At 69.6% G+C, this 112,073-nt stretch carries 104 protein-coding genes and 1 tRNA gene; 65 read left to right on the top strand and 40 right to left on the bottom strand.

Annotated features, from left to right (window positions below; all coding sequences use genetic code 11):
- On the top strand, window positions 1–681 hold a 681-nt coding region (locus tag EV671_RS01820; protein ID WP_132569458.1), incomplete at its 5' end, for an IS110 family RNA-guided transposase.
- A gap of 80 nt (window positions 682–761) precedes the next feature.
- On the opposite strand, the gene EV671_RS01825 is transcribed toward EV671_RS01820, so the two are convergent.
- From EV671_RS01825 to EV671_RS27670, 3 genes are read right to left on the bottom strand one after another with little or no spacing between them, the layout of a single operon-like run.
- Window positions 762–1,505, bottom strand: coding sequence for an arginyltransferase (locus tag EV671_RS01825; protein ID WP_132569460.1), 744 nt, complete (start codon window positions 1,503–1,505; stop codon window positions 762–764).
- Complete coding sequence (locus tag EV671_RS01830) at window positions 1,502–2,236, bottom strand: leucyl/phenylalanyl-tRNA--protein transferase (RefSeq protein WP_132569462.1); 735 nt, start codon at window positions 2,234–2,236, stop codon at window positions 1,502–1,504. The genes EV671_RS01825 and EV671_RS01830 overlap by 4 nt, the downstream gene beginning before the upstream one ends.
- On the bottom strand, window positions 2,236–4,038 hold the full coding sequence (locus EV671_RS27670) for a methyl-accepting chemotaxis protein (RefSeq protein WP_132569464.1): 1,803 nt from the start codon (window positions 4,036–4,038) through the stop codon (window positions 2,236–2,238). Before EV671_RS27670 ends, EV671_RS01830 begins: the two co-directional genes overlap by 1 nt.
- A gap of 51 nt (window positions 4,039–4,089) precedes the next feature.
- Between EV671_RS27670 and EV671_RS01840 the strand changes: the two genes are divergently transcribed.
- The 16 genes from EV671_RS01840 to EV671_RS01915 all read left to right on the top strand — a co-directional run bounded on the left by EV671_RS01840 (window position 4,090) and on the right by EV671_RS01915 (window position 21,278).
- Entirely contained in the window at window positions 4,090–4,458 is a 369-nt protein-coding gene (locus EV671_RS01840) for an ArsC family reductase (RefSeq protein ID WP_243655542.1), read from the top strand.
- A gap of 131 nt (window positions 4,459–4,589) precedes the next feature.
- A complete protein-coding gene (locus tag EV671_RS01845; RefSeq protein ID WP_277592443.1) occupies window positions 4,590–5,795 on the top strand; it encodes an ammonium transporter in 1,206 nt (401 codons plus the stop codon).
- Between the two features lie 46 nt (window positions 5,796–5,841).
- Window positions 5,842–6,546, top strand: a complete 705-nt coding sequence (locus tag EV671_RS01850) for a riboflavin synthase subunit alpha (RefSeq protein WP_132569468.1) — start codon at window positions 5,842–5,844, stop codon at window positions 6,544–6,546.
- Between the two features lie 177 nt (window positions 6,547–6,723).
- Complete coding sequence (gene kdpF, locus EV671_RS01855; protein ID WP_132569470.1) at window positions 6,724–6,816, top strand: K(+)-transporting ATPase subunit F; 93 nt, start codon at window positions 6,724–6,726, stop codon at window positions 6,814–6,816.
- Window positions 6,813–8,609, top strand: coding sequence for a potassium-transporting ATPase subunit KdpA (gene kdpA, locus EV671_RS01860; protein ID WP_132569472.1), 1,797 nt, complete (start codon window positions 6,813–6,815; stop codon window positions 8,607–8,609). Before kdpF ends, kdpA begins: the two co-directional genes overlap by 4 nt.
- On the top strand, window positions 8,606–10,660 hold the full coding sequence (kdpB, locus tag EV671_RS01865; protein ID WP_132569474.1) for a potassium-transporting ATPase subunit KdpB: 2,055 nt from the start codon (window positions 8,606–8,608) through the stop codon (window positions 10,658–10,660). Before kdpA ends, kdpB begins: the two co-directional genes overlap by 4 nt.
- Before the next feature lie 26 nt (window positions 10,661–10,686).
- Window positions 10,687–11,409 carry a TorF family putative porin gene (locus EV671_RS01870; protein WP_132569476.1) on the top strand — a complete coding sequence of 241 codons (723 nt, stop codon included), beginning with the start codon at window positions 10,687–10,689 and terminating at the stop codon, window positions 11,407–11,409.
- 14 nt (window positions 11,410–11,423) lie between these two features.
- On the top strand, window positions 11,424–12,044 hold the full coding sequence (gene kdpC / locus EV671_RS01875; protein ID WP_132569478.1) for a potassium-transporting ATPase subunit KdpC: 621 nt from the start codon (window positions 11,424–11,426) through the stop codon (window positions 12,042–12,044).
- A gap of 45 nt (window positions 12,045–12,089) precedes the next feature.
- The gene (locus EV671_RS01880) at window positions 12,090–13,061 is read left to right on the top strand and encodes a magnesium and cobalt transport protein CorA (RefSeq protein WP_132569480.1); all 972 of its coding nucleotides are present in this window, start codon (window positions 12,090–12,092) and stop codon (window positions 13,059–13,061) included.
- A gap of 226 nt (window positions 13,062–13,287) precedes the next feature.
- Window positions 13,288–15,969 (top strand): DUF4118 domain-containing protein, encoded by a 2,682-nt coding sequence (locus EV671_RS01885; protein WP_132569482.1) that lies wholly within the window; start codon window positions 13,288–13,290, stop codon window positions 15,967–15,969.
- 36 nt (window positions 15,970–16,005) lie between these two features.
- A complete protein-coding gene (locus EV671_RS01890; protein ID WP_132569846.1) occupies window positions 16,006–16,683 on the top strand; it encodes a response regulator in 678 nt (225 codons plus the stop codon).
- A gap of 133 nt (window positions 16,684–16,816) precedes the next feature.
- On the top strand, window positions 16,817–17,275 hold the full coding sequence (locus EV671_RS01895) for a RidA family protein (RefSeq protein ID WP_132569484.1): 459 nt from the start codon (window positions 16,817–16,819) through the stop codon (window positions 17,273–17,275).
- A gap of 22 nt (window positions 17,276–17,297) precedes the next feature.
- Window positions 17,298–17,546, top strand: a complete 249-nt coding sequence (locus tag EV671_RS01900; protein ID WP_132569486.1) for a hypothetical protein — start codon at window positions 17,298–17,300, stop codon at window positions 17,544–17,546.
- Between the two features lie 287 nt (window positions 17,547–17,833).
- Window positions 17,834–19,678, top strand: a complete 1,845-nt coding sequence (locus tag EV671_RS01905; protein ID WP_243655543.1) for a thiamine pyrophosphate-binding protein — start codon at window positions 17,834–17,836, stop codon at window positions 19,676–19,678.
- Window positions 19,675–20,469: a citrate synthase family protein gene (locus EV671_RS01910; RefSeq protein ID WP_132569490.1), complete on the top strand. Its 795-nt coding sequence runs from the start codon at window positions 19,675–19,677 to the stop codon at window positions 20,467–20,469. The genes EV671_RS01905 and EV671_RS01910 overlap by 4 nt, the downstream gene beginning before the upstream one ends.
- Window positions 20,466–21,278: a citrate/2-methylcitrate synthase gene (locus tag EV671_RS01915; protein ID WP_132569492.1), complete on the top strand. Its 813-nt coding sequence runs from the start codon at window positions 20,466–20,468 to the stop codon at window positions 21,276–21,278. The genes EV671_RS01910 and EV671_RS01915 overlap by 4 nt, the downstream gene beginning before the upstream one ends.
- Here the strand turns inward: EV671_RS01915 and EV671_RS01920 are convergent.
- Entirely contained in the window at window positions 21,266–23,377 is a 2,112-nt protein-coding gene (locus tag EV671_RS01920; protein WP_165917447.1) for a TonB-dependent receptor plug domain-containing protein, read from the bottom strand. The two genes, EV671_RS01915 and EV671_RS01920, sit on opposite strands and share 13 nt — an antisense overlap.
- A gap of 229 nt (window positions 23,378–23,606) precedes the next feature.
- Between EV671_RS01920 and EV671_RS01925 the strand changes: the two genes are divergently transcribed.
- Both EV671_RS01925 and EV671_RS27175 read left to right on the top strand, forming a co-directional pair.
- Entirely contained in the window at window positions 23,607–24,521 is a 915-nt protein-coding gene (locus EV671_RS01925; RefSeq protein WP_132569496.1) for an ABC transporter substrate binding protein, read from the top strand.
- An 8-nt stretch (window positions 24,522–24,529) separates the two neighbouring features.
- The gene (locus tag EV671_RS27175) at window positions 24,530–26,191 is read left to right on the top strand and encodes an ATP-binding protein (protein ID WP_132569498.1); all 1,662 of its coding nucleotides are present in this window, start codon (window positions 24,530–24,532) and stop codon (window positions 26,189–26,191) included.
- On the opposite strand, the gene EV671_RS01935 is transcribed toward EV671_RS27175, so the two are convergent.
- Together EV671_RS01935 and acnA are read right to left on the bottom strand one after the other, a co-directional pair.
- The gene (locus tag EV671_RS01935) at window positions 26,163–27,377 is read right to left on the bottom strand and encodes an acyltransferase family protein (RefSeq protein WP_341540500.1); all 1,215 of its coding nucleotides are present in this window, start codon (window positions 27,375–27,377) and stop codon (window positions 26,163–26,165) included. The two genes, EV671_RS27175 and EV671_RS01935, sit on opposite strands and share 29 nt — an antisense overlap.
- Window positions 27,378–27,455: 78 nt before the next feature.
- Entirely contained in the window at window positions 27,456–30,164 is a 2,709-nt protein-coding gene (acnA, locus tag EV671_RS01940) for an aconitate hydratase AcnA (RefSeq protein ID WP_132569500.1), read from the bottom strand.
- Window positions 30,165–30,241: 77 nt separating this feature from the next.
- On the opposite strand from acnA, the gene EV671_RS01945 reads away from it, so the two are divergent.
- The 13 genes from EV671_RS01945 (at window position 30,242) to dut (ending at window position 42,352) form a co-directional block, all read left to right on the top strand.
- On the top strand, window positions 30,242–31,591 hold the full coding sequence (locus tag EV671_RS01945) for an MATE family efflux transporter (protein WP_132569502.1): 1,350 nt from the start codon (window positions 30,242–30,244) through the stop codon (window positions 31,589–31,591).
- Between the two features lie 81 nt (window positions 31,592–31,672).
- Window positions 31,673–32,656 carry a BMP family lipoprotein gene (locus EV671_RS01950; RefSeq protein WP_132569504.1) on the top strand — a complete coding sequence of 328 codons (984 nt, stop codon included), beginning with the start codon at window positions 31,673–31,675 and terminating at the stop codon, window positions 32,654–32,656.
- A gap of 10 nt (window positions 32,657–32,666) precedes the next feature.
- On the top strand, window positions 32,667–32,891 hold the full coding sequence (locus EV671_RS01955; RefSeq protein ID WP_132569506.1) for a hypothetical protein: 225 nt from the start codon (window positions 32,667–32,669) through the stop codon (window positions 32,889–32,891).
- The gene (locus EV671_RS01960; protein ID WP_132569508.1) at window positions 32,888–34,429 is read left to right on the top strand and encodes an ABC transporter ATP-binding protein; all 1,542 of its coding nucleotides are present in this window, start codon (window positions 32,888–32,890) and stop codon (window positions 34,427–34,429) included. The genes EV671_RS01955 and EV671_RS01960 overlap by 4 nt, the downstream gene beginning before the upstream one ends.
- An 85-nt stretch (window positions 34,430–34,514) precedes the next feature.
- Window positions 34,515–35,624 (top strand): ABC transporter permease, encoded by a 1,110-nt coding sequence (locus tag EV671_RS01965; protein ID WP_132569510.1) that lies wholly within the window; start codon window positions 34,515–34,517, stop codon window positions 35,622–35,624.
- Window positions 35,617–36,582: an ABC transporter permease gene (locus EV671_RS01970; RefSeq protein WP_132569512.1), complete on the top strand. Its 966-nt coding sequence runs from the start codon at window positions 35,617–35,619 to the stop codon at window positions 36,580–36,582. The genes EV671_RS01965 and EV671_RS01970 overlap by 8 nt, the downstream gene beginning before the upstream one ends.
- A gap of 1 nt (window position 36,583) precedes the next feature.
- Window positions 36,584–37,000 (top strand): cytidine deaminase, encoded by a 417-nt coding sequence (cdd, locus tag EV671_RS01975; RefSeq protein WP_207911075.1) that lies wholly within the window; start codon window positions 36,584–36,586, stop codon window positions 36,998–37,000.
- Window positions 37,001–37,008: 8 nt separating this feature from the next.
- Complete coding sequence (locus EV671_RS01980) at window positions 37,009–37,845, top strand: purine-nucleoside phosphorylase (RefSeq protein ID WP_132569514.1); 837 nt, start codon at window positions 37,009–37,011, stop codon at window positions 37,843–37,845.
- Window positions 37,846–37,916: 71 nt separating this feature from the next.
- A complete protein-coding gene (deoC, locus tag EV671_RS01985; protein WP_132569516.1) occupies window positions 37,917–38,681 on the top strand; it encodes a deoxyribose-phosphate aldolase in 765 nt (254 codons plus the stop codon).
- A gap of 2 nt (window positions 38,682–38,683) precedes the next feature.
- Window positions 38,684–39,994, top strand: a complete 1,311-nt coding sequence (gene deoA, locus EV671_RS01990) for a thymidine phosphorylase (RefSeq protein ID WP_132569518.1) — start codon at window positions 38,684–38,686, stop codon at window positions 39,992–39,994.
- Window positions 39,994–40,695 carry a tRNA (guanosine(46)-N7)-methyltransferase TrmB gene (gene trmB / locus EV671_RS01995; RefSeq protein WP_132569520.1) on the top strand — a complete coding sequence of 234 codons (702 nt, stop codon included), beginning with the start codon at window positions 39,994–39,996 and terminating at the stop codon, window positions 40,693–40,695. Before deoA ends, trmB begins: the two co-directional genes overlap by 1 nt.
- Entirely contained in the window at window positions 40,695–41,903 is a 1,209-nt protein-coding gene (gene coaBC, locus EV671_RS02000; RefSeq protein WP_132569522.1) for a bifunctional phosphopantothenoylcysteine decarboxylase/phosphopantothenate--cysteine ligase CoaBC, read from the top strand. Before trmB ends, coaBC begins: the two co-directional genes overlap by 1 nt.
- A complete protein-coding gene (dut, locus tag EV671_RS02005; protein ID WP_132569524.1) occupies window positions 41,903–42,352 on the top strand; it encodes a dUTP diphosphatase in 450 nt (149 codons plus the stop codon). Before coaBC ends, dut begins: the two co-directional genes overlap by 1 nt.
- A 56-nt stretch (window positions 42,353–42,408) precedes the next feature.
- Here the strand turns inward: dut and EV671_RS02010 are convergent, their stop codons facing one another.
- The gene (locus EV671_RS02010; RefSeq protein WP_132569526.1) at window positions 42,409–42,927 is read right to left on the bottom strand and encodes an FKBP-type peptidyl-prolyl cis-trans isomerase; all 519 of its coding nucleotides are present in this window, start codon (window positions 42,925–42,927) and stop codon (window positions 42,409–42,411) included.
- Between the two features lie 41 nt (window positions 42,928–42,968).
- Here EV671_RS02010 and EV671_RS02015 point away from each other — a divergent pair, with 41 nt between their 5' ends.
- The 3 genes from EV671_RS02015 (at window position 42,969) to EV671_RS02025 (ending at window position 44,941) form a co-directional block, all read left to right on the top strand.
- Window positions 42,969–44,084, top strand: a complete 1,116-nt coding sequence (locus EV671_RS02015) for a JmjC domain-containing protein (protein ID WP_132569528.1) — start codon at window positions 42,969–42,971, stop codon at window positions 44,082–44,084.
- Window positions 44,081–44,575 carry a hypothetical protein gene (locus EV671_RS02020; protein ID WP_132569530.1) on the top strand — a complete coding sequence of 165 codons (495 nt, stop codon included), beginning with the start codon at window positions 44,081–44,083 and terminating at the stop codon, window positions 44,573–44,575. Before EV671_RS02015 ends, EV671_RS02020 begins: the two co-directional genes overlap by 4 nt.
- A 162-nt stretch (window positions 44,576–44,737) precedes the next feature.
- Entirely contained in the window at window positions 44,738–44,941 is a 204-nt protein-coding gene (locus EV671_RS02025) for a hypothetical protein (RefSeq protein ID WP_132569532.1), read from the top strand.
- Window positions 44,942–45,070: 129 nt separating this feature from the next.
- Here EV671_RS02025 and EV671_RS02030 read toward each other — a convergent pair whose 3' ends face one another.
- The 7 genes from EV671_RS02030 to EV671_RS02055 all read right to left on the bottom strand — a co-directional run bounded on the left by EV671_RS02030 (window position 45,071) and on the right by EV671_RS02055 (window position 51,294).
- Window positions 45,071–45,850, bottom strand: coding sequence for an MBL fold metallo-hydrolase (locus EV671_RS02030; RefSeq protein ID WP_132569534.1), 780 nt, complete (start codon window positions 45,848–45,850; stop codon window positions 45,071–45,073).
- A gap of 40 nt (window positions 45,851–45,890) precedes the next feature.
- The gene (gene bamC / locus EV671_RS02035; RefSeq protein ID WP_243655544.1) at window positions 45,891–47,075 is read right to left on the bottom strand and encodes an outer membrane protein assembly factor BamC; all 1,185 of its coding nucleotides are present in this window, start codon (window positions 47,073–47,075) and stop codon (window positions 45,891–45,893) included.
- A gap of 66 nt (window positions 47,076–47,141) precedes the next feature.
- Window positions 47,142–48,023, bottom strand: a complete 882-nt coding sequence (dapA, locus tag EV671_RS02040; protein WP_132569538.1) for a 4-hydroxy-tetrahydrodipicolinate synthase — start codon at window positions 48,021–48,023, stop codon at window positions 47,142–47,144.
- Window positions 48,024–48,064: 41 nt separating this feature from the next.
- Window positions 48,065–48,577 (bottom strand): class I SAM-dependent methyltransferase, encoded by a 513-nt coding sequence (locus tag EV671_RS02045; RefSeq protein ID WP_132569540.1) that lies wholly within the window; start codon window positions 48,575–48,577, stop codon window positions 48,065–48,067.
- Window positions 48,574–48,699 carry a hypothetical protein gene (locus tag EV671_RS27675; RefSeq protein ID WP_277592441.1) on the bottom strand — a complete coding sequence of 42 codons (126 nt, stop codon included), beginning with the start codon at window positions 48,697–48,699 and terminating at the stop codon, window positions 48,574–48,576. Before EV671_RS27675 ends, EV671_RS02045 begins: the two co-directional genes overlap by 4 nt.
- A complete protein-coding gene (locus EV671_RS02050) occupies window positions 48,696–49,919 on the bottom strand; it encodes an MFS transporter (RefSeq protein WP_132569542.1) in 1,224 nt (407 codons plus the stop codon). Before EV671_RS02050 ends, EV671_RS27675 begins: the two co-directional genes overlap by 4 nt.
- Window positions 49,920–49,932: 13 nt before the next feature.
- Complete coding sequence (locus EV671_RS02055; RefSeq protein ID WP_165917448.1) at window positions 49,933–51,294, bottom strand: amidohydrolase family protein; 1,362 nt, start codon at window positions 51,292–51,294, stop codon at window positions 49,933–49,935.
- Between the two features lie 316 nt (window positions 51,295–51,610).
- On the opposite strand from EV671_RS02055, the gene EV671_RS02060 reads away from it, so the two are divergent.
- The 5 genes from EV671_RS02060 (at window position 51,611) to EV671_RS02080 (ending at window position 57,778) form a co-directional block, all read left to right on the top strand.
- A complete protein-coding gene (locus EV671_RS02060) occupies window positions 51,611–53,605 on the top strand; it encodes a DNA topoisomerase IV subunit B (RefSeq protein ID WP_132569546.1) in 1,995 nt (664 codons plus the stop codon).
- A 3-nt stretch (window positions 53,606–53,608) separates the two neighbouring features.
- Window positions 53,609–54,133 (top strand): GNAT family N-acetyltransferase, encoded by a 525-nt coding sequence (locus tag EV671_RS02065; protein ID WP_132569548.1) that lies wholly within the window; start codon window positions 53,609–53,611, stop codon window positions 54,131–54,133.
- A complete protein-coding gene (locus EV671_RS02070) occupies window positions 54,130–54,786 on the top strand; it encodes a lytic transglycosylase domain-containing protein (protein WP_132569550.1) in 657 nt (218 codons plus the stop codon). The genes EV671_RS02065 and EV671_RS02070 overlap by 4 nt, the downstream gene beginning before the upstream one ends.
- Complete coding sequence (parC, locus tag EV671_RS02075) at window positions 54,783–57,116, top strand: DNA topoisomerase IV subunit A (RefSeq protein ID WP_132569552.1); 2,334 nt, start codon at window positions 54,783–54,785, stop codon at window positions 57,114–57,116. The genes EV671_RS02070 and parC overlap by 4 nt, the downstream gene beginning before the upstream one ends.
- Before the next feature lie 161 nt (window positions 57,117–57,277).
- Window positions 57,278–57,778, top strand: a complete 501-nt coding sequence (locus tag EV671_RS02080) for an FxDxF family PEP-CTERM protein (RefSeq protein WP_132569554.1) — start codon at window positions 57,278–57,280, stop codon at window positions 57,776–57,778.
- A gap of 104 nt (window positions 57,779–57,882) precedes the next feature.
- On the opposite strand, the gene EV671_RS02085 is transcribed toward EV671_RS02080, so the two are convergent.
- The 3 genes from EV671_RS02085 to EV671_RS02095 are packed head-to-tail and all read right to left on the bottom strand — an operon-like array spanning window position 57,883 to window position 60,405.
- A complete protein-coding gene (locus EV671_RS02085; RefSeq protein WP_132569556.1) occupies window positions 57,883–58,377 on the bottom strand; it encodes a hypothetical protein in 495 nt (164 codons plus the stop codon).
- A 13-nt stretch (window positions 58,378–58,390) separates the two neighbouring features.
- Window positions 58,391–59,431 carry a quinone-dependent dihydroorotate dehydrogenase gene (locus tag EV671_RS02090; protein ID WP_132569558.1) on the bottom strand — a complete coding sequence of 347 codons (1,041 nt, stop codon included), beginning with the start codon at window positions 59,429–59,431 and terminating at the stop codon, window positions 58,391–58,393.
- Window positions 59,432–59,445: 14 nt separating this feature from the next.
- On the bottom strand, window positions 59,446–60,405 hold the full coding sequence (locus EV671_RS02095) for a LysR family transcriptional regulator (RefSeq protein WP_132569560.1): 960 nt from the start codon (window positions 60,403–60,405) through the stop codon (window positions 59,446–59,448).
- Between the two features lie 99 nt (window positions 60,406–60,504).
- Between EV671_RS02095 and EV671_RS02100 the strand changes: the two genes are divergently transcribed.
- Genes EV671_RS02100 through EV671_RS02115 form a run of 4 tightly spaced genes read left to right on the top strand, consistent with a single transcriptional unit; the run spans window position 60,505 to window position 63,860 of the window.
- Complete coding sequence (locus EV671_RS02100; protein ID WP_243655545.1) at window positions 60,505–61,428, top strand: DMT family transporter; 924 nt, start codon at window positions 60,505–60,507, stop codon at window positions 61,426–61,428.
- Window positions 61,429–61,455: 27 nt separating this feature from the next.
- Complete coding sequence (locus tag EV671_RS02105; protein ID WP_132569562.1) at window positions 61,456–62,577, top strand: 3-deoxy-7-phosphoheptulonate synthase; 1,122 nt, start codon at window positions 61,456–61,458, stop codon at window positions 62,575–62,577.
- 16 nt (window positions 62,578–62,593) lie between these two features.
- The gene (rpiA, locus tag EV671_RS02110; RefSeq protein ID WP_132569564.1) at window positions 62,594–63,265 is read left to right on the top strand and encodes a ribose-5-phosphate isomerase RpiA; all 672 of its coding nucleotides are present in this window, start codon (window positions 62,594–62,596) and stop codon (window positions 63,263–63,265) included.
- A gap of 10 nt (window positions 63,266–63,275) precedes the next feature.
- The gene (locus EV671_RS02115; protein WP_132569566.1) at window positions 63,276–63,860 is read left to right on the top strand and encodes a hypothetical protein; all 585 of its coding nucleotides are present in this window, start codon (window positions 63,276–63,278) and stop codon (window positions 63,858–63,860) included.
- 54 nt (window positions 63,861–63,914) lie between these two features.
- On the opposite strand, the gene EV671_RS02120 is transcribed toward EV671_RS02115, so the two are convergent.
- The 6 genes from EV671_RS02120 to EV671_RS02145 form a co-directional block, all read right to left on the bottom strand.
- Window positions 63,915–65,267, bottom strand: coding sequence for a methyl-accepting chemotaxis protein (locus EV671_RS02120; RefSeq protein WP_415840450.1), 1,353 nt, complete (start codon window positions 65,265–65,267; stop codon window positions 63,915–63,917).
- 82 nt (window positions 65,268–65,349) lie between these two features.
- Window positions 65,350–67,230, bottom strand: coding sequence for a bifunctional tRNA (5-methylaminomethyl-2-thiouridine)(34)-methyltransferase MnmC2/FAD-dependent 5-carboxymethylaminomethyl-2-thiouridine(34) oxidoreductase MnmC1 (gene mnmC / locus EV671_RS02125; RefSeq protein WP_132569570.1), 1,881 nt, complete (start codon window positions 67,228–67,230; stop codon window positions 65,350–65,352).
- Window positions 67,227–68,597: an MBL fold metallo-hydrolase RNA specificity domain-containing protein gene (locus EV671_RS02130; protein ID WP_132569572.1), complete on the bottom strand. Its 1,371-nt coding sequence runs from the start codon at window positions 68,595–68,597 to the stop codon at window positions 67,227–67,229. Before EV671_RS02130 ends, mnmC begins: the two co-directional genes overlap by 4 nt.
- Before the next feature lie 298 nt (window positions 68,598–68,895).
- Complete coding sequence (locus EV671_RS02135) at window positions 68,896–69,558, bottom strand: Rossmann-fold NAD(P)-binding domain-containing protein (RefSeq protein WP_132569574.1); 663 nt, start codon at window positions 69,556–69,558, stop codon at window positions 68,896–68,898.
- Between the two features lie 96 nt (window positions 69,559–69,654).
- Window positions 69,655–71,196 (bottom strand): DEAD/DEAH box helicase, encoded by a 1,542-nt coding sequence (locus EV671_RS02140; RefSeq protein WP_132569576.1) that lies wholly within the window; start codon window positions 71,194–71,196, stop codon window positions 69,655–69,657.
- A gap of 164 nt (window positions 71,197–71,360) precedes the next feature.
- A complete protein-coding gene (locus tag EV671_RS02145; protein WP_132569578.1) occupies window positions 71,361–72,929 on the bottom strand; it encodes an ABC transporter substrate-binding protein in 1,569 nt (522 codons plus the stop codon).
- Window positions 72,930–73,019: 90 nt separating this feature from the next.
- On the opposite strand from EV671_RS02145, the gene ettA reads away from it, so the two are divergent.
- The 4 genes from ettA to EV671_RS02165 all read left to right on the top strand — a co-directional run bounded on the left by ettA (window position 73,020) and on the right by EV671_RS02165 (window position 77,783).
- On the top strand, window positions 73,020–74,684 hold the full coding sequence (gene ettA, locus EV671_RS02150) for an energy-dependent translational throttle protein EttA (protein ID WP_132569580.1): 1,665 nt from the start codon (window positions 73,020–73,022) through the stop codon (window positions 74,682–74,684).
- A gap of 108 nt (window positions 74,685–74,792) precedes the next feature.
- On the top strand, window positions 74,793–75,284 hold the full coding sequence (locus EV671_RS02155) for a Spy/CpxP family protein refolding chaperone (protein WP_132569582.1): 492 nt from the start codon (window positions 74,793–74,795) through the stop codon (window positions 75,282–75,284).
- A 91-nt stretch (window positions 75,285–75,375) separates the two neighbouring features.
- Window positions 75,376–76,092 (top strand): response regulator, encoded by a 717-nt coding sequence (locus EV671_RS02160; RefSeq protein ID WP_132569849.1) that lies wholly within the window; start codon window positions 75,376–75,378, stop codon window positions 76,090–76,092.
- Between the two features lie 257 nt (window positions 76,093–76,349).
- Entirely contained in the window at window positions 76,350–77,783 is a 1,434-nt protein-coding gene (locus EV671_RS02165; protein ID WP_243655546.1) for a sensor histidine kinase, read from the top strand.
- On the opposite strand, the gene EV671_RS02170 is transcribed toward EV671_RS02165, so the two are convergent.
- The 3 genes from EV671_RS02170 to trpS all read right to left on the bottom strand — a co-directional run bounded on the left by EV671_RS02170 (window position 77,772) and on the right by trpS (window position 80,744).
- The gene (locus EV671_RS02170; protein ID WP_132569584.1) at window positions 77,772–79,127 is read right to left on the bottom strand and encodes an MATE family efflux transporter; all 1,356 of its coding nucleotides are present in this window, start codon (window positions 79,125–79,127) and stop codon (window positions 77,772–77,774) included. The two genes, EV671_RS02165 and EV671_RS02170, sit on opposite strands and share 12 nt — an antisense overlap.
- 211 nt (window positions 79,128–79,338) lie before the next feature.
- Window positions 79,339–79,725 (bottom strand): DUF3717 domain-containing protein, encoded by a 387-nt coding sequence (locus EV671_RS02175; protein ID WP_277592391.1) that lies wholly within the window; start codon window positions 79,723–79,725, stop codon window positions 79,339–79,341.
- 17 nt (window positions 79,726–79,742) lie between these two features.
- Window positions 79,743–80,744: a tryptophan--tRNA ligase gene (gene trpS, locus EV671_RS02180; protein ID WP_132569588.1), complete on the bottom strand. Its 1,002-nt coding sequence runs from the start codon at window positions 80,742–80,744 to the stop codon at window positions 79,743–79,745.
- Between the two features lie 71 nt (window positions 80,745–80,815).
- On the opposite strand from trpS, the gene purN reads away from it, so the two are divergent.
- Window positions 80,816–81,448 (top strand): phosphoribosylglycinamide formyltransferase, encoded by a 633-nt coding sequence (gene purN / locus EV671_RS02185; RefSeq protein WP_132569590.1) that lies wholly within the window; start codon window positions 80,816–80,818, stop codon window positions 81,446–81,448.
- Here the strand turns inward: purN and EV671_RS02190 are convergent.
- Window positions 81,441–82,085, bottom strand: coding sequence for a DUF1345 domain-containing protein (locus EV671_RS02190; protein WP_132569592.1), 645 nt, complete (start codon window positions 82,083–82,085; stop codon window positions 81,441–81,443). The genes purN and EV671_RS02190 overlap by 8 nt on opposite strands.
- 26 nt (window positions 82,086–82,111) lie before the next feature.
- Here EV671_RS02190 and EV671_RS02195 point away from each other — a divergent pair, with 26 nt between their 5' ends.
- The 3 genes from EV671_RS02195 to EV671_RS02205 all read left to right on the top strand — a co-directional run bounded on the left by EV671_RS02195 (window position 82,112) and on the right by EV671_RS02205 (window position 85,310).
- A complete protein-coding gene (locus EV671_RS02195; RefSeq protein ID WP_132569594.1) occupies window positions 82,112–83,374 on the top strand; it encodes an RsmB/NOP family class I SAM-dependent RNA methyltransferase in 1,263 nt (420 codons plus the stop codon).
- Between the two features lie 130 nt (window positions 83,375–83,504).
- Entirely contained in the window at window positions 83,505–84,716 is a 1,212-nt protein-coding gene (locus tag EV671_RS02200; RefSeq protein ID WP_132569596.1) for a DesA family fatty acid desaturase, read from the top strand.
- 102 nt (window positions 84,717–84,818) lie between these two features.
- Window positions 84,819–85,310, top strand: a complete 492-nt coding sequence (locus EV671_RS02205; RefSeq protein ID WP_132569598.1) for a DUF3016 domain-containing protein — start codon at window positions 84,819–84,821, stop codon at window positions 85,308–85,310.
- A 94-nt stretch (window positions 85,311–85,404) separates the two neighbouring features.
- On the opposite strand, the gene rpmG is transcribed toward EV671_RS02205, so the two are convergent.
- From rpmG to trxB, 3 genes are all read right to left on the bottom strand, one after another.
- Window positions 85,405–85,575: a 50S ribosomal protein L33 gene (gene rpmG, locus EV671_RS02210; protein ID WP_025564431.1), complete on the bottom strand. Its 171-nt coding sequence runs from the start codon at window positions 85,573–85,575 to the stop codon at window positions 85,405–85,407.
- 31 nt (window positions 85,576–85,606) lie between these two features.
- A complete protein-coding gene (rpmB, locus tag EV671_RS02215; RefSeq protein WP_025564080.1) occupies window positions 85,607–85,840 on the bottom strand; it encodes a 50S ribosomal protein L28 in 234 nt (77 codons plus the stop codon).
- A gap of 184 nt (window positions 85,841–86,024) precedes the next feature.
- Window positions 86,025–86,984, bottom strand: coding sequence for a thioredoxin-disulfide reductase (gene trxB / locus EV671_RS02220; RefSeq protein WP_132569600.1), 960 nt, complete (start codon window positions 86,982–86,984; stop codon window positions 86,025–86,027).
- Between the two features lie 163 nt (window positions 86,985–87,147).
- Between trxB and EV671_RS02225 the strand changes: the two genes are divergently transcribed.
- The 5 genes from EV671_RS02225 to EV671_RS02245 are packed head-to-tail and all read left to right on the top strand — an operon-like array spanning window position 87,148 to window position 93,084.
- Window positions 87,148–87,816 (top strand): Crp/Fnr family transcriptional regulator, encoded by a 669-nt coding sequence (locus EV671_RS02225; protein WP_132569602.1) that lies wholly within the window; start codon window positions 87,148–87,150, stop codon window positions 87,814–87,816.
- Between the two features lie 16 nt (window positions 87,817–87,832).
- Window positions 87,833–90,235, top strand: coding sequence for a DNA translocase FtsK (locus tag EV671_RS02230; protein ID WP_132569604.1), 2,403 nt, complete (start codon window positions 87,833–87,835; stop codon window positions 90,233–90,235).
- Entirely contained in the window at window positions 90,232–90,855 is a 624-nt protein-coding gene (gene lolA, locus EV671_RS02235; RefSeq protein ID WP_132569606.1) for an outer membrane lipoprotein periplasmic chaperone LolA, read from the top strand. The genes EV671_RS02230 and lolA overlap by 4 nt, the downstream gene beginning before the upstream one ends.
- Before the next feature lie 29 nt (window positions 90,856–90,884).
- Entirely contained in the window at window positions 90,885–92,189 is a 1,305-nt protein-coding gene (locus EV671_RS02240; RefSeq protein WP_132569851.1) for a replication-associated recombination protein A, read from the top strand.
- Window positions 92,167–93,084 carry an amino acid ABC transporter substrate-binding protein gene (locus EV671_RS02245; RefSeq protein WP_132569608.1) on the top strand — a complete coding sequence of 306 codons (918 nt, stop codon included), beginning with the start codon at window positions 92,167–92,169 and terminating at the stop codon, window positions 93,082–93,084. The genes EV671_RS02240 and EV671_RS02245 overlap by 23 nt, the downstream gene beginning before the upstream one ends.
- Here the strand turns inward: EV671_RS02245 and EV671_RS02250 are convergent.
- Window positions 93,075–94,427: a sigma-54-dependent transcriptional regulator gene (locus tag EV671_RS02250; protein WP_132569610.1), complete on the bottom strand. Its 1,353-nt coding sequence runs from the start codon at window positions 94,425–94,427 to the stop codon at window positions 93,075–93,077. The genes EV671_RS02245 and EV671_RS02250 overlap by 10 nt on opposite strands.
- Window positions 94,420–96,285, bottom strand: a complete 1,866-nt coding sequence (locus EV671_RS02255) for a sensor histidine kinase (protein WP_132569612.1) — start codon at window positions 96,283–96,285, stop codon at window positions 94,420–94,422. Before EV671_RS02255 ends, EV671_RS02250 begins: the two co-directional genes overlap by 8 nt.
- 308 nt (window positions 96,286–96,593) lie before the next feature.
- Here EV671_RS02255 and EV671_RS02260 point away from each other — a divergent pair, with 308 nt between their 5' ends.
- The 4 genes from EV671_RS02260 (at window position 96,594) to EV671_RS02275 (ending at window position 100,359) form a co-directional block, all read left to right on the top strand.
- Complete coding sequence (locus EV671_RS02260; protein WP_132569614.1) at window positions 96,594–97,517, top strand: branched-chain amino acid ABC transporter permease; 924 nt, start codon at window positions 96,594–96,596, stop codon at window positions 97,515–97,517.
- A gap of 126 nt (window positions 97,518–97,643) precedes the next feature.
- Window positions 97,644–98,726 (top strand): branched-chain amino acid ABC transporter permease, encoded by a 1,083-nt coding sequence (locus tag EV671_RS02265; protein WP_132569616.1) that lies wholly within the window; start codon window positions 97,644–97,646, stop codon window positions 98,724–98,726.
- A 13-nt stretch (window positions 98,727–98,739) separates the two neighbouring features.
- On the top strand, window positions 98,740–99,525 hold the full coding sequence (locus EV671_RS02270) for an ABC transporter ATP-binding protein (protein ID WP_132569618.1): 786 nt from the start codon (window positions 98,740–98,742) through the stop codon (window positions 99,523–99,525).
- Window positions 99,526–99,639: 114 nt separating this feature from the next.
- On the top strand, window positions 99,640–100,359 hold the full coding sequence (locus EV671_RS02275) for an ABC transporter ATP-binding protein (protein WP_165917449.1): 720 nt from the start codon (window positions 99,640–99,642) through the stop codon (window positions 100,357–100,359).
- A gap of 186 nt (window positions 100,360–100,545) precedes the next feature.
- Here EV671_RS02275 and EV671_RS02280 read toward each other — a convergent pair whose 3' ends face one another.
- From EV671_RS02280 to EV671_RS02300, 5 genes are all read right to left on the bottom strand, one after another.
- Entirely contained in the window at window positions 100,546–102,870 is a 2,325-nt protein-coding gene (locus tag EV671_RS02280) for an alkaline phosphatase D family protein (protein ID WP_132569620.1), read from the bottom strand.
- Between the two features lie 14 nt (window positions 102,871–102,884).
- Window positions 102,885–104,357, bottom strand: a complete 1,473-nt coding sequence (locus EV671_RS02285; RefSeq protein WP_132569622.1) for an OmpP1/FadL family transporter — start codon at window positions 104,355–104,357, stop codon at window positions 102,885–102,887.
- A gap of 345 nt (window positions 104,358–104,702) precedes the next feature.
- Complete coding sequence (locus EV671_RS02290) at window positions 104,703–105,758, bottom strand: Leu/Phe/Val dehydrogenase (RefSeq protein ID WP_132569624.1); 1,056 nt, start codon at window positions 105,756–105,758, stop codon at window positions 104,703–104,705.
- Window positions 105,759–105,828: 70 nt separating this feature from the next.
- On the bottom strand, window positions 105,829–106,557 hold the full coding sequence (locus EV671_RS02295; protein ID WP_132569626.1) for a 2OG-Fe dioxygenase family protein: 729 nt from the start codon (window positions 106,555–106,557) through the stop codon (window positions 105,829–105,831).
- A 7-nt stretch (window positions 106,558–106,564) separates the two neighbouring features.
- Entirely contained in the window at window positions 106,565–107,593 is a 1,029-nt protein-coding gene (locus tag EV671_RS02300) for a CDP-6-deoxy-delta-3,4-glucoseen reductase (RefSeq protein ID WP_132569628.1), read from the bottom strand.
- A 75-nt stretch (window positions 107,594–107,668) separates the two neighbouring features.
- On the opposite strand from EV671_RS02300, the gene EV671_RS02305 reads away from it, so the two are divergent.
- Window positions 107,669–108,532 carry an NAD-dependent epimerase/dehydratase family protein gene (locus EV671_RS02305; protein ID WP_132569630.1) on the top strand — a complete coding sequence of 288 codons (864 nt, stop codon included), beginning with the start codon at window positions 107,669–107,671 and terminating at the stop codon, window positions 108,530–108,532.
- On the opposite strand, the gene EV671_RS02310 is transcribed toward EV671_RS02305, so the two are convergent.
- Both EV671_RS02310 and EV671_RS02315 read right to left on the bottom strand, forming a co-directional pair.
- Complete coding sequence (locus EV671_RS02310; RefSeq protein ID WP_132569632.1) at window positions 108,529–109,107, bottom strand: rhomboid family intramembrane serine protease; 579 nt, start codon at window positions 109,105–109,107, stop codon at window positions 108,529–108,531. The two genes, EV671_RS02305 and EV671_RS02310, sit on opposite strands and share 4 nt — an antisense overlap.
- Window positions 109,108–109,204: 97 nt before the next feature.
- A tRNA-Leu gene (locus EV671_RS02315) sits at window positions 109,205–109,289 on the bottom strand.
- A 94-nt stretch (window positions 109,290–109,383) separates the two neighbouring features.
- Here EV671_RS02315 and cysM point away from each other — a divergent pair.
- The 3 genes from cysM to EV671_RS02330 are packed head-to-tail and all read left to right on the top strand — an operon-like array spanning window position 109,384 to window position 111,051.
- Window positions 109,384–110,280, top strand: coding sequence for a cysteine synthase CysM (gene cysM, locus EV671_RS02320; protein ID WP_132569634.1), 897 nt, complete (start codon window positions 109,384–109,386; stop codon window positions 110,278–110,280).
- Window positions 110,277–110,813, top strand: a complete 537-nt coding sequence (locus EV671_RS02325) for an NUDIX hydrolase (protein ID WP_132569636.1) — start codon at window positions 110,277–110,279, stop codon at window positions 110,811–110,813. The genes cysM and EV671_RS02325 overlap by 4 nt, the downstream gene beginning before the upstream one ends.
- Window positions 110,814–110,823: 10 nt before the next feature.
- Window positions 110,824–111,051 carry a sulfurtransferase TusA family protein gene (locus EV671_RS02330; RefSeq protein ID WP_132569638.1) on the top strand — a complete coding sequence of 76 codons (228 nt, stop codon included), beginning with the start codon at window positions 110,824–110,826 and terminating at the stop codon, window positions 111,049–111,051.
- A 107-nt stretch (window positions 111,052–111,158) separates the two neighbouring features.
- On the opposite strand, the gene galU is transcribed toward EV671_RS02330, so the two are convergent.
- Window positions 111,159–112,052, bottom strand: a complete 894-nt coding sequence (gene galU, locus EV671_RS02335; RefSeq protein ID WP_132569640.1) for a UTP--glucose-1-phosphate uridylyltransferase GalU — start codon at window positions 112,050–112,052, stop codon at window positions 111,159–111,161.
- Window positions 112,053–112,073 lie beyond the last annotated feature (21 nt).

Raw genomic sequence — 112,073 nt, forward strand, 5'->3', positions numbered from 1 at the left:
CTGCAGGACAAACCCCTGCACGAAGTGCTGGACCTCAAGGGACGGCTGCGCGCCAGCCGCGAGGAGCTGTTCGAGGCGCTGAGCACCGAGCGGCTGAGCCCCACGCACCGCTTCGTCGCCGACGAGATCCTGCAGCACATCGAGCAGATCGAGCAGCGCATCGCCCGCATGGACCAGTACCTGCTGGACGGCTTGCAACCGTGGCAGGCCCAGTTGAACCTGCTGCAGACCCTGCCGGGCATCGACCAGATCGGCGCGGCGATGCTGCTGGTGGAGATCGGCGCGGACATGGATGCCTTCGGCAGTGCTGAGCGACTGGCCAGCTGGGTGGGCATCTGCCCGGGCAACAACGAGAGCGCCGGCAAGCGCAAGAGTGGGCGCATCCGCCGCGGCAATGCCTGGGTGCGCCGGCTACTGTGCGAGTTCGCCCAGGCCGCGGCGCGAACGCGCTGCGCCTTCAAGGACAAGTTCCAGGCGCTGGCCATCCGCAAGGGCCACAGGAAGTCCGTCGTCGCGCTGGCGCACAAGATCCTGCGCACGGTCTACGCCATGCTCAGCAGCGGCACCCATTACCAGGACCGGGTCGTCGACTACGAGGCGTTGAACGTGGCGCGCAACGCTCCGCGCTGGCTCAAGATGCTGAGCAAGCACGGCTTCATCGCCACACCCGCCGCCGCCTGACGCGTCCTCCCATCGCGCCCCAACGCTCCGGCCGGCGTCAGGTCAGGCGTCGTCACGTCCGGCAGGAGAGGTCTTCCACATTAAGCCTCTGGGGCGGCGTCGGTCCAGACGCCGTCTTGCAGGACTTGGTGCGGCCTGAAGCCGGACTTGTAGGCCATCTTGGGGCTCTCCTCGATCCAGTAGCCCAGGTAGAGGTGGCTGAGCTTGAGCTCCCTGGTCTGCTGGATCTGCCACAGCACGCCATAGGTGCCGTAGCTGGCGTCCACGTCCGGGTCGTAGAAGGTGTAGACCGCCGAAAGGCCGTCGCTGAGGATGTCCAGGATGGACACCATGCGCAGCGGCGCGCTGCCGTCTGGCATGGGTTCGCGGAACTCCACGAGGCGCGAGTTGATGCGGCTCTGCAGCAGGAACTGCGTGTACTGGTCGACGCTGTCGTGGTCCATGCCGCCGCCGCTGTGCCGGCCAGCCTGGTAGCGCAGGTAGAGGGCGTAGTGCTCGGGCGAATAGCCCAGGCGCATGACCTTGGCCTGCAACCGGCGATGGGCCTTCCAGGCGCGGCGCTGAGAGCGGCTGGGCTCGAAGCGGTCCACCGGCACGCGCAGCGGGACGCAGGCGCGGCACTGGTCGCAGTAGGGGCGGTAGGTGAACAGGCCGCTGCGGCGAAAGCCCGCGGCGACGAGGTTGGAATAGGCGTCGGCGTGGATCAGGTGGCTGGGCGTGGCGACCTGGGAGCGCGCCTGGCGCCCCGGCACATAGCTGCAGGGGTAGGCAGCCGTGGCGTAGAACTGGATCTGCGCAAGGGGCAGTTCTTTGGGATGGGTCACGTCGAAGTCAGCAGGTGCCGGTGCCAGTAGTCCGGATGATAGGTCCACGGCCGCGGCGAGGGCCGGCCGACATGGGCGGCAAGATGGGCTTCGAACACGTTTCTCGGCACTTCGGCGGCCCCCAGCGAGGCCAGGTGGCGGGTGTTCTGCTGGCAGTCGATCCAGGGGATGCCGAACTCGCGGCACAGGCAGACCAGCGCGCACAGCGCGATCTTGGAGGCGTCGGTGCGGCGCATGAACATCGACTCGCCGTAAAACATGCGGCCGAGGTTGACACCATAGAGGCCGCCGGCGAGCTCGTCGTCGGCCCAGGTCTCGATGCTGTGCATGGCCGGCCAGGCCAGGTAGGCGGCCTGCAGCTCGGGCACGATCCAGCTGCCGCTCTGGCCGTCGCGCGGCACGCCGGCGCATGCCTGCATCACGGCGGTGCGATCGAAGTCGACGCGGATCTCGCAGCCCGGCGTTGCGGCGAAACGCTGCACCGTCTTGCGCAGCGAGCGTGACAGCCTGAAATCGGTCGTCTTCAGCACCATGCGCGGGTCGGGTGCCCACCACAGCGGCGGCTGGCCGGGGCCGTACCAGGGGAAGATGCCGCGCCGGTAGGCCGCCTCCAGCCGCGCCGGCGTCAGCATGCCGCCGGCGGCGAGCAGGCCGGGCGCGTCGGTTTGCGGGCCGAGGGCGTGCGAGCTCGGGGGGAAGTCGAGTGTGGCCTCGTCCAGCCAGTCGATCATCAGCGGCTGATGCGGAAGGTGGCGACGATCTGCGACAGCTGCGCGGCCTGGTCCTTCAGGCTCTCGGCCGCGGCGGCGGACTGCTCGACGAGGGCGGCATTCTGTTGCGTCATCTGGTCGAGTTGCATGACGGCGGTGTTGACCTCGCCGATGCCGCGGCTCTGCTCGGCCGCGCCGGCGCTGATCTCGGTGACGATGGCGGTCACGCTCTGCACACTGCGCAGGATCTCCTGCGTGGTCTGGGCACTTTCGTCGACGAGGCGGCTGCCGTCGGCGACCCGCGCCACGCTGCCACCGATCAGGCCCTTGATCTCCTTGGCGGCTTCGGCGCTGCGCTGGGCCAGAGCCCGCACCTCGCCGGCCACGACGGCGAAGCCACGGCCCTGCTCGCCGGCGCGCGCGGCCTCCACCGCCGCGTTCAGCGCCAGGATATTGGTCTGGAAGGCGATGCCGTCGATGGTGCCGATGATGTCGTTGATGCGCGTCGAGCTGGCGCTGATCTCCTGCATCGTCGTGGCTACCTGCTGGGCCACTTCGCCGCCGCGCTGGGCCACGTCGGCGGTGCTGCGGGCATGGCCGTCGGCCTCCCGGGCCTGGTCGGCGCTGCGCTGCACGGTCTGCGTGATGTGCTGCATGGACGAGGCCGTCTCCTCCAGGCTGGCCGCGGCGCTCTCGGTGCGGCCGCTCAGGTCCTGGGCGCCGGCGGCGATCTCGCGCGAGGCCGTTGCGATGGACTCGGCGCTGGCCGCCACGCCGCGCATGACCGACTCGATCTGCGACACGAACTGGTTGAAGGCACGCGCGATGTCGCTCAGCTCGTCCTCGCCGGCGTCGTTCAGGCGCTGGGTCAGGTCGCCGCCGCCGGCGCTGCCGATCTGCAGCATCGCGTCCTTCACGACGACGAGGCGGTGCAGCAGCGAGTTGACCAGCCAGGTCGCGAATAGCGCCGCGCCGGCCAGCAGGAGCACGAGCGCGATGCCGGCGTCGCGCAGCAGCGCGCTCAGCGAGGCCAGCGCCTCGCCGCGCTCGGCGGCCGTGACGAGCAGCCAGTCGGTGCCGGCGACGGGCGCGGCGCGCAGGAAGAAGCTGTGCTCGCCCACAGTGACCTCGACGAGCTCGTCCGCGCCCGCGCCGATCAGCCTGGCGGGCGTCAGGTCGGCCGCCAGCTCGGTCATCGGCTTGAGCGTCAGCGCCGCGTTGGGGTGGGCAATGATCTTGCCCTCCTTGTCGGCCAGGAAGGCGAAGCCCGAGGGCGTGGGCTTGAGCTGGTTGATCGTCGTGACGACCTCGTCCAGCGTCACGTCCGAGCCGGCCACGCCCTTGATCTCGCCGCCGGCCCGGATCGCGTAGGCGAAGGTGACGACCAGTTTCTTCGACGACGCGGCGATGTAGGGCGCCGTCAGCACCGGCTCCTGGCTCGTCGCCGCGAGCTTGTACCAGGCACGCGACGTGGGGTCGTAGTCGGCGGCGCGCTGGCGGTCCGGCACGGACACCATGCGCTTGTCGGCGCCGCCGACATAGGCCAGGTCCAGCGCGCCCGAGGTCTGGCCCTGCTGCAGTGCCGGCACCGGGTCGGCGGCGGCCAGGGCGGGCGCCATGGCCTGCACGACATGCTTCTGCCCATTGGCCCAGGACGCGATGCGGTCCGCCTGGGCCTGGCCATTGGCGCCGAGCTGCGCGGCCAGATCGTGCAGGATGGTGCTGCGCGCGGCGCGGTAGCTGGTCAGCGTGGCCAGCAGCACCGACACCACCATCAGCCCCAGACAGGCCGCCAGCAGGCGACTCTTGATCGTCTTCAGCATCGCATCTCCCTCGGCGTGGATGGCAACCTGGCCATGGTAGCTTTGCACCCCATGATCACCGTCTATGGAATTCCCAACTGCGACACCGTCAAGCGCGCCCGCGCCTGGCTGGCCGGACAAGGCCTGGATGCCGCCTTCCACGACTTCAAGAAGCAGGGCGTGCCGGCCGAGCTCTTGCCGGCCTGGCTGAAGGCCTTCGGCCGCGATCGCCTCGTCAACCGCGCCGGCACGACCTGGCGCAAGCTGGACGAGGCGACCAAGGCCGCCGTCGTCGACGACGCCAGCGCCACGGCGCTGATGCTGGCCGAGCCCAGCGTCATCAAGCGGCCCGTGGTGTACTGGCCGGACGGCCGCTGGACGCTCGGATTCAGTGCGGACGAGTTCGAGAAGGGTGCGCTTTCTGCACCAAATAAGGGCTGAGTGCTTCTTTGTGGTGCCTGTCTGTCGAAGGGCCACGCCTTAAAAGCGGGCATTGAATTTGCTGTTTCGGTGCGAACCGGTTCGGCTTGGTGCATGTCGCCCAAGTCTGGAGCCTGTGGCCGGAGACAGCGTTGGAGTCATCGATCAAGCAGGGCGCGGATGCGCTCTTCATCCTCCTGGGCGCCATCATGGTGCTCGCCATGCATGCGGGTTTTGCCTTCCTGGAACTGGGCACCGTGCGCAAGAAGAACCAGGTCAATGCGTTGGTGAAGATCCTCGTGGACTTCGCCGTGTCCACGCTGGCCTATTTCCTCGTCGGCTACCTCGTCGCCTACGGCACCCATTTCTTCACCGGTGCGGAGACGCTGGCGCAGAAGAACGGCTATGAGCTCGTCAAGTTCTTTTTCCTGCTGACCTTCGCGGCGGCCATTCCCGCCATCGTGTCGGGCGGCATCGCCGAGCGAGCTCGCTTCGGCCCGCAGCTGGCGGCTACCTCGGTCATCGTCGGCTTCGTCTACCCGTTCTTCGAGGGGGTCGCGTGGAACCAGGCCTTCGGCATCCAGGCCTGGCTGAAGGCGGCCACGGGCGCGGAGTTCCATGACTTCGCCGGCAGCGTCGTCGTGCACGCGGTGGGCGGCTGGATCGGCCTGGCGGCCGTGCTGCTGCTCGGCCCGCGTCTGAACCGCTACCGCAAGGACGGCGCGATGAGCGCCCACCCGCCTTCCAGCATCCCCTTCCTGGCCCTGGGCGCCTGGGTGCTGACGGTGGGCTGGTTCGGCTTCAACGTGATGAGCGCGCAGACGCTGGACAAGATGTCCGGCCTCGTCGCCGTCAACTCCCTGATGGCCATGGTGGGCGGCACGCTGGTGGCCACGCTGCTGGGCCGCAACGACCCCGGCTTCGCCTATAACGGCCCGCTGGCCGGGCTGGTGGCCGTCTGCGCGGGCTCCGACCTGATGCACCCGCTGGGCGCCCTCGTCACCGGCGGCGTGGCCGGCTGGCTGTTCGTGCGGTTCTTCACGCTGACGCAGAACCGCTGGAAGATCGACGACGTGCTCGGCGTCTGGCCGCTGCACGGCCTGTGCGGCGCCTGGGGCGGCATCGCCTGCGGCATCTTCGGCCAGAAGGCGCTGGGCGGCATCGGCGGCGTGAGCTTCGTCGCGCAGCTCGCCGGCACGCTGGGCGGCGTGGCCTGGGCGCTGGCGGGCGGCTTCGTCGTCTACGGCCTGATCCGCAAGTTCGTCGGCCTGAGGCTGGACGCCGAGCAGGAGTTCGAGGGCGCCGACCTGTCCATCCACAAGATCGGCTCGACCCCTGATCGTGAGGTCAGCTGGTAAGCTGGCCCGACACTCTCCAAACGGCCCCTCGGGGCCTTTTTTCATCATGTTCACAGGCATCGTCCAGGGCGTCGCCCGCGTCGAATCCATCGAGGCCCGCGAGGGCCTGCACACCCTGCACCTGAAGTTCCCCCAGGGTTTCGACGCGGAACTGGCCATCGGCGCCAGCGTGTCCTGCGACGGTGTCTGCCTGACCGTCACCGAGCGCCCCGCGCCCGGCGTGGCCAGCTTCGACGTGATGGCGCAGACGCTGCGACTGACGACGCTCGGCGGGCTGATGGTGGGCTCCGGCCTGAATGTCGAGCGCGCCGCGAAGGAGGGCGTCGAGATCGGCGGCCACCCGCTGTCCGGCCATGTCGACGTGTCCGCGCGCATCGCCGAGATCCGCCGGCCCGACAACAACCACGTCATCCGTTTCGCGCTGCCGGCACCGTGGATGCGCTATGTGTTCGCCAAGGGCTATATCGGCGTCAACGGCTGCAGCCTGACGGTGGCCGAGGCCCGGCGCGAGCGCGATGGCTCGGGCTGGTTCGAGGTCTGGCTCATCCCCGAGACGCTGCGCATGACGACCTTCGGCGACAAGACCGTGGGCGACGCGGTGCACATCGAGATCGAGCGCAGCACCCAGGTCGTCGTCGACACCGTGCGCGACGCGCTGGACGAGAAGCTCGGGCCCTTGCTGCCGGTGCTGGAGGCCATCGCTGCGGAGCGCGGCATCGACATCACCCAGCTTGCACTCAGCAAATCTTGATGCTTTCTTGATGCCGCCCGCCGCGTTCTTGTCGGCGGTTTGACGGCCCGATTTCCAGAATCACCTCCATCGTTATGGAGGTGTCATGGACATCGTTTTTCTCGGTCTCTGCGCGGCCCTCGCGCTCGTGACCGGTCTCGCGGCCTGGGGCTGCGACAAGCTGGCGCGGAGGAAGTCATGAACGGCTTCGAACTCGCCGCGACCATCCTCGTCGTGGGCTTGGTGGTCTACCTTTTCTGGGCCCTGTTGTTCCCGGAGGATCTGTCATGAGCAGCTCCGCCTGGATTCAGCTCATTGCCTTCCTCGTCGTGCTGTTCGCGCTGGCCTGGCCGCTGGCGCGCTGGATATACGCGGCGATGGAGGGCCGGGTCGATTGGCTGCGCCGCTTCGAGCGCGGCCTGCTCAGGCTGGCCGGCGTCGACGCCGACGCCGAACAGGGCTGGCTGCGCTATGCACTTGGGCTGCTGATCTTCAATGCGCTGGGCGTCTTCGTGGTCTATGCGCTGCAGCGCCTGCAGCCCTGGCTGCCGCTGAACCCGCAGGGCATGGCCGCCGTCACGCCGGACTCGGCCTTCAACACCGCCGTCTCCTTCGTGACCAACACGAACTGGCAGGGCTATGGCGGCGAGACGACGATGAGCTATCTGACCCAGATGCTCGCACTGACGGTGCAGAACTTCTTCTCCGCCGCCACCGGCATCGCCGTCGTCGTGGCCCTAGTGCGCGGCTTCGCGCGCCACACCGGCCGGGCCATCGGCAACGTCTGGACCGACCTGACCCGCGCGACGCTGTGGGTGCTGTTGCCGCTGTCCCTGGTGTTCGCGCTGGTGCTGGCCGGCATGGGCGTCGTGCAGACACTCAAGCCCTACCAGGACGTGACCACCATCGAGGCGCAGAGCTGGCAGGAGCCCAAGGTCGGTGCCGACGGCCAGCCGCTCAAGGGGGCCGACGGCCAGCCCGTCATGGAGGACAAGCACGGCCAGAGCCAGACCATCGCGCTCGGGCCGGTGGCCTCGCAGCTGTCGATCAAGATGCTGGGCACCAACGGCGGCGGCTTCTTCAACGCCAATTCCGCCCATCCCTTCGAGAACCCGACGGCCGCGACCAATGCGCTGCAGATGCTGTCCATCTTCCTGATCCCGGCGGCGCTGTGCTTCGTCATGGGCCGGCAGGTGGGCGACATGCGCCAGGGCTGGGCGCTGCTGGGCGCGATGACGGCGATGTTCGTCGTCGCCGTGGTCGTCGCGACGTCGGCGGAGCAGGCCGGCAATCCGCAGCTCGCGAAGCTGGGCGTGGACGCGGCCCAGAGCGCCGCGCAGTCCGGCGGCAACATGGAAGGCAAGGAGGTGCGCTTCGGCATCGAGGCCTCGTCGCTGTTCGCCGTCATCACGACGGCCGCCAGCTGCGGCGCCGTCAACGCGATGCACGACAGCTTCACACCGCTCGGCGGCCTGGTGCCCCTGGTCATGATGCAGCTCGGCGAGGTCGTCTTCGGCGGCGTCGGCGCGGGCCTGTACGGCATGCTGGTGTTCGCCATCCTGGCCGTCTTCGTCGCCGGGCTGATGATCGGCCGCACGCCTGAGTACCTCGGCAAGAAGATCGAGGCGCATGAGATGAAGATGGTGTCGCTGGCCATCCTGCTGACGCCGCTCGCGGTGCTCGTCGGCACAGCCATCGCCGTCGTCGTGGAGCCGGGCAAGGCCGGCATTGCGGCGCCCGGCGCCCATGGCTTCAGCGAGGTGCTGTACGCCTTCTCGTCCGCCGGCAACAACAACGGCAGCGCCTTTGCCGGTCTGTCGGCCAACACGCCCTTCTACAACCTGCTGCTGGGCCTGGTGATGTGGGTCGGCCGCTTCGGTGTCATCGTGCCGGTGCTGGCCATGGCCGGCTCGCTGGTGGGCAAGAAACGCCTGGCCCCGGGCGAGGGCACGCTGCCCACGCATGGCCCGCTGTTCGTCGTGCTGCTGATCGGCACCGTGCTGCTGGTCGGTCTTCTGAACTATGTGCCGGCGCTGGCCCTGGGGCCCGTCGTCGAGCATCTGATGCTGTGGGGTGCGCAATGACACGCGCTGCTTTCTCCTTGTTCGACCCGGCGCTGACCCGCGCCGCGCTGCTCGACTCCGTCCGCAAGCTGGACCCGCGCACCCAGTTGCGCAACCCGGTCATGTTCGTCGTCTATCTCGGCAGCCTGCTGACGACGGCCCTGTCCATCGCCCAGCCCAACGGCTTTGTCATCGCCGTGACGGTGTGGCTGTGGTTCACCGTGCTGTTCGCCAACTTCGCCGAGGCGCTGGCCGAGGGCCGCAGCAAGGCGCAGGCCGCATCGCTGCGCGGCCTGAAGAAGGAGACCTGGGCCAAGATCCTCGCCGGCTGGAAGGCCGGCGCCTCGCGAGAGTCGCTGAAATGGACGCCGCGCGAGGCCAGCAGCCTGCGCAAGGGCGAATGGGTGCTGATCGAGGCCGGCGACATCGTGCCGGCCGATGCCGAGGTCGTCGACGGCGTCGCGTCCGTGGACGAGAGCGCCATCACCGGCGAGTCGGCGCCCGTCATCCGCGAGAGCGGTGGCGACTTCTCGGCGCTGACCGGCGGCACCCGCGTGCTATCCGACTGGGTCGTCGCCCGCGTGGCCGTGAACCCCGGCGAGACCTTCGTCGACCGCATGATCGCGATGGTCGAGGGCGCGCAGCGCAAGCGCACGCCCAACGAGATCGCGCTGACCATCCTGCTCGTCGCGCTGACGCTGGTCTTCCTGGGCGTCTGTGCCACGCTGCTGCCGTTCTCGCAGTTCAGCGTGGCCGTGGCGGGGGCGGGGCAGCCGGTGAGCTTGGTCGTGCTGGTGGCCCTGCTGGTCTGCCTGATCCCGACCACCATCGCCGGCCTGCTGTCGGCCGTCGGCGTGGCCGGCATGAGCCGCATGCTGCAGGCCAATGTCATCGCCACCTCGGGCCGCGCCGTCGAGGCTGCCGGCGACGTGGACGTGCTGCTGCTGGACAAGACCGGCACCATCACGCTGGGCAATCGCCAGGCCGATGCCTTCTGGCCCATCGCCGACACCTCCGAGGCCCAGCTGGCCGAGGCTGCGCGCCTGGCCTCGCTGGCCGACGAAACGCCCGAGGGCCGCAGCATCGTGGCGCTGGCTGACCGCAAGTTCGGCCCGGCCGCCCCGGCCGCCGAATGCGGCGAGTTCGTGCCCTTCACGGCGCAGACGCGCATGAGCGGCGTCGACTTGGGCGGGCGCCAGATCCGCAAGGGCGCCGGCAGCGCGGTGCGCGCCCACGTCGAGGCCCTGGGCGGCCGCTGGCCCGCCAGCGTGCAGGCCACGGTGGACGAGGCCGCGCGCCGCGGCAGCACGCCGCTGGTGGTTGCGGACGGTGCACGCATCCTCGGCGTCGTGGAGCTGAAGGACATCGTCAAGCCCGGCATCAAGGAGCGTTTCGCACAACTGCGCCGCATGGGCATCAAGACGGTCATGGTCACCGGCGACAACCGGCTGACGGCTGCTGCGATTGCCGCGGAGGCCGGCGTCGACGACTTCCTCGCCGAGGCCACGCCCGAGGCCAAGCTGGCGCTGATCCGCGAGCAGCAGGGGAGGGGCTTGCTCGTCGCGATGACCGGCGACGGCACCAACGATGCGCCGGCCCTGGCCCAGGCCGACGTGGCCGTCGCGATGAACACCGGTACCCAGGCCGCCAAGGAGGCCGGCAACATGGTCGACCTCGACAGCAACCCCACCAAGCTCATCGAGGTGGTGGAGACCGGCAAGCAGATGCTGATGACACGCGGGTCCCTCACGACCTTCTCGATCGCCAACGACCTGGCCAAGTATTTCGCGGTGCTGCCGGCGGCCTTCGTGTCGACCTACCCGCAGCTGTCGGCCCTGAACGTGATGCGCCTGGCCAGCCCCAACTCGGCCATCCTGAGCGCCGTCATCTTCAACGCGCTGATCATCGTCGTGCTGATTCCGCTGGCCCTGAAGGGCGTGCGCTACCGCGCGATCGGCGCCAGCGCGCTGCTGCGCCGCAACCTGCTGGTCTACGGCCTGGGCGGTGTCATCGTGCCCTTCATCGGCATCAAGGCCATCGACCTCATCCTCGTCACGCTCGGCCTGGCCTGAGCGTGCAGCAACAGAACCAAGACATCATGAAATTCCTGATTTCCCTGCTGGCCCTCGCGGCGGCCGTTCCCGCCTTCGCCGACGAGACCGCCGCCGCCGACCCGTTGTCGTTCAACGTCGGCGTCGTCAGCGAATACCGCTACCGTGGCATCTCCCAGACCCGCCTGCAGCCGGCCCTGCAGGGCGGCATCGACTACGCCGCCGCCAACGGCTTCTACGTCGGCACCTGGGCGTCGACGATCAAGTGGATCAAGGACGCCGGCGGCGATGCCGATGTCGAGATCGACCTCTACGGCGGCTACAAGACCGAGGTGTCCAAGGGCCTGACGCTGGATGTCGGCGTGCTGCAGTACTACTACCCGAGCAACAAGCTCAACCCCAGTGCCAACACCTTCGAGCTCTACGGCGCGCTGAGCTTCGGCCCGGTCACAGCCAAGTATTCGCACAGCACGACCGACCTGTTCGGCTATGCCGACAGCAAGAACAGCGGCTACCTCGACGTGACGGCCAACTTCGACCTGGGCGATGGCCTGAGCCTGGCGCCCCACGTCGGCCACCAGACCGTCAAGCACCTGTCGGCCGCCTCGTACACCGACTACTCGCTGACCCTGGCCAAGGACTTCTCCGGTCTGGTGCTGAGCGGCGCGATCGTCGGCACGGACGCCAACAAGACGACCTATACCAGCCTGGTGGACGGCAAGTTCCTGGGCAAGACCACGCTGGTCGTCGGCCTGAAGAAGACCTTCTGAACAGGAGACACGTCATGACTACGACGCTTTCCACCCCCGCCACGTCCTCAGCCGCGGCCGACGTGCCGCTGTGGCGGCCCGCGCTGACGCTGTTTGTCGTGCTGAGCCTCGTCACGGGCCTGGCCTATCCCCTCGTCGTCACCGGCGTTGCGCAGGCGCTGTTCCCCGACCAGGCCAACGGCAGTCTCGTCGTGAGGGACGGCAAACCCGTCGGTTCGACACTGATCGGCCAGACCTTCGCCGACCCCGGCCACTTCTGGAGCCGCCCCTCGGCCACCGGCCCCATGCCCTACAACGCAGGCAACTCGTCGGGCTCCAACCTCGCGCCGACGGCGCCGGCCCTGGCCGATGCCGTCAAGGCGCGCGTCGAGGCGCTGCGCGCGGCCGACCCGGGCAACACCCGGCCGGTGCCGGTCGACCTCGTGACCACCTCGGCCAGCGGCCTGGACCCCCACATCAGCCGCGCCGCGGCCGACTACCAGGTCGCCCGCATCGCGCGTGCGCGCGGCCTGCCGGCCGCGAAGCTGCAGGCCCTCGTCGAGCAGCACACCGAGGGGCGTTGGCTGGGCTTCGTCGGCGAGCCGCGCGTGAACGTGCTGGCGCTGAACCTCGCGCTCGACGCCGCCGAGAAATGAGGCATGCGAGGATGGCGTGATGCTCATGCCCCGCCTGATTTCGACATGCTGATCAACAGTGCCGTGTACCACGATGGCCGCATCGTTGCAGAGCCGGGCCTGGACGGCGTTTCCGAGGCGCTGGAGTCCCGGTCCGGCTTCGTCTGGATCGCGTTGCGCGACCCGACCGACGACGAGCTGGGCCTGCTGCAGCGCGAGCTGGACCTGCCGCCGCTGGCCGTCGAGGACGCCCGCAAGGGCCACCAGCGCCCCAAGGTCGAGGAGTACGGCGACATGCTGTTCGCCGCCATGCACCTGCTCGAGGTCGGCGCGGACGGCAACCTCGAGGTCGGCGAGGTGCATGTCTTCGTCGGCCCGCGTTTCGTCGTCTCGGTGCGGCACAACAGCCAGCAGGGCTTTCTCGGCGTGCGCGGCCGGGCCGAGCGCGAGCCGCATCTGCTGGGCCAGGGGCCGGGTTTCGTCTTCTACGCGCTGATGGACGCGGTGGTGGACCGCTACTTTCCGCTCATCGACGCCGTCGAGGCCGAGCTGGAGCAGGTCGAGGAGAGCATGTTCCAGCCCGGCCAGGACCGCCAGGCCGTCGTGCAGAAGCTGTTCGGCCTCAAGCAGCGCCTGGCCACGCTGCGCCACGCGGTCACGCCGCTGCTGGAGGTGACGTCCAAGCTGCACGGCGGGCGCGTGCCGGCCGTCTGCATGGCCTTGCAGGACTATTTCCGCGACGTCTACGACCACCTGCTGCGCATCCAGGGCAGCATCGACGCCGCGCGCGAAACCATCATCGCCGCGACCCAGGTCAACCTGACCCTGGTCACCATCGACGAGTCCCTCGTCACCAAGCGCCTGGCGGCCTGGGCCGCGATCTTCGCGGCGTCCACCGCGCTGGCCGGCGTCTGGGGCATGAACTTCGAGAAGATGCCCGAGCTGAAATGGGCCTTCGGCTACCCCATGGCGCTGGGGGCGATCCTGCTCGTCAGCGGCGCGCTGTATTGGCGCTTCAAGCGACTCGGTTGGCTATGAACCTAGACCCGGCAGCTGGGCACGCCCGCTGGTCTGGCGCTTCAGGCCGCTGGCAGCGTTGCTCCTCCTCGTGGACACGAGCCCACGGCGTCGTCGCGCCTTGCCGGCGACCTGCTTCGCCATGCCAGGGCCGGACGCCCTGGCCTTCGCCAGGCACAAACAGTCCTCAGGACTGTTCGTGTCCGGGCTCAGCCCCTCGGACGCGCCCAACTGCCGGGTCTAGGTTATGACCGACACCCGCCCCGACCCCGACGCGCTGCTCGCCAAGGTCCAGCGCGACGAAGCCGCCGCCAGACGTGGCCGGCTGAAGATCTTCTTCGGTGCCAATGCCGGCGTGGGCAAGACCTTCGCGATGCTGGCGGCGGCGCATGCTGCGAAGCTGCAGGGCCGGTCCGTGCGCATCGGCGTCGTCGAGACCCATGGCCGCGCCGACACCGAGGCCATCGCCCGCGACCTGCTGCGCATTCCGCTGAAGGACGTTGCCGGGCGTGGCCAGGCGCTGCGCGAATTCGATCTCGACGCGGCGCTGGCCTGGGGCGCGGCCGAACCCGGCGGCGTGCTGCTGCTGGACGAACTGGCCCACAGCAACGCGGCGGGTTCGCGTCACGCCAAGCGCTGGCAGGACGCGCAGGAGCTGCGCGAGGCCGGCGTGGAGGTCTGGACGACGTTGAACGTGCAGCACCTGGAGAGCCTGAACGATGTCGTCGGCGGCATCACCGGCATCCGCGTCTGGGAGACGCTGCCCGACAAGGTTTTCGACGAGGCCGACGAAGTCGTCGTCGTGGACCTGCCGCCCGACGAGCTGCTGCAGCGGCTCAAGGAGGGCAAGGTCTACCTGCCGGCCCAGGCCGAGCGTGCGGCCAGGAACTTCTTCCGCAAGGGCAATCTGCTGGCGCTGCGCGAGCTGGCGCTGCGCCGCACGGCCGACCGCGTGGACGACCAGATGCAGGCCTACCGGCGCGAGCACACCCAGCTGGCCCAGGGCGCGGTCTGGCCGAATCGCGAGTCGCTGCTGGCCTGCGTCGGCCCCGGCGTCAACAGCGACAAGGTCGTGCGCAGCGCTGCGCGCCTGGCTCAGCAGCTCGGCCTGGACTGGCATGCCGTGCACGTGCAGACGGCGCGGGCGCTGGGCGACGCGGACCGCCAGCATGTGCAGCGCGCGCTGGAGCTGGCCAAGTCGCTGGGCGCGCGCGCGACGGTGCTGTCCGCACCCGAGGTGGGCGCGGCCCTGGTGGGCTATGCGCGCGAGCACAACCTGGCCCGCCTCGTCGTCGGCCGGCGCGAGAACGCCTGGCGCTGGCCGGGCCGGCTCTCGCTGGCCGAGACGCTGAACCGCCTGGCCGACGACATGGACGTGCTGCAGGTCGCGCTGCCGACGGCAGCGACCGCCGCGCGCGGCGCCGAGCCGCAGCCGCGCATGCCGCACGGCCTGCTCGCGCCGCAGATGCTGCGCGGCTTTGCGGCGGCCCTGGCCGGGGTCGCGCTGACGACGGCCATCAACGGCCTGCTGCTGAATCTCATCGCGGTGACCAATATCGCGATGCTCTACCTGCTCAATGTCGTCGGCGTGGCCTTGCGCTTCGGCCGCGCGCCGGCGGCGCTGGCCGCGCTGCTGGGCGTCGCGGCCTTCGACTTCTTCTTCGTCGACCCGCGTTGGTCCTTCGCCGTCAGCGACGCCCAATACCTCGTCACCTTCGCCGTGCTGCTGCTGGTGGGCCTGGTCATCGGCCAGCTCGCGGCCGGCCTGCAGGCCCAGGCCCGCGCTGCCCGGGAGCGCGAGCGCCGCGTGCGCGGGCTGTACGCTATGTCGCGCGACCTCGGCGCCGCCCTCGTGCCCGAGCAGGTGGCCGAGATCGGCACGCGCTTCCTGCGCGCGGAGTTTGGCGTCGCGTCCGCCGTGCTGGCGCCGCCGCTGGGCGCCGCGCCCGACCACGAGGTGCTGGCGGTTCTTCCCGGTGGCAGCGCCCAGCCCGACCTCGGCGTCGCGCAATGGGCCTTCGACCACGGCCAGCCGGCCGGGCAGGGCACCGACACCCTGCCGGCCAGCCCCTGCCTGATGCTGCCGCTGACGGCACCGATGCGGCTGCGCGGCGTGCTGGCCGTCGACGGCCAGGGCCGGCGCTGGCTGCCCGACGAGCGCGAGCTGCTGGACACCTGCGCGGCCCTGCTGGCCATCTCGCTGGAGCGCATCCATTACATCGAGGTGGCGCAGCAGAGCACGCTGCAGATCGAGAGCGAGCGCCTGCGCAACTCGCTGCTGACGGCCATCTCCCACGACCTGCGCACGCCGCTGGCCGCCCTCGTCGGCCTGGCCGACGCGCTGAAGCTGACGCCGCTGGACCCGCCCCAGGCCGAGGTGGCCGACGCGGTGCGCCGCTCGGCGCTGCGCATGAGCGCGCTGGTGGCCAACCTGCTGGACATGGCGCGGCTGCAGTCCGGTGCCGTGCAGCTCAACCGCCACTGGCTGCCGCTGCAAGAGGTCGTCGGCAGCGCACTCGCCAGTCTCGACGAGGCGCTGGCCGGCCGCGACGTGGCGGTGGACCTGCCGGCCGAGCTGCCCCTCATCGAGCTGGACGCCGTGCTCGTCGAGCGCGTGCTCGTCAATCTGCTGGAGAACGCGGCCAAGTACGCGCCCGGCCCCATCCGCGTGGCCGCGCGCACGGCGGGGCGGCAGGTCGAGATCGACGTCAGCGACAGCGGCCCCGGATTTCCGGCCGGCCGCGAGGCCCGGCTCTTCGACAAGTTCGAGCGCGGCGACCGCGAGAGCGCCACGCCCGGCGTGGGCCTGGGCCTGGCCATCTGCAAGGCCATCGTCGAGGCGCATGGCGGGCGCATCAGCGCCCACAATGCCGCGACCGGCGGTGCCTGCGTGCGAGTGGAACTCCCCCTCGGCCAGCCGCCGACATAAGCAGGAGAGGGCAGGGTGGGCGCCGCACGCGTGTTGATGATCGAGGACGAGCCGGAGATCCGGCGTTTCGTGCGCATGGCGCTGGAAAGCGAGGGCATCGAGGTGTTCGAGGCGGCCACGCTGGCCCGCGGCCTCATCGATGCGGCCACGCGCCGCCCCGAGCTCGTCGTGCTGGACCTGGGCCTACCCGACGGCGATGGCCTGGACTTCATCCGCGAGTTCCGCGGCTGGTCGCAGGCGCCCGTGCTGGTGCTGTCGGCCCGCGAGGGCGAGGAGCGCAAGGTGCAGGCGCTGGATGCCGGCGCGGACGACTACCTCGTCAAGCCCTTCGGCGTGGCCGAGCTGCTGGCCCGCGTGCGCGTGCAGTTGCGCCGTCACGGTGGTGGTGGCAACGATGCCGACCCGGTGCTGCGCTTCGGCGACATCGCCGTGGACCGTGCGCTGCGCAGCGTCACGCGCACGACACCTGAGGGCAGCGAGGAACTGCACCTGACGCCCATCGAATACCGGCTGCTGCAGGAGCTCGCCGCCGCGCCGGGCCGCGTGTTGACCCACCAGCATCTGCTGAAGGCCGTTTGGGGCCCCGGCCACGCCGATGACGTGCATTACGTGCGCGTGCACATGGCCAACCTGCGCAAGAAGCTGGAGGCCGACCCCAACCGGCCGCAGTGGCTGCTGACCGAGGCCGGGGTGGGCTACAGGCTCAAGACCTGAGGGCTGGCGCCGCGGCCGCCTGTTGTGCTTTCCGGTGCGCAGGGCCAGACTCCGGCGACGCTCCCATCAGACAGCTCCCGCGGCGAGGCGGAGCGACCCACCGCCGCCAACCTCTGGCCTTGGAGGCTCCCTCATGAGTCGCTCGACTGAACACCTGAAGCGTCTGCTGTTTCCGCTCGTGCTCGCCCTGTCGGGCTGCGCCGCCACGCCTCTCGCGCGGGAGGTGGTGGTCAGCAAGGACGCTCCGGCCCCGATCGGCCCCTATTCGCAGGCCGTGCGGGCGGGCAATCTGCTGTTCCTGTCCGGGCAGGCCGGCCTGGACCCGAAGACCGGCCAGCTGAGCGGCGGGTCGATCGAGGAGCAGACGACAACGGCCCTCGAGAACCTGAAGGCGGTGCTGGCCGCCAACAACATGACGATGGCGGACATCGTGTCGACGACGGTCTATCTGAAGGACATCGGCGACTTCGGCAAGATGAATGCGGTGTATGCCCGATTCTTCCCGGACAAGCCGCCGGCCCGGGCCACGATCCAGGCGGCCCGCCTGCCCCGGGATTCGCTCGTCCAGATATCGGCCATCGCAGCGCGTTGAGGGCGGCCGGGTCGCGTCCGGCTTGCCGCCGGACTGGGCGGACTATGCGCAGGCCCAGCTCGACTGGACGCTGGGATCACCGGCGCCGTCGGCAGCGACACGGGCGAGGGCATCACCTTCGCCCCCGGGGCCCGACGAGGCGCAGTGGCGCTGGGTGGAGCAGTGGCTGCCGCATTCGGCGTGGATGCTGCTGGCCGCCCTGTCGATGGAGCAGCAACGCAGCGGGCAGGGGGCTGCCGTGGCGCATCGATTGGCGGCAGTCAAGCCCTGACCCCGTCGCCCGCATTTGCGGGGATGCGCATTGGTTTCAAATTGATACAGTTGAAATCACTGAGCAGTTGCCGATGGCATTCATGCACAGGCAACAGATGTCGCAGGGCCTCGCGCCCTAAGCGCACGCAGGGGGACAAGGCCGTCCGGACAAACGTCCATGGCCACTCGCGAGCCCGCTTTGGCGGGTTCAATCCGTTCCCGATGCCGTGCGGTACCGCGGTTGGCATGGCGCTCCAGCAGCGCCGGCTGACGTGCCACGCTTGGCATCCCTTGCCTGCTTGTCACGTGGAATCGAACACTGCTCTTGCCCCGGCCCGCGCCTGGGCGACCGAACCGGCCCGAGATTGCGCTCCGCGCGACGCCGCCGACCTGATCGTCGACGCGCTGGCCGCCCTGGGCGTCGAGTACGTCTTCGGCGTGCCGGGCGGCGCCGTCGAGCCGCTCTACAACGCGCTGGCACGCAGCGCCCGCCGCGGCGGGCCGCAGGCCATCGTCGCCCGCAACGAGCAGGGCGCAGCCTATATGGCCGACGGCTATGCCCGCGAGACCGGCCGCCTGGGCGTGTGCATCGCCACCTCGGGGCCGGGCGCCACCAATCTCATCACCGGCGTGGCCTGTGCCTACGACAACAACGTGCCCATTCTGGTCATCACCGGCCAGCCGCCGATCAAGAACTTCGGCAAGGGCGCGCTGCAGGAGTCGAGCTGCACGGGCATCAATACCGTGGCGATGTTCCGGCCCTGCACGCGCTACAACTCGCTGGTCTCGCATGCCGAGCAGTTGCCCACCAAGCTCTTCAATGCGCTGATGCAGGCCCAACGTGCGCCCAGCGGCCCCAGCCATCTGTCCATTCCCGTCGATATCCTGCGCGAGCCGCTGCGGCCCGGCATGGAGGCGCCCGACTTCGCCGGCCTGCTGCGCCGTGCGCCGGCCCTGGTCGACCTGCCGGCCGTGCGCCAGCTCGCGCGGCTGCTGTTCTCGGCGCGCCAGCCGGTCTGGCTGATCGGCGACGGCTGCGGCGACGCGGCCAACGAGCTGATGCAGCTCGTGCAGCGCAGCGACGGCAGCTTCATCACGACGCCCGACGGCAAGGGCTTCATCAATCCGCGCCACCCGCGATACCGAGGCGTGTTCGGCTTCGGCGGGCATGCCAGCGCGGCCGAGCTGCTGCAGGCCGAGCCCGACCTCGTCATCGCGCTGGGCACGGGCTTCGGCGAGTTCAACAGCGGCGGCTGGTCCTCCACGTTGCTGAACAGCCGCCTCGTCCATGTCGACGACAGCGACGAGAACCTGATGCGCTCACCGATGGCGCGGCTGCATGTGCGCGGCCACATCAAGTCGGTCTGCGAGCAATTGCTGGCGCTGCTGGCCCCGTCGCACAACGGCCAGGAGGCGCAGCTGCTGCCCTTCCTGCACCCGCAGGTGGCGCGCCTGGCCTACGAGGCCATGGTCGACAGCCCCGAGGCGCTGCGCAGCGACAGCGCGCCGGTCAAGCCGCAACGCCTCGTCGCCTGCTTGAGCGAGCGCTGCCCGCCACAGACGCGTTTCGTCGCCGACGCCGGCAACAGCGCCGCCTGGGCGGTGCACTACCTCGCGCCGCGCGACCAGCGCAGCGCGCGCCTGCCCGGCAGCGCCTTCCTGCCTGCGGGCCAGGAGAGGCGCACGGGCAGCTCCAGCTGGCTGCGCGTGACGATGGACTTCGCGCCCATGGGCTGGGCCATCGGCTCGGCCGTGGGCATCGCGATGGCCAATCGCCGCTGCCCGGTCGTCTGCCTGACGGGCGACGGCAGCTACTTGATGAACGGCCAGGAGATCACGGTGGCCGCCGAGCTGGGCCTGCCGGTGCTCTACGTCGTGCTCAACGACGGCGCGCTGGGCATGGTCAAGCACGGCCAGCGTCTGGCCGGCGCCGAGCCCATCGGCTTCCAGCTGCCCAAGGTTGACTTCGCCGCGATGGCCGCGTCCATGGGCATCCCCGGCCACGTCATCCGAACGCCGCAGGAGCTGGACGCGCTGGACTTCGACGCGCTGCTGTCGCGCGCCGGGCCGACGTTGCTGGACGTGCGCATCGACGGCGAGGAAGTGCCGCCGATGAACCTGCGCATGCGCACGCTCGGGACCGCACGATGACGCAAACCTTGACGACGCGCATCTGGCGCGAGGAGGCCGAGCCCGGCAATGCCTTCGCGGCCCGCGCGGCCTTCTGCCACGGCTACGACGTCTTCGGCGAGATGCTGGGCCGGGCGCGCTGGGTGGACATGCTGTGGCTGCTGTTCCGCGGCGACGTGCCGCCGCCGGAGCAGGCCGCGTTGCTGGAAGACCTGGCTGTGGCGCTGGCCAACCCGGGGCCGCGCGATCCGGCCGTTCATGCCGCGATGTGCGCCGGCACCGGCGGCTCCACGGCGGCGGCGAGCCTGATGGCGGCGCTGGCGGTCGGTGCCGGCCAGCAGGGCGGTGCGCGCGAGGTCTTCCATGCGATGGCGCTCTGGCAGCGCTGCGGCACGGACCTGGCCGCCTGGGCGCAGGTGCTGGCCGCGCCGGCCGAGTCGGTGGCCAGCATCTGGCCGGACTTTGAGCACGCACCCGGCTTCGACCCCAATGCCTCGGCCGCCGGCCTGACCGTGCTGCAGACGCTGGCGCACCTGGCGCGCGGTGGCGTGGGCCATCGGCTCGGCTGGCTGGACAGGCAGCGGGCGGTGCTGGAGGGCCTGGCCGCTGCGCCGCTGGCCATGACGGGCGTCGCGGCCGCCGCCCTGTCCGACCTGGGCCTGACGCCCGATCAGGGCGAGATACTTTTCCTGCTGCTGCGCCTGCCGGGCGCAGCGGTGCATGCGCTGGAGCAGCGCGCCCTGGGGCCGAAGCACTTCCCGTTCTTCGAGCTGGACCTGTTGAACGACCCCGTCGACGAGGTGGCCGCATGAACGGTCCGGCACTGCTGCGGCGCAATGCCGGCCGCCTCGAGACCCGCGCCGGCAAGGCCTTCGTCGGCACGCGGGCGGTGTTCCGCGGCCAGGACCTGCACCAGGACCTGCGCGATGCCGACTGGGTCGACCTCTATCTGCTGTCGATCACGGGCCGCCGCTTCGACGCGCCGGCGCTGCGCCTCTTCCATGCCATGTGGGTCTGCACGAGCTACCCGGATGCGCGGCTTTGGAACAACCGCGTGGCGGCCCTGGCCGGCAGCGCGCGCAGCACGCCGGCCCTCGGGCTGTCGGCGGCGCTCGGCATGTCCGAGGCGGTGGTCTACGGCGGCCATCCCTGCGTGCGCGCCATCGACTTCCTGATCGGTGCGCAACGCCGCGCCGCGTCGGGTGAGCCTTTGGCCAGCCTCGTCGAACAGGAGCTCGCGCAGCGCCGCATCTACGGCTATGGCCGGCCCATCCACGCCACCGACGAGCGCCTGCCCTGGCTGCTGAGCCTGGCCCGCGACCTGGGGTTGGCTGGCGGCCCCCACCTGGCGCTCGCCCACGAGGTGGAGCGGCTGCTCGTGGCCCGCGACGGCCGGCTGAAGATGAACTACGCGGCGCTGACGGCGGCCCTGGCCGCGGACCTGGGCCTGTCGGTGGCGGAGTTCCACCATTTCCAGGTGCCGATGCTGCTGGCGGGCATGACGCCCTGCTACATCGAGGCCGCCGAGCGGCCGGCCGGCGCGCTGTTCCCGCTCTCCTGCGAGCACATCGCCTACGAGGGCGTCGAGCGGCGGCCCTGGCCGGGCGTTCAGAAACGGTAGCTGGCCTGGGCCGACAGCGAGCGGCGCGCCATGGGCAGGTCGTTCGCGATGCCCGCGCTGGGCAGGCTTGGCTCGCGCACGTCGGCATCGAAGGCGTTGAGCAGGCTGAAGGACAGGTCCCAGCCGCTGTGGGCCAGCGCGGTCCGCAGCGTCAGGTCCAGCGTCGTGTAGTCGGGCACCGGCGGGCGCATGTCGCCGAAGGCGCGCATGCGCTTGGTAACGCGGTTGAGCGTGCCGCTGAGCGTGGAGCCGCCGGCAAACGACCAGTCCAGCCGGGCGTTCAGGTGCTGGTGCGGCGCATAGCCGGCGTCGACCCGGTTGAGTTCGTTGGTGGATCGCTGGTAGGCGTAGCTGCCGCTGAAGCGCAGGTCGACCCGCGGGTCCCAGACCCATTCGATCTCGGCGCCGCGGCCGTGCTGGGTGCCCTCGTTGCGGAAGGTTGCGCCCGGTGCCGGCGCCGGGTTGGGCGTGGTCTTGATGATGTCTTCCATCGCGTAGCGGAAGACATTGAAGTTGAGCTGCAGTTCGCGGCCCGCATGCCACTGCAGCACCGCCTCCAGTGTGCGCATGGTTTCTGGCTGGATCGTCGGGTTGCCGCTGGCCACCGGGTTGACGCCGTACTGCTCGTTGAACGAGGGCGCCCGGAAGGCGCTGCCGTAGAGCAGCTTGGCGGTCAGGTCGAGGCTGGCGTCCCAGACCAGGGCGGCGCGCGGATTGGTGGTGCGGCCGAAGTCGGAATAGCGGTCCTGCCGCACGCCGGCCGTCAGCGTCCAGTCCTGGGCGAAGCTCCACTCGTCCTGCACATAGGCGTAGTCGACGCGGCGGCGGTGCGGCGCCAGGAAGGAGTCCTCGACCGGCGCCTCGACCAGTTGGCCGCCGGGCACGGGCACCGGCACGCCGGTTAGGGGGCCCGAAGTGATGACGGTGAAGTTCTTGAACTCCTGCGTGCGGTAGAGGTCCAGGTCGTCATGGCCCAGGCCGATGCGCCATTGGTGGCCGGCCCAGCCGCCGTAGGTGGCGGCCGCGGAGAGCCGCAGCTGTCGCTCCCAGGTGTTGGGCGAACCGAAGACGCCGTTCGGGAAGCTGCCGCCGAAGGCGCCGGGCGGAAAGAGCTGCACCGGCACGGACAGCTTCTGGATGTAGTTCAGGTAGCTGCCGCCCAAGCTCAGGCGCCAGCCCGGCGAGAGGTCGACGTCGTTGACGCCGGTGTCGAGCTCCGCGCGCGTCGAGCCCATGCGGCCGACCGGGTCGAGGGCGCCGGCGATGCCCGCCCCCGTGCCCACGTCGCTGCGCTGCTTGTAGCCGGCATGCAGACGCCATTTGGCGTAGCCCAGCTCCAGGCCGCCGTCGATGGCGTGGTAGCCCGTGTTGACCGGCCCCGGCGCCAGGCTGGCGTGCGTGCCGAACACGGTGTCCAGGCCGGTCTGGGCGTCCGATGCGACGACCTCCTTGAAGCCGTCGCCGCGCCCGACGCGCAGGAAGGCCGCCAGGTCCAGCGGCCCGGCCTTGCCGCCGTGCTGAAGCCAGGCGTCGCGGGTCCGGAAGGAGCCGGCGTGCAGGCCCAGCTCGGTGCCGGGGGTGTCCTGTACGCCCTTGGTGATGATGTTGATGATGCCGGCGTAGGCGTCTGCGCCGTAGAGGGCCGAGCCCGGGCCGCGGATGACCTCGATGCGCGCGATGTTCTGCACCGGCAGGCCGCCCCAGATGATGCCGCGGCTGCCGACATAGAGCGTCGTCATCGGCACGCCGTTCTGCAGCATCAGCACCTGCGGGTTGAAGTCGCTGGCCACGCCGCGGATCAGGTACTGCGGCGAGTAGGCGCCGTTGCTGCGGCTCACATGCAGGCCGGGCACGGTCTCCAGCACCTCGTCGAGATCGTTCGCGCCCATCGTCGCGATGTCCTGCGCCGTGATCACCGTGGCCACCGCCGGCGCCCGGCGCAGGGCTTGCGGCCGGCCCGTGGCGATGCTGATGGTCGTCTTGTCGGCGTAGACCTGGGCGAGCTCGTCTTCGTCGTTCGGCGCCTGCGCATAGGCCGCCGACTGCGCCGCCATCCAGCAGGCGCCGGCCAAACTCACCGAACGGAACACAAAACGCATGGTCGGTTTCTCCGAGGTGGACGGTGGTGGGCGCATATTGTGGGGGGCGCCGAAGCGGGGGGGGCGAGGAATTGCGCAGGAATTGAGGCGCGGCGGCGGCGCCCGGGTCTGCATAATCGCCGCCGTTCCGCGTCCGGTGCTCCAACGACATTGACCTCACTTGACTGACCACGGCCGATCCTCAGACGCCGCCCGTCGCGCCTTGTTGCGGCGGGCCCTAGGCGGTGCCGTGGCATTGGCAGGGCTGGGGGCCCGCCCGGCCTTCGCGGCCGAGGCCGCGCGCGGCATGGCCGTCGTCTACCCCGACCTGGGCGAGCCCTTCCGCCAGGTCTTCACGACCATCATCGAAGGCATCGAGGACAAACTTGGCGGCTCTGTCATCAGCATCGCGGTGGCCAACAACGCCAACCCGGCCCAGGTCGCCGACGACATCCGCAAGCGCGACGTGCAGGTGCTGATCGGCCTCGGCCGTGGCGGCATGCGGGTCGCGGCCGCGATGGCGGGCGAGCTGGCGGTGCTGGTGGGCTGCGTGGTGTCGGTGCAGGAGTCCGAGGCCCGCGCCTTCCCCGTCCACACGCTGGCGCCCGACCCGGCCCTGCTGCTGACGCGGCTCAAGCGGCTGCGGCCGGCCACGCGGCGGGTGCAGCTGGTCTACGACCCCAAGCTCAACGGCTGGCTGGTGCGCCTGGCGCGCGAGGCGGCCAAGGCCGAGGGCATGGAGCTGCAGGCGCTGGAGGCCGCCGACCCGGCCGAGGCTCTGCGCGGCTACACCCAGCTGCTGGCCGCCGCCGACCCCGCGCACGACGCGCTGTGGCTGCCGCAGGACCCGACCACGGTGGACGACAACGTGGTGCTCTCGCTGGTGCTGCGCGAGGGCTGGAGCCGCAACATCGCCGTGATCTCCAGCCACCTGGCCCATGTGAAGCGGGGCGCGCTGTTCTCGCTCTACCCGGACAACCACGAGCTTGGGCGCACGCTGGCCGCATCGGCGCAGCGGCTGGCGGCTGCGCCCAAGGCGGCCGCGGGCGGCGTGCTGCCTTTGCGCCAGGCGCGTGCTGCCATCAATATCCGTACCGCTGCGCATCTGGGCATCGATGTGGCCGCGGTGCAGTCCGGATTCGATCTGGTCTATCCCTCCAACTGAGGTCCAGCTTGACGCCACCCTATCCCGCCGACAGCCAGCCGCCCAGCCTCCTGCGGGAGGAGGGCGTGCCCATGGCCGCGCCGACGCCTCGGCCCTGGCCGCTGCGCGTCTATGCCCGCTGGTTGCGCGACACCTCGTTCCGCCGCCATCTGAGCGTGGCCGTCACGCTGGGCGCGCTGTGCCTGGCCCTGCTGGTGGCCGCGGTCAACGCCTGGCAGGGTGGTCGCCAGGTGCGCGCGATGCTGATGGAGCAGGGCGGGCGCGTGGCGGCCAACCTGGCGTCCAACAGCTCGCTGGCCCTGATCTACGCCTCGGCCGACAACGCCGAGGAAGCCGTGCGAGCCTCGCTGGCCTTCCCGGACGTGATGGCCATCGAGATCCGCGACACCAACGGCCGCCTGCTGCTGGCCCTGGGGCCGGGGCGCGACAGCCTGCCCTCGCCGGCCGCGCCCGCGCGCGCCAGCAGCGAGCCCTGGCTGGACCAGGAGACCGACGGCAGCTGGGCCTTCGCGGCGCCGGTGTGGACCCGCCCCGAGCCCTCGCCCTTCGACGTGACGCTGCGCCCGCCGCAGCTGCTGGGCCAGGTGCGCGTCATCCAGAGCAAGGCGACGCTGCATCGCGCCCAGACCTCCTTCTTCATCACCAACTTCGGCGTGGCCCTGCTGTTCGCGGCGCTGTTCCTGTTCGCGGTGCGCTTCCTCGCGCTGCGCCTGACGCGTCCGCTGGCGGCCCTGTCCCGGGCGATGGAGCAGGTGGAGCAGGGCGACAGCGACGCGCGCGCGCCGGCCGGCGGGCCGCGCGACATCGCGGCGATGGCGCACACCTTCAACCGCATGATCGCCGCGCTGCAGGAGCGCGAGGCCGAGCTCGGCGCCCACCGCGACCACCTCGAAGACCTGGTACGCGAGCGCACGCTGGAACTCAGCGAGGCCAAGGAGCGAGCCGAGGTGGCGAGCCGGGCCAAGAGCCAGTTCCTGGCGCGTATGAGCCACGAGCTGCGCACGCCGCTGAACGCGGTGATGGGCTATGCGCAGATCCTGAAGATGGACGAGGGCCTCAGCCCCAAGCAGCGCAATGGCCTGGACATCATCCACAGCAGCGGCCAGCACCTGCTGACGCTGATCGTCGACATCCTCGACCTGGCGCGCATTGAGGCGGGCAAGGCGGAGCTGCGCATCGCGCCGGTCGAGCTGCCGGCGCGGCTGAACGCCGTCGCCGACATCGTGCGCGTGATGGCCGAGGGCAAACAGATCGGGCTGGCGCTGGAGCTCGACCCCGCGCTGCCGGCCGTCGTGCAGGCCGACGAGAAGCGCCTGAGCCAGGTACTCATCAACCTGCTCGGCAATGCGGTGAAGTTCACCCACGCGGGCGGCGTGACGCTGCGCGCCGAGCTCGTGGTGCCGGCCGGGGGCGATGCCGGCGAGGCGCTGCTGCGCTTCGAGGTGAGGGACACCGGCGTGGGCATCGCCGAGAATCAGGTCGCGCGGCTGTTCGAGCCCTTCGAGCAGGCCGGCAACGCCGAGCAGCGCACCGGCGGCACCGGCCTGGGCCTGGCCATCAGCCGCCAGCTCGTTCGCATGATGGGCGGCGAGATCCGGCTCGAGAGCCGCCTGGGCGAGGGCAGCCGCTTCTGGTTCGAAATCAGCGTGCCGGTGCAGCGGCCGGCGTAGCGGCGCCCCGCCGCGCGTCCAGCCGGTCGCGCAGCCACAGGCCCGGCCGCTCCACGGCGTGATGCAGCGCGGCGTCCACCAACAGAATGGCCGCCGCGTAGACCGCGAACAGCGCCGGCCCGTGCAGCGGCAGCACCGGCGCCAGCCATTCGTGCACGGCGTGCATGGCCAGCTTGTGGCTCAGGTAGAGGCTGTACGAGATGGCCGCGACCCCGCCTGCGCCCGGCACCGCCCGGCGGCCCAGCAGGCCCTGCGGCGAGGTGGCAGACAGGGGCAGCAGCCCGAAGCCGAACGACAGCAGCGGCCAGCCGACGGCGTTGGCGAACAGGTTCGTGCGGTCGCGGAACAGCCAGAAGGCCAGCGCCGCGATGGCCAGGCCGGCCAGCATCAGCGGCGTCGAGCGGGCCTGCAGGCGCTGCCATGCCCCGAGCCGGTAGACGCGCAGAGCCGCGAGCGCGATGCCCATCAGCAGGCCGTCCAGGCGCATCCAGGTCGGGTAGTAGATGTCCTCGATGAACCAGTTGCGCGGCGGCTGATAGGCGTCGTCGTGCAGCCACACGCCCGCGCGCAACGCGATGCCCAGCAGCACGAGACAGGCGCACAGGCCGATGAAGCGGGGGGCTGAGGGTCGGCGCGTGGCCCACAAGGCCAGCAGCGGGAAGAGCAGATAGAAATGCTCCTCGACGCACAGCGACCAGGCATGCGAGAAGGCGGGGTTGTGGCCGTAGTCGATGAAGAGGTTCAGCGTGAGGGGCGCGAACTGCCACGCGGCCGCCATCCCCGGCACCTCGCGCAGCGCGGGGAACAGCAGGTAGACCGCCAGCACGGCGGCGAAGGCCGGCAGGATGCGCCAGGCCCGGCGCCAGTAGAAGGCCCGCAGCGAGGTCGGCTCGCCGCGCCGCAGCGCGCGCAGCAGCTGGGAGCCGATCAGGAAGCCGCTGAGCACGAAGAAAATGTCCATGCCGGCCCAGCCGAAGCGCGACAGCCAGGCGAAGTTCGCCCCAGGCCGCCGGCGAGGAAGGAGTGGAAGAGCATCACCTAGACGATGGCGATGCTGCGCAGCAGGTCGAGGCCGGGAAACGATGCCCCTCGTCCAGTCCCGCCTCCGCTGAACGCGGGCAGGCCTGACCGGTCCCCCGCGGGGGACGGCGAAGCGTGCGGCGTTGAGCCGCACGCATATCGCCACAGGCGGGCCGGCTTGGGAGCGGCCCGGCGCTCGGCCCGCAAACTCAAACGGCCCGCCACCGACTTTGCATGTAGCGACTTAAGCCGCGAGCAGCTGCCGGAGCACGAAGGGCAGGATGCCGCCGTGCCTGTAGTAGTCCACCTCGATGGCCGTGTCGATGCGCAGCGTCAGCGTCACGTCCTGCCTGCTGCCATCGGCGCGGGTGATCGTCATCGTCGCTTCGCCCTGGGGCTTGATCTCGTCGGCCAGCGCGATGGCGATGGACTCGTCGCCCTTCAGACTTAAGGCTTCCCACGAATCGCCGGCCTTGAACTGCAGCGGCAGCACGCCCATGCCGATCAGGTTGCTGCGGTGGATGCGCTCGAAGCTTTTCGCCACGACGGCCTTGATGCCCAGCAGCTGGGTTCCCTTCGCGGCCCAGTCGCGGCTGGACCCGGTGCCGTATTCCTCGCCGGCGAAGATCACGGTGGGCGTGCCCTCGGCGATGTACTCCATCGCCGCGTCGTAGATGGCCATCTTGCGGCCGCCCTTCAGCGTGTAGCCGCCTTCCTCGCGCGAGCCGTCTTCCTTGGGCGCCAGCATCAGGTTCTTCACGCGCACATTGGCGAAGGTGCCGCGCATCATCACGTCGTGGTTGCCGCGGCGCGCGCCATAGGAGTTGAAGTCGGCCTTGGCGACGCCGTTCTCGATCAGGAACTTGCCGGCGGGCGTCGTTTCCTTGAAGGAGCCGGCGGGGCTGATGTGGTCGGTGGTGATGGAGTCGCCGAACAGCGCCATGATCCGGGCACCCTTGACGCCGGCCTCCAGTTCTTTGGGCGCCATCGTGAAGCCCTCGAAGAAGGGCGGCTCGGCGATGTAGGTGCTCTTGGGCCAATCGTAGACCTGGCCCTTGACGCCCTTGATCGCGTCCCAGAGCTTGCCGGGCTTCCTGGCCACCTTGTCGTAGTTTTCCTTGAAGGCCTTCGCGTTCATCGCGTACTTCATCAGCTTGTAGATCTCGTCGCTCGTCGGCCAGATGTCGCCGAGGTAGACCGGCCGGCCCTTCTTGCCCAGGCCCACGGGCTCGGTCATCAGGTCGCGCGTCACGTTGCCGGCGATCGCATAGGCCACGACCAGCGGCGGGCTGGCCAGGAAGTTGGCCTTCAGGTTGGGGTGGATGCGGGCCTCGAAATTGCGGTTGCCCGACAGCACGGCCGCGCAGACGAGGTCCTTGTCCTGGATCAGCTTGTTCAGCTCCGGCGTCAGGTCGCCGGCGTTGCCGATGCAGGTCGTGCAGCCGTAGGCGGCGACGTCGAAGCCGAGCTTCTCGAGATAGGGCAGCAGGCCGGCCTTCTCGAGGTATTCGGTGACGATGCGCGAGCCGGGCGCGAGCGAGGTCTTGATATGGGGCTGGACCCTGAGCCCGGCCTCGACGGCCTTCTTGGCCAGCAGGCCCGCGGCCAGCAGCACGCCTGGGTTGCTCGTGTTCGTGCAGGAGGTGATCGCGGCGATCAGCACGTCGCCGTTCCTGATCTCCAGGCCGGACTCGGTCTTGTAGGTTGTGCCCAGCTTGTCGGCCGGCTGGTTGAAGCCGTTCTCGGCCACTGGCTTGCTGAAGAGTTCGCCAAAGGTGCTCGACAGGTTCGTGATCTCGATGCGGTCCTGCGGGCGCTTGGGGCCGGCCAGGCTGGGCGCCACCGTGCCGAGGTCCAGCGTGACGATCGAGCTGTAGTCCAGCTCGCCCTTCTTCGGGATGCCGAACATCTGCTGCGCCTTCCAGTAGGCCTCGAAGGCCTCAATCTCGCTCTTGCTGCGGCCCGTGCCCTTGAAGTAGTCGACGGTCTTGTCGTCCACCGGGAAGAAGCCCATCGTCGCGCCGTACTCGGGCGCCATGTTGGCGATGGTGGCGCGGTCGGGCAGGGCGAGGCTCTTGGTGCCCTCGCCGAAGAACTCAACGAACTTGCCGACGACCTTGTGCTTGCGCAGGATCTCGGTGACGGTCAGCACCAGGTCGGTGGCCGTGACGCCCTCGCGCAGCTGGCCGGTCAGCTCAAAGCCGACGACGTCGGGCGTCAGGAAATAGACCGGCTGGCCCAGCATGCCGGCTTCGGCCTCGATGCCGCCCACGCCCCAGCCGACGACGCCGATGCCGTTGATCATCGTCGTGTGGCTGTCGGTGCCGACGAGGCTGTCGGGGTAGTAGACGCCCTTGGCCTTGTGAACACCGCGTGCGAGGTATTCGAGGTTGACCTGGTGCACGATGCCGAAGCCCGGCGGCACGACGCCGAAGGTGTCGAAGGCCTGCATGCCCCACTTCATGAACTCGTAGCGCTCGCGGTTGCGCTCGAACTCGAGCTTCATGTTCAGGTCCAGGGCCTTCCTGGTCCCGTAGTGGTCGATCATCACGCTGTGGTCGACGACCAGGTCCACAGGCACCAGGGGTTCGATGGTCTTGGGGTTCTTGCCGAGCTTGGCCGCCACGTTGCGCATCGCGGCCAGGTCGGCCAGCAGCGGCACGCCGGTGAAGTCCTGCAGCACGACGCGGGCGACGACGAAGGGGATCTCATCGACGCGTTCGGCGTTGGGCTTCCAGTTGGCGAGCTGCTCGACATGTTCCTTGGTCACCTTCTGGCCGTCGCAGTTGCGCAGCACGCTCTCCAGCACGATGCGCATGGACACGGGCATGCGGCTCACTTTGGGGAAGGCCTTGGCCAGCTGTGGCAGCGAGAACAGCTTGCCGGTCTTGCCGGAGGCGGTCTTGAACTCGGCTAGGGTGTCGGCAAACGCGTGGGCAACGGGTTTCAGCATGGTTACTCCTATAGGATCCCTGGCCATTCTGGCGAGCTTGTCGTGACTTGTGTGAATACCTCTGAACGGAGTCGGCCTTGACGGCTCCGTCCGCTCGCCCCCGTCTCTTTCCGCTGACCTGGCCGCTGCTGCTGGAGCTGCTGCTGGGCATAGGCATCGGCATCATCGGCACGGCCCTGGCTGCGCGGCTGTCGGACAACAGCGGCGCGGCCTTCGGCATCGCCAACCAGGTGTTCGCGGCCCTGTTCGTGCTGTTCCGCGTCATCGGTGCGGGCGTCAGCGTCGCCGTGACCCAGGCCCTGGGGGCCGGACGGCGCGACCAGGCCGATGCCGTGGCCCGCGCGGTCGTCGGCGCCAGCACCTGGCTCGGCCTGGCCGGCGCGCTGCTGGCGCTGCTGGCCGCGGGGCCGCTGCTGGCCATCGTCAACACGCCGGCCGAGGTGGCGCCGCTGGCGCGCACGCTGCTGCAGGCGCTGGCGCCGGCCCTGCTGCTGGACGCGCTGAACGCCAATATGTCCAGTGTGATGCGCGCCCACCTGCGTAGCCGCGAGGCCCTGGTGGTCGTCATCGCGATCCAGGTCGTCACGCTGACGGTGGCGTTGCTGGCCATGCCGCACCTGGGCCTGGTGGGCTATGCGCTGGCCTGCATCTGCGGGCGCGGCATCGGCCTGGGGCTGCACATCACGCTGTGGCGTGCGCGGCTGGGCCTGCGCCTGCGCGCGGCCGACTGGTGGCGCCTGGTGCGCGCGCCGCTGGCCACGGTGCTGCATATCGGCATCCCGGGCGCGGCCGAGAACATCTCCTGGCGCCTGGCCTTCATGACCAGCATCGCGGCTGTGGCCCAGCTCGGCGCCCATGCGCTGGCCACGCATGCCTACACGATGCAGTTCCTGAACGTGATCCTGATGTTCAGCCTGGCCATCGGTTTCGCGGTAGAAATCCTGGTCGGCCACATGATCGGCGCCGGGGAGTTGCATGCGGCCCACAAGCTGGTGCGGCGCTCGCTGGCCCTGGGCTTCGTCGTCGCCTTCCTGGTTGCCGGCAGCTTCGCGCTGGCCGGCCCCTGGCTGCTGGCCCGCTTCACGTCCGACCCCGAGATCATCGCGCTGGGCTGCCAGCTGCTGTGGTGGACCGTGCTGCTGGAGCCGGGGCGCAGCTTCAACCTCATCGTCATCAACGCGCTGCGCGCCACGGGCGACGCGCGCTACCCGGTGATGGCCGGGGCGGCCTCGATGGCCGTCGTGCTGGCCGGCGGCAGCTGGTTCCTCGGCGTGCACCTGGGCTGGGGCCTGGTGGGTGTCTGGATCGCCTACGCGGCGGATGAGTGGATCCGAGGCCTGTTGATGTGGCGGCGTTGGGCGACACTCGGCTGGCTTCCCCATGCCCGGGCGGCGCATCGCAAGCTGCACCACGCCAGGGCGGGGTGAATCCGTATTTTCCTGACCAGTAAAACTTGAGGGATGTTTTCTACAATGCGCCCCTTTCGCCGGAACAACCCCGTCCCACCCATGAAGTTCACCCTGCCTCGACTTTCCCTGGCCCTGATGCTCGTCTGTGGCGCGGCCCAGGCGCTGGCTCAGTCCCAGCCCGCGGTGATCTTCGACATGGGCGGCAAGTTCGACAAATCCTTCAACCAGGCCGGCTACCAGGGTGCCGAGCAGTGGAAGAAGGAAACCGGCAAGGCCTATCTCGAGTTCGAGATCAGCAACGACACCCAGCGCGTGCAGGCCATCCGCCGCATGGCCGAGCGCGGCGCCAGTCCCATCATCAGCATCGGTTTCGCGCAGGCGTCGGCGCTGCAGCAGGTGGCCAAGGACTTTCCCAAGACCCACTTCGCCATCATCGACGCCAAGGTCGACCTGCCGAATGTGCAGTCCCTGCTGTTCAAGGAACACGAGGGCAGCTACCTCGTCGGCGCAATGGCCGCCCTGGTCAGCAAGACCGGCAAGGTCGGCTTCGTCGGCGGCATGGACATCCCGTTGATCCGCAAGTTCCAGTGCGGCTACGAGCAGGGTGCCAAGGCGACCCAGCCCAAGATCGAGGTGTTCTCGAACATGACGGGCACCACGTCCACCGCCTGGAACGACCCCACGCGTGGCGGCGAGCTGGCCAAGGCCCAGTTCGCCAAGGGTTCGGACATCGTCTTCGCCGCGGCCGGCGGCACCGGCATCGGCGTCTACCAGGCCGCCAAGGACGCCGGCAAGCTGGCCATCGGCGTGGACAGCAACCAGAACCACATCCAGCCCGGCACGATGCTGACCTCCATGGTCAAGCACGTCGACGTGGCCGTCTACAACGTGCTCAAGGGCTGGAAGCCCGGCGTCAGCGTGCTGGGCCTGAAAGAAGGCGGCGTCGACTACGCGCTGGACGAGAACAACGCCAAGCTCATCACGCCGCAGCTGAAGGCCAAGGTCGAGGCGATCAAGGCCGACATCGTGTCCGGCAAGGTCAAGGTGGCCGACTACATGGCCGACAACGCCTGCAAGTTCTGATCGCCTCGCGATGAACAAGCGTGTGCTGGTGGCCGCGCTGACGGCCTTCGTTCTTGGCGGGCTGACCCTGCTGCTCTGCTTCGAGGGCTCGGCCTGGCTGCTCTCGCAGCTGGAGGTGCTGTCGCCGCAGGCGCACCGGTGGTTGCGCGTCGCGCAGCCGCTGATCGGCGCGCTGCCTGCCGTGTTCGGTCTGTTGTTGTGGCGTCGGCGTCGCCGCGAGGAGCCGTCCGAATGAGCACTAACGCGGCGGCCGTCCGCCTGCAAGGCATCTCCAAGCGCTTCGGCGCCGTGCAGGCCAACCGCGAGGTGTCGTTCGACATCGCCGCGGGCAGCGTGCATGGCCTGGTCGGCGAGAACGGCGCCGGCAAGAGCACGCTGATGGCCATCCTGTACGGCTACTACCACGCCGATGCTGGGCATATCGAAGTCGACGGCCGCCAGGTCCACATCACGAACTCGCAGCAGGCCATCGGCCTGGGCATCGGCATGGTCCACCAGCACTTCATGCTGGTCGACACGCTGAGCTGCCTGGAAAACATCATGCTGGGTGCCGAGGGTGGCTTCTTCCTCGGCGCCTCCAAGGCCAGGGTGCGGGAGAAGCTGGAAGCGCTGATGGCCGAGACCGGCCTGCAGGTGCGACTGGACGCTCTCGTCGGCGAACTGCCCGTGGGCGAGCTGCAGCGCCTGGAAATCCTGAAGGCGCTGTACCGCGGCGCCCGCATCCTGATCCTGGACGAGCCCACCGCGGTGCTGACGCCGCAGGAGACCGACCAGCTCTTCGTCACGCTGCGCCGGCTGAAGGAGCGCAGCACGACGATCATCCTCATCACCCACAAGCTCAGGGAAGTGATGAACCTGTGCAGCACCGTCACGGTGATGCGCGCCGGTCAGGTCGTCGAGACGCGGCCGATTGCCGATTGGAGCGAGGAATCACTGGCCGAGTCCATGGTCGGCCGCAAGGTCACGCTAGGCCGCCCCGAGGGCATGGAAGTGCATGCCGGCGAAGTGCGCCTGCAGGCCAGCGGCCTGAGCTTGAAGCACGCCAACGGCGTGCCGGCGCTGAAGGATGTGAGCCTGACGCTGAAGGCGGGAGAAATCGTCGGCGTGGCCGGCGTGTCGGGCAATGGCCAGAGCGAGCTGCTGGAGGTGCTGTCCGGCTTGCGCGCGCCCGAGGGCGGCCGCATGGATTTGGGCGGCCAGGCCTTCACGCCCGAGACCTGGCTGGACACGGCCCAGGCCCGGCCCTTGCGCCTGGCTCATGTGCCCGAGGACCGGCATGCGGTCGGACTGGTCATGAGCTTCCCGGCCTGGGAGTCGGCCGTGCTGGGCTACCAGGACCTGCCCAAATACCGGCGCGGCGCCTCGATGAACCACGCCGCGATGCGCGAGGCCACGCGTGCGATGCAGGAGCGCTTCGATGTGCGCCCGCGCGACGAGAACCTGGGCTCTGCCAAGTTCTCCGGCGGCAACCAGCAGAAGCTCATCCTCGCCCGCGAGATCGGCGAGCAGCCGACCGTGCTGCTGGTGGGCCAGCCCACGCGCGGCGTCGACATCGGCGCCATCGAATTCATCCACCACCAGCTGCGGGCGCTGCGCGATGCCGGCTGCGCGGTGCTGCTGGTCAGCAGCGAGCTGGATGAGATCCTGGCGCTGGCCGACCGGGTCGTCGTCATGAACTGCGGCCGCATCACCGGCGAGCTGGCCATCGAGGACTGCGACGAGAAACGCCTCGGCCTGCTGATGGCCGCACAAGAAGAAAGGGTGGCCGCATGAAGCGAGCCGAGCGCTGGGCCGCTCCCGAGCCGGCTCGCATCCCCGCGGGGGATCGTCGGCGGTACTCCGCCGGCGAGGGGCAGACATGAGCCAGCCCATCCAATTGCCCCGCTGGATCGACATCGGCCTGCTGCCGCTGTGGAACCTCGCCATCGCGCTGGTCGTGGCCGGCCTCGTCGTCATGATCATCGGCCACAGCCCCTGGCAGGCGCTGACCGTGCTGCTGAACGGCGCCCTGGGCAGCGTGCGTGGCCTGGGCTATTCGCTGTACTACGCGACGACCTTCATCTTCACCGGCCTTGCGGTGGCGGTGGCCATCCATGCCGGCCTGTTCAACATCGGCGGCGAGGGCCAGGCGACGCTGGGCGGCGTGGGCGTGGCCCTGGTCGCGCTGTGGCTGGGCGCCAAGCTGCCGGCCATCGTCATGCTGCCGCTGCTGGTCGTCGCCGCCGCGCTGTTCGGCATGCTGTGGGCGGCGCTGCCGGCCTGGCTGCAGGCCTGGCGCGGCAGCCACATCGTCATCACGACGATCATGTTCAACTTCCTCGCCGCCGGCCTGAACGGCTATCTGCTGGTGAACTGGCTGCGCCCGGCCGACAGCATGGCGGTGGAGTCTGCCGAGTTCGCCGACAGCGCGCGCATGCCGGCCCTGCACCAGATCGCCGCCGCCTTCGGGCTTGAGCTGCCCTCGTCGCCGCTGAACCTCAGCCTCGTCATCGCGCTGCTTGCCTGCGTCTTCGTCGGCTGGTTCCTGTGGCGCAGCGCGGCTGGCTATGCGGTGCGCGCCGTCGGTAGCGCGCCGCGCGCGGCCCACTACGCCGGCATCCGCCCACGCGCCCAGGTGCTGCTGGCCATGGCCATCTCCGGCGCGCTGGCCGGCATGGTGGGCATCAACGAGATCTCGGGTGTGCAGGGCAAGCTGACGCTGGACTTCGTCGCCGGCGCCGGCTTCACCGGCATCGCCGTGTCGCTGATGGGCCGCAACCATCCGATCGGCATCGTGCTGGCCTCGCTGCTGTTTGGCGTGCTCTACCAGGGCGGCGTCGAGGTGAGCTTCGAACTGCAGGGCTTCAGCCGCGAGATGGTCGTCACGGCCCAGGGCCTGATCGTGCTGTTCTCCGGCGCGATGGCCACCGTCAGCGCGCCGCTGTTCGCGCGGGTCTACGCGAAATTCAAGGGAGGCCGCCATGGATGAAGTCCTGATCGCCTCGGTGATCGCGTCCACGCTGCGCGTCAGCGCGCCGCTGCTGCTGTGCGCGATGGCGGGGGTGCTGTCCGAGCGTGCGGGCGTCGTCGACCTTGGCCTGGAAGGCAAGATGCTGTTCGCCGCCTTCGCTGCTGCGGCGACGGCCTCGGTCGCGCATTCCACCGCCTGCGGCTTGATGGCCGCCATCGCCGTCGCCAGCGCGGCGTCGATGCTGCACGGCTTTGCCTGCGTGACGAATCGCGGCGACCAGGTCGTCTCCGGCGTCGCGCTGAACATGATTGCCGCCGGCCTGACCGTCGTGCTGGGCATCGCCTGGTTCCAGCAGGGCGGGCAGACGCCGCCCATCGAGGCCGACGTGCGCCTGACGGCACTGGCCAAGGGCTTTGCCGAGCCGCAGCCGGGCCACTGGTTCGCGTCCGTGTTCGGCCACGGCCTGCTGAGCCACAACCTGCTGGTCTATGTGGCCTTCCTGATGGTGGCTGTGGTCTGGTTCTTCCTGGAGCGCACGCGGCCGGGCCTGCGCCTGCGCGCGGTCGGCGAGAACCCGGCCATGGTCGAGGCCGCCGGCATGTCGGTCCAGGGTCTGCGCTACCAGGCGCTGCTGATGAACGGCGTGCTCTGCGGCCTCGCGGGCGCGTACCTGACGCTGGCGCAGAACGCGTCCTTCTCGCCCAATATGACGGCCGGCCGCGGCTTCATCGCGCTGGCCGCGATGATCTTCGGCAAGTGGAAGCCGCTGCCGACGATGGGCGCCTGCCTGCTGTTCGGCTTCCTGGACGCGATGGCCATCCGCCTGCAGGGCGTGCAGTTGCCAGGCATCGGCGAGGTGCCGGTGCAGCTGATCCAGGCATTGCCCTATATCTTGACGGTCGTGCTGCTCGCTGGCTTCATTGGCTCCGCCGTTGCGCCGCAGGCGCTGGGCCGCCCTTACGTGAAGGAGCGCTGACGTGGAACTGAGCCAAGACCTGCTGGACAAGCTGCTCGCCGAGTCGCTGCGTGCCCGCGAGTTCTCGCATTCGCCATATTCGAAGTACAAGGTCGGCGCCGCCATCCTCGACGAGCAGGGTCGCATCCACATCGGCGCCAACATGGAGAACGCTTCCTACCCGCAGGGCTGGTGCGCCGAACCCTCGGCGTTGACGGCCATGATCATGGCCGGCGGCAAGCGTGTCCTGGCCGTGCTGGTGACGGGCCCGGGCCCGGACATCATCACTCCCTGCGGCGGCTGTCGCCAGAAGCTGCGGGAGTTTGCCGTGCCCGAAGAGCTTGTCATCATCGCCGGCGATCCTGGCGGCATCCGCCAACGCTGGACTCTGGCCGAACTGCTGCCCCACAGCTTCGGGCCCAGTCACTTGAATTTCTGAGGTTTCCCATGATCGACAACAAGACCCTCGACGTCGCGATCGCCGCGAGCGTCGAGAAGCTGCAATCCCTGTTCGGCACTGCGCCCGAAGTCGCCGTCGTGCTCGGCTCCGGCTGGGCTGGCGCGGTCAGCCACGTGCGGGACGCGAAGAACCTGTCCTATACCGAGCTGCCGGCCTTCCCGCAGCCCAGGGTCGAGGGCCATGTCAACGAGATCGTCGTCGGTCACATCGGCGGCCAGCGCGTCGTCATGCTGCGCGGCCGGGCCCACACCTACGAGAGCGGCGAGTGCACCGGCATGGCCGGCGCGCTGCGCACGCTCAAGTCCTGGGGCGTGAAGCTGCTCGTGCAGACCAATGCCTCTGGCTCGCTGCGCGGCCACATGCCGCCCGGCAGCCTGATGCTGATCGCCGACCACATCAACGCGCCGCAGCGCAGCCCGCTCGTCGGCGAGCAGGGCAGCCACCGCTTCGTCGACATGGTCAACGCCTATGACGGCGAGCTGCGCAAGCATGCGCTGCTGCTCGCCAAGCGCGAGAACCTGATGCTGGGCGAGGGCGTGTACTGCTGGGCGCTGGGCCCGCAGTTCGAGACGCCGGCTGAGATCCGCATGTTCGCGGCCTGGGGCGCCGATGCCGTCGGCATGAGCACCGTGCCTGAGACCATCCTGGCCCGCCACGCCGGCCTCAAGGTGATGGGCATCGCGCTGATGACCAATATGGCCGCGGGCTTGTCCGCCGAGGCGCTGACGCACGACCTGACGCTGAAGCAGGCCCAGGCCTCCGGCGAGCGCGCTGCAGCCTTCCTGGCCGCCTTGGTCGCCAGCCTCAAGGATGTGACGTTGTGAGCGCCGCACGACCGCCCGAAGGTGGTTCAGCTCCCGCTTGGCGGGACAGCGCGCAGCGCGAAGGGTGCACCATGAATACCGAGCTGCAAGCCGCGGCCCGCACGGCGCTGGCCTGCCTGGACCTGACCAGCCTCAACGACGCCGACACGGCCGCCGACATCGACGCGCTCTGCAAGCGCGCGCAGACGGTGCATGGCAACGTCGCCGCCGTCTGCGTCTGGCCGCGCTTCGTCGCCCAGGCGCGTGCCGCGCTGCCGGCGGCGATCAAGGTCGCCGCGGTCGCCAACTTCCCCGACGGGGCGCTTGATGTACAGCGCGCGCTGGCCGACGTCGCCGAGATCGCCCAGGCCGGAGGTGACGAGGTCGATGTGGTCCTGCCTTACCGCGCGCTGCTGGCCGACCATTCCACCGAGGTCGCCGAGTTCCTGTCCGAAGTGCGTTTCGCCAGTCGCCCGCTGACGCTGAAGGTCATCATCGAATCCGGCGAACTCGGCACGTCCGAGCGCGTCGCCCAAGCCACGCGCATGGCCCTGGCCGCGGGGGCCGATTTCGTGAAGACCAGCACCGGCAAGACCAGGACCGGTGCCACCCCAGAAGCTGCCGCCGTGATGCTGAAGGAGATCAAGGCCAGCGGCCTGTCCGCCGCCGGCTTCAAGGCCTCGGGCGGCGTGCGCTCGGTGGCGGATGCGGCGGGTTATATCGCCCAGGTCCAGGCCGCCCTCGGCGCCGAAGCCCTCAACCCGCAGCGCCTGCGCTTTGGCGCGAGCGGCCTGCTGACCGACATCGAAGCCGTCCTGTCCGGCGCCGAATCGGCCGCCGTCACAGCGGCCTACTGACCATGCTCGCCCAAGAAATCATCCGCGCCAAGCGCGACGGCCAGGCGCTGAACGAAGCGCAGATCAAGCACTTCGTCCGCGGCCTTGTCGACAACTCATGGAGCGAAGGCCAGGTGGCTGCGCTCGGCATGGCCGTGTTCCTCAGGGGCATGGGTCGCGACGAAGCCGTGCTGCTGACCCGCGCGATGATGAACTCCGGCCGCGTGATGCGCTGGCCCGACATGCCCGGCCCCGTGCTGGACAAGCACAGCAGCGGCGGCGTGGGCGACAAGGTCAGCCTGATGCTGGCGCCCATGGTGGCGGCCTGCGGCGGCTACGTGCCGATGATCGCGGGCCGCGGCCTGGGCCACACCGGTGGCACGGTCGACAAGCTCGAAGCCATCCCCGGCTACACGACGACGCCCGACCCTTTAAGGTTCGACCAGATCGTGCGCAGCCTGGGTTGCGCCATCATCGGCCAGACCGCCGATCTCGCCCCTGCCGACAAGCGCTTCTACGCGACGCGCGATGTGACGGCCACGGTCGAGAGCGTGCCGCTGATCACGGCCAGCATCCTGTCAAAGAAGCTGGCTGCCGGCCTCGAAGGCCTGGCCATGGACATCAAATGCGGCAACGGTGCGTTCGCGTCCACGCCCGAGTTCGCGCGCGAGCTGGCCGAGAGCATCGTCGCCGTTGCCGGTGGTGCCGGGCTCAGGACGCGTGCGCTGATCACCGACATGAACCAGATCCTGGGCAGCGACGTCGGCAACGCGCTGGAAATCGTCGAGACGATCCGCTACCTGAAGGGCGAGGCCCGCGAGCCGCGCCTGCACGAGGTCACGCTGGCGCTGTGCGCCGAGATGCTGGTGCTGGGCGGCCTCGCCGCCGACACGGCCGCCGCGCGTGTGAAGCTGCAGGCAGCGCTGGACTCCGGCGCCGCCGCGGAGAAGTTCGCGAAGATGGTCGTGGCCCTGGGTGGCCCGGCCGACCTGCTGGAGCGCCCGGCCGCCTACCTGGCCGCCGCGCCCGTCGTGAAGCCCGTGGCTGCGCCGCGCGCCGGCGTCATCACGACGATGGCGACCCGCGACCTCGGCGTGGCCATCGTCGAACTGGGCGGCGGCCGTCGCAAGGCCGGCGATGCCATCGACATGCGCGTCGGCTTCTCCGACGTGAAGCCGCTGGGCACGCGTGTCGCCGCCGGCGCGCCGCTGGCATTGATCCACGCAGCCGATGACGCCGCTGCCGACCGTGCCGTCGCGTCCTACCTGGCCGCAGTCACGCTGGGTGATGCCGACGTGGCCGCCACGCCTATGGTCATGGCGACAATAGGCTGATGGAAGAGCAGAACAACAACCCACCGCAGAATCCACCGCGCCGCGCGATCAAGAGCTTCGTCACTCGCGCCGGCCGCATGGGCACGGGCCAGATCAAGGCCCTGGCCGAACTGGGCCCGAAGTTCGTGCTGCCCTACCAGGCCGAGCGCCTCGACGCCGAGGCGATCTTCGGCCGCAAGGCCCCGCTGGTGCTGGAGATCGGCTTCGGCATGGGCGGCGCGACGGCCGAGATCGCCGCCACGCTGCCCGACCACGACTTCATCGGCTGCGAGGTGCACGAGCCCGGCGTCGGCGCGTTGCTCAAGCTCATCGATGAGAAGCAGATCGCCAACATCCGCATCGTCCAGCACGATGCCGTCGAGGTGCTGCGCGACATGATCGGCCCCGAGCTGCTGGCCGGCGTGCACATCTTCTTTCCCGACCCCTGGCACAAGAAGCGCCACAACAAGCGCCGCCTGATACAGCCGGAGTTCGTTGCCAAGCTCGTGCAACACCTGGCGCCCGGCGGCTATCTGCACTGCGCGACCGACTGGCAGCCCTATGCCGAACAGATGCTTGAAGTGCTGTCGGCCGAGCCGCATCTCCTGAACACCGCGGCCGGCTATGCTGACAAGCCCGCCTACCGCCCCCTGACCAAGTTCGAGAACCGTGGCATCAAGCTCGGACATGGCGTGTGGGACCTGGTGTTCAGGAAGCGCTGATGACAACGAGCCCACTGCACGGCAAACACATCCTCCTCGCGATGACCGGCGGCATCGCCGGCTACAAGATCGCCGAGCTGACCCGCCTGTTCGTGAAGGGCGGGGCGACCGTGCAGGTCATGATGACCGAGGCGGCCGAGCAGTTCATCACCGCGGTGACTATGCAGGCGCTGTCCGGCCGCCCCGTCTACACCAGCCAGTGGGATGCGCGGCCCGACAACAACATGGCCCACATCAACCTCAGCCGCGAGGCCGACCTGATGCTGGTGGCGCCGGCCAGCGCCGACGCCATCGCCGCGCTGGCCCAGGGCAGGGCGGACGAGCTCATCGGCCTGACCGCGCTGGCCCGCCGCATCCACGAATGCCCGCTGCTGGTCGTGCCCGCGATGAACCGCGAGATGTGGGCCCACCCGGCCACGCAGCGCAATGTCGCGCAGATCAAGGCCGATGGCGCCACCATCGTCGGCCCCGCCAACGGTGAGCAGGCCTGCCGAGAAACAGGTGACGGCCGCATGCTGGAAGCACAGGAGATCTTCGACGATGTCGAGGCCTTCCTCGCGCCTAAGCCGCTGCGAGGCAAAAAGCTCCTCATCACGGCCGGCCCGACCTTCGAGCCCATCGACCCGGTGCGCGGCATCACCAACCGCAGCAGCGGCAAGATGGGCTTCGCCATCGCCCGCGCCGCGGCCGAGGCCGGCGCCGAGGTCACGCTGGTGGCCGGCCCGGTGCACCTGGCCACACCGCGCGGCGTGCAGCGCATCGACGTGCAGTCGGCCCAGCAGATGTTCGATGCCGTGCTGCCGCTGGCCGCGCATCAGCACGCCTTCATCGCCACAGCCGCGGTCGCCGACTGGCGGCCCGCGCAGACGCACGAGCACAAGCTGAAGAAGGCCGAAGGCGGCGCCACCGCGCCGACCCTTGCGATGGCCGAGAACCCCGACATCCTGGCCGCCGTGGCCAGGCTGCCCCAGCCGCCCTACTGCGTCGGCTTCGCCGCCGAAAGCGAGAAGCTGGCCGAGCATGCCGACGCCAAGCGCCGCCGCAAGGGCATTCCGCTCATCGTCGCCAACCTCGGCCCGGCCACCTTCGGCCGCGACGACAACGCGCTGCTGCTCATCGACGCGCAGGGCCGGCGCGAACTGCCCCGATCCGACAAGCTCAGCCTCGCGCGTGAGCTGATCCAAGAACTCTCGAAACGACTTTCCTGATGCACGCGATTGACCTGCAAGTGCTCGACGCCCGCATGGCCGAGCAGATCCCCGCCTACGCCACGCCCGGCAGCGCCGGCCTCGACCTGCGCGCCTGCCTGGACGCGGCCATCACGCTGGCCCCGGGCCAGACGACGCTGATCCCCACCGGCCTGGCCATCCACATCGGCGACCCGGGCTTGGCCGCCATCATCCTGCCCCGCTCGGGCCTGGGTCACAAACACGGCATCGTGCTGGGCAACCTCGTGGGCCTGATCGACAGCGACTACCAGGGCCAGCTGATGGTGAGCTGCTGGAACCGCGGCCAGGCAGAGTTCACCATCCAGCCCTTCGAGCGCATCGCGCAACTCGTCATCGTGCCGGTCGTGCAGGCGACGTTCCGGCGCGTGGACAGCTTCGATGCCTCCGAACGCGGTGCAGGTGGATTCGGCTCTACAGGCAAGGGCTGAATTGAGTTTCTGAATCAGTTGGGGACAGAGCTTGCTCCGCTCGGTCTGTCCCGCAATTAATGAAGACTCTCGTCCGGCGGTGCACCGGTCTGCACCATGAAGATGGGTTCACCCACTGAGCCGGCCTGGGCCTCTTCCTCGGTCGCCGGGCGCACGTCCAGCAGCTTCAGGTGCATGCGCAGTCCGATGCCGGCGAGCGGATGGTTGCCGTCCAGCACGACATGCTCCGGGTAGACCTCGGTGACGGTGTAGACCGCGTCGGGCATGCCTTCGGTGACGGCGCCTTCGGGCAGGCCCTCGAATTGCATGCCGGGCTCGACATCCTTGGGGAACAGGCTGCGGGCCTCGAAGCAGACGAGGCCGGAGTCATAGTCGCCGAAGGCCTCCTCGGGCTGCAGCGCGAGATCGGTCTCGAAGCCGACTTCCTGGCCCTCCAGTGCGGCCTCGACCTTGGCGAACAGGTCGTCGCCCCCGAGCAGGAATTCCATCGGTTCGGCCAGCTCGTCGATGAGCTGGCCTTGGGCATCGTCGAGTCTCCAGCGCAGGGAGACGACACAGGGGCGGGTCACTTGCATGAGATCAATTTTCCCACAGCCCCTCTCGGCACAATGACCGCATGCAGATCGACCACCCGACCCCCATGCTCGCCGGCCTCAGCCCGGCCCAGTTCATGCGCAAGCATTGGCAGAAGAAGCCGCTGCTGGTGCGTCAGGCCTTTGCCGACGCGACGCCGCCGGCGGCGTTGAAGGAGCTGGCCGCGCTGGCCGCACGCGACGACGTCGAAAGCCGTCTCGTCACCGCCTTCGACGGCAACTGGAAACTCAGGCATGGCCCCATCGCCCGCCTGCCGGCGATGAGCAAGCCTGGCTGGACGTTGCTGGTGCAGGGTCTGGACCAACATCTTGCCGAAGCGCGTGCGCTGCTGGACCTGTTCCGCTTCGCGCCCGATGCCCGGCTGGATGACCTAATGCTGTCCGTCGCCAGCGATGGCGGCGGCGTCGGGCCGCATTTCGATTCCTACGACGTCTTCCTGATCCAGCTTACCGGCCGGCGCCGCTGGCGCATCGCGCCGCAGAAGGATGCTGTGCTGCGCGACGACGTGCCGCTGAAGATCATTGCCAACTTCAAGCCCGAGCAGGAGTTCGTGCTGGAGGCGGGCGACATGCTCTACCTGCCGCCTGGCTGGGCCCATGACGGCATTGCTGTCGGCGCCGGCTGCATGACGGCCTCGGTGGGCTTTCGTGCGTCGACCGCCGAGGCGCTGGCGGCAGAGTTGCTGCCGCGCCTGCTGGACGACGTCGACGACGCCGGCAAGCTCTACGCCGACCCGCGCCAGGAGGCCGTCACCCAGCCGGCCCAGGTGCCGGCCGCGCTGCTGGACTTCGCGCGCCGCGCCGTCGAAGCCGCCGTGCAGCGGCCGCGGGCGCTTGAGCGCGCGCTGGGCGAGGCGCTGACCGAGCCCAAGGCCAAGGTCTGGTTCGAGCCGGGCGACGTGTTGCCGCCGGGGCAGGGCGCGCGGCTCGACCGGCGCAGCCGCATGCTCTATGACGCGGCGCATGTCTTCCTGAACGGCGAGAGCTTCCGCGCCGGCGGCAGCGATGCGACGCTGATGCGCCGGCTTGCCGATGGTCGCGAGCTGATTGCGGCTGATGTGGCGCGCCTGTCGCCCGGCGCACGCGAGCTGCTCGATCAGTGGGCCGAGGACGGCTGGGTGCAGCCGCTCTGCGAATGAGCCCGCAAGGCTTTGCCGGCCGCGCCGATTTCCAGCGCCTGCTGGTCGAGACCCTGGCCTGGGCCGGCGCACAGGGCCTGCGCGAACTGCATGCCTGGGACGCGAGCTTCGTCGACTGGCCGCTGTCCGACGCTACGGCCCTCGCTGCGCTGACGACCTGGGCGCGGCCCGGGCGCCAGTTGCATCTGCTGGCCCTGCAGTACGACGACATCGCGAGGCGCCATCCGCGCTTCGTGCGCTGGCGGCGCGACTACGCGCACTGCGTGACGGCTCGTGTCGTCGAGCCCGAACTCAGGCTGGAGGCGGCGCCCGAAAGCTTGCTGCTGGCTGTCGGCGAACAGGCGATGTTGAGCCTGCGGCTTTTCGATCGCCACCTCTGGCGCGGCGAACTGGCCCTGGGGGCGGCCGAATATCAGCGTGGCCTGGAGTGGTTTGATGCCCTGGCGCAACGTTCCAGCGAATCATTTGCGCCAACGACTTTGGGACTATGAGTCTTTGTGACATGCCAACCCCTATAATCAGTGGCTAGGCGAGGGAAGCGCTCGAGGTTTTCCGCGTCTTGTTCTGTCGGGGTCGGCAGTCGGTGCAAGAAACACTGGCGCTCGACCCCAAAGTTATGGTGTGCACCGTCGTTTAAACGTTTGAGGGCAAGTATGAAAAAGTCGATCCTGTTGGCTTCCCTGCTGGCTGCCGTTGCTCTGACCGCTTGCAGCAAGAAGGAAGAGCCCAAGGTTGAAGCGCCCGCTCCCGTCGCCGCCGCTTCGGCCGTGGTTGAGGCCGCTTCTGCTGCCGCCAGCGCCGTTGACACGGCCGCTTCGGCCGTCGTGGACGCTGCCGCTTCGGCCGCTTCGAAGTAATCACTTCGTCCCCACGGAAAAAGCCGTCGCTGCTCAGGCAGCGGCGGCTTTTTTCTTTTCCGGCTCCGAATCGCACCCCCTGTCGGAAGCAGAACCTTGCCTGACGCGGCCCGGGAGGGCTTGAGCGGTTCAGTGCAGTTGGAGCCAGTCAAAACCCAGCGCCGGGTCGGCCACGCGAACGTCGGCCGGGGCGCAGCCCAGCGCGGCGGCCAGTGCGTCGCGGGCCAGTGCAGGTGAGTTGTTTCGCTCGCTGAGGTGGGCGGCAACGACATCGCGCAACGCGGGGTGCTGGCAGCGCGCAAGCAGATCGGCGGCGGCAGCATTGGACAGGTGGCCGTGGCTGCCGAGGATGCGTTTCTTCAGTGACGGCGGGTAGGGCCCGTCGCGCAGCAACGCCACGTCATGGTTGCATTCCAGCAGCAGGGCCTGGCAGCCTGCGAGTGCGCCGGCAACATCGTCAGGCGCACTGCCGAGGTCGGTGACGATGCCAAGCCTTGCGGCGCCATCGTGCAGCGTGAGCTGCAGCGGCTCCTGGGCGTCGTGAGGCACGGCGAAAGGCCGCACTTCCAGATCGCCCAGCGCGATGGCCTCGGCGCCCTTCGCGATGCGTAGCAGGGCGGGGTCGAAGTCGGCATTGCCAACGGCACGCCAGGTGCCGCGGCTCATGATCAGCGGCAGGCGGTGCCGGCTTGCGAAGGCCAGCGCGCAGCCGATGTGGTCGCCGTGCTCGTGGGTGATGAAGACGGCATCCAACTCGGCCGGCTCGCAGCCGGCGCGGGCCAGGCGGCGCGTCAGCTCGCGCATGCTGAAGCCGGCGTCGACGAGCAGCCGCGTGCTCGTGATGCCCTGGCTGGCCTCGATGAGTGTCGCGTTGCCGGCGCTGCCGCTGCCGAGGCTGCAGAAACGCATCACGGCATGCGGGCCCTGCCGGGCGACCGGCGCAGCGGGCTTATTTCAGATCGTCCATCAGCAACGACAGGATGCGCTTGGCGTTGTCGTCGGCGATGGACTGGCCGCGGTCGTCCAGGATGCTGACCGTGCTCTTCGCGCCGTCGGCCTTGACCGACACGCGATAGCGCACCGGAGACGCGGCCTTGGCGCCGAACAGGCGCTGGAAGAAGTTGGGCTCGTCCTTGCCGGCCTGCTCGGGGTCGGCATAGCGCAGGTAGAACAGGCCGGCCGCGCGGTCGCGGTCCTCGATCGTGAAGCCATGGCGGTCCAGCGACAGGCCGACGCGGCGCCAGGCGCGGTCGAAGCCGTCGGCGACGCTGAGGCGGTCGGGCACTTCGGACAGCGGGCGGCGAGCCTTGGGCGCCTCGCCACCGACCTTCAGCGTGCTGGTCGTGACGGGTGCCGGCTGGCCGGCCTCGGCGACGACGGCCTTGGCCGCGTCTTCCTTGCCGCCGAGCTTGAGCATCAGGTGCGACAGCATCTCGGCTTCGAGATAGGGGTCGCTCGGGCGGCCCTGCCAGGCGGTCGAGTCGCGGCCGGAGGTGGTGTAGACCTCCTGCATACCGCGGTGGCTGATGAAGATGTCGGTGCCGCCGGCGCTGCCGGTGCCGCGCTCGACGCGGGTGCGATACATGTCGCGTTCACCGGTCGAGTACAGGCCGTCGAAGACCTTGCCGATGGTCGAGCGGATGAAGTCGTTGGGCAACTTGGCGCGGTTCTCGCCCCAGTTGGTTTCCATGACGCCGATCTCGGGCTGCTCCTTGACGACCTCGAGGCCGCGCTCCTGCCAGAAGCTGCGCAGCTGCGGCCAGAGCTGTTCGGGCGTGGCCGAGACATGCAGCCAGCGGTCGGTGCCGCTGCGCTCCAGGTGGATGTCGCCGATGGCATTGGTCGCCACGCTGCCGGCCACCAGGGACTGGGCGTTCGTCGAGTTGGCCGGCTTGACGGCGGACAGCTGGGAGGCCGTGATCGAGCCGCCCTGCACCTGGGCGCGGTTGTCCTTGGCGAGCTGGGTCAGGTCGGGCGGGACTTCCAGGCCCTGGGTCTGCTTGGCCGCGGCGCGGTAGTCGACCTTGTCGCTCGAGAAGAGGCTGTCAACGGTGCTGCAGCCGGCGAGCGACAGGACAAAGGCCGTGCAGGCCAGGCGGGTCGCCGACGGGCGAATCGAGAGAAGGGACGTCACGCTGGAAATCTCCGGGGAACAAGGGCGCCGGGCAAGGCCGGCGCAGCCGCGCATTAGACCAGAGGCTCAGGCCAGTCCGGCTTCGGTCATGGCCTGGCCGACGCCGGCCTGGCCGGCCGCGGTCAGCGGCGTGATGGGCAGGCGCACCGTGGCGCCGCAGCGGCCCAGGCGCGACAGCGCCCACTTGGCCGGCGCGGGGCTGGGTTCGCAGAACAGCTGCTTGTGCAGGCCGAGCAGCTTGAGGTGGATCTTGCGGGCCTCCAGCGCGTTGCCGGCCATCGCCAGGCGGCACATTTCGGCCATTTCGCGCGGTGCGACGTTGGCCGTCACGCTGACATTGCCGTGGCCGCCGAGCAGCATCAGCGCCACCGCCGTGCCGTCGTCGCCAGAATAGACGTGGAAGCCCTCGGGCGCGTGCTTGATCAGGTAGGCGGCGCGCTCGATGTTGCCGGTGGCCTCCTTGACGCCGAAGACGCCGGGCAGCGACGCGCAGCGCAGCGTGGTCTCGGGCAGCATGTCCGCAACGGTCCGGCCGGGCACGTTGTAGAGCATCATCGGGATGTCCACGGCCTCGGCGATGGCCTTGAAGTGCTGGTAGATGCCTTCCTGCGAGGGCTTGTTGTAGTAGGGCACGACGGACAGCGTGCAGTCGGCGCCGACCTCCTTGGCATAGCGGCTCAGCTCGATGGCCTCGGCCGTCGAGTTGGCGCCGGTGCCGGCCAGGATGGGAACGCGGCCCTTGGCGTGCTCGACCGCGATGCGGATGATTTCGCGGTTCTCTTCCATGCTGACGGTGGGCGACTCACCGGTCGTGCCAACGACGCCGACGCAGGCCGTGCCGGCCTCGATATGCCAGTCGATCAGGCGGCGCATTGCGGGAAAGTCGATGCTGCCGTCCTCGTTCATGGGCGTGACGAGGGCGACGATGCTGCCGAGGATGGGCTTCATGGTTGAAAAGTCTTAAGGAGTCGGTTGATTTTAGGCCGCTGTCATCGTGACTCGGGCGGCCGGATGGCCGCAACGCGCTGCACGAAGCGTGGGTTGACGTCGCTCTCGAACAGGTCTTCGTAAGCCGCGATGTGCCAATCGCCGCAGACGCGCAGCAGTTCGCCGCGCTGAAGCAGGAAGTCGGGCCGTGACGGCCGGCCGATGGTCTGCTGGCCATCGGCGAAGGTTTCCCAGATCAGCCAGCCGCCGGGCTTGACGGCGGACTTGATGCTGTCGAACAGCGGGCGCCACAGGTAGTTGCAGACGACGACCAGGTCGAAGGCCCGGCCCCGAAGTGGCCATGGGCTGTTCTCGATGTCGGCGTCGACGATCTCGGCCTGTGCCCGCAGCGGCGCAGTGGCCGCCGTGTCGCGGTCGACGCCGGTGACCTGCCAGCCGGTCTTGGTCAGCCAGGCCAGATTGCGGCCCGAGCCGCAGGCCAGGTCCAGCGCCGTGCCGGGTGGGGTGGGCGCGAAACGCTGCAGCCAGGCCGAGTGCCGGGAAGGGGCGGTCATCCGAAGCAGGCCCAAATCTGCTCGCTGAGCTGGATCATGACGGCCGGGTGGCGGTAGGCCAGCATCGTCGCCGCCAGCACGGCGGCGGCGAGCAGCGGCAGGATCCAGCGGCGTGGCTTCATGCCGGCTGCGCCTGCATCGGGCGCGCGATGGCAGTTTCGCGCACCGGCAGAGTGGTCAGCATGGCCATCACGCCCAGGCCGACGGCCAGCCACCAGACGACGTCGTAGCTGCCGGTCGCGTCGTACAGCCGGCCGCCGAGCCAGACGCCCAGGAAGCTGCCGATCTGGTGGCTGAGGAAGACGAAGCCGCCCAACATGGATAGGTGCTGGGCGCCGAAGATCTGCGCGACGACCGCATTCGTCGGCGGCACCGTGGACAACCACAGGAAGCCGATGACGGCGGCGAAGACGTAGACGCTGGCCGGCGTCAGCGGCAGCGAGATGAAGGCGACGATGGCGATGGAGCGCAGGCCGTAGATGGCTGACAGCAGATAGCGCTTAGGAAAGCGCTGGCCCAGCATGCCGACGGCATAGGTGCCGAAGATGTTGAACAGGCCGATCAGCATCAGCGCGCCGGTCGACACGCCCAGCCCCAGGCCGTGGTCGCGCAGATAGCTGGGCAGGTGCACGCCGATGAAGACGACCTGGAAGCCGCAGACGAAATACCCGAGCATCAGCAGCTGGAAGCTGCGATAGCCGAAGGCCTCGCGCAACGCATGCCCGATGCTTTGGTGGCCGGCCGGGCCGCCCTTGGCGCGGCGCTCGCGCACGCCCAGGGCCAGCGGCAGGATCAGCAGGGCCGAGCCGGCCAGCAGATAGAGGGCGCTCTGCCAGCCGAGGCGGCCGATCAGCCAGGTCTCGACCGGGATCATGACGAACTGGCCGAAGGAGCCCGCCGCCGCGGCGACGCCGAAGGCCCAGGAGCGCTTCTCATCGGACACGGTGCGGCCCAGCACGCCGTAGATGACGGCATAGGTCGAGCCCGACTGCGCGATGCCGACCAGCACGCCGGCGCTGAGCGTGAAGGCCAGTGGATGGCTGGACACGGCCATCAGCAGCAGGCCCAGCGCGTACAGGAGACCACCGGCGATCAGAATTTTCCAGGCGCCGAAGCGATCGGCCAGCATGCCGGCGAAGGGGCCGGCGAAGCCCCAGGCCAGGTTCTGCACGGCCATCGCGAAGGAGAAGGTCTCGCGTGTCCAGCCGCGCTCGGTGATGATGGGCTGCAGCCAGAAGCCGAAGCCATGGCGTATGCCCATCGACAGCGTGACGATCATGGCGCCGCACAGCAGCACCTGCTGCACGGACAGGCTGGAGGCGGAGGGGCGGGCGGCGCTCATCGGGCGAATGTAATCAGTGCCGCTTGGCCTTGGCTGACGCCCTGGCTTTGCCGCTCTTCTTCTTCGCCTTGGGCGGGTCGGCGGTCGAGGTGCTGACCTGGGCGCTGGAGGCGGCCACGTCGGCCAGCCGGGTCAGCAGCCGGCCCTGCTTGACGCGCAGCAGCGGCATGTCCACCTGGGCCAGGTCGGCCAGCGGGTCGCCGCCCAGCAACAGGAAGCTGGCCTCGCAGCCGGGCTCGAAGCAGCCGAGCTTGCGGCCCGGGAACAGGGCGCGCGGCGTGTCGTGGGTGGCCAGGCGCAGCAGCGTCGCGTGGTCCAGGCCGAGTTCGTCCAGCGCATGCAGCTCGGCGCGCGCGGTGCCGATGAAGACGTCCGAGCCGATCAGCAACTGCACGCCGGCGGCCTGTAGCCGGCCGAGGTTGGCGCGCTGCACCTCGCGCAGCGCGGCCAACGCGGTAGTGTCCAGCTTGAACAGGGCAGTGGCGGCCGTCGTCGTGATGACGGCGGCGTGCTGGCGCGCGGCCTGTGCGGCGGCGGCTTCGCTCAGCGCGAAGACCTCGGGTGCCTCGTCCAGCGTGTTGGCATAGCCGGGCAGGTGGGCGATGACGTCGATGCCGGCCGCCAGCGCTGCGTCGAAGTCCGCCGCCGTCTCGACATGGGCGACGACGTGCCGGCCGTCGGCGTGGGCCAGGCGGGTCAGTTCGGCGGCCGTGTCGGGCCGCAGGCCCAACCTGCCGAACATGGCCGGCTGCTGGCGCAGTTCCGGCCGTTCGCTGTGGGCCAGCACCAGGCGCAGCCAGTTGCCGCCGCGCGCCTTGATGGTCGGCCATTGCTGCCGGGCCTGCTCGGGGCTGTCGACGAGGACGATCTGGTCCTGCGCCGCGGCGGCCTCGGCGCTGGGCTCGGGCAGCACGGCGGCCAGCGGGTAGCCGTCGGGCGAGGTGATGCAGGCAGTGACGAAGCTGGTGTCCGGCGCCGCGGGCTTGGCGGCCAGCGGCCGGACCGGGGCCACGCCCGCCGGGTCGCCACAGAGCATGGCGGCATAGAACACGCCGTCGTCGATGTATTTGTCGGCGTACTGGCCCCAGCCCCAGGCGGTCTGCAGATTGTGGTTGTGGGCCTCGGCCAGCGGGTTGATGAGGACCTGCTGGTTGCGCAGGTCCATCTTGCGGTTGACCTTGGCCGGCTTCTTCGCGACGAAGACGCCGTTCTCGACATAGAGGTTGCCGCGCTGCAGCTTCTGGCCGTCGAACCAGCGGGCGTTCTTCAGTTCCCAGGACAGCGGGGCGCTGGCCTGGAAGGGCTGTTGAGGGGGCGGGGTCTGGGCCTGTGAAAAAATACAGGTCAACAGCAAACAAGCGATCAGGAATCTCAAGCGGCGGAACTCGGGTTTCGAGGGCCGCGAATCGTACTTTGAACCTGTTCCCGGCCTCCCCATGGTGCCCGCAAGGCATCCCAGGGGCGCAATCCAGGCGCACGCCGCCGGCCAGGCTGGAGCCTGGGCAAGGCGGGCAACGAGTGCGGCCCTGGGATGCCTTGCCCTTCGGGTTGCCCCGCAAAACAACGGCTGCGGCGTTGCAAATCCTCGCCGGGCAACCAGCCCGGCTGCGGTTTGCGCCTTGCACCCGCCGCTTTGCGGGGCAACGGGCGCCATGGGGAGGTCGTGAACAGGTTCTTAGAATCTCGCCCCTATGTCGAGCCGTCCCCCTGCCTCTCCCGCCACTTCACCTGCCGCTTATGGCGAAGCCTCCATCCGCGTCCTGAAGGGTCTGGAGCCCGTCAAGCAGCGGCCGGGCATGTACACCCGCACCGACAACCCGCTGCACATCATTCAGGAGGTCATCGACAACGCGGCCGACGAGGCGCTGGCCGGCTTCGGCAAGCGCATCGACCTGACGCTGCACGTCGATGGCTCGGTGTCCATCTCCGACGACGGCCGCGGCATCCCCTTCGGCCTGCACCCGGAAGAGGGCGTGCCGGTCGTCGAGATCGTCTTCACGCGGCTGCACGCCGGCGGCAAGTTCGACAAGGGCTCGGGCGGCGCCTACAGCTTCTCGGGCGGCCTGCACGGCGTGGGCGTGAGCGTGACCAATGCGCTGGCCGAGCGGCTCGAAGTGGCCGTCTGGCGCGACAAGCAGGTGGCCGGCATCGCCTTCGAGCATGGCGACGTGGTGCAGCAGGTCGTGGCCCGTCCGGCCACCAGCGGCGACCGCAGGCAGGGCACGACGGTGCGTGTCTGGCCCGAGGCCAAATACTTCGAGAGCGCCGAGCTGCCGCGTCACGAATTGATTCATCTGTTGCGCTCCAAGGCCGTGCTGATGCCGGGCGTGACGGTGACGCTGAAGATCGAGAAGACCAACGAGACGACGACCTGGCTCTACAAGGCCGGCTTGCGCGACTACCTGGCGCAGTCGCTGAACGCCGACCCGCTGATCCCGCTGTTCGAGGGCGAGGGCTTCGCCTCGGCCGGCGAAAGCGAAAACTTCGCCGAGGGCGAGGGCGCGTCCTGGTGCGTGGCCTTCACCGAGGACGGCGCGCCGCTGCGCGAGAGCTATGTGAACCTGATCCCGACGGTGGCCGGAGGCACGCACGAGTCCGGCCTGAAGGACGGCCTGTTCGGCGCGGTCAAGGGCTTCATCGAGATGCATTCGCTGCTGCCCAAGGGCGTCAAGCTGATGCCCGACGACGTGTTCTCGCGCGCCAGCTTCGTGTTGAGCGCCAAGGTGCTGGACCCGCAGTTCCAGGGCCAGACCAAGGAGCGCCTGAATTCCCGGGACGCGCTGCGCCTGGTGTCGGCCTATGTGAAGCCGGCCTTCGAGCTGTGGCTCAACCACCATGTGGACCACGGCAAGAAGCTGGCCGAGCTGGTCATCAAGCAGGCGCAGACCCGCCAGCGCGCCAGCCAGAAGGTCGAGAAGCGCAAGGGCTCGGGCGTGGCCGTGCTGCCTGGCAAGCTGACCGATTGCGAAAGCCGCGACCTGCTTCACAACGAGGTCTTCCTCGTCGAGGGCGACTCGGCCGGCGGCAGTGCCAAGATGGGCCGCGACAAGGAGACCCAGGCCATCCTGCCGCTGCGCGGCAAGGTGCTGAACGCCTGGGAGGTGGAGCGCGACCTGCTGTTCAAGAACAACGAGATCCACGACATCTCGGTGGCCCTGGGCGTGGATCCGCATGGCCCCAGCGACACACCCGACCTCTCCGGCCTGCGCTACGGCAAGGTCTGCATCCTGAGTGACGCCGACGTCGACGGCTCGCACATCCAGGTGCTGCTGCTGACCCTGTTCTTCCGCCACTTCCCCAAGCTGGTCGAGGCCGGCCATGTCTTCGTCGCCCGCCCGCCGCTGTACCGCGTGGATGCTCCGGCCCGCGGCAAGAAGCCCGCCGCCAAGCTCTATGCGCTGGACGACGGCGAGTTGACCGCCACGCTGGACAAGCTGCGCAAGGAAGGCGCCCGCGAAGGCTCGTGGAGCATCAGCCGCTTCAAGGGCCTGGGCGAGATGAACGCCGAGCAGCTCTGGGACACGACGCTCAATCCCGACACGCGCCGCCTGTCGCGCGTCGAGTATGGCCAGTTCGACTTCGCCGCGACGGTGGACGCCTTCAACAAATTGATGGGCAAGGGCGAGGCCGCGTCGCGCCGCGAGCTGATGGAGTTGCACGGCGACGCCGTGGAAATCGACATCTAAGGTATGAGCCTGCGCCTGCGCCCGACGATGCTGTCCGACCTGGACTGGGTGGTCTCGCTCGAGCGCGACGGGGCCAACCTGCCCTTCATCACGCCCTGGGAGCGGCCGCAGCACGAGGGTGCGATCCGCTTCCCGGATTCGCGGCATTTCGTGGTGGAGGAAGGCGATCGGCTCGAGCGCATCGGCTTCGTCATCCTGCAGGGCTGCCGCAACCCGAACGGCTCGGTCGAGCTGAAGCGCCTGGTGCTGCAGCCCAAGGGCCGCGGCCTGGGGCGCGCGGCGGTGCGCCTGCTCAAGGCCATGGCCTTCACGCAGCTGAAGGCACATCGCTTCTGGCTGGACGTGAAGTCGCTGAACGCGCGCGCCCTGAAGCTCTACCAGAGCGAGGGCTTCGTCGAGGAGGGCCGGCTGCGCGAGAGCGTGCGGGTCACGATAGACGGCGCCGACGGCTACGACTCGCTGATCGTCATGTCGCTGCTCGACCGCGAATACCAGGCCCGCGTGGCGCTAGGGCTGGAGTCGGCATGAAGATCCTCTGCCTGCTGCTGTTTGCCTGCCTGGCCTTGCCGGCCCATGCCGAGCTCTGGGGCTATGTGGACGCAGCGGGCGTGGCCCATTTCGCGCCCCGCGAGCTCGACACGCGCTACAAGCCCGTCCTCGGCAGCGTCGGCATGCAGCGCGTGCCCGGCAAGACCGACGCGGGCCTGGCCCTGCTGAACTGGCTGGACATCGCGCCCGAGGTCAAGGCCGTGCAGCCCTGGGTGCGCGAGGCGGCCGCGCAGACCGGTGTGGACGCCGAACTGCTGAAGGCCGTCATCGCCGTCGAGTCCGGCTACCAGAAGGGCGCCGTCTCGCCGCGCGGCGCGATGGGCCTGATGCAGATCAGGCCCGAGACGGCCAGCCGCTACGCGTCGCCCGCCGAGGCCGCGCGGCTGATCGAGCCGCGCATCAACATCCGTACCGGCGCACGCATGCTGGCCGACCTGATCCGCCGCTTCGGCCACATCGACGCGGCACTGGCGGCCTGGAACGCCGACGAGGGCGCCGTGCGCCGCGCCGGCAACCGCGTACCCGACATTGACGAAACCCAGGCCCATGTGCATCTCGTGCTCGAGCTGTACTGGGCCCTGCTGCAGCAGAGCCAGCCGGCCCATGCGCAGCGTTTGACCCTGCATCCATGAGTTCCCAGACCACGATCGACTTCAACGGCCCCACCGACGGTGGCAGCGACGATAGCAACGCGCTGACCCTGGCCGCCTATGCCCAGCAGGCCTATCTCGAATACGCGCTCAGCGTCGTCAAGGGCCGCGCGCTGCCGAGCTATGCCGACGGCCAGAAGCCCGTGCAGCGCCGCATCCTCTATTCCATGCACCGTCTGGGCCTGGGCTGGAGCGGCAACTCCGGCGCCAAGCCGGTCAAGGGCGCCAAGGTGGTGGGCGATGTGCTGGGCAGCTTCCACCCGCACGGCGACCAGTCGGTCTACGACGCGTTGGTGCGCATGGCCCAGGACTTCTCGCTGCGCTATCCGCTGATCGACGGCCACGGCAACTTCGGCAGCCGCGACGGCGACGGCGCCGCGGCGATGCGCTACACGGAAGCGCGCCTCGCACCCATCGCCCGCCTCGTGCTGGACGAGATCGACGAGGGCACGGTGGACTTCCGGCCCAACTACGACGGCACGACGCAGGAACCCATCGAGCTGCCGGCACGCCTGCCCTTCGCGCTGCTGAACGGCGCCAGCGGCATCGCCGTGGGCCTGGCGACCGAGATCCCCAGCCACAACCTGCGTGAGGTGGCCGCGGCGGCCGTCGCGCTGCTGAAGGACGACAGGCTCGCCGACGACGCCCTGTTCGAGCTGATTCCCGGCCCGGACTTCCCCGGCGGCGGCCAGCTCATCAGCGCGCCGGAGGAGATCCGCACGGCCTACACCTCGGGCCGCGGCAGCCTGAAGCTGCGCGCGCGCTGGAAGATCGAGGACCTGGCGCGTGGCCAGTGGCAGCTCGTCGTCACGGAGCTGCCGCACGGCACCAGCGCGCAGAAGGTGCTGGAGGAGATCGAGGAGCTGTCGAACCCCAAGGTCAAGGCCGGCAAGAAGACGCTGACGCCCGAGCAGCTGCAGCTCAAGGCCAGCCTGCTGGCGGTACTGGACTGCGTGCGCGACGAGTCCAGCAAGGACGCGCCGGTGCGCATCGTCTTCGAGCCCAAGAGCCGCACCGTCGAGCAGCAGGACCTGGTCAACGCGCTGCTGGCCCACACGAGTCTCGAGAGCAGCGCCTCGGTCAACCTGACGATGATCGGCGCCGACGGCCGGCCGACGCAGAAGAGCCTGCGCGAGGTGCTGACCGAGTGGATCGGTTTCCGCCAGACGACGGTGCGCCGCCGCACCGAGCACCGCCTGGCCCACGTCAACGACCGCATCCATGTGCTGGAAGGCCGGCAACTGGTGCTGCTGAACATCGATGAGGTGATCCGCATCATCCGCGAGTCGGACGAGCCCAAGGCCGCGCTGATCGCGCGTTTCAATCTCTCCGACCGCCAGGCCGAGGACATCCTCGAAATCCGGCTGCGCCAGCTGGCGCGGCTGGAGGCCATCAAGATCGAGCAGGAGCTGGCCAAGCTGCGCGACGAGCGCGCCAAGCTGGAAGACATCCTCGGCTCCGCCGCGGCGCTGCGCCGCACCGTCATCAAGGAGATCGAGGCCGACGCCAAGCAGTACGGCGACGACCGCCGCACGCTGATCCAGGCCGAGAAGCGTGTCACCGCCGAGGTGAAGATCGTCGACGAGCCGGTCACCGTCATCGTCAGCCAGAAGGGCTGGGTGAGGGCGCTGAAGGGCCACGAGGTCGACGTCGCCGTGCAGACCTTCAAGGCCGGCGACTCGCTGTGGGGCGCCTTCCGCTGCCGCAGCGTCGACCCGCTGATCGTCGTCGGCAGCAATGGCCGGGTCTATTCCGTGCCCGTCTCGACGCTGCCGGGCGGCCGTGGCGACGGCCAGCCCATCACGACGATGATCGAGCTGGAGACCGGCAGCCAGATCGCCCATTACCTGGCCGGCGCGCCAACCCAGCGCCTGGTGATGGCCGGCTCCACCGGCTATGGCCTGATCGCGCAGATCGGCGACCTGGTCGGCCGCCAGAAGGCCGGCAAGACCTTCCTGGCACTGGACGAGGGCGAGGCGCCGTTGCTGGCGCCGGTGCCGGGCGATGCGGTGGCGCTGCAACTGGGCGTGCTGAGTGCGCAGGGCCGGCTGCTGGGCTTCCCGCTCGACGAGCTCAAGCACCAGCCCAAGGGCGGCAAGGGCCTGATGCTGATGGACCTGGAAGCCAAGGACGCCGTGCTGTCCCTGGCCTGCTTCACGACCCAGCTGCGCGTGCACGGCAGCGGCCGTGGCGGCAAGCCGCGCGAGGAGTTGCTGAAAAACCAGTCGCTGGCCGCCCATGCCGGCAAGCGCGCCCGCAAGGGCAAGAGCGTCGAGGGCCTGCTGAAGGTGATGCGCCTGGCGGCCGAATGAGGCACAGCCGCATGCGCCGCTGACAACGGAAAACCTCTGGTTTACAGGTCGCTACAAGTGACCCGCCCGCCCTCCCTAGGCTGAAGGTTAGGCAAGACTTCATGGCGCTTGGTTGCGCCGCACAATGATTCCGTACACCAGTTCTGTGTCAGGAGTTGAGCATGAAGTTGAAATCCGTCGCCACGCTGAGCGCCCTTTCTCTGGCCGCGCTTGCCGCGCAGGCGACCACCACCGACCTCGGCAGCCTGGGCACGGCGATCACCACCAGCGGTGGTGTCGCGACCTCGTTCGGCAGCATCGTCAACGACGACTTCACGTTCTCACTGGGTGTGGCCTCCACTGTGCAGAGCAGCGTGTCGACCTTCCTCGGCAACATCAATCCGTCCTTCTACGGCATCTACACCGCCGGCCTCGACCACATCGTCGGCACGGCCGACGATGTCCAGGTCGTCGGGCACGGTTTCTCGTCCGGCAACTTCGACACGCTGGCCGCCGGCAATTACTACTTCAAGGTCTTCGGCCTGTCGAACGCAGCGCTGTCGGCCTACTCGATCGCCGCCAGCGCCACGGCCGTGCCGGTGCCCGAGCCCGAGACCTATGCAATGCTGGGCGCCGGCCTGGCCGCCATCGGCTTCGTCGTCCTGCGCCGTCGCCGCGACTGATCCGTTCTCGATGAGCCGGCCCGAGCCCGGGGCCGGATGGACAACCCAAGCCTTGGCGCGCCGCGACCAGGGCTTTTTTCTGCCGCTCGGCGGACGCGGGCGCGTCAGTCCCCCATCGGGAAGCGGCGGTCCCTGAACACCATGCTCTGCGTCGTCCGCACGACGACGCCGTCCTTGAAATGGACGTTGAAACGCATGCCGTAGCCCGACTGGTCGGGCTCGATGGTCCAGTCCCAGACATCCTCGCCGCTGAGGCGGAAGAACACCCGGGTGCGCTCCATGCCGAGGATGCGGCCGACCTGCTCCGGCGTCATGCCGGGCTCGATGCGGGCGCGGCCGGCGGGCGAGAGGCCGTCCTCGATGCCGATCAGCCGGCCATCGGCACCCAGGTGCACCATGTAGCAGTGCTTGCCCATGGGCTGGCTCGAATATTCCAGCGTGCGCCCGCCGTCGCCCTCGGGCCAGACGCGCCTGGGCTGGCCATAGAGTGCGACGACATCGGCCTCCTGGCTGACGCCTTGGCGCAGCCGCCCGTCATGGTCCGGCGTCGCGCAGCCGGCAAGCAGCGCGGTGCAGAGGGCGAGGGCGGCGAATCGCATGGCGGTCCAGGGTTCAGCGCCGTGCCAAGGCCTTCGCGCAGTCGCTGACGAGGCCGGGGCCCTGGTAGATCAGGCCGGTGTAGATCTGCACCAAGTCGGCGCCGGCATTGATCTTCGCGCGGGCGTCGTCGCCGCTCAACACGCCGCCCACGCCGATGATGGGATAGCCCTCGGGCAGGGCCGCGCGCAGCAGGCGGATCACCCGGTTGCTGGCCTCGAAGACCGGTGCACCGGACAGCCCACCCGTCTCGTTCGCATGCGCGAGGCCCTGGACCTTGTCGCGTGCGATCGTCGTGTTGGTCGCGATCACGCCGTCGATGCCGTTGGCCTTCAGGGTCTGTGCGATGACGCCGACCTGGTCCTCCTCGAGGTCGGGCGCGATCTTCACGAACATCGGCACCTGGCGGCCGGTCTGGCTCTCCAGCTGCAGCTTGCGCTGCTGCAGGCGCGACAGCAGCGCGTCCAGCGCCTCGTCGCTCTGCAGCGCGCGCAGGTTCTTGGTGTTGGGGCTGGAGATGTTGACGGCGATGTAGTCGGCGTGCGGGAACACGCCCTCCAGGCCGAGCAGATAGTCGTCGGCCGCGTTCTCGATAGGCGTCGCGGCGTTCTTGCCGATGTTCAGGCCCAGGATGCCGCCGGCGGCGCGGAAGCTGTAAGCCCGCTTCACGTTGGCGACGAAGGCGGCCAGGCCCTCGTTGTTGAAGCCCAGGCGGTTGATCAGTGCGTTCGCCTCGGGCAGGCGGAACATGCGCGGCTTGTCGTTGCCGGGCTGGCCCTTGGGCGTCACCGTGCCCACCTCGATGAAGCCGAAGCCCATCGCCCCCAGGCCGTCGATACAGCGGCCGTTCTTGTCCAGGCCGGCGGCCAGGCCGATGCGGTTGGGAAAGCGCAGGCCGGCGAGCGTGACCGGATCGCTGATGCGCGCGCCGCTCCACAGGCATTGGGCCGGCGTGTTCTGCAGCCGGGCGATGCTGTTCAGCGTCAGTTCGTGGGCGTGCTCGGGGTCCAGGCCGAACAGGAAGGGGCGGGTGAGGGCGTAGGGAATCAGCGGCATAGCCCGCGATTGTCTCAGGCGACTTCTTCCCGATCCCAGGGCGGCACCTCGCCCATCTTCTCCAGCATGAAGTCGATCAGCGCACGCACCTTGGGCGCCGGGTGGCGCGGCGTGCGGCCCGGCAGATAGACGGCATAGAGCGTGTCGGCGTCGGCCAGCCCGCCGACGGGCTGCCATTCGGGCAGCAGCGCGCGCAGCCGGCCGGCGCGCAGGTCGGCGCCGATGGCATAGGTCGGCAGCACGGTCAGGCCCATGCCGGCAAGCGCGGCGATGCGCAGGCTCTCGCTGCTGTTGGCCGTCAGCCCGCTCTCGAAGCGCAGCGCGCCGCGGGTCTCGACCCCGGCCTCGCCAAGCCCTGCATGCCTGAAGCGCCAGCGGTCGGGTGATTGCAGATAGCCGAACCGCAGGCAGCGGTGGCTGGCAATCTCGGCGACGGTCAGCGGCTCGCCGTGGGCCGCCAGATAGGCCGGCGCGGCGCAGAGCACGAAGCGGATGGCCGCCAGCCGCCGCGCCACCAGCCCGTCCGACGGCCTGTGCGTCAGCCGCAGCACGACGTCGAAGCCTTCCTCGGCCAGATCCACATAACGGTCGTTCAGCCCCAGCACGACATCGATCTGCGGGTGGCGGGCGCAGAACTCGGCCATCAGCGCGGTGCACTGAAGATTGCCGAAGGCCGTGGACACCGACAGCCGCAGCACGCCGCGCGGCTCGTCGCGGCGACCGGCCAGCTCGGTCTCCAGCGCCAGCGCCTCGTCCAGCAGGCGCAGCGCGCGCTCGTAGACGGCATGGCCCTCGGCCGTGGGGCTGACGCTGCGCGTCGTGCGGTGCAGCAGCCGCGTGCCGAGCTGATCCTCCAGCCGTACAACCTGCTTGCTGACGGCCGACTTGGTCGTGCCGAGCAGGCGTGCGGCGCCGGAGAAGCCGCGCGCGTCGACGACGCGTGCGAAGGCTTGCAGGTCCTCGAGGCGGCCCATTGTTGTTCTCCGTATGGAAACTCTGAATCTACTTTTTGCTGGATTGTGTCTTGATTTGTTGATTTCTACATTGGCGGCCTGCCCCTTCAAGGAGTCGCCATGTCCACCACCCTGTCGCCTTGTATGGCCCGGTCCTTCCGGCCCGGCCTGCCGGAGAGGCTGCTGTCCGCGCTGGCTTCGTCCAGCCTGCCGCTGCTGTTCATCCTGCTGTGGAGCAGCGGCTATGTCGCCGGCAAGCTGGCCCTGCCGCACACCGGGCCCTTGACGCTGCTGGTGCTGCGCTTCGGCCTGGCCGCCGTCGTGCTGCTGGCCGTGGCCGTCGCCACCGGCGCGCCCTGGCCGCACGGGGCGCATGCCTGGGGCCATCTGGCAGTCGTCGGCCTGCTGATGCAGGTGCTGCATTTCAGCGGCATCTATTTCGCGCTGCGCTGGGGGCTGAGCGCCGGCGTGGCCGGCCTGCTGATCGGCCTGATGCCGCTGGCGACGGCCCTGGGCGCCCACCTGTGGCTGGCCCAAAAGCTCGGCGGCCGGCAGTGGCTGGGCCTGCTCGGCGGCCTGGCCGGCGTGGCCCTGGTCGTGGCCGGCAAGCCGCTGGGCGGCGCCTGGAGTGCCTATGCCGCAGCCGGCTTCGGGCTGCTCGGCCTGGTGGCGGGCACGCTCTACCAGAAGCGCTACTGCGCTCACATGGACCTGCGCAGCGGCGCGGGCGTGCAGATGGCCGTGTCGGCCGTCGCCGTGGCGCTCGTGGCCGGGCCGACCGAGCAATTCGCCATAGCCTGGGTGCCCGAGCTGGTCGGCGCCTGGCTGTGGCTGGGCCTGGTGAATTCCATCGGCGCCTTCAGCCTGATGTTCATCATGATCCGCCGCGGCCAGGCGGGGCAGGTGGCGCGGCTGTTCTTCCTGATCCCGGGCGTGTCGGCGCTGATGGGTTTCGTGCTGCTCGGCGAGCGCCTGGGGCCGCTGGCACTGGCGGGCTTCGCGCTGTCGGCGCTGGCCGTGTGCGGTGCTGTCGTGAAGCGGTGAAAATCGCGGGCTTCTATGGAGCCCGCAATGAAACCTCTGGACGACCCCCGACACGACCGTGAAGCGGGCTCTCGCGACGAAACGCGCGACACGACGCGCACCGACGACACCCGCATCGGCGCCGTGCGCGCGCTGATCAGCCCGGCCCTGCTGCTGGAGGAGCTGCCCATCCCCGACGCGACGCTGTCCCTCGTCGAGCGGGCGCGCCAGCAGATCAGCGCCATCCTGCACGGCTGCGACGACCGCCTGCTCGTCGTCGTCGGCCCCTGCTCCATCCACGACCACGACCAGGCGATGGACTACGCCCGGCTGCTGAAGGCCGCGAGCGACGAGCTCAGCCGCGACCTGCTGGTGGTGATGCGCGTCTACTTCGAGAAGCCGCGCACGACGGTGGGTTGGAAGGGCTATATCAACGACCCGCGCCTGGACGGCAGTTTCCACATGAACGAGGGCCTGCGCCTGGCGCGCCAGCTGCTGCTCGACGTGAACGGCCTGGGCCTGCCGGCGGGCACCGAGTTCCTGGACCTGCTGTCGCCGCAGTACATCTCCGACCTGATCGCCTGGGGCGCCATCGGTGCGCGCACCACCGAGAGCCAGAGCCACCGCCAGCTCGCCTCGGGCCTTTCCTGCCCGGTCGGCTTCAAGAACGGCACCGACGGCGGCATCAAGGTCGCCAGCGACGCCGTGCTGGCCGCCAGCAGCGCGCACGCCTTCATGGGCATGACCAAGATGGGCACGGCCGCCATCTTCGAGACGCGCGGCAACCAGGACTGCCACGTCATCCTGCGCGGCGGCAAGGCGCCCAACTACGACGCCGCTTCCGTCGCCGCCGCCTGCGAGGCGCTGAAGGCCTCGGGCCTGCGCGAGCAGGTCATGATCGACTTCTCGCACGCCAACTCCAGCAAGAAGTACGAGCGCCAGGTGGACGTGGGCCGCGACGTGGCGGCGCAGATCGCGGCCGGCGACGCACGCATCACCGGCGTGATGATCGAGAGCCATCTGCAGCCCGGCCGCCAGGACCTGGCCGAGGGCCAGACCCGGGCCGACCTGAAGCCGGGCGTGTCCATCACCGACGCCTGCCTGGGCTGGGCCCAGACCGAACCGCTGCTGCGCGAGCTGGCCGCGGCCGTCCAGAAACGCCGCGGCTGAACGCGACGGAGACCTCATGAACCAAGACCAACTCAAGCAACTCGTCGGCCGCGCGGCCCTGGACTACGTCCCCGCCGGCCAGATCCTCGGCGTCGGCACCGGCTCGACGGTGGACTGCTTCATCGACGCCCTCGCGGCTGAAATCGCCAAGGGGGCCATCGCCATCCCCGGCACCGTGTCCAGCTCGGAGCGCTCGACCCAGCGCCTCATCAAGCACGGCATCAAGGTGCTCGATGCGAGCGAGGTCACCGGCCTGGCTGTCTACATCGACGGCGCCGACGAGATCGACGGCCGCGGCTATATGGTCAAGGGCGGCGGTGCCGCGCTGACGCGCGAGAAGATCGTCGCCGACCTGGCCGGGAAGTTCGTCTGCATCGCCGACGAATCCAAGCTCGTGCAGACACTGGGCGCCTTCCCGCTGCCGGTCGAGATCATCCCGATGGCCGCCGCGCAGCTGACGCGGCGCTTCGCGAAGATAGGCGGCACGGCCAGCCTGCGCGCCGGCGTCGTCACCGACAACGGCGGCCACATCCTTGACGTGCGCGGCCTGTCCATCACCGACCCGCTGGGCTTCGAGGCCGAGGTCAACCAGTGGCCCGGCGTCGTCACGGTCGGCGTGTTCGCGCGTCACAAGGCCAGTGTCTGCCTGCTGGGCGGCGCGGGTGGCGTGAAGACGCTGACTTTCTGAGCCTGGCCGCATGCCGCGCCGCGAACCGCCCGGTTTCGATGCGGCGGCGCACGAGCGGCATCACTGGTGGCGCAGCCTGCTGCTGAAGCTGGCCCTGTGCTCGGGCGTGAGCGCCCTGCTGTGGTGGTCGAGCGGATGGGCCGGCCTGCTCGTCAGCGTGATGCTGTGGGCGCGCGCCCTCGCCGGCGACCTGATGGCCTTGCTTGAAACGGCCTGGCGCTCGCTGCGCCAACTGGCCTTCCGGCCGGTGCAGGGGCATTTCTACCAGTTCAAGGGTCAGCGCATCCGCGTCGTCGACGACGACCTCGACGCGCACCGCTGGATCGCGCTGCAAGACCTCGCGACGGCGCTCGGCGCGCCCATGCCGGCGGCCGTATTCAGGCGGCGCCAGCCGCAGGCGCTGCGCGAGCGGCCCGATGGCGTCTACCTGCTCGACCAGGCCGCGCTGGCCTGGCTGGGCGAGCAGCGCAGCGAGCGCGCCGGGCGGCTGCGGCTGTGGGTGGAGCGCGAGGTCTGGTACCCGGCGCGGGGCCGTCGGGCCGGCTACAGGCAAAAAGGGGCGCCCGGCAACGGGTTGGACACCCCCGAGGGCTGAGCCGCGGCGATGGTCGCTGGGCAGGCACCGGCGTGGCCGGTGCTGGAGCTCATCTCAGAAGGTTTCCCAGTCGCCGTCGTCGCTGGTGGGCGCGGGAGTCGGGACGGGCGCGGCCGGCCGCGGCGCGGTGACGGGCGTGGTGGCCGGCTTGGCCGCAGGCTTGCGCACCGGCATCGTCGGCCTGGGCGCGGCTACCGCGGGTACGGCCGGCTTGAGTGCCGCCGGTTTTGGCGCTGCCGCCGCCTTCGGCGCGGGCCGCGGGGCGGGCGCCCTGGCCGGTGCCAGCCGCGCGGCAGCACCGCCGAGCTTGAACACGCCGATGGCCTCGGTCATGCGGGCCGACTGCTCGCGCAGGCTCTCGGCGGCGGCGGCGGATTCCTCCACCAGCGCCGCGTTCTGCTGCGTCATCTGGTCGAGCTGCACGACGGAGCCGTTGACGACGCCGATGCCCTCGCTCTGCTCGCGGGCTGCGGCGCTGATCTCGCCAATGATGTCGGTCACGCGCTGCACGCTGGCGACGATCTCGGTCATCGTGGCACCCGCGGCCTGGACCTGCTCGGTACCCGAGTCCACGCGCTCCACGCTGGCGCTGATGAGGCTCTTGATCTCCTTGGCGGCCTCGGCGCTGCGCTGGGCCAGGGCCCGCACCTCGCCGGCCACGACGGCGAAGCCGCGGCCCTGTTCGCCGGCGCGCGCGGCTTCCACGGCCGCGTTCAGCGCCAGGATGTTGGTCTGGAAGGCGATGCCGTCGATGGTGCCGATGATCTCGTTGATCTTGCGCGAGCTCTGGCTGATCTCGTCCATCGTCGTGACGACCTGGGACACGGCCTCGCCGCCGCGCTGGGCGACGCTGGCGGCCGAGCTGGCGAGCTGATTGGCCGTCATGGCGGCGTCGGCCGTCTGCTTGACGGTGCCGGTCAGCTCGGACATCGACGAGGCCGCCTGTTGCAGGTTGGAAGCGGTCTGCTCGGTGCGCAGCGAAAGGTCGTGGTTGCCGACCGCGATCTCGGCGCTGGCCGTGCCGATGCTGTCGGCCGCGCTGCGAACATCGCCGATGAGGCGTTGCAGCGCGGACTGGGTGTTCTGCAGCGCCTGCAGCAGGCGGCCGGTGTCGCCGCTGCCGCCATCGCGGATGGCGTGGGTCAGGTCGAAGCGGGCCAGGGCCTCGGCAGCTTCGGCCGCCTCGCGCAGGCCGGCACCACCGCTGCCGCCGCTACTCAGCACTGTGCCGATGCCGACCAGCCAGGCCAGGCCCAGCGCCCAGCCCAGCCAAGTCTTGGCAGGGCCCGCGTCGGTGAGCGCCGAGAAGGCGGCCAGGCCTCCGAGCGTGGTCAGGACCAGCACAAGGCCCAGGGCCAGGCTCAGGCGTTGTGCGGGGCTGCGCGAACCCCACAGGCTGTTCAGCATTTCTTGCTCCTTGGATGGCGACCGTCTCGCGGCCCGTTTCGGCGTAGCAGTGTCGTCACCCTCCTCGCCGCTCCAGGCGCGCTCAGTTCGGCAAAGCGGCAATAGTTGCGCGTCTTGCGCGCCGCAGTGCGAAGCGCATCGGGTCGACGGCATCCAGCAGTTCCGCTTCCAGCGGCCGGGGCGTGCCGAGCGCCAGCGCAGCGACCAGTTGGCCGGCCAGCGCCGCCCAGGAAATGCCGCGCGACGCGAAGCCGGTGCACAGCAGCAGGCCCGGCTGGCGCGGCTGCAGGCGCAGCTGGTCGGCCGCCACGCCCGGCGCGGCCAGGCCGCCAATCAGCGGCAGGCGGTCGGGCGCGATCAGCCGCCAGCCGACACGCCCGGCCAGCGGTACGTCCGGCGGGGTGTCGAGGCCGGCCAGGCGGGCGTAGCGGGCCAGGTTCTCAGTCTGGTCGGCCGCGCGCAACGCGGGGTCGAGGTCGCCGTCCTGCGTCGTCGCGCCGCACCAGGCGCCGCCGCGGCCGTCGGCGATGGCATAGCCCTCGCCGGCGATCGGCACGGCCGGGCACCAGGGCGCATGCGGCAGGTGGCTGAGCTGGCCGCGCTGCACGACGAGGCCGGCCGCCAGCTCGCCCAGCAGCGGCAGCTGGCCGTGACCGCCGGCGAGCACGACGAGGGGGGCCGCGGCGATGACGGCGCCGCCGCCGTCCAGCAGCTCCCAGCCCGCGCTGGCCGGGCGCAGCGCCGCCACCGGTGTGCCGAGGTTCAGCGTGGCGCCGCTAGCGGCCAGCATGGCCCGCGCGTAGGCCGCCGGGTCCAGCGCGCCGCCGCCGGGATAGAACCAGGCCGGGTGGGCCAGCGCCGTGCCCGCCAGGGCCGAGGCCTCGGCGGCGGACAGGGCTTGCACATAGCCGCCCACGCTCGTCATCGCCGCCAGCGGCAGCCGCGTCTCCAGCCGCAGCAGGCCGCGCTGCAGCGGCAGGCCCAGCTCGGCGACGAGGCGCTGCGTGGCCAGGGCCGCGGCGCGGTTGAAGCGGGCATGCGGGCCGTCGTCGGGGTTGACGGTGCCGTGGAAGAGGCCGGCCGGATTGCCCGAGCTGGCCTGGGCCGGGCCGCCCAGCGCATCGATGACGGTGCAGGCCACGCCGGCCCGTGACAGCGCCAGTGCGCAGGCCGCACCGGCGAGGCCGGCACCGACGACGACAGCGCGGCGTGCATCGGACGCCAGCGGCTCGCGGCCGGCCGGGCGCTGCGGCGTGTGGCGGGGCGCGAAGCGGGCGATGCTCATCTCGGGCTTGTTCGCAAAGCCCGGCGCCAGCCCGACCTCGAAGCCCAGCGAGGCCAGCGCGCGGCGCATCGGGCGCGAGATGCTCCAGGTCGCCGCCGTGGTGCCGGGCGCGGCGTGGCGGGCCAGGCTCTTCAGCAGCCATTCGTCCCAGAGCTCGGGGTTGCGCGCGGGCGCGAAGCCGTCGAGGTAGAGGGCGTCGGCCTGCAGCACCAGTTCGCGCAGCAGCTCGCGCGCATCGCCCAGGCCCAGCAGCAGCTCGACGCGGCCGGCCTCGAAGCGCAAGGTGTGCAGGCCCGGCGTCAGCGGCGGCCAGGCCGCGACGAGCTGGGCCGCAAGTTCGGGCAGCGGGCTGGCGGCATGGGCGTGGGCCAGGTGCTCGCGGCGCAGCGGGTGCTTCTCGACACTGACGAAGACGAGGCGCTCGCAGCGCGCCGGGTCCTGCCGCCAGGCGTCCCAGGTCGCGAGGAAGTTGTTGCCCAGGCCGAAGCCCGTCTCCAGCACGGCGAAGCTGCGCCGCCCCTGCCAGCGGCCCGGCAGGCCGTTGCCGCCGAGGAAGACATGGCGGGCCTGGGGCAGCGCACCGGCGCGCGAGTGGTAGACGTCGCCGAAGGCGGGCGCGGCGGGAGCGGCCGGGTCGGAGAAATCGACCTCGGCCGGGACGATGGCTGCGCGCCTCAAAGCTCGACCGTCTCGCCGTGCTGGGGCACGCGCACGGCCAGGCCGAGCTCGTCCTTGATGCGACAGCGCAGCGCGTCGGCCGCGGCCGGCTCGCCGTGCACGACATAGACCTGCTCGGGCGGCCGGGGCAGGGCGCGCAGCCACTGCAGCAGGCCCTCGGCGTCGGCGTGGCCCGAGAAGCCGTCGAGATGGCTGATCTCGGCATTGACCGGCACCCAGCGCCCGCGCAGCTTGATCTCGCGCTCGCCGGCCACCATGCGCGCGCCGCGCGTGCCGCCGGCCTGGAAGCCGGGGAAGGCGATGTGGTGCTGAGGCTGGGGCGCCAGCGTCTCGATGTAGTTCAGCACCCGGCCGCCGGTGGCCATGCCGCTGGCCGAGATGACGATGGCCGGCCGGGCCTTGCGTTGCGCCAGGCTGGCGGCGAGCTTGAGGCTCTGGGCCTGCTTGGTGACGTAGCGCACGCGGTCGGTCAGGCCGCGGGCCTCGTCAGCGGAGATGCGCAGCAGCTTGGCGTGCTTGACCGTCAGCTCCGTGGCCTGCTCGGCCATCGGGCTGTCCAGCCAGATCGGTACTTCCAGCGGCAGCTCGCCGGCGCGGCGCAGGCGCTGCAGCACCAGCAGCAGGGCCTGGGCGCGGCCGACCGCGAAGCTGGGCAGCAGCACCGAGCCGCCGCGCTTGAGCGTCGTGCGCAGCAGCTGAGCGAGGCGGGCCTGCACATCCTCGGCCGGGTGCAGGCGGTCGCCGTAGGTGGACTCGATCATCACGACGTCGGCCGCCGGCGGCACCTGGGGCACGGGCATCAGCAGGTCGTTGCTGCGGCCGATGTCGCCCGAGAACAGCAGGCTGCGCCCGCCGTGGCGGACGTGGATGGAGGTGGCGCCCAGCAGGTGGCCGGCCGGGGTGAAGCGCACCTCGGTGTCGCCCAGCGTGAGCCGGCCGTCGCGCGGCAGCGGCACGAACTGCTTCATCGTCGCCTCGGCCTCTCGCACGCCGTAAAGCGGCAGGGCCTTGTCGTGGCGGCTGGACTGGTCGCGGTTGGCGCGCTTGGCGTCTTCCTCCTGCAGGTGGGCGCTGTCGCGCAGCAGCACGTCGCAGAGGTCGCGGGTCGCGGCGGTGGCGTGGATGGGGCCGCGAAAACCCTGGCGGCGCAGCGCCGGCAGATAGCCACAGTGATCCAGGTGGGCGTGGGACAGCAACACGGCGTCCAGGCGGGCGGCGTCCGCGCCCAGCGGCATCCAGTTGCGTTCGCGCAGGGCCTTGAAGCCCTGGAACAGGCCGGCATCCAGCAGCAGGCGCTGCTCGCCCAGGGTTAGCAGATGGCGCGAGCCGGTCACGGAGTCGGCGGCGCCGAGGAAGGTCAGTTTCATGATCCTAGATTTGGCAGTTGGGCGTACCCGAGGAACTGAGCCCGGGCACAAACAGTCCTGGGGACTGTTTGTGCCTGGCGAAGGCCAGGGCGTCTCGTCCTGGCGTGGCGAGGCGGGCGGCTGACAAGGCGCGACGACGCAGTGGGCTTGCCCACCAGGAGGAGCAACGCCGTCAGCGGCCCGAAGCGCCAGACCAGCGGGCATGCAGCGCTGCTCACCGAAGTGCTGGAGGGCGCGGAATACGGAGGGTGTTGAGGCATCAAGAGTTCGCAGGATGGCCAGCGGTCGATTGCCGAATCTAGGATCCTGATCCCAGGGTCTGCATCGCGCCGGATTCGAGCAGCTGCACGGCCGGGCCGCCTTGCGCGAGCGCAAGCCGCAGCGCACGCGCGACGCGGTCCGCCGCGATGGGGCGCCAGGCCTTGGGGATGAGGCCGGCGAGCGGGCGCGCCAGGCGCAGGCTCCACGCCTCGCCGGCGCGATGGGGCTGGCCAAGGGCCTCGCGGTGGCCGTCGAGCAGCGAGGGCCGGGCGATGACGAGGCGCTCGAAGCCCAGGCCGATGAGGGCCGCCTCGGCCTCGCCCTTCACGCGGTTGTAGAAGACGGAGGAGCGCGCATCGGCGCCTAGCGCCGAGACGACGCCGCAATGCGTCGCGCCCCGCTCGCGCGCCGTGCGGGCCACGGCGACGACGGCGTCGAAGTCCACCGCGCGGAACGCCGCCTGCGAGCCGGCCTGGGCCATCGTCGTGCCCAGCGCGATGAAGACGCGGCGCGGCGCGGGCAGGTCGGCGGGCAGGGCCTGCAGGTCGACGATGGCCTCGCGGCGGAGTGTGCTCGGCGGCAGGCCGGCCAGCGGCCGGCGCACGAGGGCAAGAACGGGGGTGTCGCTCAGCTGCGCCAGCAGTTCGCGGCCGATGAGGCCGCTGGCGCCGGCGACCCAGGTCAGCTCGGGGGAAGGCATGCCTCGATCTTAGAGAGTCGGTCCTTTCGGTCCCGCCGCCACCATGAAAACGGCCCGCGCTCCGGGGAGGGCGGGCCGTGCTTCGCGACGCGTCGATCAGCGCTTTGGTTGCGTCAGGCGCGGGCCATTGTTGTGGCGCGGAGCGCTGCCGCCGTCGCGGCTCGGCTGGGCCGAGGCATTGCGCGGCGCGTGCTGGGCGTGCGGCTTGGCGCCACCGTGGCCGGCGTGCGCGCCAGCGGGCTTGGCGCCACCGTGGCCGGCATGCGCGCCGGCGGGCTTGGCACCACCGTGGCCGGCGTGGGCCTGCGGCTTGCCGCCCGGGCGGCCGCCGTCGCGCGAGCCGCCACGGTTGTCGCCACCGCGGCCACCGCCGCCATTGCCACCGGGGCGGCCGCCGCGGCCGGCGTGGGCCGGCGGGTTGGGGTTGCGGCCCCGGCTGCCATTGGGGTTCAGCACGGTGCGGCCCAGCACGATGGGCTCGGCCTTCTCGTTGGGATCGGGCGCGAAGCCGGGCACGATCTCCTTCGGGATCTCACGCTTGATCAGGCGCTCGATGTCGCGCAGGAAGCCGTTCTCGTCCACGCAGACCAGGCTGACCGCCTCGCCCTGGGCGCCGGCACGGCCGGTGCGGCCGATGCGGTGGACATAGTCCTCGGGCACGTTGGGCAGCTCGAAGTTGACGACGTGGGGCAACTGGTCGATGTCGATGCCGCGGGCCGCGATGTCGGTGGCGACGAGGCAGGTCAGGTCGCCGCTCTTGAAGTCGGCCAGCGCCTTGGTGCGGGCACCCTGGCTCTTGTTGCCGTGGATGGCCATGGCGCTGATGCCCTGGTCGTTCAGGTAGTCGGTCAGGCGGTTGGCGCCGTGCTTCATGCGCGTGAAGACCAGCACCTGGTGCCAGTCACCCGACTTGATCAGGTGGACCAGCAGTTCCTTCTTGCGCTCGCGACCCACCGGGTGGACCTTCTGCGCAATCTGGTCGTTGGTCTGGTTGCGGCGGGCCACCTCGATGAGGGCCGGCTGGTTCAGCAGGCGGTCGGCGAGGTTCTTGATCTCGTCGCTGAAGGTGGCGCTGAACAGCAGCGACTGCTTCTGCGCCGGCAGCAGGGCCAGCACCTTCTTGATGTCATGCACGAAGCCCATGTCGAGCATGCGGTCGGCTTCGTCCAGCACCAGGATCTGCACCTGCGACAGGTCCAGCGTGCCCTGCTGCGCGTGGTCGAGCAGGCGGCCGGGCGTGGCGACGAGGATGTCCACGCCGTCGCGCAGCTTGTTGATCTGCGGCTGCATGCCGACGCCGCCGAACATGACCATGCTCTTCAGCGGCAGGTATTTGCCATAGGTCTGCACCGATTCCTCGACCTGGGCGGCGAGTTCGCGGGTGGGCGTCAGCACCAGCGCGCGGATGGCGATCTTGCCGCGCTTGTTGAGCAGCTTCTCGCCGGTGGACAGGCGGTGCAGCATGGGCAGCGTGAAGCCGGCGGTCTTGCCGGTGCCGGTCTGCGCACCGGCCATCAGGTCGCCGCCGTTGAGCACCGCGGGGATGGCCTGGGCTTGGATGGGGGTGGGGGTGGTGTAGCCGGCGTCGGCGATGGCCTTGAGCAGCGGAGCTGCCAGGCCGAGGGTGTCGAAACTCATCGAATCCTAAGGGGGAGGGCACGCCAACTTTCACCGGGGCTCGCCGTGACGCCGGGGTGGCGACACCAGTCTTCGGGCAAGCCAGGCCGCGTGCGGGGGCCAGAAAAATGAAACGCCGCGCAAGACTGAGAGCGCGGCGTTGGCCTCCATTCTAGCCGCTCGGCCTAGCGAGCCACCGTGACCCAATCCATGCTGACCGCGTTGTTGGCGGAATGCGGCATGCCGATCCCGCCGCGCATGGCCCAGGGGATGACCTGGCGGTGCAGCGGGATGATGTTGACCTGCTCGCGGTAGCTTTGCAGCGCGGCCTTGACCAGGGTCTCGCGCTTCTTCGCGTCGGGCTCGATGGTGGAGGCCGCCGCTAGCGCGTCGGCCTCGTTGTTGACGATGCCGCCGAAGTTGCCCACGCCCACGCCGTGCTCGCCGCGGTTGCGCAGCACCGGGGTCAGCATGACTTCGGCGTCGGTGGAGCCGCCGCCCCAGCCGGCCAGGTAGAAGCTGGTGTCGAACTTCTCGACCTTGGGGAAGAACAGCGTGCGCGGCATCGCGTTGACCTTGACCCTGACCTTGAGCTGGGCCCACATGCCGGCGAGTGCTATGCAGATGCGCTCGTCGTTGACGTAGCGGTTGTTGGGGCAGTCCAGCGTCACTTCGAAGCCGTCGGCATAGCCGGCCTCGGCCATCAGCCGGCGGGCCTGGACGAGGTCGTAGAGCAGGCGGGTTTCTAGCCTGGCGTCGTTGTAGGCGCCGCGCGGCGACGGCGTCAGGCCGCCCGTGGGCACCGCATAGCCGCTCATCAGCTTGAGCTTGATGGCCTCGATGTCGATGGCCTGGTAGAGGGCCTTGCGCACGCGCAGGTCCTTGAAGGGGTTGCGGCCGCCCGGCGCCTGGCCGTAGAGCAGTTTGTCGCGCGTCTGGTCCATGCCGATGAAGATCAGGCGGTTCTCCTCGCCGTCCAGCACCTTGATGCCGGGCAGGGTGCGCAGCCTGGCCACGTCGCGCGGCGGCGGGTCGAGCACGAAGTCGACCTCGCCGGAGATCAGCGCCGCGGTGCGGGTCGCGTCGTTGACTATGGGCAGATAGGTGAAGTCCTGCAGATTGCCGTCGAACTTGTTCCACCAGTTCGGGTTGCGCTTGAACACCGTCTTCACGCCGGGTTGGCGGCTCACCAGCATGAAGGGGCCGGTGCCGTTGGCGTGCTGGCTGGCATAGGACTCCTCCTGCTTCTTGAAGTCCAGCGGGCGCGCGACGCGGTGTTCCTCGCACCAGCGCCGACTCATGATGTAGAGGTTGCCCAGCAGCTCCGGCACGATGGGGTTGGGCTTGTCCAGCGTGAAGACGACGGTCAGCGGGTCCACGGCCTTCGGCGTGCCGACCGCGTTGGCATAGACGCGTTGCGGCGCGTTGTCGTCGCGCAGGCGCTGCATCGAAAAGACGACGTCGTCGGCCGTGAAGGGGGTGCCGTCGTGGAACTTGACGCCCGGGCGCAGCTTGAAGCGCCATTGCAGCGGCGACAATTGGGTCCACTCCGTGGCCAGGGCGGGGCCCATGCTCATGTCCATCATGCGCCGGGTCAGGCTCTCATAGACCTGGTTGTTCAGCGTGTTGGTCAGCACCTCGTTCTGCGAATGCGGATCGGTGGTCTGCATGTCGCCCTGGCTGGCCCAGCGCAGGGTCTGGGCGTGGGCGAGGCAGGTGGCAAGAACGAGCAGCGCGGCGAGCAGGCGGGGCATCTGACTTCCTTGAATCACGGCCTCGGCGACAATAGCAGGCAACGCAGGCCCTTCCGGGGCCTGCCGCCATTTCAGCCTCAAGGATTCGCCATGGCCCAGTACGTCTTTTCAATGAACCGTGTCAACAAGACGGTTCCCCCCAAGCGCCACATCCTCAAGGACATCTCGCTGTCCTTCTTCCCGGGCGCCAAGATCGGCGTGCTGGGCGTGAACGGCTCGGGCAAGTCGACCCTGCTGAAGATCATGGCCGGCGTGGACAAGGAGTACGAGGGCGAAGCCATCCCGATGCCGGGCATCAAGATCGGCTACCTGGAGCAGGAGCCCAAGCTCGACCCCGACCAGACCGTGCGCCAGGCCGTGGAAGAGGGCATCGGCGGCGTGCTGGCCGCGAAGAAGCGCCTGGACGAGGTCTATGCCGCCTATGCCGAGCCGGACGCCGACTTCGACGCGCTGGCCGCCGAGCAGGGGGAGCTGGAGGCCATCATCGCCGCCGCCGGCTCCGAGAACACCGACCTGCAGCTGGAGCTGGCCGCCGACGCGCTGAACCTGCCACCCTGGGACGCCGTCATCGGCGTGCTGTCCGGCGGCGAGAAGCGCCGTGTGGCCCTGTGCCGTCTGCTGCTGTCCAAGCCCGACATGCTGCTGCTCGACGAGCCCACCAACCACCTGGACGCAGAAAGCGTCGAGTGGCTGGAGCAGTTCCTGCAACGCTTCCCCGGCACCGTCGTGGCCATCACCCACGACCGCTACTTCCTGGACAACGCGGCCGAGTGGATCCTCGAACTGGACCGTGGCCACGGCATCCCGTGGAAGGGCAACTACTCCGAGTGGCTGGACCAGAAGGAACGCCGTCTGGAGCAGGAGCAGAAGAGCGAAGACGCGCGCATGAAGGCGATGAAGGAGGAACTCAAGTGGGTGCGCTCCAACGCCAAGGGCCGCCAGGCCAAGAGCAAGGCGCGCCTGGCCCGCTTCGAGGAACTGAGCGACGTCGAATACCAGCAGCGCAACGTGACCAACGAGATCTTCATCCCCGTGGCCGAGCGCCTGGGCAATGAGGTCATCGAGTTCGAGAACGTCAGCAAGAGCTTCGGCGACCGCGTGCTGATCGACAACCTGAGCTTCAAGGTGCCCGCGGGCGCCATCGTCGGCATCATCGGCCCCAACGGCGCCGGCAAGTCGACGCTGTTCCGCATGCTGCAGGGTGTGGAGCAGCCGGACAGCGGCAACGTCAAGATCGGCAAGACCGCCAAGCTGGCCTTCGTGGACCAGAGCCGCGCCAGCCTGGAAGCCGGCAAGACCGTGTGGGAGGACGTCTCCGGCGGCCTGGACAACATCGTCGTCGGCAAGTTCGTCATGCCCAGCCGCGCCTACCTTGGCCGCTTCAACTTCAAGGGCAACGACCAGCAGAAGCTCGTCGGCTCGCTGTCCGGCGGCGAGCGCGGCCGCCTGCACCTGGCCAAGACCCTGGCCCAGGGCGGCAACGTGCTGATGCTGGACGAACCGTCCAACGACCTCGACGTCGAAACTCTGCGCGCGCTGGAAGAAGCGCTGCTGGAGTTCGCCGGCTCGGCCATGGTCATCAGCCACGACCGCTGGTTCCTGGACCGCATCTGCACCCACATCCTGGCCTGCGAGGGCGACTCGCAGTGGTTCTTCTACGACGGCAACTTCCACGAATACGAGGCCGACAAGAAGAAGCGCCTGGGCGAGGAAGGCGCGCGCCCCAAGCGCATGCGCTTCAAGCCGATCAAGTGACGGACTTGGGGGGGCGGGTTTCGACACAGTTCTTTACCCCGCCCCCAAAGATGCCACACAGGGTCTCCGGAAGATGACTTCACTTCCTCTTCTTCCAGGAGATCACTGATGCAAGCCCCCCGAATTCACAACCTGTTGCGTGTCGCCACCGTGGCGCTGGCCCTCGCCGCCGGCGGCGCGGCCGTGCAGGCCCAGCCCGGCCCCGGCCCGGATCACCACGGCGGCCCCGGCATGATGATGGCGCCCGGCATGTTCGGCGGCCACATGGAGCATGTGCTCGACCTGGTCAATGCCACGGACGCCCAGCGCAGCCAGATCGAGGCCATCTTCAAGGCCGCCCACCAGGACCTCGCCGGCCAGCGCGACAGCGGCCGGCAGCTGCACGAGCAGATGGCCGCGCTCTTCACCGCGCCCAATATCGACGCCGCCGCCATCGAGTCGGTGCGTGCGCAGATGAGCGCCCAGCATGACGCCGCCTCCAAGCGCATGAGCCAGGCCGGCATCGACGCGGCCCGCGTGCTGACACCCGAGCAGCGCGCCAAGATCGCCGACGTCATGAAGAAGCACCAGGCCCGCATGGCTGGCCGCAAGGCAGGTTGATTGGCTGTCGGCGAGGAGTTCTGCGATGCTTGAGCCCCATGGCACCGGCGCCGAGGTGCGCCGGCTTTCGTTCTCTTCCCTCGCCCCCGTGATGAGTGCCCGACTGCTGTTGATCGATGACGACACCCGCCTGACCGGCATGGTCGGCGACTACCTCCGCTCCGCCGGCTTCGAGGTCAGCGCGGCCGGCAGCCTGGCCCAGGCGCGGGAGGCCCTGGCCCAGGGGCGCTTCGAGCTGATCGTGCTGGACCTGATGCTGCCCGACGGCGATGGCCTGGACTTCTGCCGCTGGCTGCGTGGCGACCCGCGCTGGCGCCACCAGCCGGTGCTGATGCTGTCGGCCCGTGGCGAGCCCATGGACCGCATCCTCGGCCTGGAACTGGGCGCCGACGACTATCTCTCCAAGCCCTTCGAGCCGCGTGAGCTGCAGGCCCGCGTCAAGGCCCTGCTGCGCCGCCTCGAGCCCAAGCTCGATGGCGACGAGGTGCTGCGCTTCGGCCGGCTCGACATCGACCTGGCCGCGCGCGTGGCCCGGCTGGACGGCAGGATCTGCGACCTGACCAGCCACCAGTTCGATCTGCTCGTCGTGCTGGCCCAGAGCCCGGGGCGCGTGCTGAGCCGCGACCAGATCATGGACGCCCTCAAGGGCCATCCGCTGGAAGCCTTCGACCGCTCCATCGACGTGCACATCTCGCGCATCCGCGCCGTCATCGAGGACGACCCCAAGAACCCGCGCCGCGTGCTGACCGTGCGCGGCGCCGGCTATGTCTTCGCGCGCAAGCAGGACGCGGACGCGGACGCCGCTTGAATGAAACCCCTCGCCCAGTCTTGCCGCGCTGAACGCGGGCAAGCCCGGTCGGTCTTGCAGACCGCGCTGCGGCTTGCGCCGCAGCTCTTCGGCGGACACATCGCGCCCACTGGGGGCAATGTGTCCGGCCTCAGCCCCCTGGGGGGCGGCGATGCTTGCCGGATTGACCGACAAGCACATCGCCAGCGCGGGCCGGCTTGGGAACTGGAGTCGGACACAGGCAGTCCCTGCGGACTGCTTGTGCCTACGCAAGTCCGATGGCCTCTGGCCATTGGCAGGCCCGGCGCTCGGCCCGTCAGTTCCATGCATTGCCGATGAAGAGCCTCTACGTTCGCATCTACCTGACGCTGGTGGCGCTGCTGCTGGCCTTCGCCTTCGGCTCGGCCTGGCTGTTCCAGCGCCATATCGAGCAGGAGCGCGGCAATGTGGAGCTGGTGGCGGGCGAGCGGCTGAATGCGATGGCCGGCCTGCTCAAGCTCGCGCTGCCGGCGGCGACGGCGGCGCGCGAGGATCAGGCCGATGTCTTCGCCGACTGGGGTGGCCGCCTGCGAATGCCCATCGCGCTGGTGGACGCCGAGGGCCGGCGCATCGCGGCGACGGTGATGTTCCAGCGCCGGGTCGACGACCCGGGCGCCATTGTCGTCAGCGCCGGCCTGGGTGACGGCCGCAGCCTGGAGATGGTGCGCACCGTGCGCCCGGGGCCTCCCCAGGGCGGCCTGGCCGGCCCACCCGGCGGCGGCCCGGGAGCCCGACCGCAACGGCTGGACGAAGGCCCATGGGCCGGCCCCTGGCTGCATCGCCCGGTATCGCCCAACGCGCCGGCCGTTTCCACGCTGGCCATCGTGCTGGTACTGCTCTTCGTCGGCGTGGCGGCCGGCGCCTATCCCGTCGTGCGCCGGCTCACGCGCCGGCTGGAGGTGCTCAAGCGCGGCGTCGAGCAGTTCGGCGCCGGCCAGCTCGGCCACCGCGTCGACGACAGCGGCAGCGACGAGGTGGCGGCGCTGGCCGGCAGCTTCAACCAGGCGGCGGACCGCATCGAAACCCTGCTGCGCTCCCACCAGAGCTTGCTGGCCAATGCCAGCCACGAACTGCGCTCGCCGCTGGCGCGGCTGAAGATGGCCTTCGCGATGCTGGAGGACGCCGGCCCGGCCCAGCGCGAGCGGCTGGCGCGCGAGATCGACGTCAATATCGCCGAGCTGGACGCGCTGGTCGAGGAGGTGCTGCTGGCGAGCCGCCTGGAGGCTGGCAGCGCGCTCGGCGACACCCATGCCGTCGAGTTGCTGGCCCTGGGCGCCGAGGAGGCGGCCCGCTCCGAGGTCGCCTTCGAGCCCGAGACCGATTCGGCGCGCATCGACGGCCAGGAGCGCCTGCTGCGCCGCGCGCTGCGCAACCTGCTGGACAACGCGCGCCGCTATGGCGGCCCCGAGGTGCAGTTGACTCTGCGCCCGGTGGCCGGCGGCTACGAATTCGTCGTGGCCGACCGCGGCCCCGGCGTGCCGGCGGAGATGCGCGAGCGCATCTTCGAGCCGTTCTTCCGCCTGCCCGGCCATGCCGAGATGGCGGGAGGCGTCGGCCTGGGGCTGAGCCTGGTCAAACAGATTGCCGAGCGCCACGGCGGCAGCGTGCGCTGCCTGCCACGCGACGGCGGCGGCAGCCGCTTCGTGCTCTTCCTGCCGGCGTCAAGGCGCTGATTCGCGATTCTCTTCGAAGACTTGTCTGAGCAGCAGGCCGAGCAGCAACGCCGCGGTGAGCAGGCCCGCCGTGGCGGCCTGCCAGAAACCCACCGCGCCCGCGCCGTGGGCACCGAAGGCGAGCAGATAGCCACCACCGATGCCCAGGCCCCAGAGCGCCACGACGTAGATGACCATGGGCAGCGTCGCGACCTGGTAGGCGCGCAGCACATAGGCGGCCACCGTCTGCAGCGCGTCACCCAGGTGGAAGAACCAGACCCAGACCAGCAGCGGCAATGCCGCCGCCGCCGTGGCCGTGTTGGCCGTATAGAGGCCGACGATGGACTCGCGCGCCAGCGCGACGACCGCGCCCACGCTGGCCGCGACGAGGGCCGCCAGCACCATCGCGTGGCGGCCGACGGTGCGCGCCGCACGCTTGTCGCCCGCGCCCAGGTGCTGGGCCACCAGTGTGCCGGCCGCCGTGGCCAGGGCCAGCGCGATCATGAACATCATCGCGACGAGGTTGACCGCGATCTGGTGGCCGGCCACGGGCGTGGCGCCCAGCCGCGCGATGAAGAAGGCCATGAAGGTGAAGCCCGTCACCTCGACGAGGATGGAGCCGCCCATCGGCAGGCCCAGGCGCACCAGGCTGACCAGCTCGACCCAGTGCGGGCGCGTCTGCCAGAGGTGGGGGATGCGGAAAGGGCGGTAGAAGCCGTCGCGGCGCAGCAGGGCCTGCGCGGCCAGGGCATGGGCCGTCATCGCGATGGCCGTGGCCCAGCCGCAGCCTCCCACGCCCATGGCGGGCAGGGGCCCCCAGCCGAAGACGAGCAGCGCGTTCAGCGGCACCTTGGCGGCGAGGCCGCCGAGCTGCACGGCCATCACCGCCTTGGGCCGGCTGACCGAGGTCGAGAAACCGCGGAAGGCCGCGAACAGCAGCGCCGCCGGCAGCGCGAAGGCCTCGGGGCGGGTGTAGGCCCGCACCTTGGCGGCCTGGGTCGCGTCGAGCTGGGCCAGCCAGATGAAGGGATCGGGGAACCACAGTGCCAGGCTGCCCGGCACGCACAGCAGCAGGGCCAGCCACTGGGCCTGCACGAAGCTGCGGCCGGAGCCGGGCAGGTCGTCGGCGCCGTACTGCCGGCCGGCGATCGGCCCCACCGCGAGCACGACGCCCATCAGCCCGACGAAGATGCTGACGTAGGCCGCCGAGCCGACCGCGAGGCCGGCCAGGTCCTGCGGGCCGACGCGGCCCATCATCAGCGTGTCGACCGTGCTGAACATCATCACGGCCAGCTGGCCGACGAGCACCGGCCAGGCCTGGGGCACCAGGCGGCGGACGCTGTCGATGAAACGGATGCGTGTCATTTCGCGGCCGCCGTGGTTTTCGGGCCGAGCGCCGGGCCTGCCAATGGCCAGAGGCCATCGGCCTTGCGTAGGCACCAGCAGTCCGCAGGGACTGCCTGTGTCCGACTCCAGTTCCCAAGCCGGCCCGTCGGGCGATGTGCTTGCGGCTCAATGCCGCGAGCGTCGCCGTCCCCGCGGGGGACCGGCCAAGGTACTCCTTGGACGAGGGGCTTCATCCTCCTCGCTCGACGTAGCGGTTGAAGCGCCAGGCCGTTGCGTCCAGCGTGATGCGGTGCCAGACGGCGCGCTTCTCGAATGGGTCGAGGGCCGGCCAGTGCTGCACCTCGTCGAAGGTTCGGCCGCAGCCCTTGCAGACGGGGTCGCCCTGGGCGGTCGAGCAGATCGCGATGCAGGGCGAGTCCGGCGTGGTGGCATACCAGGCCAGCCAGGCGCCCAGCGCCCTTTCGTTCAACGCGGCCGTGTCGACTTCGGTGGTGTGCTGCCAGGCGAGCAGCGCATAGGCCTCGGCCAGCGCGCGCACCTCGGCGGCGGCGCTGATGCCGTCGGGGGAGGGCGAACGCTCGCGCCACCAGTTGATGGCGGCCTCAAGATCGGTCACATGAACTGTTGCGGCGTTCAAGCCACCAGCCCCATCGCCGCGCGCACCTCGCGCAGCGTCTTGCGCGCGACCGCGCGGGCGCGCTCGGTGCCGACCTCCAGCGTCCAGCGCACCTGCTGCGGGTCCAGCGCTGCGGCGCGCTCGCGCCAGGGGGCCTGCTCACGCTGGATGGCCTCGATCAGCGGCTGCTTGCAGTCCAGGCAGCCGATGCTGGCGGACTTGCAGCCGGTCTCGCAGGCGGCGCGCGTGGCCGCGTCGGTGTAGATCTGGTGCAGCGGCCAGACGGGGCAGCGCGCCGGGTCGCCGGCATCGGTGCGGCGCACGCGCTGCGGGTCGGTCGGCATGGTGCGGATCTTGGTGGCCGTGACCTCGGGCGCGTCGCGCATCGCGATCGCGTTGTCCAGGCTCTTGCTCATCTTCTGGCCGTCCAGGCCCGGCACGCGGGCGGTCTCGGTCAGCAGGGCCTGGGGCTCGACGAAGACGGGCGCATCGGCCGCATAGACGCGGTTGAAGCGGCGCGCGACCTCGCGCGTCACCTCGACGTGGGCGGCCTGGTCTTCGCCGACCGGCACGCCGGCGGGCTTGTAGAGCAGGATGTCGGCCGCCTGCAGCAGCGGGTAGCCGAGGAAGCCGTAGGTGGCCAGCTCGGGGTCGGCGGTGACCTGCTCCTTGTAGCTCGGCATGCGTGCCAGCCACGATGACGGCGTGCACATGGCCAGCAGCGTGAACAGCTCGGCGTGCTCGGGCATGCGGCTCTGCAGGAACAGGGTGCAGCGCTCGGGGTCGATGCCGGCGGCCAGCCAGTCGGTCACCATGTCGTAGACGTGGCGGCTCAGTGTGTCGCGGTCGGGGTGGGAGGTGGTCAGTGCATGCCAGTCGGCGACGAAGAAGAAGCCCTCGTGGCTGTCCTGCAGTTGCAGCCAGTTCTTGATGGCGCCGTGGTAGTGGCCGAGGTGCAGGGCGCCGGTCGGGCGCATGCCGGAAAGCACGCGCTGGCGGGTGGGGGCTGGGGTCGACATGGGGCTGGGATTGTCGTTCAAGCCCGTGGCCCTGCCGGTTGGCACGGGCGAGGGTCCTACACTGCCGGCCCATGAAGAGACTGGTGATTCTGATTTCCGGGCGGGGCTCCAACATGGAGGCCATCGTCAAGGCCTGCAAGGCCGAGGGCTGGCCCGCCGAGGTGGCGGCCGTCATCAGCAATCGCCCCGACGCCGCGGGCCTGGCCTTCGCAGCCGCCCACGGCATCGCGACGGCCGTCGTCGACCACAAGGCCCATGGCAGCCGCGAGGCCTTCGATGCCGAGCTGGCCCGGGCCATCGACGGCTTCGCGCCCGACCTGGTCGTGCTCGCCGGCTTCATGCGCATCCTGACGCCGGGCTTCACGGCCCGCTACGCGCGGCGCATGCTCAACATCCACCCCTCGTTGCTGCCGGCCTTCACGGGCCTGCACACGCACGAACGTGCGCTGGAGATGGGTTGCAAGGTGGCGGGCGTGACGGTGCACTTCGTGACGGCCGAGCTGGATCACGGCGCCATCGTCATGCAGGCCGTCGTGCCCGTGCTGCCCGGCGACGACGCCAAGGCCCTGGCCGCCCGTGTGCTGACGGCCGAGCACCGCATCTACCCGCAGTCGGTGCGCTGGTTCGCGGAAGGCGCGCTGGTCTGGGACGGCGAGGTCGTGCGCCACCGCGACGGCGCGGCTCAGCAGCTGATGCTCAGTTGAGCAATCCGGCCAGGATGTTGATGGCCAGGGCCAGCACGCCGGTGTTGAAGGCGAAGGCCAGCAGGGTCTGCAGCAGCACCAGGCGGCGCATCGGGCGCGAGCTGATGCCGACGTCCGAGGTCTGCGACGTGGCGGCCAGCGTGATCGAGAAATAGAGGAAATCGCCATAGTCCGGCGGCCCGTCATCGCCCGGGAACTGCAGGCCCGGCGTGGCCTGGCCGGGGCGGTGGTAGAGGCTGGCATAGGCCAGCGCGAACTCGACCGGCAGCAGCAGCCAGGAGCCGCACACGGTCGCCGCCACCAACAGCAGATAGCCGGGCTGGTGCGACTGCTTGGCCGCCTGCAGTTCCAGCGTGATGGCCGCGAGGCTGGCCAGTGCGCCCAGCACCGCGAGCATCAGCACGACCGGCATGCCCTCTGCCAGCCGGCGGGCGCGCTGCTGCACGTGGCGCGCGGCGTCGCCGGTCAGCATCATCCAGACGATGAGGGGGAGGTAGATCCAGACGGCCAGGTTCCAGCCGATCAGCGCGCGGGTCTGCCAGGCCAGCGTGCCCGGCCAGATTGCGGCCAGCAGGCTGCCGGTCAGGATGGCGGCCAGCAGGCGAGGGCGCAGGCGCAACTGGGTCCAGAGATTCATGCAGGGCGGCTTGGGATAATGGGGCGATGCATCCTAATGCCCTGCTGGAGCTGTGCGCCGAGCTGATCGCCGCCGTCAACAAGCTCGACGCGCCGGCCGACGCCACCGTCTCGGCCTTCTTTCGTCAACACAAGAACCTCGGCCCGCGCGAGCGCGCCAGCCTGGCCGAGACCGTCTACGCCATGCTGCGCGAGCGGCTCAAGTTCCAGAACCTGGCCCAGAGCGGTAGCGGCCCCATGCCGCGCCGCCTGGCCATCCTGGCCTGGCGCGGCAGCGACGCCTTCCTGCGCGGCGCGCTCGGCCCGGCGGAGCAGCAGTGGCTGGAGCAAGTCCAGGCCATTGCGCCGCAAAGCCTCGCGCCCAAGCTGCGCCACAACCTGCCCGACTGGCTGGCCGAGCCGCTGCTGGCCCGCCTGGGCGAGGAGGAGTTCTGGAAGCTTGCCGCTGCGATGAACGAGGCCGCGCCTTTGGACCTGCGGGTCAACACGCTCAAGCTCAAGCGCGAGGAGGCCCAGGCCCAGCTCGCCGCCGCCGGCATCGAGGCGGTGGCTACGCCCTATTCGCCGCTCGGCCTGCGCGTGCAGGGCAAGCCGGCGCTGAACAAGCTGGAACTGTTCACCAACGGCAGCATCGAGGTGCAGGACGAGGGCAGCCAGTTGCTGGCCCTGCTGCTGGCGCCCAAGCGCGGCGAGATGGTGGTGGACTTCTGCGCCGGTGCCGGCGGCAAGACCCTGGCCCTGGGCGCCGCGATGCGCAACACCGGCCGGCTCTATGCCTTCGACGTGTCCGGCCATCGGCTGGACGCCCTCAAGCCGCGGCTGGCGCGCAGCGGGCTGTCCAACGTCTACCCGGCCAGGATCGCCCACGAGCGCGACGAACGCATCAAGCGCCTGGCCGGCAAGATCGACAGGGTGCTCGTCGATGCGCCGTGCTCGGGCTTGGGCACGCTGCGCCGCAACCCGGACCTGAAGTGGCGCCAGTCGCCGCAGGCGGTGGCGGAGCTGCAGGACAAGCAGCGCGCCATCCTGGCCAGTGCCGCCCGCCTCGTGAAGCCGGGCGGGCGCCTCGTCTACGCCACCTGCAGCCTGCTGGACGCCGAGAACGAGGTCATCGCGGCCGAATTCGCCGCCGCCCACCCGGATTTCAAGCCTCTGGCGGCCGACGAACTGCTGGCCAAGGCCCAGGTCGAGAGCGCCGGCGAACTGGTGGAGAACGGCGCCCTGCGGCTCTGGCCGCACCGGCATGCGATGGATGGATTTTTCGCCGTCGCCTGGGAGCGGGCGGCTTGATGACGGTCAAGGAACGCGCCGATTCGCACGACAACGCCGGAATGCGGTGTTCCACATTCCTTGATTTTGGGGGCGCGCCTCTACAATCGAGGTTCCTTTGCATGGCCGTTTTGGCCGAGGTCCTGGACCCATGAACGACATCCTGAACGCGCTGATGAACTGGCTGGCCAATGGCCTGCTGGGTTTCAGTGCCTGGCAACTGGTGGTCTACACCCTCGTGGTGACCCACATCACGATCGCATCTGTGACGATCTTCCTGCATCGTTCCCAGGCCCACCGTGCGCTGGATCTCGGTCCCATCCCTTCGCACTTTTTCCGCTTCTGGCTGTGGATGACCACCGGCATGGTCACCCGCGAGTGGGTGGCCATCCACCGCAAGCACCACGCCAAGTGCGAGACCGAGGAAGACCCTCACAGCCCGCAGACCCGCGGCCTGGGCAAGGTCATGGCCGAGGGTGCCGAGCTCTACCGTGCCGAGGCCAAGAACGCCGAAACCATCGCCAAGTACAGCCGCGGCACGCCCGATGACTGGATCGAGCGCAATGTCTACATCAGGCACAGCGCGCTCGGCGTGTCGCTGATGCTCATCATCAACATGGCCCTGTTCGGCGCCCTCGGCGCGACGATCTGGGCCGTCCAGATGGTCTGGATCCCGTTCTGGGCCGCCGGCGTCATCAACGGCATCGGCCACTACTGGGGCTACCGCAATTTCGAGGCGCCCGACGCGTCGACCAACCTGATCCCCTGGACGCTGATCGTCGGTGGCGAAGAGCTGCACAACAACCACCACACCTACCCGACCTCGGCCAAGTTCTCGGTCAAGCCCTACGAGTTCGACATCGGCTGGGTCTACATCCGTGCTCTGGAAATGCTGGGCTGGGCCAAGGTCCGCAAGACGGCGCCCAAGCTGAGCTTGGGCGAGGTCCAGCCGGCCGATGCGCGCACGCTGGAGGCACTGATCGCCAACCGCTACGAAGTCATGGCCAGCTATGCGCGTGACCTGAGGGCGGCCTGCGCGACCGAACTGGCCAAGATCCAGGCCGAGGGCGGCAAGCACAGCGAACGCTTCGCCCAGTTCAAGCTGGCGAAGCGCTGGATGCACCGCGACAAGGAGCGCATCCCGCAGGCCGTGCAGGGCGAACTCGCCAACGCCCGTGCCGCCAGCCCGGTCATCGACAAGCTCGTGACGATGCGCGAGGAGCTGCGCCAGATGTGGACTCGCACGAATGTGTCGGCCGAACAGCTGGTGGCCGACCTGCAGGCCTGGTGCCGCCGCGCCGAGGAAAGCGGTATCGCCGAGCTGCAGGCCTTCTCGATGCGCCTGCGCGCCGTTCACGCCTGAGGCGGCAGCGTTTCACCCGCGTAAAGGGCGCCCCGACGGGCGCCCTTTTTCATGGGCTGACCTAGACTTGATACACACGGCTGCTGGTTTAGGAGGCCTGCCATGACGAACCGTTGGATCGCCCTTGGGCTGCTGGCCCTTGGAGCCGCCGCGCAGGCGGATGTGAAGGTCAATTTCGTGCACCCCGAGAAGTTCTCGGACATCCGGGACAACGACGGCTTCAGCCGGCCTGAAGTGTTGAAGGATCTGGAGGCCCACATGATTGCCGAGGCGGGCAAGGTGCTGCCTGGGCGGGATGTGCGCTTCGACGTCACCGACGTCGACCTGGCGGGCGAGGTGGAGCCTTTTGGTCGCCACGGCCGGTGGCTGCGGGTCATGCGTGCGGTGACGTCGCCGGCCATCACGCTGACGTATGAGGTCCGCGAGGGCGGCGTGCTCGTCCGGCAGGGCGAGGCCAAGATGCGTGACATGGACTACCAGAACAGCTTCAACAGCCTGACCGACAGCGACCCTCTGCGCTATGAAAAGCGCATGTTCGACCGCTGGATGCAGAGCGAGTTCAATCCGGCTGCAGCGGCTGCCCGGGGTCACTGACCACGCAGCGGCGCGACCAACAAAAAACCCGCCAGCGTTGCCGCTTGGCGGGTTTTTCTGGGCTGGGTTGCCAGGCGGCCTGGGCCGCCCGCCATCACTTCAGCTTGATTTCCTTGTACAGGACGTGCTTGCGCGCCTTGGGGTCGAACTTCATGAATTCGAGCTTTTCGGGCGTGGTCTTCTTGTTCTTGTTCGTCGTGTAGAAGTGGCCGGTGCCCGCGGTGGACTCCAGCTTGATCTTTTCGCGGCCGCCTTTGGATGCCATGGTCGTATTCCTTTGCTAGGTCAGTGGACGATCAGAGCTCGCCCTTGGCGCGCAGATCGGCGACGACTTGGTCGATGCCGACCTTGTCGATCAAACGCAGAGCGGCGTTGGTGATGCGCAGGCGCACCCAACGGTTCTCGGATTCCACCCAGAAACGGCGGTACTGCAGGTTCGGCAGGAACCGGCGCTTGGTTTTGTTGTTGGCGTGGGAAACATTGTTCCCGACCATGGGCTTCTTGCCCGTGACTTGACAGACGCGTGCCATGACGCTTCTCCACTCTGACGATTGACCAGTTGCGCGAGACACCTCGTGCAACCCTTTGACCGCAATGCCTGCTAAACCTCTCCCTCGAGCTTCCTCGAGAGTCGGGCGCGGTCCATCCAGCAGGCAAGCCGGCGAGTATAGCGGAAAACCCGTGAGCCGGGAAGGGGCTCGGCGCCCCAGCCGGTCAGCCGTTCTCCTGCTCCAGGAAGCGCTGCGCATCCAGCGCGGCCATGCAGCCGGTACCGGCGCTCGTGATGGCCTGGCGGTAGACATGGTCCTGCACGTCGCCGGCCGCGAATACGCCCGGCATGCTGGTCATCGTTGCGAAGCCGTTCAGGCCGCCCTTGGTGATGATGTAGCCGTCCTTCATCTCGAGCTGGCCCTTGAAGATGTCGGTATTGGGCTGGTGGCCGATCGCGATGAAGCAGCCGTGCACGGGGATCTCGGCCTTGCTGCCGTCCTGCACGTTGTGCGTGCGCACGCCGGTCACGCCCGAGGCATCGCCCAGCACCTCGTCGAGCTGCTGGAAGAGATGGAGCTTGATCTTGCCGGCAGCGGCCTTCTCCATCAGCTTGTCGATGAGGATGGGCTCGGCGCGGAACTTGTCGCGGCGGTGGATCAGGTGGACGGTGCTGGCGATGTTGGACAGGTAGAGCGCCTCCTCGACGGCCGTGTTGCCGCCGCCGACGACGCAGACTTCCTGGCCGCGGTAGAAGAAGCCGTCGCAGGTCGCACAGCCACTGACCCCGCGGCCCATGAAGGCCTGCTCGGAGTCCAGGCCCAGGTATTTGGCCGAGGCGCCGGTGGCGATGATGAGGGCGTCGCAGCTATAGCTGCCGCTGTCGCCCGTGAGCGTGAACGGCCGTTTGGAGAAGTCGACGCTGTTGATGTGGTCGAAGACGATCTGCGTCTGGAAACGCTCGGCATGCTGCTGGAAGCGCTGCATCAGCTCGGGGCCCTGCACGCCCATCACGTCTGCCGGCCAGTTGTCGACCTCGGTCGTCGTCATCAGCTGGCCGCCCTGGGCCATGCCGGTGATCAGCGTGGGCTTGAGGTTGGCGCGCGCGGCGTAGATGGCGGCGGTGTAGCCGGCAGGGCCGGAGCCGAGGATGAGCAGGCCGTGGTGTTGGATGGTTGCGGTCATGGCGGGGAAATGAGGGCGGCGGGCAGGCCTGCAAGTCGGCGTCGAAGTGAAAACCCCGAGCCCAAGCGTTGAGGCAAGCGCTGTCAGGTGTGCAAAATGCACGCCATTTTAGGCAGGCGTCTTTTCGGGCTCCTGTCCGAGGCCCCAAACCTGGAGAGTGCACATGGCGATGATTTCCAACTTGGACCTGATCCGGCGGGTTCCGCTGTTCTCGATGCTGACCACCGATCAGGCCCAGTCCATCGCCGACAGCGTCGTGAAACGCCGCTTCAAGCGCGGTGAACTGATCGTCGAGCAGGGGACCAAGTCCAACGCGTTGTTCATCCTGCTGAACGGCCGTGCGCGCGTGCTGACGGCCGACCACCGTGGCCGCGAGGTCATCCTCGCGGTGCTGCAGTCGGGTGACTATGTCGGCGAGATGAGCCTGATCGACAACGAGCCCCACTCGGCCACCGTGCGTGCCGAGGTGCAGACCGACATGCTGGTGCTCGGCCGCATGGAGTTCGCGCGCTGCCTGCCGGAGGGCAGCAGCCTGTCCTACGGCATCCTGCGCGGCCTCGTCGCGCGGCTGCGCAATGCCGACCGCCAGATCGAGTCGCTCGCGCTGCTGGACGTCTACGGCCGCGTGGCGCGCACGCTGCTGGACATGGCCGAGGACGAGAAGGGCATCAAGCTGATCCGCGGCAAGGTCTCGCGCCAGGACATGGCCAAGGTCGTCGGCGCTTCGCGCGAGATGGTCAGCCGCGTCATGAAGGACCTCGAGGAGCGCGGCGTCATCGAAACGCTTGAGAACGGTTCGGTGGTCATCAAGGAACGGTTGACCCACGATTGAGCGCCACAATGCGGGAATGAGTTTTCCCCTCGGTTCACTGCTGGGCGGCCAGGCTGAATCCGGTGCCGCGAGCGAGCCCGCCGCCCCCGCCAAACCCACCCGCCGCCAGGCCCCCAAGCGCGAAGCCCGCCCGCCGTCGGCGGCATCCCGGCTGCTGCGCACGCCCCTGTGGCTGGCTCTCACGGCGCTGATGCTCGCCTTGCTCGTGCTGGCCCTGGCCACGCATGACCTGCGCGACGCGGCCTTCAGCACCAGCGGCCAGCGCGGGCTGGTCGGCAACCGCGTCGGCAGCTTCGGCGCCTGGCTGTCCGACGGCCTGCTTTTCGTCTTCGGCTTCTCGGCCTGGTGGTTGCCGCTGCTGGCCCTGCGTGCCTGGCTGCGCAGCCTGGCCGGCCTGCTGCGGCACGATACGGCCGAGGCGCCGCGCTGGAGCCAGCGTGCGCGCTGGTGGCTGGGTGTCGCGCTGCTGATCGGCGCGAGTTGTGCGCTGGAGTGGAGCCGCCTGTACGCGCTGGAGCCGCGGCTGCCGGGCCATGCGGGCGGCGTGCTGGGCTACACGCTGGGGCCGCTGGGCATGAGGGCGCTGGGCTTCGCGGGCTCCGGCGTCGTCTGGATCGTGCTGCTGCTGACCGGCATGTCCTGGGCGCTGCGCTTCTCCTGGGGCCATCTCGCCGAGCGCATCGGCGAGCGCATCGAGGCGCTGCGCGAGAAACGCATCGAGCAGCGCGAGATCAAGGCCGACCAGAAGGCCGGCCAGCAGGCGGTGAAGGAACGCGAGCAGGAGGTCGAGGTCGAGCGCGAGGCCGAGCGGGCCCTGGAGCGCGACCTCGGCTTCGAGCATGACGCGCCCCTGGTCATCGAGCCGCCCATCGTCGAGGTGCCGCAGTCCACCCGCGTCGCCAAGGAGCGCCAGCAGACGCTGTTCACCGACGCCGGCGATGCCAAGCTGCCCCAGGTCGACCTGCTGGACGCCGCGCCCGGCCGCCAGGAGACGGTCACGCCCGAGTCGCTGGAGATGACCAGCCGCCTCATCGAGAAGAAGCTGCGCGACTTCGGTGTCGAGGTGCATGTCGTCGCGGCTTCGCCGGGCCCCGTCATCACGCGCTACGAGATCGAGCCGGCCACCGGCGTGAAGGGCTCCCAGATCGTCGGGCTGGCCAAGGACCTGGCGCGTAGCCTGAGCCTCGTGTCCATCCGTGTCGTCGAGACCATTCCGGGCAAGAACTACATGGCCCTGGAGCTGCCCAACGCGCGGCGCCAGACCATCCGCCTGTCCGAGATCCTCGGCTCGCAGGTCTATGCCGACGCCGCCTCGCAGCTGACCATGGGCCTGGGCAAGGACATCATCGGCCTGCCGGTGGTGGCCGACCTCGCCAAGATGCCGCACTGCCTCGTCGCCGGCACGACCGGCTCGGGCAAGTCGGTGGGCATCAACGCGATGATCCTCAGCCTGCTCTACAAGGCCGAGGCCCGCGACGTGCGCCTCATCCTCATCGACCCCAAGATGCTGGAGATGAGCGTCTACGAGGGCATCCCGCACCTGCTCGCGCCGGTCGTGACCGACATGAAGCAGGCCGGCAACGCGCTGAACTGGTGCGTCGGCGAGATGGAGAGGCGCTACAAGCTGATGTCCAAGCTGGGCGTGCGCAACCTGGCCGGCTACAACAAGAAGATCGACGAGGCGAAAGCCAACGGCATCAGCATCCCCAACCCGTTCGCGCTGAACAACGATGACCCCGAGCCGCTGGAGCGCCTGCCGTTCATCGTCGTCGTCATCGACGAGCTGGCCGACCTGATGATGGTCGTCGGCAAGAAGATCGAGGAGTTGATCGCCCGCCTGGCGCAGAAGGCGCGCGCGGCAGGCATCCACCTCATTCTCGCCACGCAGCGGCCGTCGGTGGACGTCATCACCGGCCTGATCAAGGCCAACATCCCGACCCGCCTGTCCTTCCAGGTCAGCAGCAAGATCGACAGCCGCACCATCCTCGACCAGATGGGCGCCGAGGCCCTGCTGGGCATGGGCGACATGCTCTACATGCCCTCCGGTACCGGTCTGCCCATCCGCGTGCACGGCGCCTTTGTCAGCGACGAGGAGGTGCACCGCGTTGTGGAGTACATCAAGTCGCAAGGTGAACCGAACTACGTCGAAGGCATCCTCGAAGGCGGCGTGCTCGACGACGCGGGCGGCGAAGCGCCGGCGCCCGGTGAAGCCAGCGGCGAACAGGATCCCATGTACGACCAGGCCGTGGCCATCGTGCTGCAGCATCGCAAGGCCTCGATCTCGCTGGTGCAGCGGCATCTGCGCATCGGCTACAACCGCGCCGCGCGGCTGCTGGAGCAGATGGAGAACTCGGGCCTCGTCGGTGCGCTGGCGGCCAATGGCAGCCGCGAATTGATTGTTCCGAAGCGAGACGAATGAAGCATTTCCTCATTGCCCTGGCCCTGGCCCTGGCCCTGGCCCTGTGCGCTGCCGGTGTCGCCCACGCCGATGCCGTCGACGCGCTGCGCGACTTCGCGCATGACGTGAAGAGCGGCAAGGCCAATTTCACGCAGACCGTCACCTCGCCGGACGGCAAGCGCAAGAAGCTGTCCAGCGGCAGCTTCGAGTTCGAGAGGCCCAACCGCTTCCGCTTCGCCTATGCCAAGCCCTTCGAGCAGACCATCGTGGCGGACGGCCAGAAAGTCTGGATCTACGACGCCGACCTGAACCAGGCCAGCTCGCGCAAGCTGGCCGATGCGCTCGGTGCCACGCCCGCGGCCCTGCTGGCCGGCGCCAACATCGAACACGACTTCACGCTGAAGGCCCAGCCCAGCGAGGGTGGCGTGGACTGGGTGCAGGCGGCGCCCAAGCAGGCCGAGTCCACCATCCAGTCGCTCAAGCTCGGCTTCAGGGGCAAGGAGCTGGCCGCGATGGAGATCGTCGACGGCTTCGGCCAGCGCTCGCGGCTGGACTTCAGCGCCGTGCAGGCCAATGTGCCCGTGTCGGCCGAACGCTTCCAGTTCAAGCTGCCGGCCGGTGCCGACCTGATCGAGCAGTGAGCGGTTCGCTTTTCGACGACGACGAGGCGCTGCCCGCGCGGGCAGCGCCGACGGCGCCGCTCGCCGGCATCCCGCTGGCCGAGCGCCTGCGGCCGAAGACGCTGGACGAGGTTATCGGCCAGCGCCACCTGCTCGGGCCCGGCATGCCCCTGCGCGTGGCCTTCGACGCCGGCCGGCTGCACAGCATGATCCTGTGGGGCCCGCCGGGTGTCGGCAAGACGACGCTGGCGCGGCTGATGGCCGGCGCCTTCGACGCTCAGTTCATCGCGATCTCGGCCGTGCTCGGCGGCGTCAAGGAGATTCGCGAGGCGGTCGAGCGCGCCCAGGTCGCTGCGGCCCAGGGGCGGCGCACGGTGGTCTTCGTCGACGAGGTGCACCGCTTCAACAAGTCGCAGCAGGACGCCTTCCTGCCCCATGTCGAGGCGGGCCTTTTCACCTTCATCGGCGCGACGACCGAGAACCCCAGCTTCGAGGTCAACTCGGCCCTGCTGTCACGCGCCACCGTGCAGGTGCTCAAGAGCCTGGATGCCGACGAACTCGGCCAACTGATCGAGCGCGGTGCGGCCGAGCTGGGCGTCGCGCCGCCCACGCCCGAGGCGGCCCAGCGCCTCGTCGGCTATGCCGACGGCGATGCGCGCCGGCTGCTGAACGCCTTCGACACGGCGGCTTCGCTGGCGCAAGGCGCACCCATCGACGAAGCCTTGCTGGAACGTGCCCTGGGCGAGCAGCTGCGCCGTTACGACAAGGGCGGCGACCAGTTCTACGACGTCATCTCGGCCTTGCACAAATCGGTGCGTGGCAGCAGCCCCGACGGCGCGCTCTACTGGTTCGCGCGCATGCTCGACGGCGGCGTGGACGCGCGCTACATCTCGCGCCGCCTGATCCGCATGGCCAGCGAGGACATCGGCTTGGCCGATCCGCGCGCGCTGCGCATCACGCTGGACGCGGCCGAAGCCTACGAGCGCCTGGGCTCACCCGAGGGCGAGCTGGCGCTGGCCGAGGCCGTCGTCTACCTGGCCATCGCGCCCAAGTCCAACGCGGTCTACAAGGCCTTCAACGAGGTCAGAGCCTTCATCAAACAGGACCAGAGCCGCCCGGTGCCCGTGCACCTGCGCAACGCGCCGACGCGGCTGATGAAGGAGCTGGGCTATGGCAAGGCCTATCGTTACGCCCATGACGAGCCCAATGCCTATGCGGCCGGCGAGCAATACCTGCCTGACGGGCTGGAAGGCGAGCGCTGGTACGAACCCGTGCCGCGCGGCCTGGAGCTGCGCATTGCCGACAAGCTGGCCGAACTGCGCCGGCTGGACGATGAAGCGGCTGCTGGCGGCTAGCGCGGCGCTGGCGGCGCTGGCGGCGCTGTGCTTCGGCCTGACGGCCCAGGCGGCCGACGGCCCCACGCTCACGCGCGTGCGTGACACCGGCGTCATCGTCATCGGCTACCGGCCGGCCTCGTTGCCCTTCTCCTATCTCGACGCCCAGCTGCGGCCCACCGGCTATACGGTGGAACTCTGCGACCGCATCGTCGCCGCCGTGCGCAGCCGGCTGCAGCTGCCCGACCTGGAGGTGCGCCGCGTGGAGGTGGCCTCGGCCACGCGCATGCCGCTCGTCATCAATGGCACGTTGGACCTGGAGTGCGGCATCACGACCCACACGGCCGAGCGCGCCCGCAACCAGGCCTTCTCGCTGACCATCTTCATCGCCGAGACGCGGCTGATGACGCGCGCCTCGGACCGCGTGCAGGGCCTCGCGGACCTGCGCGGCATGGCCGTGGCGTCCACCATCGGCACGACCAGCATCCAGCACCTGGCCAAGGTCAACGAACAGCAGGACCTGGGCATCCGCATCCTCGGCGGCCTGGACGACCCCGAGGGCTTCCAGCTGCTGCGCAGCGGCCGCGCCTCGGCCTTCCTGATGGACGACGTGCTGCTGCGCGCGCTGCTGGCCCAGCAGGGGCCGGGCGCGGACGACTACCGCATCTCTGACCAGGCGCTGACCGTCGAGCCCTATGCCATCGGCCTGCGCAAGGGCGACCCGCAGTTCAAGGCCCTGGTGGACGAGGTGCTGGCCGGGCTCTACCGCAGCGGCGAGATCCACGCCATCTACCGCCGCTGGTTCGAGTCGCCGCTGCCGTCGCAGGGGCTCAACCTGAAGCTGCCGATGAGCGCGGCCTTCCGCCGCGTCATCGCCAACCCGACCGACTCGCCGGACCCCGAGCGCTATCGCTGATCCGTGCGGAAGGCATCGATCTGGATGCCATGCCGGTGCAGCTTGTCGTACAGCGTCTTGCGCGGCGTGCCCAGCAGCTCCATCGCGGCCGGCACCTTGCCGCCACAGCGCCGCAGCGCCTGCTCGATCAGCGTCTTCTCGATCAGGTCCATCTGCCGCGCGAGGTTGAGCGCCGGCACGGCCTGCAGCGCGGCCTGGGGATCGAGGTCGTCCAGGGCCAGCACGAAGCGGTCGGCCGCGTTGCGGATCTCGCGCACATTGCCGGGCCAGTCGTGGGCGATCAGCTCGCGCATCTTCTCGGGTGTCAGCTCGGGCGCGGCGCGCTCGTAGCGGGCGCAGGCCTGGGCGACGAAGTGCTCGAACAGCAGCGGGATGTCCTCGCGGCGCTCGCGCAGCGGCGGCAGCTGCAGCGTGGCGATGTTGAGGCGGTAGTAGAGGTCGCTGCGGAACTCGCCCTTGCCGGCCTGCTCGCGCAGGTCGGACTTGCTGGCTGCGATGAAGCGCACATTGACCGGCAGCTCCTCATTGGAGCCCAGGCGCTCGACGCGGCGCTCCTGCAGCACGCGCAGCAGCTTGATCTGCAGCGCGATGGGCATGGTCTCGATCTCGTCCAGCAACAGCGTGCCGCCGTTGGCGTGCTCGATCTTGCCGATGCGGCGCTTGGCCGCGCTGGTGAACGAGCCGGGCTCGTGGCCGAACAGCTCGCTCTCGAACAGGGCCTCGGGCAGGCCGCCGCAGTTGATGGCGACGAAGTGGCGGTCGCGACGCGGGCTCTGGTCGTGCAGGCAGCGGGCCACCAGCTCCTTGCCGGTGCCGGTCTCGCCGACGATGAGCACGTCGGCCGAGGTGCCGGCCAGGTTCAGCACCTGGCGGCGCAGCTGCTGCATCGCGGGCGACTGGCCCAGCAGCGCGGCCTCGATGCCGCTGGCGCGCTGTAGCTGGGCGCGCAGCTCGTCGGCCGAATGGCGCAGCGTGCGCAGGTCCAGCGCGCGGCGAGCCACGTCCAGCAGGCGTTCGGGCGCGAAGGGCTTCTCGATGAAGTCGTAGGCGCCGGCGCGCATGGACTGCACGGCCATGGCCACGTCGCCATGGGCCGTGATGAGGATGGTCGGGATGCCCGGGTCGGTGGCCTGCACATGGGCCAGCAGCGCGCGGCCGTCCATGCCGGGCAGGCGCACGTCGGTGACGACGATGATCTGCGCGCCGGGCTGGATATGGGGCAGGGCCTCCTCGGCATTGCGGCAGGGCAGCACCGTGAAGCCGTCCAGTTCCAGCGTCTGCGTGAGGCTGACCCGCACCGGCAGGTCGTCCTCGACGAACACGACCTTGTAGCCCTCAAACATCTTCGCTCTCCGGTGTCGCCGCCCAGGTTTCTACGGCGAGGTCGAACTCGAAACTCATGCCCTGCTCCAGGCGCTCGGCGCGCAGCCTGCCGCCGAACTCATGCACGATCTTGGCCGAGATGACCAGGCCTAGGCCCAGGCCTTCGCCGGCCGGCTTGGTCGTGAAGAAGGGCTCGAACAGGCGCTGCAGGTCGGCCTCGCTCAGGCCCGCGCCACTGTCCTGCACGCGCACCAGCGCGCGCCGCCCGGCGTCCTCCGCGACGACCTGCACGCGCAGCCGCCGCTCGCTCTCCCGCTGCATTGCGTCGATGGCGTTGCCGAAGAGGTTGACCAGCACCTGTTCCAGCCGGTTGGCCTCGGCGCGCACGCGCAGGCCCGCGGGCACGTCGACCTCGGTCTGCAGGTTCAGCGTGCGGCTGCGGTGCTCCAGCAGCAGCAGCGCGTTGCGCACGCAGTCCAGCAGCGCGGTGCTGCCCACGGCCTGCTCGTCGGCCTTGCGCGCAAAGTTCTTGAGCTGGCGGGTGATCTGGCTCATGCGCTCGACCATATCGTCCATGATCTGCAGGTTGGCCGCCACCGCGTCGTTGCGGCCGCTCTCGAGCAGGCGGATGGAGTTGCGCGCCAGCGCGCGCAGCGCCGTCAGAGGCTGGTTGACCTCGTGCGACAGGCCGGCCGACATCTGGCCCAGCACCGCGAGCTTGCTGGCCTGCAGCAGCTCGCCCTCGGTCTGCAGGCGCTGGGCGATCTGGCTCTTCAGCGCATCGTTGGTCTGGCGCAGCTCGGCCGTGCGGCTGTCCACCAGCTGCTCCAGCTGCCCATGGGCCTGCTGCAGCTCGGTCTGGGCCTTGGTGAGCTGGCGCAGCGCGCGCCGCCGCGAGGCGAGGTAGAGCGCCGCCAGGCCGACGCTGGCGCCGAAGGCCGCGCCGCCCCAGGCCGCGATCTGGGCGCGCTGCTTCACCTCGGTCAGGTCCGACAGCGCCACCAGGCGCAGGCCGAGCGGCACGATCTGGCGCTGCTGGGCCAGCATGGGGCGGGCGCCGGGCAGCGGCAGCTGCACCTGCTGGCCCTGGTGCACCTCGAGCGAGGCGGGCAGCTCCAGGTCGGGGCCGATGGACTGCGGGTAGCGGGCGCTGGCCTGCAGGGCCTTGCGGCGCGAGGGATCGGCATGGTCGAGCACGGCGTATTTCCAGGCCTGCACCGAGCTCATGATGACGACGTCCTGGTCGTCGGCGACGAGGATGCGTTCACCCTGCGAGCGCAGGCCGAGGTCGATCCAGGTCGCCTCCAGCGGCGCGAGGTTGAAGCGCACGACGATGACGCCCGCGGTCCGGCCGCCCTGGCGCAGTGGATGCAGCAGGTAGAAGTCGGTACTGCCGGTGTTGGGGTCGGCGGCGAAGAAGTGGCGGCGGTCCTGCACCAGGGCCTCGGCCAGACGGGCTGGCGGCGTCAGGGTCTCGCTGGCCGACAAGACCTGGCCCTGGCCGTCGGCGACGAAGATCTGGTTGGTGCCGGCGCGCACATTGACGCGGGCCAGCATCTGGCTGGCGGCGTGGCGGCGCTCGGCGCTGTCGGGCGCGAGCATCAGCGCCTGCAGCGTCGGGTCGATGGCCAGCAGGCTGGGCAGCGAGGCATGGCGGCCCAGTTCGGCGGCGAGGTTGGAGGCATAGAGCTCAAGTCTCTCGGTGCTCAGGGCCGACAGCTGCTCGCGCCCGCTGCGTTCACTGAGGCGGTGCGCGAGCACGAAGCCCAGCACCATCAGCAGGCCGGTCAGGAAGAAGTAGAAGCCGGGCCGGCTCGGCAGCCGGCTGAGAAGCCGGGCGCGAGCGCGCAGCGGGGACGGGGAAGAGGGCGCGGGCATGACGGACGGCCGTTAGTGTGCCCACGCCGTGCGCCTGCGGGCAGCCCCGGCGGCGGTTTTTTGAGGCCTGGCGAAGAACCGCCCAGCCGCGCTGCGGTTTGTGCGGATTTCCGCCCAGGTTTTGCTGTTCCACACTCGTGACATCCGACCGCAGCCGCTGTCTTGGGCCGGATCGAACGCCCGGCCGTTTCATACCGTCGGTGAATACCCTTGAAACCTTGCCCGATGGCGTGTTTTGGCACGAGGGTTGCGATTTATCCCGGGTCGCCTGGCGCATGCTGCGCCCAACAAAATCTTCTGGAGCCCTTATGGAGACTCTGATTCAACAGATCATCAACGGCCTGGTGCTGGGGAGCATGTATGCCCTCGTCGCCCTCGGCTACACGATGGTCTACGGCATCATCAACCTCATCAACTTCGCGCACGGCGAGGTCCTGATGGTCGGCGCCATGGTCAGCTGGACCGTGGTCAGTGCGCTGGCCGACACTGGCATGCCAGGCTGGCTGCTGATGCTGATCGGCCTGGCCTGCGCCATCGTCGTCTGCGCGGTGCTGAACTTCTCGGTCGAGAAGATCGCCTACCGACCGCTGCGCAGCGCGCCGCGGCTGGCGCCGCTGATCACGGCAATGGGCATGTCGCTGCTGCTGCAGGTGGTCGCGATGATCATCTGGAAGCCGAACCCGAAACCCTTCCCGCTGCTGCTGCCCACCGATCCCTTCGACCTCGGCGGCCCCGTCATCACGGTCACGCAGTGCCTGATCCTCGGCCTCACGGTCGTCATCCTGGCGGGCCTGATGTACCTCGTGAACTACACGAAGCTGGGCCGCGCGATGCGCGCCACCGCCGAGAACCCGCGCGTGGCCGGCCTGATGGGCGTGAAGCCGGACTTCATCATCTCCACCACCTTCGTCATCGGCGCCGCACTGGCCGCCGTGGCCGGTCTGATGTGGGCAGCCAACTACGGCACCGTGCAGCACACCATGGGCTTCATGCCCGGCCTGAAGGCCTTCACGGCCGCGGTGCTGGGCGGCATCGGCAATCTGGCCGGCGCCGTCGTGGGTGGCGTGCTGCTGGGCCTGATCGAAGCCATCGGCGCCGGCTACCTCGGCGACCTGACCGGTGGCGTGCTGGGCAGCAACTACGCCGACATCTTCGCCTTCATCGCCCTCATCCTGGTGCTGACGCTGCGGCCTTCCGGCCTGCTCGGCGAGCGCGTGGCAGACCGCGCGTGATGGCTCACCCCCTACGCGCTTCGCGCGCCCCCTTCGAGGGGGCGACACCTGCGGCCCGGCAAAGCCGGTTCCGCGGTGTCCGCTCGATCCATCGGCCCATGGCCTAGGCTTTCTCGGGACTTCACTATGCAAGCCAAAAAACTTCTGACCTTTCTGGCAGCCGGCATCGGCCTGCTGGTCGTGCCGCTGTTCGCGCAGCAACTCGGCAACGGCCCGGTTCGCATCATCGACCTGGCCCTGCTCTATGTGCTGCTGGCCCTGGGCCTGAACATCGTCGTCGGCTACGCCGGCCTGCTGGACCTGGGCTATGTCGCCTTCTACGCGGTGGGCGCCTATATGTTCGCGCTGATGGCCAGCCCCCATCTCAGCGAGAACTTCGAGGCCATCCAGGCCGCCTTCCCGAACGGCCTGCACTCGCCGATCTGGCTCGTCATCCCGGCGGGCGCGGCGCTGGCGGCCTTCTTCGGCGTCATGCTGGGGGCGCCGACGCTGAAGCTGCGCGGCGACTACCTGGCCATCGTCACGCTCGGCTTCGGCGAGATCATCCGCGTGTTCCTGAACAACCTGGAGTACCCGGCCAACGTCACCAACGGCCCGCGCGGCATCGGCCAGATCGACGCCTTCCACATCTTCGGCGTGGACCTGGGCAAGTCACTGCAGATCGGCGACTACACGCTGCCCTCGGTGACGCTGTACTACTACCTCTTCCTGTTGCTGGTGGTGGCGGCCGTGGTGATCTGCTACCGGCTCGAGAACTCGCGCATCGGCCGCGCCTGGATGGCCATCCGCGAGGACGAGATCGCCGCCAAGGCCATGGGCATCAACACCCGCAACCTGAAGCTGCTGGCCTTCGGCATGGGCGCCACCTTCGGCGGCGTGTCGGGTGCGATGTTCGCGAGCTTCCAGGGTTTCGTGTCGCCCGAGTCCTTCAGCCTGCAGGAGTCGGTCATGATCGTCGCGATGGTCGTGCTGGGCGGCATCGGCCACATCCCGGGCGTCATCCTCGGCGCACTGCTGCTGTCGGCCATGCCCGAAGTGCTGCGCTATGTCGCCGGCCCGCTGCAGCAGATGACGGACGGCCGGCTGGACGCGTCCATCCTGCGCCAGCTGCTGACCGCGCTGGCCATGATCATCATCATGCTGATCCGCCCGCGTGGCCTGTGGCCATCGCCCGAGCACGGCAAGGGCGCGCCATCCGCGGCCAAGTGAGGAGGTCGACATCATGAGCACCCACGACAACATCGTTCTCAACGTCAGCGGCGCGTCCAAGCGCTTCGGCGGCGTGCAGGCCCTGTCCGACGTCGGCATCCAGATCCGCCGCGGCCAGGTCTACGGCCTGATCGGCCCCAACGGCGCCGGCAAGACGACCTTCTTCAACGTCATCACGGGCCTGTATGTGCCCGATGGCGGCAGCTTCTCGCTCGGCGGTACGCCCTACACGCCGCAGGCCGTGCACCAGGTCGCCAAGGCCGGCATCGCGCGCACCTTCCAGAACATCCGCCTCTTCGCCGACATGACGGCGCTGGAGAACGTGATGGTCGGCCGCCACATCCGCACCAGGTCCGGCCTGATCGGCGCCGTGCTGCGCACGCCGGCCTTCAAGGCCGAGGAGGCAGCGATCCGGGCGCGTGCCCAGGAGCTGCTGGACTATGTCGGTATCGGCAAGTACGCGGAGTACAAGGCCCGCACGCTGAGCTATGGCGACCAGCGCCGCCTGGAGATCGCCCGCGCCCTGGCCACCGACCCGCAGCTGATCGCGCTGGACGAGCCCGCCGCCGGCATGAACGCAACCGAGAAGGTCGTGCTGCGCGAGCTGATCGACCGCATCCGTAACGACGGCCGCACCATCCTGCTGATCGAGCACGACGTGAAGCTGGTCATGGGCCTGTGCGACCGCGTGACCGTGCTGGACTACGGCAAGCAGATCGCCGAAGGCACGCCGGCCGAGGTGCAGAGCAACGAGAAGGTCATCGAAGCCTATCTGGGCGCTGGCCACAAGCCTCACTGATGACCGACCCCCGTAGCGCTTCGCGCTCCCCCTCAAGGGGCGCACCGAGTGGCCTGGCAAAGCCAGTTCCACCGGCGCTGCTGGGGAATTCACGACGTGAATCGAGAGAGTGATATGACAACAAAGCAAACCCTGCTCAAGGTCAGCGGCCTGAAGGTGGCCTACGGCGGCATCCAGGCCGTCAAGGGCGTGGACTTCGAGGTGCGCGAGGGCGAACTGGTGTCGTTGATCGGCGCCAACGGCGCGGGCAAGACGACGACGCTGAAGGCCGTCACCGGCCTGCAGCCCATTGCGTCCGGCGACGTGAGCTATCTCGGTGAATCCATCAAAGGCCGTGGCGCCTGGGACCTGGCCAAGAAGGGCCTGGTGATGGTGCCCGAGGGCCGCGGCACCTTCACGCGCATGACCATCATCGAGAACCTGCAGATGGGCGCCTACAACCGCAACGACGGCGAGATCCAGTCCGACATGGACAAGGTCTTCGGCCTGTTCCCGCGGCTGAAGGAGCGCGCCAAGCAGCTGGCCGGCACGATGTCCGGCGGCGAGCAGCAGATGCTGGCCATGGGCCGCGCGCTGATGGCCCGCCCCAAGGTGCTGCTGCTGGACGAGCCGTCGATGGGCCTGTCGCCCATCATGGTGGACAAGATCTTCGAGGTCGTGAACGACATCCACCAGCAGGGCGTGACCATCCTGCTCGTCGAGCAGAACGCCAGCCGTGCGCTGGAGCTGGCCAACCGCGGCTATGTGATGGAGTCCGGCGAGGTCACGATGACCGGCGAGGGCCGCGCGCTGCTCGACGACCCCAAGGTGAGGGCGGCCTACCTCGGGGAATGAAGTCCTTCCCCGCGGCCGCTCCTCGAGGCCGGGCGCGCCTGCTGGGCGCGTGGCGCGGGGGCAGAGTGCAGTCCCTCCACCCCGACGGCACCGGGCGGGCTGGCGAGGTGGGCCGCAAGGCGCGCTGAAAAAAAAGCGGCCGGCCCGGGATCACCAGGCCGGCCGCACGGGCCCCGAGCGGCGCCGTCAGACGATGCTGACGTCCGTGACGCCCGCCGCCACGCGCACGCGCGTGACATTGGCCACCGGCACGCTGGGTGCCACACCACCCACCTGCTTTGCCACTTTCTTGAAGTCGCACAGCAGCTCGGTCTTGCTCAGCGTGACCACGGCATAGCCCTGGGCATCGCTGTCGACATGGCGGATCCACGGGTTGTTGACCGTCGGTGTCACGCCGGTCGTCGAGTTCGCGAACGGGTTCAACCGCTTGACGATCTCCGACGCAGGCACATAGGAGGCCGGGATGCCCAGGGCCGCGGCCAGCTTCTGCTGGATCAGGCCGTAGAGCGTCATCGCGGCGACCGACTTGCTCGCGGCGGCCAGGCCGGCGATGGTGTTAGCGACGATGGTTCCCATCGTGCCGGCCTGAGACTCGTCGAAGGTGTTGATGACGGCCTTTGACAGTGAGCTCGTCGGCGCGAATGCAGCAGCCGGCACCAGGCCGGCGCCGATGGCGGCGGCGACCGCGGCCTGGATGGCGGCCGTGTTGCTCAGGTCGGTCACACCGGCGCCGATCGCGATGGCCGCGCTCAGCATCTGGATGGCGATGCCTTCGGCCTCGGCCTCGCTGGTCGCGACCAGCGGCTTCAGTGCCGCGAACGACGGCTGGGTGGCCGCGCCGTAGAAGTAGCTGAAGTTGGAGTTGCTGGACACGCCGGCCGTGACGAGGTCGACCAGCGCCGGCACGGGCGTGGCGGCGTCGTAGTCGGCCATCACGACGCCGGCGTAGAAGGCGTGGATGTCACCGGTGACGGCGACGACGTTCTGCACGCCCTTGGCCAGCAGCTGGCCCATCAGGTATTTGCGCTCGGCGTTGAAGCCGTCCCACTGGTCGCAGTCGAGCAGGAACTTCTGCTTGAACGCGGCCGGTGCGGTCGGGATCTTGGCGCCGTCGATGCCCATGCGCAGCAGCGAGACCTCGTTGCCCCAGACCTTCCACTGCGCGGTGGAGGTGGTCATGGTCTGCACCCACCACTGGCGCTGCGCACCGCCAAGCATGCTGACCAGGGCCAGCGGGTCGGGCAGCGAGGCGCCGGCCGCGATCTTGGCCGCCTCGACCTGGACCAGCGAGGTCTGCGGCACCATGTAGCGCGCGCCGATGGAGCCGATTTGCTGGCCGGTCAGCGGGTTGGGCGCGGCCTCCGGGATGATGTGGTCGGCGCGGTAGAGGCGCTGGTCGGTCATGACCAGGTGCATCAGCTTGCCGAACTTCAGGTCGCGGTAGATGCGGATGCCGGTGATGCCCTGGCCCGGGTCCAGCGTGAAGCTGATGTCGGCCGGCATGTTCTCGAACCAGGCCTGGCTGGCGGCCAGGCGGCGCGGCATCTGCTCGGTGTTGTCGCCGACGCCGGTCGTCGCGTTGAACGTGCCGTTGTCGTAGGTCTCGCGGTCCTGCCAGCAGTCGTCGCTGAACTCGTGGTCGTCCCAGATCGCGATGAAGGCGAAGCGCTCATGCAGGTTCTGCAGGCGGCGGTCCGTGCGGTAGCGCTTGTAGAGGAAGCGGTAGTCGGCCAGCGTCGTCGCATACATGCCGCCGGTGGGCAGGGCCGTGCCATCGGGCAGGGTCAGCGCCGCATGGGCGCTCTCGACGCCGCCGGTCTGGTAGCTGGCGCCGACGGCCTCGTAGATGTAGTCGCCCAGGTGGACGACGAAGTCCACGTTCTCCTGCGCCATCGCATCCAGGCCGGCCCAGTGGTTGACGCTCCAGTCCTGGCAGGTCATGTAGGCGAAGTTCAGCGCGCTGATGTCGGCGTCGGCAGCCGGCGCCGTCTTGAAGCGGCCCACGCGTGACATGCCGCTGCCGGCGGTGAACTGGTAGTAGTAGACCGTGGCCGGCTTCAGGCCGCTGATCTGGTGGCGCAGCGTGTGGTCGTAGAACTCGTAGACCGGCACGTCGGCGGTGGCATCGATGCTGCCGCTCAGCGCGGTGGTGGTGCCGAGGTTGGCGCTGTTGTCGGCGCTGGTGATTTTCAGCGTGACGTTGTAGCTGCCGGCGCCGGTGGCGGTGGCCACGTCATCGGCGCTGCTGGGCACCACGCGGGCCCACAGTACGGCGCCGTCCGGCTTGGGGTCGCCCGAGGCGACCGACTGCGGGAACTTGAACGCGCCGCTCGCGGCGGTCGTCGTCGGCAGCGCCGTGCTGGAGCCCGGGAAGGTGGCCGGCAGCGGCTGGATGGGCGTGCCGGCGTCGCCGCCACCGCCGCAGCCGACGAGGCTGGACAGGGCCGTGGAGGCGGTGATCAGGGCGCCGGCCTGGGCGGCGCTGCGACGAAGGAAATTGCGACGATCCATGATGTGCCGCCTCCTCAGAACTTGTAGTTGAACTGGACACCGAAGACGGTGGCCTTGGTGGCGTAGTTGCCGCGTGCGGTCGCGAAGGAGCAGTTGCAGGGTGTCTCGCCGTCACCGTCGTCGGTGGCGTTCATCGCGGCATCCTTCAGCTTCACGTGGCCGAAGGAGAAGTCGACGCTGGCGTTGTCCATGAAGGCCCAGTTGGCGCCCAGCGCGAACCAGGTGCGGGCCGCGTCGGGCAGCGCCGGGCTGCGCGTGGCCGACGGCACGGGCGACAGGTCGCGGCTGTAGCCGGTGCGCAGCATCAGCGAGGGCAGGGCCTTCCACTGCGCGCCGATGGAGACCTTGGTGCTGTCCTTCCAGTGCTCGGCGGTGATGGAGTCGGCTGTCGTGTTGGCGAAGTCGATGCGCAGCTGCTTCAGGCGCGAGTCACGCGTGAAGGTGAAGTCGCCCATGATGGCGACGCTGGGCGTCAGTTGCTGGAAGCCGTGCGCCGACAGCGATTCGGGCGTGCGCACCGACAGGCTGGCGTCGGAGTCGTTGTGGTCCAGCGCGGTCACGCCGTTGTAGGGCGCGGCCGTGATGGCGGCCAGCACGGCGGCCGGCAGGTTGGTCGGCTGGGTCCAGTCGGCATGGCCGCGCAGCTTCTGCGCGACGCTGCTGCGGTAGCTCACGCCGACGCGCGAACCTGCCGCGGGCTCCCACAGCAGGGAGAGGTTGAAGCCCAGGCCCCAGTTCGAGCCGTCGACGGCGATGGAGCCGTCGTAGCTCGGGTCGCCGAAGACCTGCGCGGCCTGCTGCTGCAGCTGCAGGGCCAGGCCAGGCGCGCCGCCGACGGCCGCCTGGTGGGCGGCGCCCAGCAGGCCGGCCGCGTAGACGGAGGCATAAGGCACCGCGCGCTTCAGCTTGCCTTCCATGTACTGGATGTTCAGGCCGGCGGCCAGCGACAGCTCGGGCGCGGCCTTCCAGGCGATGTTGGGGTTGATCGACAGCGACTTCAGCTCGACCGACTGCAGGTTGTAGCGCCCACCCCAGTTGGCCGGGTAGTTGAGCTTGGTGCCCCAGGGCACGAACACGCCCAGGCCGTAGGCCAGGCCGTTGTCCCCCTGGTAGCTCAGGTAGGCGTGCGGCACCACCTGGGGCTTGGCGAAGCTCATCGTGTCGCCGACGGTGCCGATGGCGCGCGGCTGCAGGCCCGAGCCGGGCAGCGAGATGGTGGAGCCTTCGTCCGTGAAGCGCGTCTTGGGATCGACGTAGTCCAGCACGCCGGAGAAGTTCCAGCCCTTGCCCAGGCGCGTGATGCCGGCGGGGTTGGCGAACAGCGTGCTCGCATCGGCAGCCTCGGCACCGTTGGCATTGGCCGTGCCTTCGGCGGCGGCGCTCTGCGTGCCGAAGCGGTAGCCGGCGGCCTGAGCCGTCAGGGCCAGGGGCAGCAGGGCGATGGCGGCCAGCAGTGGGCGCACCACGGGGCGTGGGTTTCGTTGCATGGGCTTGTCTCCGGGGTAATCGTGCGTAACCGGCGCGGATTGTGAGCAGTGCCCTGTCGCCAGCAGGTCACAACTGCCCTGGGGAAACCCTGGATTCGAGAGAGCTCTCTAGACTGCTGCCCCTCGCCCAAATCTCGCCGCGCTGAACGCGGGCGAGCCTAGTCGGTCCCCCGAGGGGACGGCGATGCTTGCGGCATTGAGCCGCGAGCACATCGCCAGCGCGGGCCGGCTTGGGAGCGGCCCAGCGCTCGGCCCGGAATGCCAGCGCCCTCTGCCGCGGGTTGTATGCGGCACCTCGAGGTCTCGTTAGGCCCAAGCCTGCCGCCCGATGGGCGGCAACGCGGTTCAGGCCGGGCGCACGAGCTTGGAGCGGGCCCAGTCGTCGGCCACGCGGGCCGGCGTCGAGTCGGCCGCCTGCACGCGCTGCAGCAGCTCTTCCACACGCTCGGCGATCTTGCTGACCTCGGCCATCACGGCCTGTTCCTCGCCCTCGTTGCGGTACTCGCGGGCGACGCTGATGATGCCGCCGGCATTCACCAGGTAGTCGGGCAGGTAGCAGATGCCGCGGCGCTGCAGCGCGTCGCCGTCGGCCGGCGTCGCGAGCTGGTTGTTGGCGGCGCCGGCGATCAGCTTGGCGTGGATGGCGGGCACGGTCTGCTCGTTCAGCGAGGCACCCAGGGCGCAGGGCGCCAGCACGTCGACGTCGGCGGCCAGGATCTCGCCGACATGGGCGGCCACGGCGCCGAACTGCGCGACGGCGCGCTCGACCTTGGCGGTGTCCACGTCTGCGACGACCAGCTTGGCGCCGGCCTGGTGCAGGAACTCGGCCAGATGCCAGCCGACCGCACCCAGGCCCTGCAGCGCGACGCGCACGCCCTCGAGCGAGCTGCGGCCCAGCACGAGGCGGGCGCCGGCGCGGATCGAGACGAACACGCCCCAGGCCGTCTTGGGGCTGGGGTCGCCGCCGAAGGCACCTTCGCGCGGAATGCCGCTCACATAGGGCGTCACGGCCTGCATGCCACGCATGTCGGCGGTCGTGGTGCCGACGTCTTCGGCGGTGATGTAGGCGCCGTTCAGCGATTGCACGGCGCGGCCGAAGGCGGCGAACAGGGCGGGGCGGTCGAACTGGCCCTCGGGCTTCAGGATGACGGCCTTGCCGCCGCCGAAGGGCAGGTCGGCCAGCGCGTTCTTCAGGCTCATGCCCTGGGACAGTCGTAGCGCGTCGTTCAGCGCGGCGGCCTCGGATTCGTAGTGCCACAGGCGGCAGCCGCCGAAGGCGGGGCCGCGGGCGGTGCTGTGCACGGCGAGGATGGCCTTCAGGCCGGTGGCCGGGTCGGTGGCGAGCAGCACGCGCTCATGGGGGGCTTGCTCGGGCAGGCCGAAGAGGGAGATGGGGGTCATGACGGTCGGCGCTTTTGGCGCGGCAGTGGATTGCAGAACGGCCACGCTTTTGGCGTGGCCGTTCGGGATTTTACGGACCCTGGAATCCGCGGCTTCGCAAGGTGATGACCAAGGTATCGCGCCAACCGCGCTCGCCCGCGGCCAGGGGCTGGATGGGCGTGGTCTCGTGGATCACGCGTTCGTCGTCCAGCAGCAGCAGCGTCCACGGTGCCGTCATCGTGAAGCGCTGGCCGGCCGGGCCCTTGGCCTCGAAGACGCGCGACTCGCCGCCCTTGATCTGGTGGCGGCCGACCAGCAGCACGGCGACCAGGTCCACACCGTCGCGGTGGGCGCCCTCGGGCGTCGGGCGGCCGATGCCGTCGCTGGTGTCGATGCGAAAAGGATGGGCCTCGATGAACCAGGGCTGCTCGCCCTTGAGCTGCGAGGCCACGCGGGCCAGGCCGAGCAGCAGGGCCGTCCAGGCCGGCGACGCGGCCATCTCCTGGGCCAGCGGCACATACCAGCGCTGGATGCCGCCGTGCAGCGCGTTGTAGTCAACCGGCTGCCAATGGGCGCGGTGCGGTGCCAACGTCAGCGTGGCGCCGTCGGCGACGAAGCAGCCGTGGCGGCGGAAGCGGTAGCGGCCGCCGTCCTTCAGATAGCCGTCGGGCGGGAGGTCTTCCCAGCAGGGGCGCAAGGCCTCAAGCTCGGCCGCCGACGCGCCCAGCACGTCCAGAGATGACGGCGCCAGCACGGCCTCGCCGTCGCGCCTGAGTGCACCGACAAGGTCGGCCGGATCGGTCCAGGGCGGCTCGAACATGGCAGGCTCAGCCGTTGGCGTGCTTGTCTGCTTCGGACGTGAAGGCGTCCGCGTAGAACTCATTCTCCGGCAGCCTGCACCGCGCGACGAAGTCCTGGTGCGCGGCGTCGACCATGACCGGCGCGCCGCAGGCATAGACCTGATGGCCGGAGAGGTCCGGCAGATCGGCCATGACGGCCTGGTGGACGAAGCCGGTGCGGCCCGCCCAGCCGGCCTCGGGCTCCGACAGCACGGGCACGTAGCGCAGCAGCGGCCACTCGGCGGCAACCCGGGCTGCCCAGTCGTTCAGATAGAGGTCGGCCTGCTTGCGAGCACCCCAGTACAGCACCATGGGGCGCTTGGACTCGATGTGGCGGGCGCGTTCGATGATGGCCTTGATGGGTGCGAAGCCCGTGCCGCTGGCCAGCAGCACGATGGGCTGGGTCGCGTCCTCGCGCAGGAAGAAGCTGCCGAACGGGCCTTCCATGCGCAGGATGTCCTTCTCCTTCAGCGCGCCGAAGACATGGTCGGTGAACTTGCCGCCGGGCATGTGGCGGATGTGCAGCTCGATCTGGCCCGGCAGCGAGTGCGGCGCATTGGCCATCGAATAGCTGCGGCGCGAACCATCGCGCAGGATGAACTCGACGTACTGGCCGGCGCGGAACTGGAAGTTCTGGTTGGCGGCCAGCTGCATCGTCAGCACGGCCACGTCCGGCGCGGGCTTCATGATGGCCACGACGCGCGTGGGCAGCTTCAGCACCGGGAACTCGCCGGCGCCGGGCACCGTGCGGGCCTCGACGACACAGTCCGTCTGCGGCCGGGCGCAGCAGGTCAGGATGAAGCCGGCGGCTTCTTCCTCGGCGGACAGCGCCTTGGGCTGGTGGTTGCCGTGAATGACGGCGCCTTCCAGCAGTTTGCTCTTGCAGGAGCCGCAGGCGCCGTCCTTGCAGCCATAGGGCAGGCCGACGCCGTTGCGGATGGCGGCGGCGAGCAGGGTGTCGTCGCCCTCGGTGGAGTAGACGCGGCCGGCGGGCTGGATGGTGATCTGATGGGACATGAAGAGGGCAAAAAGCAGCGGCCCCGCAGAGGAGTCCGGGGCCGTAGACTGCCCGCCATTTTGCCCGACCCCCGAATGACCACCCCGAGGCTATTGATCATCGGCTGCGGCGACGTCGGCCTGCGCGTGCTTGAAGCCCTGGCGGGCCGCTGGCGCGTGTTCGCGCTGACCTCCAGCGTCACGCGTGCCGGCGAGCTGCGCGCGGCCGGCGCCGTGCCGCTGGTGGGCAATCTCGACGACCCGGCGACGCTGGGCCGCCTGGCCGGCCTAGCCGACCTGGTGCTGCATCTGGCGCCGCCGGCGCGCGACGGCGACGCGGACCTGCGCACCCGCCATCTGCTGGCGGCCCTGGCGCTCAGGCCGCCGCGGGTACTCGTCTACGCGAGCACGACTGGCGTCTATGGCGACTGCGGCGGGGACTCCATTGACGAGACGCGTGCGCCGAACCCGGCGACCGACCGCGCGCGCCGCCGTGTCGATGCCGAGGCCCAACTGCGCGCCTTCGGCCGCCGCCACGGCACGCGCGTGAGCCTGCTGCGCATCCCCGGCATCTACGCGCGCGACCGCGAGGGCGGCCATCCGCGCGAGCGCCTGGCGCGTGGCACACCGGTGCTCAGGCGCGAGGACGACGTGTTCACCAACCACATCCACGCCGACGACCTGGCGCGCGCCTGCCTGCTGGCCTTGCTGCGCGGCCTGCCCCAGCGGGCCGTCAACGTCTGCGACGACAGCCAGCTGCTGATGGGCGACTACTTCGACCTGGCCGCCGACCTGGCCGGCCTGCCTCGCCCCGAGCGCATCACGCGGGCCGAGGCTGCGGAGCGCATGGGCGCGATGGCGCTGAGCTTCTGGAGCGAATCACGCCGGCTGGCGAATCAGCGACTCAAGCGCGAACTGCGCCTGAAGCTGCACTACCCGACGCCGGCCGATGGGCTTTAGCGCCGGCGCGGCGTGCGCCAATAGCGGATCAGCAGCCAGGCGCCCAGCATGCCGCCGAGGTGGGCGAAATGGGCGACGCCGCTGCTGCCGTTGAAGCCGAGGATGAGCTCCAGCCCGCCGAAGATCGCGACGAAGACCTTGGCCTTCATCGGGATGGGCGGGATCAGCGGCACGATGATGCGATTCGGGAACAGCATGCCGAAGGACAGCAGCAGGCCGAAGATGGCGCCCGAGGCGCCCACCGTCGGCGAGTGCGCGCCGATGGCCCAGGTGAAGATCAGCTGCACGACGGCGGCGGTCAGCGTGCTGGCGACCAGGATCTGCGTGTAGCGGCGCGGCCCCCAGACCCGCTCCAGCCCGCCACCGAACATCCACAGGCCCAGCATGTTGAACAGCAGGTGCGTGAAGCTGCCATGCAGGAAGGCATAGCTCAGCAGCTGCCAGGGCATGAAGCCGCCGGAGGCCAGTGGCCAGAGTTCGAACCAGGGTTCCAGCGCGGGAAAGAGCTGGAAGAAGCAGAAGGCACCGACGCAAGCCAGCAGGAAGGCTTTGGTGACCGGAGGCAGCGGGGGCATGAGGGCGCGGCATTGCGCCTGGAGAAGGCGCTTGCACCGGGAGGGCCGGCGCTTGTCGGGCGAGTGTATGCCAGGGGGAAGGGGCGTCTGTTTCGTCTGGTGCCTCGGGCCGGACTCGAACCGGCACACCTTGCGGCGGGGGATTTTGAGTCCCCTGCGTCTACCGATTTCGCCACCGAGGCCCGTCGGAAACAGCTGATCTCGCCATTGCGGCGAGGGGCTGGATTATGCACTCGCCAAGCCTCGGGCTTTGCGCCCGGTTGCACAATCGCCGCCATGAACTACCCGACCCTCGAAGACGTCATCGGCGCAACCCCCCTGGTGCGCCTGCAGCGCCTGCCCGGCCCCGATGCACGCGGCAATGTGATCCTGGCCAAGCTGGAAGGCAACAACCCGGCCGGCTCGGTCAAGGACCGCCCGGCCATCAGCATGATCAGGCGCGCCGAGGAGCGCGGCGAGATCAAGCCCGGCGACACGCTGATCGAGGCGACCTCGGGCAATACCGGCATCGCACTGGCGATGGCCGCGGCCATCCGCGGCTACCGCATGGTGCTGATCATGCCGGAGGACCTTTCCATCGAGCGCGCGCAGACGATGAAGGCCTTCGGCGCCGAACTGATCCTGACGCCGCGCACCGGCGGCATGGAATACGCGCGCGACCTGGCCGAGCAGATGGCCGCCGAGGGCAAGGGCCGCGTGCTGGACCAGTTCGCCAACGCCGACAACCCGCGCGTGCACTACGAGACCACCGGCCCCGAGCTGTGGAAGGACACCGGCGGGCGCATCACCCACTTCGTCAGCGCGATGGGCACGACGGGCACCATCACCGGCGTTTCGCGCTTCCTGAAGGAGAAGAACCCGGCCGTGCGCATCGTCGGCGCGCAGCCGGCCGAGGGCTCGCGCATCCCCGGCATCCGCAAATGGCCCGAGGCCTATCTGCCCAAGATCTACGACCCCAGCGGCGTGGACGAGCTGGTGCTGGTCAGCCAGGCCGACGCCGAGGACATGGCGCGCCGCCTGGCGCGCGAGGAAGGCCTGTTCGCCGGCATCTCCGCCGCGGGCGCCTGCTGGGTGGCGCTGCAGATCGCGAAGACCGTCGAGAACGCGACCATCGCCTTCATCGTCTGCGACCGCGGCGACCGTTACCTGTCGACGGGCGTCTTCCCCGCATGAGCGAGGGGGCGTTCAGGTTCTGCCCGTCCTGCGCCGCCGAGCTGGCGCTGGTCATGGCGGCCGAGGACGGCGGCGACAGGCAGCGCCTGCGCTGCCCGGCCTGCAGCTTCACGCACTGGAACAACCCGACGCCGGTGCTGGCCGCCGTCATCGAATGCACGGACCGCGAAGGCCGGGTGCTGCTGGCCCGCAACGCGGCCTGGCCGGGGCGCTTCTTCGGCCTCATCACCGGCTTCCTGGAGGCCGGCGAGACGCCCGAGAACGGCATCCGCCGCGAGATCGCCGAGGAGACCGCGCTGGAGGTCGAGCACCTCGGCCTGCTGGGCGTCTGGGACTTCCAGCGCATGAACCAGATCATCATTGCCTACCACGCGGCGGCGCGCGGCGAGATCCGCCTGTCGCCCGAGCTGGCCGAGTACAAGCTCATCGCCCCCGCGGATGTGCGCTGCTGGCCGCAGGGCACGGGCCAGGCGCTGGCGACCTGGCTGCGCTCGCGCGGCATCGAGCCGCAGTGGCTGGAGCCCGCGGTGTGAGAATGTCGGCATGGATGTCCAACGCGAACTCGACACCCGGGGCCTGAACTGCCCCCTGCCCATCCTGAAGGCCAAGAAGGCCCTGGCCGAGATGCACAGCGGCGAGCTGCTGCGCATCGTCGCGACCGACCCCGGTTCGATGCGCGACTTCCAGGCCTTTGCGCGCCAGACCGGCAATGAACTCGTGGCCCAGGAAACCCGGGCCGACGAGTTCATCCATGTGTTGCGCAGAAGATAAGCGACTTGGCGCCTGGTGCCTTCCCAAGCGGCTGCCGTGGAACCAGCTTTGCCGGGCCATTGGCAGCACCCCCTTGAGGGGGCCGGCGAAGCCGGTAGGGGGTGGGCTTAGAGCCCGAGGCCCTGCAGGAATTCCCTGAAGCCCGGCCCGAGCTGCGGGTGGGCCAGGGCCAGTTCGACATTGGCCTGCAGGAAGCCTTCCTTGCTGCCGCAGTCATAGCGCTTGCCCTCGTAGCGGTAGGCGAACACCTTCTCGCGGCGCAGCAGGCCGGCGATGCCGTCGGTGAGCTGGATCTCGCCGCCCACGCCGCGCGGCTGGTTGGCGATCTCGTGGAAGACGCCCGGCGTCAGGATGTAGCGGCCGGCCACGCCCAGGCGCGACGGCGCAACCTCGGGAGCCGGCTTCTCGACGATGCGGTTCACGTCCATCAGGCAGTCGTTGACCTGGTTGCCGGCCACGATGCCGTAGCGCCGGGTGTGCTCGGCCGGCACTTCCTGTACGGCCAGGATGGAGGCGCGCCACTCGGCGAAATGCTCGACCATCTGCTTCAGGATGCCGCGGCCGGGCTGGGGGCCGACCATCAGGTCGTCGGCCAGCAGCACGGCGAAGGGATCGTTGCCCACCAGGCGCTGGCCGCAGAGCACCGCATGGCCGAGGCCCAGGGCCTGGGCCTGGCGCACATAGATGCATTCCATGTCGTCGGGCTTGACGCTGCGCACGACGTCGAGCAGCTCCTGCTTGCCGGCCTGCTCCAGCGCGACTTCCAGCTCGAAGGTCATGTCGAAATGGTCTTCGATGGGGCGCTTGTGGCGGCCGGTGACGAAGATCATCTCGCGCACGCCGGCCTCGTAGGCTTCCTCGACCGCGTACTGGATCAGCGGCTTGTCGACGACCGGCAGCATCTCCTTGGGCTGGGCCTTGGTGGCCGGCAGGAAACGGGTGCCGAGGCCAGCGACCGGGAAGATGGCTTTGGTGATCGGCGGGAAGGTCGAGGAGGCCATGGGTACACTGGTTTGATCGAG

The sequence above is a fragment of the Roseateles saccharophilus genome, from assembly GCF_004342485.1.
GTDB lineage: Bacteria > Pseudomonadota > Gammaproteobacteria > Burkholderiales > Burkholderiaceae_C > Pelomonas > Pelomonas saccharophila.

Coding starts and splice junctions, on each gene's coding strand:
- EV671_RS02010 (WP_132569526.1), bottom strand. CDS start 42,927: ATGCAAGTGACCCGCCCCTGTGTCGTCTCCCTGCGCTGGAGACTCGAC.
- EV671_RS01895 (WP_132569484.1), top strand. CDS start 16,817: ATGAGTCGCTCGACTGAACACCTGAAGCGTCTGCTGTTTCCGCTCGTG.
- EV671_RS02090 (WP_132569558.1), bottom strand. CDS start 59,431: ATGCCGCTGATTCCCTACGCCCTCACCCGCCCCTTCCTGTTCGGCCTG.
- EV671_RS02020 (WP_132569530.1), top strand. CDS start 44,081: ATGAGCCCGCAAGGCTTTGCCGGCCGCGCCGATTTCCAGCGCCTGCTG.
- galU (WP_132569640.1), bottom strand. CDS start 112,052: ATGGCCTCCTCGACCTTCCCGCCGATCACCAAAGCCATCTTCCCGGTC.
- EV671_RS02100 (WP_243655545.1), top strand. CDS start 60,505: ATGTCCACCACCCTGTCGCCTTGTATGGCCCGGTCCTTCCGGCCCGGC.
- EV671_RS02300 (WP_132569628.1), bottom strand. CDS start 107,593: ATGTCCCATCAGATCACCATCCAGCCCGCCGGCCGCGTCTACTCCACC.
- EV671_RS02030 (WP_132569534.1), bottom strand. CDS start 45,850: ATGCGTTTCTGCAGCCTCGGCAGCGGCAGCGCCGGCAACGCGACACTC.
- EV671_RS01850 (WP_132569468.1), top strand. CDS start 5,842: ATGTTCACAGGCATCGTCCAGGGCGTCGCCCGCGTCGAATCCATCGAG.
- EV671_RS02265 (WP_132569616.1), top strand. CDS start 97,644: ATGCAAGCCAAAAAACTTCTGACCTTTCTGGCAGCCGGCATCGGCCTG.
- EV671_RS02325 (WP_132569636.1), top strand. CDS start 110,277: ATGAGCGAGGGGGCGTTCAGGTTCTGCCCGTCCTGCGCCGCCGAGCTG.
- EV671_RS01960 (WP_132569508.1), top strand. CDS start 32,888: ATGAGCACTAACGCGGCGGCCGTCCGCCTGCAAGGCATCTCCAAGCGC.
- EV671_RS01910 (WP_132569490.1), top strand. CDS start 19,675: ATGACGCAAACCTTGACGACGCGCATCTGGCGCGAGGAGGCCGAGCCC.
- EV671_RS02045 (WP_132569540.1), bottom strand. CDS start 48,577: ATGACCGCCCCTTCCCGGCACTCGGCCTGGCTGCAGCGTTTCGCGCCC.
- EV671_RS27670 (WP_132569464.1), bottom strand. CDS start 4,038: ATGCTGAAGACGATCAAGAGTCGCCTGCTGGCGGCCTGTCTGGGGCTG.
- rpmG (WP_025564431.1), bottom strand. CDS start 85,575: ATGGCATCCAAAGGCGGCCGCGAAAAGATCAAGCTGGAGTCCACCGCG.
- EV671_RS02170 (WP_132569584.1), bottom strand. CDS start 79,127: ATGACACGCATCCGTTTCATCGACAGCGTCCGCCGCCTGGTGCCCCAG.
- EV671_RS02330 (WP_132569638.1), top strand. CDS start 110,824: ATGGATGTCCAACGCGAACTCGACACCCGGGGCCTGAACTGCCCCCTG.
- acnA (WP_132569500.1), bottom strand. CDS start 30,164: ATGCTGAAACCCGTTGCCCACGCGTTTGCCGACACCCTAGCCGAGTTC.
- EV671_RS02050 (WP_132569542.1), bottom strand. CDS start 49,919: ATGAGCGCCGCCCGCCCCTCCGCCTCCAGCCTGTCCGTGCAGCAGGTG.
- EV671_RS01885 (WP_132569482.1), top strand. CDS start 13,288: ATGACCGACACCCGCCCCGACCCCGACGCGCTGCTCGCCAAGGTCCAG.
- EV671_RS01870 (WP_132569476.1), top strand. CDS start 10,687: ATGAAATTCCTGATTTCCCTGCTGGCCCTCGCGGCGGCCGTTCCCGCC.
- dut (WP_132569524.1), top strand. CDS start 41,903: ATGCACGCGATTGACCTGCAAGTGCTCGACGCCCGCATGGCCGAGCAG.
- EV671_RS02305 (WP_132569630.1), top strand. CDS start 107,669: ATGACCACCCCGAGGCTATTGATCATCGGCTGCGGCGACGTCGGCCTG.
- lolA (WP_132569606.1), top strand. CDS start 90,232: ATGAAGCATTTCCTCATTGCCCTGGCCCTGGCCCTGGCCCTGGCCCTG.
- EV671_RS02080 (WP_132569554.1), top strand. CDS start 57,278: ATGAAGTTGAAATCCGTCGCCACGCTGAGCGCCCTTTCTCTGGCCGCG.
- EV671_RS02295 (WP_132569626.1), bottom strand. CDS start 106,557: ATGTTCGAGCCGCCCTGGACCGATCCGGCCGACCTTGTCGGTGCACTC.
- coaBC (WP_132569522.1), top strand. CDS start 40,695: ATGACAACGAGCCCACTGCACGGCAAACACATCCTCCTCGCGATGACC.
- EV671_RS02250 (WP_132569610.1), bottom strand. CDS start 94,427: ATGTTTGAGGGCTACAAGGTCGTGTTCGTCGAGGACGACCTGCCGGTG.
- EV671_RS02160 (WP_132569849.1), top strand. CDS start 75,376: ATGAGTGCCCGACTGCTGTTGATCGATGACGACACCCGCCTGACCGGC.
- EV671_RS02195 (WP_132569594.1), top strand. CDS start 82,112: ATGCATCCTAATGCCCTGCTGGAGCTGTGCGCCGAGCTGATCGCCGCC.
- EV671_RS02290 (WP_132569624.1), bottom strand. CDS start 105,758: ATGACCCCCATCTCCCTCTTCGGCCTGCCCGAGCAAGCCCCCCATGAG.
- EV671_RS01915 (WP_132569492.1), top strand. CDS start 20,466: ATGAACGGTCCGGCACTGCTGCGGCGCAATGCCGGCCGCCTCGAGACC.
- EV671_RS02225 (WP_132569602.1), top strand. CDS start 87,148: ATGGCGATGATTTCCAACTTGGACCTGATCCGGCGGGTTCCGCTGTTC.
- EV671_RS02205 (WP_132569598.1), top strand. CDS start 84,819: ATGACGAACCGTTGGATCGCCCTTGGGCTGCTGGCCCTTGGAGCCGCC.
- EV671_RS27675 (WP_277592441.1), bottom strand. CDS start 48,699: ATGAAGCCACGCCGCTGGATCCTGCCGCTGCTCGCCGCCGCCGTGCTG.
- EV671_RS01880 (WP_132569480.1), top strand. CDS start 12,090: ATGCTGATCAACAGTGCCGTGTACCACGATGGCCGCATCGTTGCAGAG.
- EV671_RS01830 (WP_132569462.1), bottom strand. CDS start 2,236: ATGATCGACTGGCTGGACGAGGCCACACTCGACTTCCCCCCGAGCTCG.
- deoA (WP_132569518.1), top strand. CDS start 38,684: ATGCTCGCCCAAGAAATCATCCGCGCCAAGCGCGACGGCCAGGCGCTG.
- kdpA (WP_132569472.1), top strand. CDS start 6,813: ATGAGCAGCTCCGCCTGGATTCAGCTCATTGCCTTCCTCGTCGTGCTG.
- EV671_RS02115 (WP_132569566.1), top strand. CDS start 63,276: ATGCCGCGCCGCGAACCGCCCGGTTTCGATGCGGCGGCGCACGAGCGG.
- rpmB (WP_025564080.1), bottom strand. CDS start 85,840: ATGGCACGCGTCTGTCAAGTCACGGGCAAGAAGCCCATGGTCGGGAAC.
- EV671_RS01840 (WP_243655542.1), top strand. CDS start 4,090: ATGATCACCGTCTATGGAATTCCCAACTGCGACACCGTCAAGCGCGCC.
- EV671_RS02140 (WP_132569576.1), bottom strand. CDS start 71,196: ATGAGTTTCGACACCCTCGGCCTGGCAGCTCCGCTGCTCAAGGCCATC.
- EV671_RS02270 (WP_132569618.1), top strand. CDS start 98,740: ATGAGCACCCACGACAACATCGTTCTCAACGTCAGCGGCGCGTCCAAG.
- kdpC (WP_132569478.1), top strand. CDS start 11,424: ATGACTACGACGCTTTCCACCCCCGCCACGTCCTCAGCCGCGGCCGAC.
- ettA (WP_132569580.1), top strand. CDS start 73,020: ATGGCCCAGTACGTCTTTTCAATGAACCGTGTCAACAAGACGGTTCCC.
- EV671_RS02085 (WP_132569556.1), bottom strand. CDS start 58,377: ATGCGATTCGCCGCCCTCGCCCTCTGCACCGCGCTGCTTGCCGGCTGC.
- deoC (WP_132569516.1), top strand. CDS start 37,917: ATGAATACCGAGCTGCAAGCCGCGGCCCGCACGGCGCTGGCCTGCCTG.
- trmB (WP_132569520.1), top strand. CDS start 39,994: ATGGAAGAGCAGAACAACAACCCACCGCAGAATCCACCGCGCCGCGCG.
- cysM (WP_132569634.1), top strand. CDS start 109,384: ATGAACTACCCGACCCTCGAAGACGTCATCGGCGCAACCCCCCTGGTG.
- EV671_RS02190 (WP_132569592.1), bottom strand. CDS start 82,085: ATGAATCTCTGGACCCAGTTGCGCCTGCGCCCTCGCCTGCTGGCCGCC.
- EV671_RS02060 (WP_132569546.1), top strand. CDS start 51,611: ATGTCGAGCCGTCCCCCTGCCTCTCCCGCCACTTCACCTGCCGCTTAT.
- EV671_RS02070 (WP_132569550.1), top strand. CDS start 54,130: ATGAAGATCCTCTGCCTGCTGCTGTTTGCCTGCCTGGCCTTGCCGGCC.
- EV671_RS01965 (WP_132569510.1), top strand. CDS start 34,515: ATGAGCCAGCCCATCCAATTGCCCCGCTGGATCGACATCGGCCTGCTG.
- EV671_RS02155 (WP_132569582.1), top strand. CDS start 74,793: ATGCAAGCCCCCCGAATTCACAACCTGTTGCGTGTCGCCACCGTGGCG.
- EV671_RS02135 (WP_132569574.1), bottom strand. CDS start 69,558: ATGCCTTCCCCCGAGCTGACCTGGGTCGCCGGCGCCAGCGGCCTCATC.
- EV671_RS02260 (WP_132569614.1), top strand. CDS start 96,594: ATGGAGACTCTGATTCAACAGATCATCAACGGCCTGGTGCTGGGGAGC.
- rpiA (WP_132569564.1), top strand. CDS start 62,594: ATGAACCAAGACCAACTCAAGCAACTCGTCGGCCGCGCGGCCCTGGAC.
- EV671_RS02015 (WP_132569528.1), top strand. CDS start 42,969: ATGCAGATCGACCACCCGACCCCCATGCTCGCCGGCCTCAGCCCGGCC.
- EV671_RS02230 (WP_132569604.1), top strand. CDS start 87,833: ATGAGTTTTCCCCTCGGTTCACTGCTGGGCGGCCAGGCTGAATCCGGT.
- trxB (WP_132569600.1), bottom strand. CDS start 86,984: ATGACCGCAACCATCCAACACCACGGCCTGCTCATCCTCGGCTCCGGC.
- EV671_RS01920 (WP_165917447.1), bottom strand. CDS start 23,377: ATGCGTTTTGTGTTCCGTTCGGTGAGTTTGGCCGGCGCCTGCTGGATG.
- EV671_RS02145 (WP_132569578.1), bottom strand. CDS start 72,929: ATGCCCCGCCTGCTCGCCGCGCTGCTCGTTCTTGCCACCTGCCTCGCC.
- EV671_RS02065 (WP_132569548.1), top strand. CDS start 53,609: ATGAGCCTGCGCCTGCGCCCGACGATGCTGTCCGACCTGGACTGGGTG.
- EV671_RS01890 (WP_132569846.1), top strand. CDS start 16,006: ATGATCGAGGACGAGCCGGAGATCCGGCGTTTCGTGCGCATGGCGCTG.
- EV671_RS02285 (WP_132569622.1), bottom strand. CDS start 104,357: ATGCAACGAAACCCACGCCCCGTGGTGCGCCCACTGCTGGCCGCCATC.
- EV671_RS01980 (WP_132569514.1), top strand. CDS start 37,009: ATGATCGACAACAAGACCCTCGACGTCGCGATCGCCGCGAGCGTCGAG.
- EV671_RS02105 (WP_132569562.1), top strand. CDS start 61,456: ATGAAACCTCTGGACGACCCCCGACACGACCGTGAAGCGGGCTCTCGC.
- EV671_RS01955 (WP_132569506.1), top strand. CDS start 32,667: ATGAACAAGCGTGTGCTGGTGGCCGCGCTGACGGCCTTCGTTCTTGGC.
- EV671_RS02200 (WP_132569596.1), top strand. CDS start 83,505: ATGAACGACATCCTGAACGCGCTGATGAACTGGCTGGCCAATGGCCTG.
- kdpF (WP_132569470.1), top strand. CDS start 6,724: ATGAACGGCTTCGAACTCGCCGCGACCATCCTCGTCGTGGGCTTGGTG.
- EV671_RS02275 (WP_165917449.1), top strand. CDS start 99,640: ATGACAACAAAGCAAACCCTGCTCAAGGTCAGCGGCCTGAAGGTGGCC.
- EV671_RS02165 (WP_243655546.1), top strand. CDS start 76,350: ATGGCCTCTGGCCATTGGCAGGCCCGGCGCTCGGCCCGTCAGTTCCAT.
- EV671_RS02280 (WP_132569620.1), bottom strand. CDS start 102,870: ATGGATCGTCGCAATTTCCTTCGTCGCAGCGCCGCCCAGGCCGGCGCC.
- trpS (WP_132569588.1), bottom strand. CDS start 80,744: ATGTCGACCCCAGCCCCCACCCGCCAGCGCGTGCTTTCCGGCATGCGC.
- EV671_RS01950 (WP_132569504.1), top strand. CDS start 31,673: ATGAAGTTCACCCTGCCTCGACTTTCCCTGGCCCTGATGCTCGTCTGT.
- EV671_RS02095 (WP_132569560.1), bottom strand. CDS start 60,405: ATGGGCCGCCTCGAGGACCTGCAAGCCTTCGCACGCGTCGTCGACGCG.
- parC (WP_132569552.1), top strand. CDS start 54,783: ATGAGTTCCCAGACCACGATCGACTTCAACGGCCCCACCGACGGTGGC.
- purN (WP_132569590.1), top strand. CDS start 80,816: ATGAAGAGACTGGTGATTCTGATTTCCGGGCGGGGCTCCAACATGGAG.
- EV671_RS02130 (WP_132569572.1), bottom strand. CDS start 68,597: ATGAAACTGACCTTCCTCGGCGCCGCCGACTCCGTGACCGGCTCGCGC.
- dapA (WP_132569538.1), bottom strand. CDS start 48,023: ATGAAGCCCATCCTCGGCAGCATCGTCGCCCTCGTCACGCCCATGAAC.
- EV671_RS02255 (WP_132569612.1), bottom strand. CDS start 96,285: ATGCCCGCGCCCTCTTCCCCGTCCCCGCTGCGCGCTCGCGCCCGGCTT.
- kdpB (WP_132569474.1), top strand. CDS start 8,606: ATGACACGCGCTGCTTTCTCCTTGTTCGACCCGGCGCTGACCCGCGCC.
- EV671_RS01970 (WP_132569512.1), top strand. CDS start 35,617: ATGGATGAAGTCCTGATCGCCTCGGTGATCGCGTCCACGCTGCGCGTC.
- EV671_RS02120 (WP_415840450.1), bottom strand. CDS start 65,267: ATGCTGAACAGCCTGTGGGGTTCGCGCAGCCCCGCACAACGCCTGAGC.
- EV671_RS02025 (WP_132569532.1), top strand. CDS start 44,738: ATGAAAAAGTCGATCCTGTTGGCTTCCCTGCTGGCTGCCGTTGCTCTG.
- EV671_RS02310 (WP_132569632.1), bottom strand. CDS start 109,107: ATGCCCCCGCTGCCTCCGGTCACCAAAGCCTTCCTGCTGGCTTGCGTC.
- EV671_RS02245 (WP_132569608.1), top strand. CDS start 92,167: ATGAAGCGGCTGCTGGCGGCTAGCGCGGCGCTGGCGGCGCTGGCGGCG.